The 115343-nt window shown below is 51.9% G+C and carries 90 protein-coding genes and 1 other RNA gene (2 of these 91 cut by a window edge); 8 read left to right on the plus strand and 83 right to left on the minus strand.

Features of this window, described 5'->3' with window-relative positions; all coding sequences use genetic code 11:
- From BLT02_RS02865 to BLT02_RS02890, 6 genes are all read right to left on the minus strand, one after another.
- Nucleotides 1-1127: the 5' portion of a helicase HerA-like domain-containing protein gene (locus BLT02_RS02865; RefSeq protein WP_092991362.1), read on the minus strand. It extends 454 nt beyond the left edge of the window; 1127 of the gene's 1581 nt are visible here — the first part of the coding sequence; it begins with the start codon at nt 1125-1127; its stop codon lies beyond the left edge, outside the window.
- Between the two features lie 118 nt (nt 1128-1245).
- On the minus strand, nt 1246-3144 hold the full coding sequence (locus tag BLT02_RS02870; RefSeq protein ID WP_092991364.1) for an SGNH/GDSL hydrolase family protein: 1899 nt from the start codon (nt 3142-3144) through the stop codon (nt 1246-1248).
- A gap of 177 nt (nt 3145-3321) precedes the next feature.
- The gene (locus BLT02_RS02875; protein ID WP_092991366.1) at nt 3322-4959 is read right to left on the minus strand and encodes a hypothetical protein; all 1638 of its coding nucleotides are present in this window, start codon (nt 4957-4959) and stop codon (nt 3322-3324) included.
- Nucleotides 4960-5224: 265 nt separating this feature from the next.
- Complete coding sequence (locus BLT02_RS02880; protein ID WP_092991368.1) at nt 5225-6430, minus strand: coenzyme F420-0:L-glutamate ligase; 1206 nt, start codon at nt 6428-6430, stop codon at nt 5225-5227.
- Nucleotides 6431-6564: 134 nt separating this feature from the next.
- A complete protein-coding gene (locus BLT02_RS02885) occupies nt 6565-7308 on the minus strand; it encodes an MgtC/SapB family protein (protein ID WP_092991370.1) in 744 nt (247 codons plus the stop codon).
- Between the two features lie 130 nt (nt 7309-7438).
- Complete coding sequence (locus BLT02_RS02890; protein WP_092991372.1) at nt 7439-7888, minus strand: divergent PAP2 family protein; 450 nt, start codon at nt 7886-7888, stop codon at nt 7439-7441.
- Between the two features lie 184 nt (nt 7889-8072).
- On the opposite strand from BLT02_RS02890, the gene BLT02_RS02895 reads away from it, so the two are divergent.
- Nucleotides 8073-9668, plus strand: a complete 1596-nt coding sequence (locus BLT02_RS02895; RefSeq protein ID WP_092991374.1) for a Mur ligase family protein — start codon at nt 8073-8075, stop codon at nt 9666-9668.
- Nucleotides 9669-9992: 324 nt separating this feature from the next.
- On the opposite strand, the gene BLT02_RS02900 is transcribed toward BLT02_RS02895, so the two are convergent.
- From BLT02_RS02900 to BLT02_RS02970, 14 genes are all read right to left on the minus strand, one after another.
- Nucleotides 9993-10991, minus strand: a complete 999-nt coding sequence (locus BLT02_RS02900; protein ID WP_092991376.1) for an ABC transporter permease — start codon at nt 10989-10991, stop codon at nt 9993-9995.
- A 51-nt stretch (nt 10992-11042) separates the two neighbouring features.
- Nucleotides 11043-12176 carry an ABC transporter permease gene (locus tag BLT02_RS02905; protein WP_242869686.1) on the minus strand — a complete coding sequence of 378 codons (1134 nt, stop codon included), beginning with the start codon at nt 12174-12176 and terminating at the stop codon, nt 11043-11045.
- Nucleotides 12154-13767: an ABC transporter ATP-binding protein gene (locus tag BLT02_RS02910; RefSeq protein WP_092991378.1), complete on the minus strand. Its 1614-nt coding sequence runs from the start codon at nt 13765-13767 to the stop codon at nt 12154-12156. Before BLT02_RS02910 ends, BLT02_RS02905 begins: the two co-directional genes overlap by 23 nt.
- Before the next feature lie 136 nt (nt 13768-13903).
- On the minus strand, nt 13904-15172 hold the full coding sequence (locus tag BLT02_RS02915; protein ID WP_092991380.1) for a BMP family ABC transporter substrate-binding protein: 1269 nt from the start codon (nt 15170-15172) through the stop codon (nt 13904-13906).
- A 260-nt stretch (nt 15173-15432) separates the two neighbouring features.
- A complete protein-coding gene (gene dapA / locus BLT02_RS02920) occupies nt 15433-16317 on the minus strand; it encodes a 4-hydroxy-tetrahydrodipicolinate synthase (protein ID WP_092991382.1) in 885 nt (294 codons plus the stop codon).
- 152 nt (nt 16318-16469) lie between these two features.
- Nucleotides 16470-18854 carry an ATP-binding cassette domain-containing protein gene (locus BLT02_RS02925; RefSeq protein WP_092991384.1) on the minus strand — a complete coding sequence of 795 codons (2385 nt, stop codon included), beginning with the start codon at nt 18852-18854 and terminating at the stop codon, nt 16470-16472.
- Nucleotides 18855-19020: 166 nt separating this feature from the next.
- Nucleotides 19021-21198 (minus strand): NHLP family bacteriocin export ABC transporter peptidase/permease/ATPase subunit, encoded by a 2178-nt coding sequence (locus BLT02_RS02930; RefSeq protein WP_278277367.1) that lies wholly within the window; start codon nt 21196-21198, stop codon nt 19021-19023.
- Nucleotides 21199-21287: 89 nt separating this feature from the next.
- Nucleotides 21288-21704 carry a hypothetical protein gene (locus BLT02_RS02935; protein ID WP_092991386.1) on the minus strand — a complete coding sequence of 139 codons (417 nt, stop codon included), beginning with the start codon at nt 21702-21704 and terminating at the stop codon, nt 21288-21290.
- A gap of 46 nt (nt 21705-21750) precedes the next feature.
- Nucleotides 21751-22563: a response regulator gene (locus BLT02_RS02940; protein ID WP_092991388.1), complete on the minus strand. Its 813-nt coding sequence runs from the start codon at nt 22561-22563 to the stop codon at nt 21751-21753.
- A 61-nt stretch (nt 22564-22624) separates the two neighbouring features.
- The gene (locus BLT02_RS02945; RefSeq protein WP_092991390.1) at nt 22625-23125 is read right to left on the minus strand and encodes a hypothetical protein; all 501 of its coding nucleotides are present in this window, start codon (nt 23123-23125) and stop codon (nt 22625-22627) included.
- A gap of 208 nt (nt 23126-23333) precedes the next feature.
- Nucleotides 23334-24839, minus strand: coding sequence for a bifunctional metallophosphatase/5'-nucleotidase (locus BLT02_RS02950; RefSeq protein ID WP_092991393.1), 1506 nt, complete (start codon nt 24837-24839; stop codon nt 23334-23336).
- 29 nt (nt 24840-24868) lie between these two features.
- Complete coding sequence (locus BLT02_RS02955; RefSeq protein ID WP_092991395.1) at nt 24869-26029, minus strand: polysaccharide deacetylase; 1161 nt, start codon at nt 26027-26029, stop codon at nt 24869-24871.
- A 374-nt stretch (nt 26030-26403) separates the two neighbouring features.
- Nucleotides 26404-27204 (minus strand): hypothetical protein, encoded by an 801-nt coding sequence (locus BLT02_RS02960; protein ID WP_092991397.1) that lies wholly within the window; start codon nt 27202-27204, stop codon nt 26404-26406.
- A gap of 450 nt (nt 27205-27654) precedes the next feature.
- Nucleotides 27655-28308 carry a helix-turn-helix domain-containing protein gene (locus BLT02_RS02970; protein WP_092991401.1) on the minus strand — a complete coding sequence of 218 codons (654 nt, stop codon included), beginning with the start codon at nt 28306-28308 and terminating at the stop codon, nt 27655-27657.
- Nucleotides 28309-28645: 337 nt separating this feature from the next.
- On the opposite strand from BLT02_RS02970, the gene ssrA reads away from it, so the two are divergent.
- Together ssrA and BLT02_RS02980 are read left to right on the plus strand one after the other, a co-directional pair.
- Nucleotides 28646-28994: a transfer-messenger RNA gene (gene ssrA / locus BLT02_RS02975) on the plus strand.
- A gap of 360 nt (nt 28995-29354) precedes the next feature.
- Nucleotides 29355-29690 carry a hypothetical protein gene (locus BLT02_RS02980; protein ID WP_092991403.1) on the plus strand — a complete coding sequence of 112 codons (336 nt, stop codon included), beginning with the start codon at nt 29355-29357 and terminating at the stop codon, nt 29688-29690.
- A gap of 233 nt (nt 29691-29923) precedes the next feature.
- On the opposite strand, the gene BLT02_RS02985 is transcribed toward BLT02_RS02980, so the two are convergent.
- The 8 genes from BLT02_RS02985 to typA all read right to left on the minus strand — a co-directional run bounded on the left by BLT02_RS02985 (nt 29924) and on the right by typA (nt 42648).
- Complete coding sequence (locus BLT02_RS02985; protein WP_092991405.1) at nt 29924-34654, minus strand: PolC-type DNA polymerase III; 4731 nt, start codon at nt 34652-34654, stop codon at nt 29924-29926.
- A gap of 57 nt (nt 34655-34711) precedes the next feature.
- Nucleotides 34712-35782, minus strand: a complete 1071-nt coding sequence (gene ispG / locus BLT02_RS02990; RefSeq protein WP_092991407.1) for a flavodoxin-dependent (E)-4-hydroxy-3-methylbut-2-enyl-diphosphate synthase — start codon at nt 35780-35782, stop codon at nt 34712-34714.
- Nucleotides 35783-35845: 63 nt separating this feature from the next.
- Complete coding sequence (rseP, locus tag BLT02_RS02995; protein ID WP_092991409.1) at nt 35846-36913, minus strand: RIP metalloprotease RseP; 1068 nt, start codon at nt 36911-36913, stop codon at nt 35846-35848.
- 175 nt (nt 36914-37088) lie between these two features.
- Nucleotides 37089-37985 (minus strand): phosphatidate cytidylyltransferase, encoded by an 897-nt coding sequence (locus BLT02_RS03000; RefSeq protein WP_092991411.1) that lies wholly within the window; start codon nt 37983-37985, stop codon nt 37089-37091.
- 70 nt (nt 37986-38055) lie between these two features.
- Nucleotides 38056-38805, minus strand: a complete 750-nt coding sequence (locus tag BLT02_RS03005; RefSeq protein ID WP_092991413.1) for an isoprenyl transferase — start codon at nt 38803-38805, stop codon at nt 38056-38058.
- Between the two features lie 420 nt (nt 38806-39225).
- Nucleotides 39226-39783, minus strand: a complete 558-nt coding sequence (gene frr / locus BLT02_RS03010; protein ID WP_092991415.1) for a ribosome recycling factor — start codon at nt 39781-39783, stop codon at nt 39226-39228.
- Nucleotides 39784-39898: 115 nt separating this feature from the next.
- Nucleotides 39899-40630, minus strand: a complete 732-nt coding sequence (pyrH, locus tag BLT02_RS03015; RefSeq protein ID WP_092991417.1) for a UMP kinase — start codon at nt 40628-40630, stop codon at nt 39899-39901.
- Nucleotides 40631-40818: 188 nt separating this feature from the next.
- Nucleotides 40819-42648: a translational GTPase TypA gene (typA, locus tag BLT02_RS03020; protein ID WP_092991419.1), complete on the minus strand. Its 1830-nt coding sequence runs from the start codon at nt 42646-42648 to the stop codon at nt 40819-40821.
- A 492-nt stretch (nt 42649-43140) separates the two neighbouring features.
- Here typA and lon point away from each other — a divergent pair, with 492 nt between their 5' ends.
- Complete coding sequence (gene lon / locus BLT02_RS03025; RefSeq protein WP_092991421.1) at nt 43141-45420, plus strand: endopeptidase La; 2280 nt, start codon at nt 43141-43143, stop codon at nt 45418-45420.
- Between the two features lie 229 nt (nt 45421-45649).
- Here lon and BLT02_RS03030 read toward each other — a convergent pair whose 3' ends face one another.
- The 7 genes from BLT02_RS03030 to BLT02_RS16740 all read right to left on the minus strand — a co-directional run bounded on the left by BLT02_RS03030 (nt 45650) and on the right by BLT02_RS16740 (nt 52537).
- Nucleotides 45650-47500: a PIN domain-containing protein gene (locus tag BLT02_RS03030; RefSeq protein WP_092991423.1), complete on the minus strand. Its 1851-nt coding sequence runs from the start codon at nt 47498-47500 to the stop codon at nt 45650-45652.
- Between the two features lie 67 nt (nt 47501-47567).
- The gene (locus BLT02_RS03035) at nt 47568-48473 is read right to left on the minus strand and encodes a mechanosensitive ion channel family protein (protein ID WP_139187389.1); all 906 of its coding nucleotides are present in this window, start codon (nt 48471-48473) and stop codon (nt 47568-47570) included.
- A gap of 213 nt (nt 48474-48686) precedes the next feature.
- Nucleotides 48687-49292 carry a bifunctional phosphoserine phosphatase/homoserine phosphotransferase ThrH gene (gene thrH, locus BLT02_RS03040; protein ID WP_092991427.1) on the minus strand — a complete coding sequence of 202 codons (606 nt, stop codon included), beginning with the start codon at nt 49290-49292 and terminating at the stop codon, nt 48687-48689.
- A 208-nt stretch (nt 49293-49500) separates the two neighbouring features.
- The gene (locus tag BLT02_RS03045; RefSeq protein ID WP_092991429.1) at nt 49501-50655 is read right to left on the minus strand and encodes an RsiV family protein; all 1155 of its coding nucleotides are present in this window, start codon (nt 50653-50655) and stop codon (nt 49501-49503) included.
- Nucleotides 50655-51215, minus strand: coding sequence for an RNA polymerase sigma factor (locus BLT02_RS03050; protein ID WP_092991559.1), 561 nt, complete (start codon nt 51213-51215; stop codon nt 50655-50657). The genes BLT02_RS03045 and BLT02_RS03050 overlap by 1 nt, the downstream gene beginning before the upstream one ends.
- Before the next feature lie 189 nt (nt 51216-51404).
- The gene (locus tag BLT02_RS03055) at nt 51405-52346 is read right to left on the minus strand and encodes a ComEC/Rec2 family competence protein (RefSeq protein ID WP_175453665.1); all 942 of its coding nucleotides are present in this window, start codon (nt 52344-52346) and stop codon (nt 51405-51407) included.
- A gap of 8 nt (nt 52347-52354) precedes the next feature.
- Nucleotides 52355-52537: a hypothetical protein gene (locus tag BLT02_RS16740; protein ID WP_139187391.1), complete on the minus strand. Its 183-nt coding sequence runs from the start codon at nt 52535-52537 to the stop codon at nt 52355-52357.
- A 450-nt stretch (nt 52538-52987) separates the two neighbouring features.
- On the opposite strand from BLT02_RS16740, the gene rpoN reads away from it, so the two are divergent.
- The gene (gene rpoN / locus BLT02_RS03060) at nt 52988-54316 is read left to right on the plus strand and encodes an RNA polymerase factor sigma-54 (protein WP_092991433.1); all 1329 of its coding nucleotides are present in this window, start codon (nt 52988-52990) and stop codon (nt 54314-54316) included.
- Here rpoN and BLT02_RS03065 read toward each other — a convergent pair.
- The 8 genes from BLT02_RS03065 to BLT02_RS03100 form a co-directional block, all read right to left on the minus strand.
- Nucleotides 54300-55130: a CPBP family intramembrane glutamic endopeptidase gene (locus BLT02_RS03065; protein ID WP_139187393.1), complete on the minus strand. Its 831-nt coding sequence runs from the start codon at nt 55128-55130 to the stop codon at nt 54300-54302. The two genes, rpoN and BLT02_RS03065, sit on opposite strands and share 17 nt — an antisense overlap.
- Before the next feature lie 95 nt (nt 55131-55225).
- Complete coding sequence (locus BLT02_RS03070; protein ID WP_092991437.1) at nt 55226-56365, minus strand: acyl-CoA dehydrogenase; 1140 nt, start codon at nt 56363-56365, stop codon at nt 55226-55228.
- Nucleotides 56366-56619: 254 nt separating this feature from the next.
- Nucleotides 56620-60825 carry a UvrD-helicase domain-containing protein gene (locus tag BLT02_RS03075; RefSeq protein WP_092991439.1) on the minus strand — a complete coding sequence of 1402 codons (4206 nt, stop codon included), beginning with the start codon at nt 60823-60825 and terminating at the stop codon, nt 56620-56622.
- Between the two features lie 155 nt (nt 60826-60980).
- Entirely contained in the window at nt 60981-64493 is a 3513-nt protein-coding gene (locus BLT02_RS03080) for a PD-(D/E)XK nuclease family protein (RefSeq protein ID WP_092991441.1), read from the minus strand.
- Between the two features lie 128 nt (nt 64494-64621).
- Nucleotides 64622-66916 carry an extracellular solute-binding protein gene (locus tag BLT02_RS03085; protein WP_092991443.1) on the minus strand — a complete coding sequence of 765 codons (2295 nt, stop codon included), beginning with the start codon at nt 66914-66916 and terminating at the stop codon, nt 64622-64624.
- Between the two features lie 300 nt (nt 66917-67216).
- Nucleotides 67217-67678 carry a COG2426 family protein gene (locus BLT02_RS03090; protein WP_092991445.1) on the minus strand — a complete coding sequence of 154 codons (462 nt, stop codon included), beginning with the start codon at nt 67676-67678 and terminating at the stop codon, nt 67217-67219.
- Nucleotides 67679-67950: 272 nt separating this feature from the next.
- On the minus strand, nt 67951-69249 hold the full coding sequence (locus tag BLT02_RS03095) for an aspartate aminotransferase type Ic (RefSeq protein ID WP_092991447.1): 1299 nt from the start codon (nt 69247-69249) through the stop codon (nt 67951-67953).
- A gap of 418 nt (nt 69250-69667) precedes the next feature.
- Nucleotides 69668-70354 carry a hypothetical protein gene (locus BLT02_RS03100; protein WP_092991448.1) on the minus strand — a complete coding sequence of 229 codons (687 nt, stop codon included), beginning with the start codon at nt 70352-70354 and terminating at the stop codon, nt 69668-69670.
- 239 nt (nt 70355-70593) lie between these two features.
- Between BLT02_RS03100 and lexA the strand changes: the two genes are divergently transcribed.
- On the plus strand, nt 70594-71229 hold the full coding sequence (gene lexA / locus BLT02_RS03105) for a transcriptional repressor LexA (RefSeq protein WP_092991561.1): 636 nt from the start codon (nt 70594-70596) through the stop codon (nt 71227-71229).
- Between the two features lie 259 nt (nt 71230-71488).
- Here the strand turns inward: lexA and rsfS are convergent, their stop codons facing one another.
- The 25 genes from rsfS to BLT02_RS03235 all read right to left on the minus strand — a co-directional run bounded on the left by rsfS (nt 71489) and on the right by BLT02_RS03235 (nt 97357).
- Nucleotides 71489-71893, minus strand: a complete 405-nt coding sequence (gene rsfS / locus BLT02_RS03110) for a ribosome silencing factor (RefSeq protein WP_092991563.1) — start codon at nt 71891-71893, stop codon at nt 71489-71491.
- A 1-nt stretch (nt 71894) separates the two neighbouring features.
- Nucleotides 71895-72491, minus strand: a complete 597-nt coding sequence (gene yqeK, locus BLT02_RS03115) for a bis(5'-nucleosyl)-tetraphosphatase (symmetrical) YqeK (RefSeq protein ID WP_092991450.1) — start codon at nt 72489-72491, stop codon at nt 71895-71897.
- Nucleotides 72492-72635: 144 nt separating this feature from the next.
- Nucleotides 72636-73280, minus strand: coding sequence for a nicotinate-nucleotide adenylyltransferase (gene nadD / locus BLT02_RS03120; RefSeq protein WP_092991452.1), 645 nt, complete (start codon nt 73278-73280; stop codon nt 72636-72638).
- A 19-nt stretch (nt 73281-73299) separates the two neighbouring features.
- Nucleotides 73300-73605, minus strand: coding sequence for a ribosome assembly RNA-binding protein YhbY (gene yhbY / locus BLT02_RS03125; protein ID WP_092991454.1), 306 nt, complete (start codon nt 73603-73605; stop codon nt 73300-73302).
- 73 nt (nt 73606-73678) lie between these two features.
- Nucleotides 73679-74986 carry a GTPase ObgE gene (gene obgE, locus BLT02_RS03130; RefSeq protein ID WP_092991456.1) on the minus strand — a complete coding sequence of 436 codons (1308 nt, stop codon included), beginning with the start codon at nt 74984-74986 and terminating at the stop codon, nt 73679-73681.
- A gap of 325 nt (nt 74987-75311) precedes the next feature.
- Nucleotides 75312-75620 carry a 50S ribosomal protein L27 gene (gene rpmA / locus BLT02_RS03135; protein ID WP_092991458.1) on the minus strand — a complete coding sequence of 103 codons (309 nt, stop codon included), beginning with the start codon at nt 75618-75620 and terminating at the stop codon, nt 75312-75314.
- Nucleotides 75621-75623: 3 nt separating this feature from the next.
- The gene (locus BLT02_RS03140) at nt 75624-75956 is read right to left on the minus strand and encodes a ribosomal-processing cysteine protease Prp (protein ID WP_092991460.1); all 333 of its coding nucleotides are present in this window, start codon (nt 75954-75956) and stop codon (nt 75624-75626) included.
- A 9-nt stretch (nt 75957-75965) separates the two neighbouring features.
- Nucleotides 75966-76271: a 50S ribosomal protein L21 gene (gene rplU, locus BLT02_RS03145; RefSeq protein ID WP_092991462.1), complete on the minus strand. Its 306-nt coding sequence runs from the start codon at nt 76269-76271 to the stop codon at nt 75966-75968.
- Nucleotides 76272-76567: 296 nt separating this feature from the next.
- Nucleotides 76568-77926 (minus strand): bifunctional phosphoribosyl-AMP cyclohydrolase/phosphoribosyl-ATP diphosphatase HisIE, encoded by a 1359-nt coding sequence (gene hisIE / locus BLT02_RS03150; protein WP_139187395.1) that lies wholly within the window; start codon nt 77924-77926, stop codon nt 76568-76570.
- 155 nt (nt 77927-78081) lie between these two features.
- The gene (gene hisB / locus BLT02_RS03155; RefSeq protein WP_092991466.1) at nt 78082-78669 is read right to left on the minus strand and encodes an imidazoleglycerol-phosphate dehydratase HisB; all 588 of its coding nucleotides are present in this window, start codon (nt 78667-78669) and stop codon (nt 78082-78084) included.
- A gap of 172 nt (nt 78670-78841) precedes the next feature.
- Nucleotides 78842-80131, minus strand: coding sequence for a histidinol dehydrogenase (gene hisD, locus BLT02_RS03160; RefSeq protein WP_092991468.1), 1290 nt, complete (start codon nt 80129-80131; stop codon nt 78842-78844).
- Nucleotides 80132-80314: 183 nt separating this feature from the next.
- Complete coding sequence (hisG, locus tag BLT02_RS03165) at nt 80315-80956, minus strand: ATP phosphoribosyltransferase (RefSeq protein ID WP_092991470.1); 642 nt, start codon at nt 80954-80956, stop codon at nt 80315-80317.
- Nucleotides 80957-80968: 12 nt separating this feature from the next.
- A complete protein-coding gene (gene hisZ / locus BLT02_RS03170; protein ID WP_092991472.1) occupies nt 80969-82114 on the minus strand; it encodes an ATP phosphoribosyltransferase regulatory subunit in 1146 nt (381 codons plus the stop codon).
- 183 nt (nt 82115-82297) lie between these two features.
- On the minus strand, nt 82298-82855 hold the full coding sequence (locus BLT02_RS03175; RefSeq protein WP_092991474.1) for a Holliday junction resolvase RecU: 558 nt from the start codon (nt 82853-82855) through the stop codon (nt 82298-82300).
- Nucleotides 82855-83910 (minus strand): RluA family pseudouridine synthase, encoded by a 1056-nt coding sequence (locus BLT02_RS03180; RefSeq protein WP_092991476.1) that lies wholly within the window; start codon nt 83908-83910, stop codon nt 82855-82857. Before BLT02_RS03180 ends, BLT02_RS03175 begins: the two co-directional genes overlap by 1 nt.
- 129 nt (nt 83911-84039) lie before the next feature.
- Nucleotides 84040-84756: a hypothetical protein gene (locus BLT02_RS16745; protein ID WP_139187397.1), complete on the minus strand. Its 717-nt coding sequence runs from the start codon at nt 84754-84756 to the stop codon at nt 84040-84042.
- Nucleotides 84757-84901: 145 nt separating this feature from the next.
- Nucleotides 84902-85510 (minus strand): vacuolar family H+-ATPase subunit H, encoded by a 609-nt coding sequence (locus BLT02_RS03195; protein ID WP_092991482.1) that lies wholly within the window; start codon nt 85508-85510, stop codon nt 84902-84904.
- Nucleotides 85511-85644: 134 nt separating this feature from the next.
- Nucleotides 85645-86145 (minus strand): pantetheine-phosphate adenylyltransferase, encoded by a 501-nt coding sequence (gene coaD, locus BLT02_RS03200; RefSeq protein WP_092991484.1) that lies wholly within the window; start codon nt 86143-86145, stop codon nt 85645-85647.
- Nucleotides 86146-86211: 66 nt separating this feature from the next.
- Nucleotides 86212-86769, minus strand: coding sequence for a 16S rRNA (guanine(966)-N(2))-methyltransferase RsmD (rsmD, locus tag BLT02_RS03205; protein WP_092991486.1), 558 nt, complete (start codon nt 86767-86769; stop codon nt 86212-86214).
- 196 nt (nt 86770-86965) lie between these two features.
- Nucleotides 86966-89164, minus strand: a complete 2199-nt coding sequence (locus tag BLT02_RS03210) for a DNA gyrase/topoisomerase IV subunit A (RefSeq protein WP_242869687.1) — start codon at nt 89162-89164, stop codon at nt 86966-86968.
- Nucleotides 89165-89417: 253 nt separating this feature from the next.
- The gene (locus tag BLT02_RS03215) at nt 89418-91346 is read right to left on the minus strand and encodes a DNA gyrase/topoisomerase IV subunit B (protein WP_092991490.1); all 1929 of its coding nucleotides are present in this window, start codon (nt 91344-91346) and stop codon (nt 89418-89420) included.
- 343 nt (nt 91347-91689) lie between these two features.
- Nucleotides 91690-92550, minus strand: coding sequence for a DegV family protein (locus BLT02_RS03220; RefSeq protein ID WP_092991492.1), 861 nt, complete (start codon nt 92548-92550; stop codon nt 91690-91692).
- A 238-nt stretch (nt 92551-92788) separates the two neighbouring features.
- Entirely contained in the window at nt 92789-94810 is a 2022-nt protein-coding gene (gene recG, locus BLT02_RS03225) for an ATP-dependent DNA helicase RecG (protein WP_092991494.1), read from the minus strand.
- A 317-nt stretch (nt 94811-95127) separates the two neighbouring features.
- On the minus strand, nt 95128-96843 hold the full coding sequence (locus tag BLT02_RS03230) for a DAK2 domain-containing protein (protein WP_092991496.1): 1716 nt from the start codon (nt 96841-96843) through the stop codon (nt 95128-95130).
- Nucleotides 96844-96994: 151 nt separating this feature from the next.
- Nucleotides 96995-97357 carry an Asp23/Gls24 family envelope stress response protein gene (locus tag BLT02_RS03235; RefSeq protein ID WP_092991498.1) on the minus strand — a complete coding sequence of 121 codons (363 nt, stop codon included), beginning with the start codon at nt 97355-97357 and terminating at the stop codon, nt 96995-96997.
- A gap of 248 nt (nt 97358-97605) precedes the next feature.
- On the opposite strand from BLT02_RS03235, the gene rpmB reads away from it, so the two are divergent.
- Nucleotides 97606-97791: a 50S ribosomal protein L28 gene (rpmB, locus tag BLT02_RS03240; RefSeq protein ID WP_092991500.1), complete on the plus strand. Its 186-nt coding sequence runs from the start codon at nt 97606-97608 to the stop codon at nt 97789-97791.
- A gap of 208 nt (nt 97792-97999) precedes the next feature.
- Here the strand turns inward: rpmB and BLT02_RS03245 are convergent, their stop codons facing one another.
- The 3 genes from BLT02_RS03245 to BLT02_RS03255 all read right to left on the minus strand — a co-directional run bounded on the left by BLT02_RS03245 (nt 98000) and on the right by BLT02_RS03255 (nt 99746).
- Nucleotides 98000-98473 carry a GerW family sporulation protein gene (locus BLT02_RS03245; RefSeq protein WP_092991502.1) on the minus strand — a complete coding sequence of 158 codons (474 nt, stop codon included), beginning with the start codon at nt 98471-98473 and terminating at the stop codon, nt 98000-98002.
- A gap of 67 nt (nt 98474-98540) precedes the next feature.
- Nucleotides 98541-99377: a hypothetical protein gene (locus BLT02_RS03250; protein ID WP_092991504.1), complete on the minus strand. Its 837-nt coding sequence runs from the start codon at nt 99375-99377 to the stop codon at nt 98541-98543.
- Between the two features lie 15 nt (nt 99378-99392).
- Nucleotides 99393-99746 carry a hypothetical protein gene (locus BLT02_RS03255; protein ID WP_092991506.1) on the minus strand — a complete coding sequence of 118 codons (354 nt, stop codon included), beginning with the start codon at nt 99744-99746 and terminating at the stop codon, nt 99393-99395.
- 452 nt (nt 99747-100198) lie between these two features.
- On the opposite strand from BLT02_RS03255, the gene rbr reads away from it, so the two are divergent.
- Complete coding sequence (gene rbr, locus BLT02_RS03260) at nt 100199-100762, plus strand: rubrerythrin (RefSeq protein WP_092991508.1); 564 nt, start codon at nt 100199-100201, stop codon at nt 100760-100762.
- 203 nt (nt 100763-100965) lie between these two features.
- Here the strand turns inward: rbr and BLT02_RS03265 are convergent, their stop codons facing one another.
- The 12 genes from BLT02_RS03265 to pyrF all read right to left on the minus strand — a co-directional run.
- On the minus strand, nt 100966-101199 hold the full coding sequence (locus BLT02_RS03265) for a hypothetical protein (RefSeq protein WP_092991510.1): 234 nt from the start codon (nt 101197-101199) through the stop codon (nt 100966-100968).
- Nucleotides 101200-101282: 83 nt separating this feature from the next.
- Entirely contained in the window at nt 101283-102659 is a 1377-nt protein-coding gene (gene radA, locus BLT02_RS03270) for a DNA repair protein RadA (RefSeq protein ID WP_092991512.1), read from the minus strand.
- A gap of 125 nt (nt 102660-102784) precedes the next feature.
- On the minus strand, nt 102785-105316 hold the full coding sequence (locus tag BLT02_RS03275; protein WP_092991514.1) for an ATP-dependent Clp protease ATP-binding subunit: 2532 nt from the start codon (nt 105314-105316) through the stop codon (nt 102785-102787).
- 20 nt (nt 105317-105336) lie between these two features.
- On the minus strand, nt 105337-105705 hold the full coding sequence (locus tag BLT02_RS03280; RefSeq protein WP_092991516.1) for a GntR family transcriptional regulator: 369 nt from the start codon (nt 105703-105705) through the stop codon (nt 105337-105339).
- Nucleotides 105706-105895: 190 nt separating this feature from the next.
- Nucleotides 105896-107710 (minus strand): SH3 domain-containing protein, encoded by a 1815-nt coding sequence (locus BLT02_RS03285; RefSeq protein WP_092991518.1) that lies wholly within the window; start codon nt 107708-107710, stop codon nt 105896-105898.
- Nucleotides 107711-107839: 129 nt separating this feature from the next.
- A complete protein-coding gene (purD, locus tag BLT02_RS03290) occupies nt 107840-109114 on the minus strand; it encodes a phosphoribosylamine--glycine ligase (protein ID WP_092991565.1) in 1275 nt (424 codons plus the stop codon).
- A 209-nt stretch (nt 109115-109323) separates the two neighbouring features.
- Complete coding sequence (gene purN, locus BLT02_RS03295; protein ID WP_092991520.1) at nt 109324-109953, minus strand: phosphoribosylglycinamide formyltransferase; 630 nt, start codon at nt 109951-109953, stop codon at nt 109324-109326.
- Nucleotides 109947-110972 carry a phosphoribosylformylglycinamidine cyclo-ligase gene (gene purM, locus BLT02_RS03300; protein ID WP_092991567.1) on the minus strand — a complete coding sequence of 342 codons (1026 nt, stop codon included), beginning with the start codon at nt 110970-110972 and terminating at the stop codon, nt 109947-109949. Before purM ends, purN begins: the two co-directional genes overlap by 7 nt.
- 60 nt (nt 110973-111032) lie before the next feature.
- On the minus strand, nt 111033-111533 hold the full coding sequence (gene purE, locus BLT02_RS03305; RefSeq protein ID WP_092991522.1) for a 5-(carboxyamino)imidazole ribonucleotide mutase: 501 nt from the start codon (nt 111531-111533) through the stop codon (nt 111033-111035).
- Between the two features lie 221 nt (nt 111534-111754).
- Nucleotides 111755-113956 carry an aminopeptidase gene (locus tag BLT02_RS03310; RefSeq protein ID WP_092991524.1) on the minus strand — a complete coding sequence of 734 codons (2202 nt, stop codon included), beginning with the start codon at nt 113954-113956 and terminating at the stop codon, nt 111755-111757.
- A gap of 210 nt (nt 113957-114166) precedes the next feature.
- The gene (gene pyrE / locus BLT02_RS03315; RefSeq protein ID WP_092991526.1) at nt 114167-114844 is read right to left on the minus strand and encodes an orotate phosphoribosyltransferase; all 678 of its coding nucleotides are present in this window, start codon (nt 114842-114844) and stop codon (nt 114167-114169) included.
- A 155-nt stretch (nt 114845-114999) separates the two neighbouring features.
- A protein-coding gene (gene pyrF / locus BLT02_RS03320; RefSeq protein WP_092991528.1) for an orotidine-5'-phosphate decarboxylase crosses the window boundary here: on the minus strand, nt 115000-115343 show its final stretch. Its footprint extends 619 nt past the window's final position; 344 of the gene's 963 nt are visible here — the last part of the coding sequence; the start codon falls outside the window, past its right edge — the gene reads right to left on this strand; the stop codon is at nt 115000-115002.

The following is a 115343-nucleotide window of genomic DNA, read 5'->3' on the forward strand; positions in this document are numbered from 1 at the left end:
ATCCCGTCGTCGCCGAGGAAGGAGATCAGCGCTTCACCGGTCCCCAGAGCCTGAAGAGTCTCCACAGTATTAAAGGAAGGATTCTCCCTGAAGGACTGGGCGGCGGCCCGGACTGCCTTCTGGTCAGCCGGTGTATAGGCGCGGAGAGCGTGCTGGACGCGGTTTCCGAGCTGGGCAAGCACAGCGTCAGGAATATCCCTTGGATTCTGGGTGCAGAAGTAGATCCCGATCCCTCTGGACCGGATGAGCTTGACGACCTGTTCAATCTTATCAAGCAGGTCTTTTGAGGCATCCTTAAAGAGAAGATGGGCTTCATCGAAGAAAAAGACCATTTTGGGCCTGGGCAGGTCACCTACTTCCGGCATCATCTCGAACAGCTCGGACAAAAACCACAGAAGGAAGGTGGAATACAGTTTTCCGTTGGTGTTGAAAAGGCTCACTGAATCGAGGATATTGATCATACCTTTTCCGTCATAGGTCTGCATCCAGTCGGAAATGTTCAGGGCTGTCTCGCCAAAAAACATATCTCCGCCCTGGCCCTCCAGAGCCACCAGGGCGCGGAGGATCACTCCGATGGAAGCACTGCTCATGCGGCCGTACTGTTCCGCATATTCCTTTGCGTGCTCCTGCACGTAATTGAGCATAGCCTTGAGGTCCTTGATGTCGATCAGGAGCAGATTGTTGTCATCCGCGATCCTGAATACGACACTGAGAATATCGCTCTGCAGGTCGTTGAGCTGCAGGATCCTGGCCATCAGAAGGGGGCCCATCTCGGAGACTGTCGTTCTCAGAGGCATACCCTTTTCTCCATAGATATCCCACAGAGCGACGGGATATCCGGTATAGGTAAATCCGGTGTCCGCAAGGCCGAAGCGCTGGATCCTCTTCTGCATATCCTCAGAATCAGTCCCGGGTGCCATGATCCCTGCCAGATCCCCCTTGACATCCGCCATGAAGACCGGAACGCCCATATCGCTGAAGGATTCCGCCAGCACACGCGCGGTCACTGTTTTGCCGGTGCCGGTAGCTCCCGCAATGAGACCGTGGCGGTTAGCCATTCGGGGAAGCAGAAAGAGATCTTCTCCTGCATCATTGACGGCTGCCCAGATCTTGTCGTCTTTTTTCATGAATTCACCCTCCTTAAATCATGTTACAAGCCGGATTTCCGGCGAGGCTTTTTGACGCAGATATCGGAAAAACAGGAAAGCAGGATGTATAGATTAATTCGTGACAGATCCTTGCTTTTTACCGGAACATACTGTCCGGGAGGACCGCTCTGTAGGGGTTCAGCAGCCCTGTTTCAGGGAAGCCTTCCAGGACAACATCGCCCACTCTTCCTTTTCTGATCCATCTGACACCGGCTCCATCCATATACTGCCATTCTCCATCCAGATAATGCCAGCCGGTGAGAGGTTTTCCCTTGTCAAAATAAAAATGGAGACCGGCTTCTTCATACCAGCCCGTGTACTGATAGAAATGAATGATCCTGTAGATTTCCTGATAGGTGGCTCCGTCAAAATGGATCCCGTCCGGAGACCCGAAGGAATACCGGATCCTGTTGTAGGCATCGATGTAGATGACATTTTTCAGGTTTTCCTGAGCGTATGCGTTAAAGGACTCGATCCGTGAATTTTTGGCATTAGGGCTTTTGGAATCGATGACCGGAGTGACGGAGACAAAAAAGGTCCGCGCGCCCCGCTCCTTCCACTCCGCTGCCTTTTCATTCATATAATCGACATAGGAGGCCACATTGCCCAGGTCATTGACCCCCATCAGAATCACCACGTCGGTATTTCTGCCTATGAGGCCGTCCACGGCAGGAACTCCGGAATTCACCATCCAGGAATATCCCATACTGTTCTTTGCGGACCAGAATTCATTTTCCAGACTGTCTACATACATCTGCATGCCCACAGTCCTGGAATCACCAATAAAGACAGTGCGGGTACTCTGCCGGGCAGAAGAAGGATCTTTGAGCGGCAGGATCCGGTCACGGTAACTGCCGGTCTGCAGATCAGACTGCAGCAGGGTGCTGGCCGGAGAAGCAGGAAGCGTGTCACTGGATTCCGGAAACCAGGCAAGGCCGGGAAACAGCTCGTCACCTGTCTGGATCTGAGACTGGTCAGCCGCAAATGGACCCGCTGCAGAAAGTGTCTGTGTCTGAGAGATCTCCTCGACAGGACGGCCGGACTGTTCAGAGATTGACAACAGTTCCGGGGAGTATTGATCCGCTGCTGCAGAATCGGCTTCATAAGCCTGTGCGGGAAGAAAAGGGCCGTAAATCTCCGCATCGGAGATCTGTGCAGCTTCTTTCTTGCTTAATGAAAGGGGCTGACCACCGGCCCTGGCGGAATCTTCCGCGGGCCGCAGGGGAAAGCCCGGTTTAAAGCTTTCTTTTTCCTGCTTCTTCATTCCCGGCAGTTTCCAGGAAACGACCGGAAGCTCATCCTTTTTTTCACTTCCCTGCAGCGCCGCAAGGCAGACCGGCCCTGCTTCATTTGCAGTTTTGCGGAAAAGGCTTCCTATATGATACAGAACGTAAGATGCGGAAGCCTGGCAGAAAGCGTCCGCTTTTTTGCGGACGGCCTGCCGGATGGCATTTGAGCGGAGGGAATACCTGCTCATATCTGCTTCCGGAGGCAGGGCTCCGCCATAGCTGTAGACAGCATCGGCAGTCATCTCCTGGAAATAGGGGAGCAGGTCATCCGGGATCTCTGCCTGCGGTTCCTCTTCCTGCTCGGGGAAATCCTGAGGATCGAGCCCCCACCTGAGCAGAAGCTCCTCTTCTTCTTCAGCAGGGTCTGCTTCCTGGTTTCCGGGTTCCAGATCAAGGGAAGGAATCAGGATATCCTGTTCCTCTGGAACCGTCAGTCTGCTTTCCGCGATCTGCCCGCTGACCAGGGACAGAGGTGTCAGGCCGGCCGCCAGAAATAATCCAGCCGCCCCCGCCGCGATTTTCATCATTCCGGAATCAGGTGAAAACCCTCTTTTGAAGGTCCGCATTTTTCTGCCCGCATACATGTCAGAATAAACAGCCTGATCATACTCTTTCTTCCGTTTCTTTATGAGGTCATTGCAGACACCGTTCCGGGAGTCTGCGGCCGCTTTTTCAGTCTTAGTGCAAGTATGCGTAGTATAGTCCAAAAGAAACTTCCAATCCTGTTAGTAAGAAACTGTTTTCTGCCTGCTGCAGAAAGTATTTTGTGTGACAGAAGAACCGTCCTCTTATATTTCCAAAGACAAGGGAAACCCGCAGGCGTGAAACCCATGCTGCGCATGGGCGCAAGACTCGCGAGCGAGTCTTGAATTTTCCCTGATCTGTCAGGGCTTTTCCTGCCTGTCATAAATACTGTGATCATGCTTTTGCCACAGGAGCCTGTACCTGTCGGCACACAGTTTGTCCAGCTTGGAATCTGTTTTGACCATAACATAACGGCTGTTGAAGCTGTCGCTGGTAATGGCTTTCTTCATATATTTTTCCGTACAGATATTAAAGGACAGGTAATCCGGCATCAGGTAGGACAGCTGGATATGATTGTCCTCTGTGATCTTGGCCACGGTATTGTTCCAGTAAGGGTCCAGGGAGGCCGGAGTCTCAAAGGCGTCCAGGATCCTGCTTTTTTTGTTTTCCCGGGTCCCGCCCTGTGTGGAGGCAATGGGATCAGCATAGGGCAGAAGGGAGACCAGCTCTTTTTTGTATGTCTGGTACTCTGCTGCGCTGACCGTCGTATCGGCAGTCTGAGGGAGCGTAAAGCCGGAGGGCTTCATCAGGACATAGAAAGCCACAAGGCAGATGACAGCAATGCTGTTGACCCAGGGAAGGGCGATGCCGAACTCAATGAGGAACAGCGTAAACGCGATAGTGATCGCCAGGAGCATTCTGTGAAGCTGGTATGATTTATACAGCATGATGGTGGCCTCATAGATCAGGGCTCCGGAGAACAGGAGCAGAAAGAGGACCGCTGTGGACCCGTCTTTCCTGCGGGCGATCAGGCTGTAGATAAATTCAAGGAAAAGGAGGATCCATTCAAAATAGAACAGGAAGGCGACGCCGCCTGCCCAGCGGTACTCTCTCACAAGATCCATAGCAGCGTGGACGCTGTCCTTGTTGGTCTGCACAAGGCCTGAGACGATCCCCTTGACCCCGCCGCCCAGGATGAGCTGTGCAAGGCGCATAGCAGGAGCGATCTCAAAATATTCCGCGATATAATTCATCAGATAATACATAAGGACAAGGGCTCCGGCCATCGACGCCAGGATCAGCAGGGCAAACAAAAAACGCCCCACAAGGCCCATACGGGGATTTCTGAAGATCAGAAGGTAGAGGGGGATCAGAAACAGGGGCAGAAAATACGGCCGCATCACGCTGAAGCAGAAGGTCAGAAGGATCATGGCGAGCAGGGCTATATTTTTGCATGCCAAAGAGGCATCCGCAGAGCGCAGATACCAGATGACCAGTCCCATGAAGATAACGATATAAAAATGATAGGAAGCCTCCGCCATTCCGGACCAGGTATATCTGGCCAGGATCAGCTGTGTCAGGAAGAACAGGGCGATCAGGAAAGAATTCCTCCTGGACGGCCTGGTGAGCAGGACAAAGATCAGGTTCGCGGCAACGGCGAGGATCAGGTTACAGTAGTAGATATAGTTGTGCGAACTGCAGCCTGTAATGAATGAAAGAAGGAAATAGGGTATGTAGGTAAAAATATTATAGGGACCAAAGGGTATATTCCCGGATGTGATCTCATTAAACCCGGTCACGCCCTGAGAAATGCCATAATGGCGCATAGTGCGGATGACCCTGAAATACCCGTTTTCATCATTCCAGGCGGTGTTCCATGCATCCAGCTTAAGAGGGCTCGTGCCGGTGATCAGGCCGATGATCCAGCCTGCAAGGATCGGTGCAAGAATGATGAGCAGCCACAGGAGGATGCTTTTACTTTTCTTTTCATTGTTCATGGGAGAGTTCCTCTGCCGTCCGCGAAGATATAGAAGAAAAGGATGCTCTTCGCAGTTTCCCTGCGCTACCGTCCCTCACAGGAGGCATCGCAGGGAAATCTCGGCTTTAATGATCTGATATTATTATCTATCGTCTTAAGAGTTCCGGTCACACACTGACCGGTGTGACCGGAAGATATTGTTCAAGTTATAAAAGGTTATAAATGCAGGATACAGGATCGATCGACTGCAAAAAAAGCAAAACTGACTGCCGGAAGATGCAGGATCAATCGTTTGTATAGTTGTCAAAATAGCCCTGGACGAGGACGACGGGAGTGCCCTTGTCTCCGGATCCGCTGGTCAGGTCGCAGAGAGACCCGATGAGGTCAGTCAGCTGGCGGGGGGTAGTGCCCTGGGATGCCATGCTGCCCTTGAGGTCCGCGTCCTTCTGGCGGATGCTCTCGGAGATCGCGTTCCTGAGCTCTTCACCGGAAAGATTCTTATAATCATTGTCGGCCAGGTATTTGAGCTTGAGCTCATTGGGTGTACCGATCAGACCGTCTGTAAAGAAAGGAGAAACCACCGGGTCGGCGAGCTCCCAGATCTTTCCCTGGGGATCCTTGAAGGCGCCGTCGCCGTAGACCATGACCTCTACATGCTTTCCTGTCTTATCCAGGATCTTTTTCTGGATATCGAGGACCAGGCCCTTGCTGTCGCGGGGGAAAAGCTTGATCATATCCTCTGTGGACTTGTTGGAGCCCAGAAGACCATAGAGTTCATTATAACCGCTGCCGTCAACAGGGGCAGTCATGATCTCATCGAGGCTGCAGACAGTCTTCGCGCCTGCCGCCAGGAGGATCCTCTTTGTCCTTTTGCGGGTATGGATGTCGCAGTTGAGCACATGGTCCGCATAGGGGAGGATGGCAGCCGGCTGATTGGCAAAGATGATCTCGCACTCGGCTCCGCAGGACTTGATCAGGTCAGCGTAATACTGAACATAATCCACACCGGTGAACTCATGTGCGTTGACGCCGAAGAGCTCTCTGTATTTTTCCAGAGTAAGCACATCGCTATAGGGATTGACGCCTGCAGCATCGATCTTGTCAAGGCTGACCAGTTCGTTTCCGACTTCATCGGAAGGATAGCTGAGCATCAGGACGATCTTCTTTGCGCCCTTCGCGATGCCCCGCAGACAGATCGCGAACCGGTTGCGGGAAAGAATGGGGAAGATCACTCCCACAGTCCCGCCGCCGAGCTTGGCTCTGACATCTGCCGCGATATTCTCCACGCTGCAGTAATTACCCTGTGAACGCGCTACGATGGACTCGGTCACGGCGATGACATCGCGGTCCCGCAGGGAGAAGCCCTCGTATTTAGCTGCTTCAAGGACACTGTTTACTACGATCTCGCCCAGATCGTCTCCCTGACGGATGATGGGGCAGCGGATCCCTCTCGAAACTGTACCGACTCTGCGTTCTGTGTTTTTGCTCATTTTTTTGTCTCCTGTATTGCTGAATAAAAAATACTCATTGAAAAATGATGGTTCTGGAACGTGTATTATCTGCAACAGTTTATTATTTTATCACACTGATGCGTCATTGAAAAGAATTTCAAAAGAAACACTGGTCAATGGATGTGGATATTTAGAGAACTGGTGCTGAAAACCAGGATGTTGTCTCCCTGGGTCTGGACAAATTCGCGGACTTCTTCATAGGTGAGATCATCTCTTCTCCTGATGTCCATCTCATAGGCTGTTGTACCGTCCTTTTTTCCAGTGACCTTGCACTGGGTCACAAGCGCTTTCCAGTCCTCCAGCTGTTTATGGAGAGCAGTATTGAATGCCTCGTCATCTATAATAGTAAATTCCAGATGATTGCCTCCGTGAGCATCCGATCCGATCGGGATCAGAGTCATCACATGCTGAAGGATCCAGAGCAGCAGCAGGGTACAGGCAACAGGGACATACATCCCTGCCCCTATGGCGAGACCGATCCCGGCAGTGAGCCAGATCCCGGCGGCGGTGGTCAGCCCTTTGATACTGCTTCCCACTTTGATGATCACTCCGGCGCACAGAAAGCTGATGCCGCTGACAGCCTGTGCCGCGACCCTGGCGGCATCCGCTCCACGGGTAGCATAGGATTCCATTCCTCCTCCCAACGTGAGGTCAGCAAAACCGTACTTGGAAATCAGCATGATCAAAGCAGCCGTACAGCAGACCAGGACGTGTGTCCTTACACCGGCGTCTTTAAACCGCTGACTGCGTTCCACACCGATCAGGGCGCCGACAATAAATGCAATGATCAGCCGGATACAGAACCCCAAATTCTGTGCCATGGTAAACTGACTGTGATAGTATGCTGCAAAAGTCATGCTTTTTCCTCCTTTTGCCTGATAATGTTGCAAGCCTGCCTGATATGTTACATCCGAATTGAACCTATAGTCCTGCTGCTATGGCCGCGATCATGTTACAGCCTGCCTGATCGTTACAGCCGGATTGAATCTATAGTCCTGCTGCCATGGCCACGATCACTCCAAGGAGAAAGCCGACGGCAACCTGAAGAGGGGTATGGCCGACAAATTCCTTTAGTACCTTGTCCGGTGTCAGGTCGACATCATCTGAAGTGAGCAGATGCTCGATGATCTCGTTGATCGCTTTTGCCTGCTTACCGGTTTCCAGGCGGACCCCCATGGCATCATGCATGACTATGATGGCGACTATGACGGCAACTGCGAAAACAGGAGAGTCCCATCCGCAGACCCTGCCGGAGGCGATAGCCACACTGGTTACAGTCGCGGAGTGGCTGCTGGGCATGCCGCCGTCTCCAAAGAGCCTCTCAAGCACGAATTCCCGGTTAATGATAGTGTAGATGATGATTTTCAGAAACTGGGAAATCCCCCACGCTGCAATACCTGTGATCAATATATGGTTGGATAAGAGTAATCGGATCATACGTACCCTTCTAAAATTAGATATTGAACTTTTAATAAAAAACAATGTATTTCTTTCCTGTCTAATGTTACAATGACAGGCGGTTTGAAATCAATAATATATTCTTGTATAAACAATTTTTCCTAAGAAATCCGGTACATAACACAGCGCTTTTTTATGCAACATATGCACAGGAGGGTTTACCATGGATGCTGAAATAAGCAAAAAGAATACTAAACCAAATAAGATCAGGACTGTACTGGCTGTGGCAGCCTGCAAGCTGACGCGTTCGATACTCCGCAGAACAGGACGCGGAGGGACAGCCATACCTGGCATCGTCGCTCTCAGGATCTCAAAGAATGTTCTCTCTGTGCCTGCTCAGGACATGAAGATCGTGGTAGTGACCGGTACAAACGGAAAGACGACCACCTGCAACATGATCGAGCATATGATCACAACATCCGGTCACAGCTGCCTGCGCGACCGGTCCGGTGCCAACCTCCTCCACGGAATCGCCTCCGATCTGCTCTGCAATACCGACTGGCTTGGCAGATCCAGATATGAATACGCCGTCCTGGAATGTGACGAGGCAGCCCTGAAGCAGGTCGTTCCGCTGATCCGTCCAAAAGTAATTGTGGTCACAAACCTGTTCAGCGACCAGGTCGACCGCTACGGCAGTGTCCAGAATACACTGGCGGAGATCCGCGCCGGGGTCGAGCGCAGTCCCATGTCCACCCTGGTCCTCAATGCGGAGGATCCGCTCTCCTCTTCTCTGGCTCTCAACGTGCCCAACAGGGTACTCCGGTTTGGCATGGATGCCTCTGTGGGAGAACAGGGGGACGTGGACCTTAAAGACGCGGGAACCTGTCCTGTCTGCGGCGGCACGTATACATACGATTATCATATTTATGCCCACCTGGGAGGCTTTTGCTGTGCCGGCTGCGGATACAGCCGTCAGACGCCGGATGTCTCCGTCACAAGGATCTCATCCGTCGACGCTCAGGGCAGCACGTTTGACCTGAAGCTCCGCAAAAAGAAAAAAGATGCTTCCGATACAGGAACAGCCGAAAAAGATTTAAGGGATGTACGCATCTCCCTTCCTGCTGTCTATAACATCTACAATGCCTCCGCCGTTGTAACCGCAGCGAGGGCGCTCGGCCTGTCCGCAAAGGAGGCGGCGGCTTCTCTCTCCAGCGTCCGGTCTTCTTTCGGAAGGATGGAGACCTTTGACCTGGATGGGATCCGGCTTCAGATGATCCTGGTCAAAAACCCCGCCGGCTGCAACCAGGCCTTCTCCTATGTGACAGGGCTCGGTGAGGACTACACAGCCGTCCTGTGCCTCAACAACAGAACAGGCGATGGACACGACATTTCATGGATCGAGGATACGGACTATGAGAAACTGTGCGCCGACCCCTGCCTGAAAAAAATCTATGTCGCCGGAGAGTGCGCCGGGGACCTGTATGAGCGCCTCAAAAAAGCCGGCGGGGATAAGCAGCCCTCCACCGGTGATTCCGGCACAGAGGATACTAAAAACGGTACAGAGGATACCAAAAACAGTACGGCAGTTGCTAAAACCAGTACAGAAGTTACTGAAACCAGTACAGAAGTTACTGAAACCGGTATTGAGGTTTCTGAGACCTCCGGTCCCCGTATGGAGATAGTCACAGACTACGCAGCGATCGTGGAAAAGCTCAGGCAGGACCGAAGGCCGGCTTTCCTCCTTCCCAATTACACATCCATGATGGAGCTGAGGGATGCCCTCAGCAGTACGGCAGGGTCAAAAGAGTTCTGGAAATAGATTTCCGGAAATAGAGTTCTGAAAACAGAGTTCTGGAAATAAAAACAGCTTTCCCGGTGCAGGCAATGATCATTAACAGATTCAAGACTTGCCTGTGGATCTTAGGCGATGAAGAATAAAGACAGCCCCCGAGAAGTCATTTTTCATGACGGCTCAGGGGCTTTTCTTAATCATCTCTATTGTCTCTTTACGATCCTGTCATTCTTTTATCTTTCCGCTCTTTTGTTTTTCCTCTTATCTGTCTTTCATTTATCGCATTTTACTTTTATCGCATTTTATCTTTATTCTGTCTTTTTTCTGCCTCTCTTCTGTTTTATTCTGTCCTTATCTCTCTTCACGGAAATAAGGCAGGCCCAGATGAGCCGGCGGCTGGTTCTCCCTCTTGTTGCGCATGCTGGTTATGATGAGCACGACGATGGTGACGATGTAGGGGAACATCTTGTAGATTTCTTTGACCGCCAGGTTTGTACCTGTGGGAATGTACAGATAAAGGATGTACAGACCGCCGAAGAGAAGGGACGACAGGATTCCGATATCCGGACGCCAGATGGTAAAGATAACAAGGGCGATGGCCAGCCAGCCGCGGTCGCCGAATGCGTCGTTGGACCATACGCCGTTGGCGTAGTCCATGACATAATACAGACCGCCCAGTCCGGCGATCATGCATCCCAGACAGGTGGCAGCATACTTGTATTTTGTGATGTTGATGCCGGCGGCATCAGCAGTCGCGGGGCTTTCTCCCACTGCGCGCAGCTGCAGGCCTGTCCTGGTGCTCCTGAGGAACCAGGCGGCAGCCAGCGAGATTATGATGGCGGCATAGGCCAGAAATCCGTAGGACAAAAAGACTTTCCCGAACCAGCCGGTCGAAAGGGCGCCGGGAAGCATCGTGCGGAAGGCATTGGAGGTCGCAGTCAAGGCGATCGAAGGGACATCCGCCCCCGTGAGCTTCATCAGAGATCCGCCGAAAAAGTTGCCGAAGCCGATACCGAAGGTCGTCATGGCAAGTCCGGTGACGTTCTGGTTGGCACAGAGAGTGACCGTCAGGAAACAGTACAGAAGCCCCATCAAAAGGGATCCTAAAAGGCAGGCGAAAAGGGGGATCAGGACAGCGATGACCGGAGACATGGCAGTGCCGGAGGCACTGCAGCCATGTTCATAAAGGAAAGCGCCGATGACTCCGCTGATCGCGCCGACATACATAACGCCGGGTATTCCCAGGTTCAGGTTGCCGGATTTCTGTGTGATGGTCTCCCCGGTGCTGCCATACATAAGCGGAATACTCTGCACTACGACTCGCGGAATAAATGAAATAAAATCAAACATGTGTTATTTCCCTCTGCTCTTTAAATTCAAGACTCGCTCCAGGTGGTCTGATCAGGCTGCTTTCTTTTCTTTTTTGCGGAAATTCACTTTATAATTGATAAAAAATTCGCTGCCGATGATGAAAAACAGGATAATGCCTGTGAGGATATCTCCAAAGGACTGGTTCAGGCCGAAGATCGTAGAGATCTCTCCCGCGCCTCTGGCCAGAAAGATCAGCAGCAGGGACGAGAGAACCATCCCCAGGGGATTGAATTTTGCCAGCCAGGCAACCATGACGGCCGTGAAGCCCTGGCCTCCCGCGAGGGAGGTTGTGAGCGTATGTTCAGTCCCGGCGACAAGGAGATAGCCGGTAAGTCCGCAGATTGCTCCTGACAGAATCAGAGTCCGCATGATCGTCCAGCCGACTTTAATTCCCACATAACGGGCAGTGGCAACACTTTCACCCACGACAGAAATCTCATATCCCTGTTTGGAGTAGTTCAGATAGATATACATCACGATCGTGAGAATGGCGACACACAGTATGTTCAGGAGGTAGCGGTTTCCGGCGAGGACAGGAAGCCAGCCGGCCTCGGTCTGCTGGTTGATGATGCCGATCTTGCCGGATCCCTTGGGAACCTCCCAGACTATGACATAGTAGGCGACAAGCTGGGTCGCGACATAGTTCATCATCAGAGTAAAGAGAGTCTCATTGGTATTCCATTTTGCCTTGCAGGCCGCGGGGATAAGTGCCCAGATTGCTCCGGCGCCGAGAGCCGCAAGGATACATACCGGGATCAGAACAACATTGGGCAGAGATTTTCCGAGAACGATCATGCAGGCGGCTGTGGCCAGGGCTCCGATCAGGATCTGCCCCTCTCCTCCCAGATTCCAGAAACGCATGCGGAAAGCCGGAGTGAGGGCAAGTGAGATACACAAAAGGATCGCCACATCCTTTCCCAGGATCCAGATCCGTCTGCTGGTGCCGAAGGCGCCTGAAAACATGGTCGCGTAAACCTGAAAGGGATTCAGGCCCGTCGTCAGGGTAGTAATGATACCGCATACCACAAGCGCTGCCAGGATCGCAATGATCCGGATCCCCCAGGCTGACTGCAAGGAGAGCTCTTTCCTCTTGGTAATATGAAACAAAGGTTCTTTGGGTTTATTCTGCACTTCCATCTGCTCACCCTTCTTCCTTACCGGCATGGTTTTCCTGTTTCCCGGATTCCACGGCGGTTTCTTTCTCTTCCTGAGTCTTCTGAGCCCCGCTTCCGGAGCCGCCCAGTCTGGTCATCATCAGGCCCACTTCGTTCTTGTCTGCTGTCCGGCCGTCAAGAATACCGCTGACACGGCCTCCGCACAGGACTAGGATCCTGTCTGAAAGTTCCATGAGGACATCCAGGTCTTCTCCGACATAGACTACGGCAACCCCTTTTTTCTTTTGCTGATTCAAAAGATCATAAATCGTGTAAGATGAATTGATATCCAGGCCGCGGACGGCATAAGCGGTCAACAGGACCCTGGGCGCAGAGGAAATCTCTCTGCCTACCAGGACCTTCTGGACATTTCCTCCGGACAGGCGGCGGACAGGTGTGGAGACCCCGGGCGTGTTGACTTCCAGATCGTTGACGACTTTTTCCGCCAGCTTATGGGGACGTATTCTGTCCGTAAAGAAAGACTGCCCTGACCGGAAAGAGCGAAGCATCATATTGTCCGACAGATCCATATTTCCGACCAGTCCCATACCGAGACGGTCCTCAGGGACAAAGGACAGGGCTACTCCCAGCTTCTGGATCTCGAGAGGGTCAAGACCGACCAGGTCTTTTTTATTCCCGTCATCATCGATATAAAGAATACTGCCGGATTCAATTTTCTGCAGGCCTGCGAGGGCTTCGAGAAGCTCCTTCTGACCGCTTCCTGAAATACCGGCGATGCCGAGGATCTCTCCCGACCTGATGTCAAAAGAGACTTGATCGAGCTTTAAGATCCCTTCAGGGGAAGATACAGTGAGTCCATCGATCTCAATGCGGGGTTTGGGGTCGACAGGTTCGGGACGCTCGATATTGAGGGAGACAGCGCGGCCGACCATCATGTTGGTCATCTCCTGCTGGTTCGTGTCCCTGGTCATCTTGCCTCCGACATAAGTACCCTTTCGAAGGACAGCAACACGGTCCGAGAGCTCCTCCACTTCGTGCAGCTTATGGGTAATGATGACAATAGCCTTTCCGTCAGCGCGCATGTTGCGCAGGACTGCGAAGAGTTTTTCCGTCTCCTGAGGCGTCAGGACAGCGGTGGGCTCATCGAGGATGAGAATATCCGCTCCGCGGTAGAGGGCTTTGACGATCTCCACAGTCTGCTTCTGGGAGACAGACATCTGATAGATCTTGCGGTTTGGATCGATCTGGAAGCCATAGGCGTCGCAGATCGCGCGGACGCGCTCCGCAGCTGCCGCCCTGTCCAGACGGCCCTTCTCCTCCAGCCCGAGAATGATATTCTCCGTAGCCGTAAAGACATCCACCAGTTTGAAATGCTGGTGGATCATACCGATCCCGTAGCGGAAGGCATCCCTGGGGGAACTGATCGTGACTTCCTTCCCGTCGATAAAGATCTGCCCTTCATCGGGGTAGTAGATCCCGGAAAGCATATTCATGAGGGTCGTCTTTCCGCTGCCGTTTTCTCCGAGGATGGCGAGGATCTCGCCCCTTCGGATATCCAGATCGACGTGATCATTAGCGACGACAGAGCCGAAAGTCTTCCTGATGCCGCGCAGCGACACGGCTGGTGTTGTATTGTCCAAAATATCTCCTTTTTACAGATTTACAGAATCACAAAGGCATGGTCCTGTTACGCAATGAAGGGCTGCCACAAGTCAGACCTGTGGCAGCCCGCTGTTCCAGGACTGACTTGTGGCAGCCCTGAAGAGCCTTCAATTGTTACATTGCAGTGTCCAGAAGCTCGATACCGTCGATCTTGAGATCAAAGTAAGGAGCGGAACGGTATTCGGATTCATGGAAGTATCCGTCAGAGATGACTTCAGTATCAGCCTCGTAAGCGGGATCTGTGTCAACATCAGCCATGTAGGAATCCAGAGTCTTGCCATCTACCTGGAAAGCAGAGGTGTCAAAGACATGGATCTCTCCGGACTCAAGGCCGGCCTTGACTTCTTCAATCTTTTCGACAGTGCCCTTGGCGGCAGCCTGCTCATTGACCTCGGTCAGAACCACAGAGCCAGTGGAGATCGTGCCGGTCCAGTCAGTATCGATCGCTTCGCCGTTGGCCGCAGCTGTGATCGCATAGACATAATAAGGTGTCCAGTCGATCCTGGAGGAAACGATATAGGTGTTGGGGCAGGCAGAGACGGTGGAACCGTTGTAGGAGACATCGGGAACTCCTGCATTCTCACATGCAGTGGGAGCACCCATGGAATCCGCGTGCTGGCTGATGAGCTTGCAGCCGTCGTTGATCAGCTTGGTGGCGCCTTCTTTTTCGGCAGTCTCATCATACCAGGAACCTGTGAAGGTGACTTCCATCGTGGCGGAAGGGCAGACGGAACGCGCGCCGAGGAAGAAGGAAGTGTAACCGGAGATAACCTCAGCGTAGGTAAATGCGCCGACATAACCGATCTTGGCTTCGTCTTCCTTGAACTCGCCGGCTTCGATCATTTCGTTGAGCTTCATGCCTGCGGCAACGCCAGCCAGGTAGCGTCCCTCGTAGATAGAAGCAAACGCGTTGTGGTAGTTGGAAAGTCCCTCAGTGTGGGCCTTTGTGCCGGTGGAATGGCAGAACTGCACCTCAGGGAATTCCTTGGCGGCCTGGATCATGAAGTCCTCATGGCCGAAGGAATCCGCAAAGATAATGCTGCAGCCGGCGTCGACCAGGTCAGCCGCCGCGTCATAGCACTCCTGGCCTTCAGGAATATTGGTGCGGATCAGGTAGTTCTCTTCGGGAATACCGAGCTGTGCGCAGGCTTCCTTTGCAGAATTGATGAAGTTGAGGTCATAAGTGGAGTTTTCATCGTGCAGAGTGATGAAACCGACCTTGATGCTGCTGAGGGCATCGCCGGCGCCTTCGCCTTCAGAACCAGCATCAGTTGCAGCTGCGGGTTCCGCAGGGGCGGAACTGGTGGTGGAGCCGCCGCCGCATCCTGCGAGGATTCCGACAGTCAGGATCAGTGCGAGAACAATACTCAGTGTCTTTTTCATTTTTTCCTCCCATAGAATTATGAATAAGAAAGATGAATGTATATACAACAGGACTTTATCATACGGAAGTCACTGGCCTTTGTCAATCAGACAAGAGGTCTGTATTTGCATTTTTTTACTGTAACAGTTTCTGCAGTACAGCCGGGAACACATCTTACCGGCACACAGGTGGCTGCAGGCAGTCGGCCGCGGGTTCGAAAAAAAGAATGACTACACGAACCCGGAGGATGCTCCTTATGGCTGCTCTTCCGCCTTTAGTTTTACAGACAGCCAAAATCCTCCATGGCCTTGCGCAGTGACTTTTTGTGAGCATCGGTCAGTTCCGTCAGGGGGAGTCTGGGAGAACCGACATCAAAGCCCTGCATGTTCAGAGCGGCCTTGACAGGAATGGGATTGACTTCAATAAAGAGCTGCTCAACCAGGGGAAGAGCCTTGAGCTGGATCTTGCGGGCTTCTTCATATCTGCCTTCAAGACAATGCATCACCAGGTCATGAGTCTGACGCGGCGCCACGTTGGCCAGGACAGAGATGACACCGGAGCCGCCCAGAGAACACAGCGGCACGATCTGGTCATCGTTTCCGGAATAAATGTCGATCTTACCGTCCACAAGCTCAGCGAGCTTTGCCACCTGGCTGATGTTGCCGGTAGCTTCCTTGACGGCAGCGATATTGGCCTGATCCCGGACCAGTTTTGCGACAGTCTCCGGCAGGATGTTCGTGCCGGTCCTGGAGGGGACATTGTAAACGATACAGGGCAGTTTTGTCGCCGAGGCGATCGTCCTGAAATGTTCGTAGAGACCATCCTGTGTAGCTTTATTATAGTAGGGAGTGACGAGAAGCAGACCGTCCGCGCCGCGTTTTTCGGATTCCTCCGACATCATGACTGCGTGGGCTGTGTTATTGGAGCCTGTTCCGGCGATCACAGGAATGCGGCCTTTTGTTACTTCAACAGCATAACGGATCGCTTCAAGGTGTTCATCATCCTCGAGTGTGGGAGCTTCCCCGCTCGTACCGCAGACGATCAGGGCATCTGTCCCCTTGCTGATCTGATCTTCGATCAGCCTTTCCAGCGAATCATAATTGATCTCTTTGTTTCCATGCATGGGTGTGACAAGGGCGACACCTGAGCCCTTAAAAATTGACATTTCCAATTCCTCCATATTTATTAAGTTACTGTAAATCCAGCTTTACATATACCTGTGCTGCCATGCACGGGGCAGGCGCAAACATGTTGAGTTAACTGCGTATGATAAAAGACGCGAGGGGCCCTGACACTCAGGAATGGGCAGAAAAAACGTCAGTGAGCCTCTCCTCTCTCATAGGGATCTTCGCCGTCCTCATAGGCACCGCCCTCGGCACAGCCTTCCTGATCATCTTCCCCGTCCTCACAGGCGCCTGCGGGAGCAGAGAAATCCTCCTCTGAAAGAGGGGCATATTCTTCTGTGCTGCCCTCTTCCACAGCCGATTCTTCAGCTGCCTTTTCAGGTGCGGAAGGTTCATCACCGCGGTCCAGTCTCTGCCTCTCTACAAGCTCCGCAAAGAACCCGCCTTTTTCGATCAGTTCTTCATAAGTGCCGCTCTCCCTGATTTTTCCCTCATCAAGGACCAGGATGCGGTCGCAGTTTTTGATGGTACTGAGCCGGTGGGCAATGACGATCCTGGTACATCTGAGCTTATCCAGAGCTTCCGAGACCTGGCGCTGGGTCTTGTTGTCCAGGGCGCTGGTCGCTTCGTCAAACATCAGGATCCTGGGCTTGGGTGCTACGGCGCGGGCGATCATCAGGCGCTGCTTCTGTCCTCCCGAGACACCGCCCTGGCCCTCACCGATCACTGTGTTCATTCCCATGGGCATAGCCCGGATATCATCGGCGATCCCGGCCATCTCCGCTGCTTCCCAGGCCCTGTCAAGGGTCAGCTGAGGCGCGCAGATCACGATATTGGAGAAAATGTCTCCCTGAAAGAGCGATCCGTCCTGGGTGACAGCTCCGATCTTTCTGCGCAGGGATTGCAGATCGAGTTTTTTAATGTCTTTTCCATCGTAATAGATAGCGCCCTTCTCCGGAGTCTCGAATCCCAGCAGAAGCCTCATCAGAGTGCTCTTTCCGCAGCCGGTCCTGCCGACCAGGGCGACATATTCCCCGGGCCGGATCTTCAGGTTGAGGTCCTTGACGATATAGGGAAGGTTTTCACTGTAACGGAAGGAGACATTGCTGATCTCTATTCCTCCGGAGATTCTGGTCAGGATCTCCCTGCCTTCGGATACTTCAGGTTCTGCCTTCAGAATAGGCTCCGCCATCTCCAGGATCGGGCGGATCTGGGCGATCGAGACCGCGATCCCCGCCAGAGAGGTGAAAGCTCCCATGACCATACCGTAGGACACATTAAAGGCAATATATTCCGAGGGGGTCACTCTTGTCGCGACTGCTGCATAATACAGGACAGCTGCCCCGATCAGGTTTACTGCCACCATAATAGTGGAATTGAGTTTGATGAAAAGAGGCGGATTATAGGTCAGGCTGGCTGTTTTTGTATAGGCCTCCGCCCACCTGGAGAAGGCCCTCTTTTCCGCGCCCGCGAGTTTGATCTTCTGTACACCGGAGATCAGCGCGAAGGTGATGCCGTTTTCCTTGACATCATACTCCATCGACTGTCTGGAGATACCCATCTGCATAAAAGTAGTCAAAAGGGAGAATGCCACAGTCACCAAAATGATGATGACAGCAGGCAGTGTCAGCCCCGGTGTGAAATGAAAGATCTGGGTAATGTATAAGAGGGAGGTCAGCGAAGTGATCCCCAGGGAAAACACATCTCCCATCAGAAGCGTGCACAGCTCATTGACGGACTGGCTGCGTCCTGACAGCTCACCGGAACTGTACTTTTTGAAAAAAGGAGCAGGGAGGCTCAGGAGACGCATCATGATCGCCGATTCGACGCAGATCCCGGTCTTGGTCTCCACCCGGGTCGAGGCCAGGCTCTCCGCCGCGCTGATCAGCCGTACAGAGAAGGCGGCCGCGATCATAAAGACTGCTGTTCCCCATAACAGAGTGACATTACCGGATTCATAAATATATCCGGTCATGATTTTGGTGATGCGGGGCAGCATCAGGCCTGCGAAGATCGAGATGAGGGAAAAGGCTCCGATCAGGGCAAAATCTCCTACATCCAGGCAGTCCTTCATATACAGGAGCAGGTCCGGTATCCCGATCGTCTTAAGAGGAAGCGGCCTGTAAAAGCAGATCGCCAAGTGATCAAAGAGCGCAGCATTTTTGCTGTTGATCCTGACCCGGCTGCCGGTTTCACTGGTGTACCAGTACCCGCCGAACTGACTGGGGAAAACAGCCACCGGCATATGGTCTTCAACCCTGTGGCAGATGAGAGGACCGAAGCAGTCCCGGTACCAGCCTTCTGTAAGCTCAACGACCCGATACATCAGACCATGAGGCCGGAGCGCATATACCAGCTGTTCATCAGGATCCTTGATCCTGTCGGGGATATCCACCGGTTTATAATGATAATATTTCAGAATATCATCAATGGCATCCTTGGTAATGATCCTTTCATCCGTAAGGATCCCTGCATCCCGGGTGCCTACTACCGCGGAAGCCATCCGGAGGATCGATTCCTCGAATTTTTCCTGATCATATGTTTTTCTGTTTCTTATCTGTTCATCGAACCAGCCCAAACCGGTACCTCCTTCCGGATCGGCAGCTGCAAAAACAGCTTTTCAGTCGTTGGAAACTGTACGATCAGCTTCTCAATCGTCGGGAAACTGTAAAATAGGTTTCGCAATAGTTGGGAAACTGTAAAATAGGCTTCTCAGTCGTCGGGAAACTGTGACCCCCGGCTTCTCAGTCACTGGAGATCAGTTCAGTATAATAACCGCCCCTGGCATAAAGCTCTTCATGTGTGCCGCGCTCGACGACTTCGCCGTGGTCGAGGACAATGATCTCATCGCAGTCGCGGATCGTCGAGAGACGGTGGGCGATCACGATGCAGGTGATGCCCCTTTCTTTGACAGCACTGACCAGCTCATATTCTGTCTTGGCATCGAGGGCGCTTGTCGCTTCGTCCATGATGATGATCGTGGGATCCTGGGCGAGAACACGGGCGATCTCCAGTCTCTGTCTCTGGCCGCCGGACATATCCCGGCCTCCCTCGACGATCTTCCTTTCATAGCCATCCGGTCTCTGCATGATATCGTCGTGGATCTGGGCGTCTCGGGCAGCCATGATGACCTCGAAATCTTCGATCGAATCGTCCCACATCCGGATATTATTGGCGATCGTATCTTCGAAGAGGATGATATCCTGGTCCACGACAGCAAGGGAGCCGGTGAATACACTGCGGTCGATCTCGGAGATCTTCTTTCCGTCAAAGAGGATCTCTCCGCTCCAGGGCTGGTAAAGCCCTGAGATCAGTTTGCTCAGCGTACTCTTGCCGCAGCCGGACATGCCGACAAAGGCAACCCTTCCGCCCGGACGGATCGACATGGAGAAATCACGGATCAGGGGATCCGAGAGTTTTGAATATCCGAAAGTCACGTTTTTGAGTTCGACACTGCCGCTCAGTTTGCTGTAGTCTTTTTCCTCCGAGAGGGCTTCGTCGCTGTAACAGGGGTCATCGGGATAGCTCATGACATCTTCCACGCGCTCCATATCGGTGCGCATCTCCTGGATCATTTGTCCCGCGCTGACCATGGTCATGGCAGGCGACATAAAGGAACTCAGGAAGGTCTGGAAGACCATGATCATACCGAGAGTAAACTTCCCGCGGATCGCCATATAGACACCGAAGATGAGGACGGCATTATCGGCAAGCAGCGAGATAAAAGAAGGGAGCATGCCGAGGATGCTCTCCAGTCTGGCAAACTTGACGGTCTGGGCATTTACGGAGGCCTGATATCCCGCCCACTTTGTGAAATACCCGTTTTCCGCACCGCTGGCTTTGATGGTCTCGATCATCTGGATGCCGTTGACGGTGGTCGCCGCCAGCTTTCCTTCATCCCTGGACTGGACGCGGGTGATATTGACGCGCTTTGATGAGATCATGCCGGCCGCGAAGCTGCTAAAGACGAGCGCCGAAATACCGATCAGCGTCAGAAAGGGGCTGTAGTTGATCATGATCCCCAGATAAAAGAACATCATGACCGCATTGAGGCCGAGGGGGGTCAGGGTATTGACCAGGGTTTCCGCTATGGTCGCATTAGTGCTGAGCCTGGACTGGACATCTCCAGCCATGCGCTGGGAGAAAAAGTCCATAGGCATCTTGAGCACCTTCCACATATAGGTACTGCTTCCGATCACTGACATCTTGCCGCTGATCTTGAGGGAATAAATCGTCTGGGCGGCGCTGACCACGATCTGCAAAAGGTCTACTCCCGCCAGCAGCAGGATAAAGGGGGTGAGAAGATCCCTGTTTTCCCCTGTCAGCAGGCGGTCCATGAAAAACCGGGTAAAGACCGGGTTGATGATCCCGAACAGATAGCTGATCATTGTGGTCAGGATCACAAAAGCCACAGCCGGTCCGGCACCCCTGAGACGCGCAGCGGCAAAATCCAGGATGCTCTTCTTTTTACCGCTGGGGACAAAGGTTTCCGAAGGCTCAAACTGGATGCAGATCCCGGTGAAAGCGCGGTCAAATTCATCCATGGTGACCTTGACCGTCCCCCTTGCCGGATCATTCAGATAGGCATACTTTCCTTTAAAACCGCAGCAGACCACGAAATGGTTGAAATTCCAGTGGATGATGCAGGGAAAGGTGCCTTTTTCACGCAGTTCCTCCGGTTCATACCGGAATCCGCCTGCCGTCATGCCGTAGCTCCTGGCAGCTTTCAGGATGTTTCTGGCATTTGAACCGTCTCTGGAGACACCGCAGTCCACCCGTACCTGTTCCAGAGGGATCCATTTTCCATAATAAGCCATGATCATAGTCAGAGCCGCCGCCCCGCACTCCAGGGCTTCCATCTGCATGACAACCGGCACTTTGACCCTGCCGTGCTGCACAGGCTGTTTGATTTTACCGCTCAAACTCTACCTCCCCTGCCGCTCCCGGGAGCGGCAATGCCATATTCTTTCCGCCGGCCTCAAAGAAGCGTACAGATTTTCCCGACGGAACACTAATTGAACAGCATCTTGATGACCTGAGTCTGCCTGTAGCCGACCTTCACCCGGTATGTGCCGTTGGGAAGATCCGCATTGGCGGTGGCAAAGACACTGCCGTCCGCATTTTTACCCAGGGTGAGGACCGGAGTATGCAGATCTCCGACAGTGACGGCCATACCTGTCTCCACATTGGCGGCGGTCTGAGGATCATCGAAGGTGATCATCAGAACACCGTTTTCGGCCACTGCATCGCCGGCGGCATAGCTTTCAATGGTGGTAAAGCTGCTCCAGACAAAAATGCTGATAAGCAGGAAAATCACTGCGCCCAGGACGATCCATATGCCCGGACTTGTCACGTGCAGATAATCATTGAGCTGTTCCGGTGATGAAAGCCTGTCTAAACTCTTTTTTCTGAAGATCTGTTCTTCCATGCTGACTCCCTCCTGTTTTATTCTTCATCGTTCAATACCCGTGATTTCAGTCGCGGCCATCAAATGAGTAACTGATCTCATCAAGTTCGGCAGCCATATACTCCGCCCAGCTGTACTGAGACATATACTCGCCCATATAAGTATATTTCGATTTCTTCTTTTTTTCGAGCCAATCGTAAAGATCACATTCGATTTTTTCCGCGTCGATCGCCAGACTGCCGCGCTGCTTGAGGATGATTCCGTTCAGGTTCAGGCTCATCAGCGTATTCTGGAGATCCTGCCGAAGGTTGCTGAGATAGGATGCCTTTCTGGCGGGATCTCCGTCATCCTCCCACAAAGTGGCGATGATCTCGCCATTTGTGGTCTGGGATCCACGCTTATTGACAAGGACAGCGACAATCTCTTTTGTTTTTGTATATTTAAACTCCACAGGTTTTCCGTCAACAAACAGCTCAAAGGCACCGAAGGTACGGGCAAAGACCCGTTTCTTGTTTTTTTCAGATTCCGGATAGCGAAGGTCATCCATCTCACGTCTGATTCCTTCCATGGCGGCAGGTGTCGTGAGATATCCGCTGGCATGCTGCTGCATCGCTTCATATCCGTATTTTTCACTCTCCGCCAGATAGATCAGGTTGACCAGGGGGTTGAGGTCCTGAAGATACTGGCCCAGATAGAGACCGTTGAGCTCCGGCAGGTCAGGATCCAGAAAGGCTACGTCGATCTGCTCCTGCCTGGCGGCCGCCAGGGCCTGAGGGCTGTTCTCAAAACACAGGATCCTGGCGTCCTCAGAGTGTCTGGACAGCTGCTCCTTCGTCCTGCGGAGGATTTCTTCTTTTTGAACTGCAATGAGTATAGTCATAGGCTATTATCCCCATATCAAAGCGCCGCCGGGCGCATGGTTTTCACGCTTGTGGATATTATCAATCCTCTTCGCCTTCCTGGGGAAGGCTGATGCTGCGGATCTTCTGTTTTTTCCTCTGTTCCATGGTCATGTGAAGGGGGTCCGGTTCGCCCATCAGCAGCATACAGTCCTCCTCGACAGCTGCTTTCCTGAGGGGACCTGCTTTCAGATCCGCGATCACCAGCGCCGCGAAACGGTCATAATTGTCGTCATCGATCACCGGAAAATGACGGGACATCCGGTACCAGTGCTGCGGGTCAAGTCCGGGGCGGCCTATGTAGAGGCGGTCGGCAGTGGCCTCCACTTCTTCCGGTCCTATGAGGCCTGACATGACATGGTCAGTATCTTCACAGAACAGCATGGCATAGGCGCGCAGGATCCTGTTCCTGATGGTGTCCTTCTTTCCATTTCTCTCAATTTCAGTGTCCATGACCTGATAATAATAGTCCTGGGCTTCCGTACTCTTTTCAAAATTGATGACAGCGTCATAAAAATCGCGGTTGATCAATGAGTATGCCATGGTTCTTTCCCCCAAACCATTCCCTGTTCATATTCAAGCAATATGTCCGGTTAAACAATAATGACCAATCCCTGACTTCTGACGCAGAAAAAGGTCTTCAAGTTACATTCTTCTTTATTTTTTACTCTACATCGCGCAATATCCGTGTCTTCAGACGTGGGATACACCCGCGGAAGCGAAACCGGACCGGCGGGCAGATCCTGTATTTTCAGTCCGGATCTGTTTCCACCTGTCTCAGCCGGTCTTCCCCGGTCAGCTCCATATTACCGGAAGATGCAAGACAGGCCTCCAACTCTGTCTTGTCATTTGTGCTGAGCCGCCGGATCTCAACAAAAGATCCCAGTTCCCCTTCAGGAATACCCAGAAAAGTTTCTATATTCTTGCGGGCATAAGAAGTGATCCCCAGTGTGTACATTCTGTCCGGCTCGATCGCCTTTCCTCTGAATAAAAGACTGAGGATCTCCTTGGTGGCTTTTCGCACCACTACCCTGAGTCCGCCGGAAAACAGGAAAAAGACCTCTGCCCCTTCCCATGCCTCTCTGCGGAGGAAATGGCGGATGACAGACTCCAGTCGTCTTCCATCCATGGTGAGGGAGAAGACCTCATTGTCATAGGGGAGAGCCATCAGCAGATCTTTCCGCCTCACGACCGGGCCGAACTGCTTTGTCCTCAGGGCATTTGAGGAAATGATGAACAGGTCGGTTCCATAGGCCTTTTGATAGAGGTCAGTGAAAAAATCCATCAGCTCTGTCTCCCTGTGGTACCAGGGATGCGTATAGGCACAGGGAAGAGTACAGAGAACAGTTTCATATTTTTTGTCGGTCAGCTCCCGGAACTGGTCTGTATAGAAATCGATCAGGGGATCCGGCTCGCTGGTCCGTTCATTGATCGGGACCAGTCTCCATTCCCATCTTGTGAGCCTGAAAGAAGGATCTGCAGGTTCTTTCTTTTCAGAGGGTCCAAAATACAGATCGAAGCGTCCGATCTGGCTGCTCCCGGAGCCCGCCTGGACTACGGGAATCCCGTTAATGATCTCCGGTTCTTCCATCAGGGTATGGGAGTGACCGCCGATGATCAGATCCACCCCATGATCCGGAGAGAGCGATGCAGCCAGGATCCGGTCCTCTTCTATTCCGAGATGGGTGACCAGAACAGTCAAATCTGCAGGACAATGCTTCTCATGAAAATACTGGTCGAGTTCCTTTTTGACATCCCGGACTCTGACGGCGCTGTCCACCAGTTCCTCCTGGGAGATCTTGTCCGAAATTGTCTCTGTCAGAAGCGCGATCATGCGCACCCGGATCCTGCCCTTCTTTATATCGATCGAAGGGGAAAAGAGCCTCCGGTTGAGCTCCCGCACATACATGTTTGCGCAGAGGATGGGAAAATCCGCGCATTTTTCCAAAAATAAGAGGTGCGAAAGACCGTAGTCCACTTCATGGTTGCCAACGGCAAAAGCGTCCGGTTCAAGGGCGTTCGCCATGCGGATCGTGGACAGGCCGCGGTATTCACTGTCTATGATCGACCCCATGAACATGTCTCCCGCGACCACATAGAGAACGTTCTTCTCCTCCCTTTTTGTCTTATGGACATAGCCGGACAACATAGAGAGACCTCCCGTCCGGATCCCGTCTTTTATTACCGGAGCAAACGCCCCGTGAATATCGTTGGAGTGGAGCAGAACGAGGTGGACAGGTCCATTCTTGGGGGGCATCAACAGGTCCTTTCTTCAATGAGCTGGTTTTAGTTCAACACCGCGTGGTGGGCAGTCTCACTGTCAGGGGTGAGCGGCAGCAGCGTGTAGCCGTTGTCCAGAAGCCACGGGATCAGGTATTCCATGGCATTGACCGTGTTTTCCTTGGTATCGTGGCACAGGACGACAGATTCGTCATGATCCTGGATCTGGGATGTGATCCTGGTGATAACGGATTCAGAGGTACTGTCATTTCCTCCGTCTCCGCTGGAGACATTCCAGTCAAAGTAGTGCCAGCCTTTCTTCTCTGCCTGTTTTGTGAGCAGGGTCATGATACCTTGTGTATAAGCGGCGCTGTCAGTGTTGGAGCTTCCGCCCGCGAAACGCATCAGGTTAGTGCGCTGACCGGTCTCTTTGACGACGATCTCCTGCATTTTTTCGATATCTTTCCAGAAGGCCTTGTCATCGGCGTAGATTTTGGCAAAGTCATGGGAATAGGTATGGATCCCTATACTGTGGCCGGCTGCGGCCTCCTCTCCTATTCTGTCTTCATACATGGGAAAGGCGTGGGTCACAAAGAAGGTCGCCTTCACTCCGTAACGGTTCAGGATGTCCAGAAGGTGCTGTGTGTGTTCCCCGGGGCCATCGTCAAAAGTCAGGTGGACGATCTTTCCGGAAGGTTTCCCGTCCTTGTCCTCCGCCGTATCCTGACCGCTTCCGTCAGCGGGATCATCAGCCGGACCGCCCGCGTCTCCATCTTCGTTTTCCCAGCTGCTGACAAGTACATCATAGCTGTCTTCCGGGACAGCCGCCTTTCCGGTTTCCGGATCCAGAAGAGGGATCTTCCGGTAACGCACCGTGACATTCCCCGCCTGGTCAGCCACCTTATAGATGATGAAATCCCCGTCCTGTGACCGCTCCACTTTGTCCGTCAGATCGCCGTCTCTGTCATCGGAAGCCCTGTACCCCTCCTCTTCATAGGAAAGCCCCGGGATCACATAATAGTCTTCCCTGTGTTCCAGGATGATCTCCGGCGGAATTATATCCCGGCCGTCCTCCTGTTTTTTTGAATGACCTCCAAAAAAAAGCCCGACGATCGCGCGCAGCAGAAAAAGGACGATCAGGACCGGGATCAGGATTCGGAGTGTTCTTTTAAGCCGGCGGCTAATTCCGCGGCGTTTTTTTTTCTTTTTATTCTGACTGGAATTCATCTTATTTAAACGATCTCCTCTCGTTCAGGATCCATGTACCCTGATCAGACCATTCAGGCAATAGAAGAGAGCACCCGTCCGGTTGGGAGCTATTTTCCGTTTTTTATGAAACAGACAGGCAGCTCCTTTGGTACAATTCCCTAATGCATTATACCTTTAAGAAAAATATAAATAAAGAGATATGAACAGTATTGTCAAAGAAATAGTTACAGCTCCTGACCTTTGACGAAGCAGGGGACGGTCCTCCGTTCCGCTTTGAAGTGGAACGGAGAACTGTCCCCTGTTCTGCGCTTTGTTTCTGCAGACTGGTATGCCGGCAGGCCTGCAGCCGGCCGCACATGTCTCCATGCCTTACTTTATTAAGGAGCAATAACTCACTTAAGAGGGACAGGATTCCAGCCGTAATCCTGGTAGGCGTCGATGTCAAGATTGTTGTCCCTGATATACATCTTCAGGAAATCGGCACGAGCCTCCTCCTGTTTTTCATCGGAATTCCAGAATTTCTCCGCCAGGCCTTCCTTTTCTCCAAAGATCTGATTTGCAGAGCTGCTGTAATCCATTCCATCTTCCACCAGATCAATGCCTGTCACTTCGAAAGAATCCCCGTCCGCTTTAAGATGAACGAGTCCGGGATAATCTCCTCCGCTCAGGTTCAACAGAGTTTTTCCTTCGACATCGTAGTTGAAAAGACTGAATACTCCCCAGACTTTGATATCGTCAGGATCAGAATCATCCTCGTCAAGAATGAGGATTGCAGGGACCGAGACATCTTCCTTTTCATAGTACCGGGAATAGTTATCCTGGAAATAAGTCCAGATCGTCTCGATATAATGATCCTCACCGGTATAGTGAAACTCGGGGTAAACGGATCCGGGCTCATCAGTTTCTGCAGCGGTTTCTGTTCCAAAGACAGAAACTTCCTCTGTTTCAATGGGCCCTGCGGTCATTTCTGCCGCTGCATGGTCCTCTGTGGCAGGATCTAGGGCGGCCGCGTCAGCAGTAGACGCTTCGGGAGCCTCAGCATCCCGGACATCCTCCGTCTGCTCCATCATCTGCTCTTCCTGCGCAGCCTCTTTCGCCTCCTCCTGCGGTTTCGCGGACGAAGATCCGCACCCGGTCACAGCCGCCATGGCAATCATGGAAGCAATCAGTGCGCTTATGATCATTTTTTTCATTGAATATCCTCCCTTTGAATTTCTATAAAAACCTCTGCTCTTCATTCTTTTCTATTATAGGCACAGGATCTGTTTTGAACAAGCGAAACAAGGGTCGAGACGAAACAGGGCAGGTGAAAAAGGGCAGGCGAAAAAGGGGAACCGTCCCCTGTTTCGCGCCCCTTGTCGTTGGTATCAGTCATGAAGTGAGGCTAAATGAAGTAATGTCAGGCATGAAAACAGACTACATTATCGGATATATATTGATAAATGGTATTGCGTGTAACATCGCGTTTTATCCAGTCACCAATTTCATGGCGCATGGTATCAAGATTGAATATTTCTGTATAGTTGTTCTTACGGATCAGAACAATGTTGTCAGAGTAAAACAAGGTTCCTTCCCGGTCAAAGATACACAATTCATATCCCAGGAGTTTTTTTATTTGTCTGCAAGCCATATATCTATTCTCATTATTCCCATGCCGGGACAGGTGAGATCCTGTTATTTTTCCACATTGAAAGCAGCAGTTCTTTATGCTCCTGCAGCCAGGCTTCGATCACAGGCATGACGTATTTTGAAAAAGCTCCTGTAATTTGGCCGCTTTGAAGATCGATATGACCGCGCACATCATCGTCCAGATAATTGATTTCAACACATGGATCTCCTGAGAAATGTTCATCCATAAAAACTTCAATATCACAGAATTCGGCTATTTTTTTCATATATTTCCCGTTATCCGGTTCATTGGTTTTTTTTCTACAAAGGAGTTCAGAATCGTGTTTTTTACAAGAAAGTTTTCTGGCGTATTCCAATAAATGATTGCGCTCCAGCCATGGCATCTCATTAAATAATTCCAGAAGAGTACGCTCATCGGTGCCTTTGGGAATAACCAAATAGTCTACGTTTTTTCCACGCTCACTGTCTTCACAGACACCTGAGAGCAGATATTCAGGTGTAACATTTAAAGCTGCACATATCTGCATGATTTTTTCTGAACCGGGGTTCGTATTTTTCTTTCTCCAGTCACTGATTGTCGTTGTCGCTATTCCACTTTTCCGGGAAAACTCGACCTGAGTCATTTTTTTCTCTTCCAGAAGAAAAAAGATTCGCTGTCCGATCGTCATTGCTGTCCCTCCTCTTCTCTGCACCAGGTTTCCTTCAGATGCGCGACTCAACCAGTGTCGCTGCAACCCTCATAGGCAAGGTACTGTGTTTTGAACACTTCTGAAATATCGTTAATTACGGATATTATAGCTTTACCTTTTTCTCTGTGTCAACACAGGAAAGTGAAACGGGGAACCGTCTCCTGTTTATCCCCTGCTTCTCCACACTCCCTGTTTCACCCCGCTCTTCCTTAAGGGGACACCGAATTTTCTTACTATTAAACCTGCAGGCTATTGTTTTTTTCTTCCCCCTGCCTTATACTAATATCCGTAACAGCTGTAAAACGCTTGTTGATACGGGTTAGTAAAGGTTTCGACAGGGGTCTTGCAGGTGGAGAAGCGATCCGTAGCCGGACGTCAAACGGCACAATTAAAAATAAACGCTAACGATAGAGTAGCACTCGCAGCTTAATGCTGTGTGCCGCCCGGAGGACACCCGCATCCCCCGGTCACGGTATCATGAAAGCGGGAAACGACACGGTCTAAGCTTTGCGGCCGCGGGCGTATGATGAAGCTACCAAACCGGCCAGATTGACTGTTCTCTCGCCGGATGCGGGAAAGGGAGCGATCCGCAAGAACAGGATATGATCGTAGAAGTACGCTGAATGGGCTTTTGGACGCGGGTTCGATTCCCGCCTAATCCACTTCCACACTTATTGCCGGGTTCCTGTATGGTTCCCGGCATTTTTCTTTTATGCCGTTTTATACCGTAAACAGATGGTTCGCAGCCAGCCGGAAGCCGCAGACCGGTTTTTTCTTTTCTGCCGTTTATATACCTTTTTATATCTTCATCGCGTAATACCCGGAACTTCAGTTATGGGATACGCGCGCAAAAAGGGAAACTTTCTTCATCATGGATACGATCCCGGGATAATGTGTGACAGTTCTGTGATAAGAAGCGTGATAAAATGCAGGCATAACAAAAAACAAATAACAAGGTTCAAAAACAAGTTTTCTACCATGAATACTTTCAGGTAAAAACAGTTCATTAATCAGGAGGTTTTGAAATGGCAGATTTAAATAACAAGATCAACGACGAAGCACTCGACGAGGTATCCGGAGGCAAGCTCAATACAGGGCTTAAGCACCTTCCTAAATCCGGAGGCTCAGGTTCAATGCATACCAGCGGCACCACAAACTGGAGACCTGTCCGCTGCAGCGTACAGTCCGGTTATCTGGCACTGCGCAGCCACCCCAGCTACAATTATAACAATGAGCTGTGCGCGATCTATAACGGTGAAAACTTTGTCGCGGCTTCCAACGTCACCAGCGGCGCATATGTATGGGCCCGCTACAACGGCACCGAGGGCTGGGTCAACTCCAACTATATCATCTGGCTCTGATTTGATTCCAATCTGGCTTTCAGCCGGTTCGGACCACTGAAAAGTAATAATTTAAACAAGTAATAATTTAAACAAGTAATAAACTGACAGCCTGTCTGTAAAGGATGTGATCCTTTCTCAGACAGGCTGTTGTTTTTCTCTCTGACGAGTGGAAATAATCTTTATAATCTTTAAAAACAAAAGTTAAGAAAAAGTAATAATCCCGGGGGGAAATCCGGGTGAAACAAGCCCGGTCACTCAAACATGTCAAATAAACTGATCTGGTTTGTCTGGGGCAGGTCCCCCAGAAGCCCCAGGTCGTGCATTTTTTCAATGACGGTCTTGGGGACCTTTGTCCTGTTCCAGAAATCGTCTCTGGAAATAAAGGGGCCGTCCTTTCTGGCTTCCACGACGGCGTCAGCCGCCTTTTCTCCCATGCCGTCAATGCTCTTGAGGCTGGGCATGATCTTTCCGTCCACGATGGAGCAGAGACGGGACTGGGCTGTGTAAATGTCGATGGGGACGAAGTCAAAGCCGCGGGCGTACATCTCGCGGACGACCAGGCAGTCATCGAGAGTGGTCTGTTCCTTTGGAGTGAGACTATCCTTCCTTCGCTGGTAGTCCTCCATGACCTCCAGCAGGTGTTCCTGACCCCTGCACATGATCTCATAGGAAAAGGCCGATGCCCGGATGCTGTAGTAGGCGGCGTAGTAGGCCAGGGGATAATGGACCTTGCAGTAGGCAATGCGGAGGGCCATCATGACATAGGCAGCCGCATGGGCGCGGGGGAACATATACTTGATCTTGAGACAGGAGTCGATGTACCACTCCGGGACGTCGGCGGCCCGCATGGCTTCCTTCATCTCCGGGGTGAGCCCCTTGCCCTTGCGGACGGACTCCATGGTCTTGAAGGACAGGGATTTGTCCATGCCCTGGGCTATGAGGTAGGACATAATGTCATCGCGGGTGCAGATGGCAGTCGACAAAACGGCTTTTCCCTCCTGGATGAGGGTCTGGGCGTTGCCCAGCCACACGTCGGTGCCGTGGGACAGGCCTGAAATGCGGACCAGCTCCGACATGGTCGAGGGACGGGTGTCGTCCAGCATGCCGATGACGAATTTGGTGCCGAATTCCGGAATGCCCAGAGATCCTACGTCAATACCGCCGTTCTGTTCTGTCGTGATCCCCAGAGACTCCAGGCCGGAAAAGAGCTTCATGACATCGGGGTCGTCCAGGGGGATCTCGACGGGGTCGAGCCCGGTCAGGTCCTGCAGCATACGGATCATGGTGGGGTCGTCGTGTCCCAGGATGTCCAGCTTGAGCAGGTTGTGGTCGATCGAATGATAGTCAAAATGGGTCGTGACAATATCAGTCGTCATGTCGTTGGCCGGGTGCTGGACGGGAGTAAAGGTATTAATGTTCTCGCCCATAGGAAGAACGACAATGCCGCCGGGATGCTGGCCGGTGCTGCGCCGGATCCCGGTGCAGCCGGACAGAAGGCGCTCGATCTCGCAGTTCCGCTTTGCGACGCCCTTGTTCTCAAAATAATGTTTGACATAGCCGTAGGCGGTCTTGTCCGCCACAGTGGCGATGGTGCCGGCCTTGAAGGTCTGTTCGTGTCCGAAAATGACCTTGGTATAGGCATGCGCCTTGGACTGGTATTCACCGGAGAAGTTCAGGTCGATGTCCGGCTCCTTATCGCCCTTAAAGCCAAGGAAGGTCTCAAAGGGGATGTCAAAGCCGTCCTTTTTGAGCTCCTGTCCGCATTTGGGACACATGCGGCGGGGCAGGTCGATCCCGCATTTTCCCTGGTACTGCATGACCAGCTCCGAATCAAAATCCGAGTAGTGGCAGTTGGGGCAATAATAATGCGGGGGCAGGGGATTCACCTCCGTGATCCCCGACATGGTCGCGGCAAAGGAAGATCCTACGGAGCCGCGGGAACCGACCAGGTAACCGTCCTCGACGGATTTCCACACGAGCTTCTGGGCGATGATGTACATGACCGAGTAGCCGTTGGAGATGATGGACCGCAGCTCTCTCTCGAGCCGTTCTTCGACGATTTGAGGCAGGGGGTCCCCGTACATGCTGTGCGCCTTGTCATAGCAGATCCTGCGCAGCATCTCGTCACTGTGAGGAATAACGGGAGGGCACTTGTCCGGACGCACAGGGGACAGGGCGTCGATCATGTCCGCGATGCGGCGGGTATTGGTGATGACGACCTCTTCCGCTTTTTTCGCGCCCAGGTAGGCAAACTCCTCCAGCATCTCATTTGTGGTGCGCAGATATAAGGGGGCGGGATCCTCGTCGGACATCCCCATGCCCTCCTGGATGATCGTCCGGTAGATCTCGTCCTCCGGATCCATGAAGTGTACATCGCCGGTAGCCACGACAGGCTTTCCGGCCTGCTCTCCCAGGCGCACGATCGTGCGGTTGAGGTTCAGCAGATCCTCTTCTGTCCTGATCTGGGGATATTTTTCCTGCATCCGTCTGGATTCCAGCAGGAAGCGGTTGTTGTCCCTGGGCTGGATCTCCAGATAATCATAAAAATCGACGATCCCCGCGAGTACTTCATCCGACCTCTCCTCCAGAACCGCCTCCATGAGCTCTCCCATGACACAGGCGCTCCCCACGATGATCCCCTCCCGGTATTTCATCAGCAGGCTTTTCGGTATCCTGGGCTTTTTGAAAAAATAAGTCAGGTGGGATTCGCTGATCATCGTGTACAGGTTGGTCCTGCCAGTCGTATTTTTGGCGATCAGGATACAGTGGTGGGTGCGCAGGCGCTTGATGGTGTCGGGGGTGGGAATACAGAAGTCTTCGATCTGGCGCAGGGAAAGCACCTGCCGGTCCTCCAGAAGAGGAAGCATTTTCAGGTAGATCTCTGCCGTGCACTGGGCGTCATCCACTGCCCGGTGATGGTTTTCCAGAGAGACATTCAGGCGCTTCGCGACCGCATCGAGGGTATATTTGGCATGTCCGGGCTGCAGGGCCCTGGCAATACCGAGCGTGTCCACAGTCGTAAAACGGCAGGGGAGACCCAGACGGGTTGCATTGGCGCGGATAAAGCCGATGTCAAAGGCGACATTATGTCCCACCAGGACGGATCCCTCACAGAAGCGGAGGAAATGCGGCAGGATGATGTCGATGGTCTTGGCCCGGGCGACCATATTGTCGCCGATCCCGGTCAGCTGCTGGATCTTAAAGGGAATGGGGATCTGCGGGTTGACAAACTGGGAAAACCTGTCCCTGATTTTGCCGTCCACGATCCTGACAGCCCCGATCTCTATGATCCGGTTCTTTTCAGGAGAAAAACCGGTCGTCTCCAGGTCGAACACAACGACAGACCGCTCCTTGAGCAGAGTGTCCAAGTCCTCTTCAGGGAGGGGATCCACACTTTTGGACAGATCGTCGACCAGATAGCATTCGACACCGTAGAGGACCTTAAAGAAGTCCTGGCTGTCCACGGGGGGCAGACCCTGTTCCGAACGCTTTTTGTTTTCTCCCTTCAGGAGATCCTCGCGTACATGACCGGCATCCGGAAATCCCTGGATATTGCCGTGATCCGTGATGGCGATGGCGGGCATCCCCCACTGGAAGGCGCGTTTGACCAGGTCTTTGCACTCCGAAACGCCGTCCATATCACTCATCTTGGTGTGGCAGTGGAGCTCGACACGTTTTACGGGGGCATCGTCCGTACGCTTTTTCTCAAAAGAAGGGATCTTCATGATGCCCTGGATCGATGAGATGACGACCTCTTTGTCAAAGGTGTCCATAATGGCGGCGCCCCGCACCTTGACCCAGGTTCCTTTACCGATCATACCCAGAAGTTCATCGGCTTTGGGAGTGGGGACAAAGAGTTTGCAGTAAATGGAATCGTGAAAATCGGTGAGGGAAAACTTGACGATGGTCTTGTTGTTCCTGATATCCCTGCGGTCATTGGACAGGATCCTGCCCCTGATGGTCACTTCGCCGATCTCGTCTACTATGTCGGCGATGGACATGGCTTCCGCAGTGACTTCGCGTCCATAGATCACATCGGGATTGTCGGACCTGCTGAGCGTATACTCCCGCTCTCCCTTCCGGTTCCTGCTGTTCCAGCGGCCGTTCCCATTCCTGGAGCCCGGGCGTCCGGATCCGCGGTTCTGGTTCTGACCGGGGTTCTGCCCGGCAGACCCGGCGGCAGGCTGAGCCCCTGCTCTCTTCATGCTGCTCTGCCCGGCGGCCTGTCCTGATCCTTCCCCTGTAGAAGGCTTTCCTGCAAAAGATGAGCCGGCAGCGGGCGATCCGCAGGCGGCGGGCGATCCATTGGCAGCGGCCTGGTCCCAGGCGCTCCTCCGGCTTTCCTGCATGGATCCTTCTTCCGCAGAAAATGATCCCGGAGCCGCAGGCTGCCCCCAGGAGTTCCCGGGGCTGTCCTGGAAATCATGAATACTCTGTATATTCCGCCCTCTTCCGGCCGTGGCTTCCCCGGCTGCCGCAGACTCCTCAAGGGTGACTGTCAGCGTTGCCTTGACTCCGCACCGGTCACGGAAGATCCTGTTGAGGGCTTCTTCCAGCCGGTCATGGAGGGAGCGGCTGATACAGGAGTCCTTCATCCGGATGTCGATTCTGTCTTCATCTATATAGACGATTTCCGCGTCCCTGAAAAACACCCCCATTACCGGAGAAAAAGAGGTGATCTCGCTGCAGATGGAGTCGCTGTACTCCTCCATCAGCCTCCTGGGGGTATACATGGCGGAAAGTGTGTAGTGCTCTTCAAAAAAGACCTGGACCGGGCGCCCTTCAAAGAGCTGTTCTTCCATTTCACGCTGCATCCTGAAGACCCGGTCCTTGTGGATCAGGTGTTCCGAACGCAGGCAGACCTTGAGTCTTGTCCTCTCACGATTGGCAGCAAGGCGCTCCACCTGTGTATCTGTAAAATAATCCTGCAGATCCTTCCTGACCTTCAGCTTCGGAAAGACCTCAAAAAAAGGTTTGGACATACAGTTTATATCTCCGTCATCAGAGTGAATGACAGAACAGTTCCTGACAGGAACTGTTCATGATCCCGCTGATGTGTCCCAGTGATCAAGTTCTTCTTTGAGTGCTCCCAGCAGCTCCTCTTCCTTCATCTTGCGGACGATCTGCCCGTGTTTGATGAGGAGCCCTTCACCGTCGCCGCCTGCAATGCCCAGATCCGCCTCCTTTGCCTCTCCGGGACCGTTGACTGCGCAGCCCATGACAGCGACTTTGATATTGAGGTCATATCCCTGTACCAGGGTCTCCACCTGGTTGGCGAGCCCCACCAGATCGATCTTCGTCCTTCCGCAGGTGGGACAGGAAACGACATCGATACCGCCCTTTCTCAGTCCCAGGGTGCGCAGGATCATTTTTGCCGACTTGATCTCCTCGACCGGGTCCCCTGTCAGGGATACACGGATGGTGTCGCCGATCCCCTGATAAAGAATGATCCCCAGCCCGGCGGCGGACTTGATGTTGCCGCTGTAAAGGGTGCCGGCTTCTGTGATCCCCACGTGAAGAGGATAATCCGTCTGCTGCGCCAGAAGCTCGTGGGCGCGGGCGCAGGTCAGCACATCGGAGGACTTGATGCTGATGACGATACGGTCATAACCGCAGTCCTCCACCATATGCACCTTGTCCAGGGCACTCTCGACCAGTCCCTGCGCGGTCACCCCGCCGTATTTTTCCACCAGTTCTCTTTCCAGGGACCCGCTGTTGACCCCGACCCGGATGGGGATCTCCCTCTCCCGGGCACAGCGGACGACAGCTTCTATCCTGTCCTTTCCTCCGATATTACCAGGGTTGATCCGGATCTTGTCCGCCCCGTTCTCCATAGCCAGAATAGCCATTTTATAGTCAAAATGAATATCAGCGACAAGGGGGATGTGAATGCGTTTTCTGATCTCGCCGATCGCTTCTGCAGCTTCCCGGGTCGGGCAGGTACAGCGGATGATCTCGCAGCCGGCTTCCTCCAGGCGCAGGATCTGAGATACAGTTGCCTCCACATCCTCTGTGGGAGTGTTGGTCATAGACTGGATGAGGATGGGATTTCCTCCGCCGATCACACGGCTGCCGATACGGATCACTTTTGTATGGTCACGAAATGTCATATCTGATACACCTCCTGCCAGGGGCAGTGCTTAATTGTAAATGCTGTTTTACTTCATTGTATTTCAGTGAAAAAATCTGGAGATGTCGTTAAAGAGCACAAGGATCATCACCAGCATCAGGAAGGCGAAGCCCGCCAGATGAACCATGCCTTCTTTTTCCGGCGGAATGGGTTTTCCGCGCACAAGTTCAAGCAGGAGGAAGAGGAGCCGGCCTCCATCCAGAGCCGGTATGGGCAGCAGGTTGATGACTCCCAGGTTCACCGTCAGCAGTGACGCCAGACTTAGAAAAGTCAGAAAGACAGCGTAAAGGCCGTAAGGGGCTGTCTCGGTATAAGTGTCGTCCACGATCTTGACGACGCCCACCGGTCCTGAAATATCATCTTTGGAAAAATGTCCCCGGAAGATCAGGCCCAGAGATTTGTAAGTCGCCTTCAGCCAGTAGGCCGTCTCATAAAAACCGTACTGAAAGACCTGGACAGGATTGCATTTCAGATATTCTCCCGATCCCATGATGCCGATATAGTAGCGGTTATCCTCCTCGTCAAAACGAGGGATCAGATCCACGGTCCTGCGTTCTCCGTCTCTTTCATAAGTGATGTGGAGGGGCTCTCCATAATTCATCGCGGAGATCAGGCTCACTTCCCTGTAGATGTGGATCGTCTCTCCGTTGATCTTTCTGATCACGTCGCCGGCCTCAAGCCCTGCTTCCATTGCCGCAGAATCCGGTACGATCTCCCTGATGACAGGCAGGTCCGTCCCGGTAAAAGCCACCAGGATAAGGGAGAACACGAAACCCAGGATGAAATTTGCCATGGGACCGGCCAGCACCGCAGCGATCCTGCTGCCCACGGGCGTGTTCGGGAAGGAGTGCTCATCGAGCTCCCGGGGAGCTTCTCCCTCTTCAGGGACCATCTCTTCCATTCCGTCAAAAATACAGGCCCCTCCGATCGGAAGAAGGCGGATGCACAGATCCGTTTCTTTTCCCTCCTTCCGGAACAGGACAGGCCCCATTCCAATATCAAATTCAAGGACACGGATGCCGCCGCGGCGGGCGACGGCAAAATGTCCGAATTCATGGGAGATCACGATCACACTGAAAATGATCAGAAAAATAAGTATACTTACAATCATATATATTCCTTTGGTTCCTCTTTAAATCTCTCTGATACGGCACCGTTCAAAAGCTTCGTGTAAAAACCGCACCGCCTTTATATCCTTTTCATCAGGTACCTTATCTGCATTTATTACCCGCACAGGGTAGGTACTACAGCCTGCCGGCCAGAAGGAAAGATTTCCTGCACGGGTATTACAGCCTGCCGGCCAGAAGGAAAGACAGGTAATAAATTGCCGGAGCTGTAAAGAGAATGCTGTCAAAACGGTCCATGATCCCGCCATGTCCGGGGATCAGGTTGCCATAATCCTTGATACCCTTATTCCTCTTGATCGCGGAAGCAGCGAGGTCCCCGGTCTGTCCGATGAAACTGCCGCAGATCCCGATGATCAGAAAAGGGATGAGGGCATTCGTCCCGGGTTCGACTGTCTTCAGGAGCAGTGCCACCAGACAGCTGACCGCAGCGGAACCGGCTACTCCTCCGATCCCTCCCTCAATCGTCTTTTTGGGGCTCAGGACAGGCGCAAGCTTATGACGTCCTACAGCCATGCCGACTGCGAGAGCGCAGACATCGCTCACAGAGGAGCAGATAAAGATCAGCAGATAAAGGACGAAACCATGTGTCAGGTTCCTGGTCCTGTAGACGAAGCCCATCATGGGAAAAGTGTATAAAAACGACAGGACGGCACCGGCCGCCTGTGAGGATTTCCTGACGGGGAAAGTGTAGACATAAATACACATCGAGAACAGGAAATCTGCGGTGACTGCCAGGAGCGTCCAGAAATCGGAGGCTGCGATCATTCCCGGGATATTGACGAGTCCGTACCTCCACTCGATCACCATTAGTCCCGCATAGTACAAAATGCCCAGGAGAAGCCCCGGAACCGCGATCAGGTCAGGAAGTCCGGGACCGCCCTTTGCCCCCTTCTCTGGATTTCTGGAACGGGACGGCGCGCACATGACGGCTGTCAGCTCCAGATAAGCCAGAATACTGCAGATCATCATGGCTGCGGCCAGCGGGTATGAGCCGGCAGCGCCCAGTCCTATTATTGCGGCGGCGATGATAACGCCGCTGATCACTCTCTGCTTCATGTAAATCCTCCGGTTCGAATACCGTTAAACGAAAGAGATGCTCGAACTTTTTTCAGCATTGCCGGATCTGTCAGGACCCCAGGCCGCCGTATCTGCGTTCACGATGATTGTAGGCATCGATTGCCCGGATCAGTTCATCCCGGTCAAACTCCGGCCAGGCCTTCGGGGTAAAATACATTTCCGAATAGGCGATCTGCCAGAGCAGGAAATTGGAGATACGCTGTTCTCCGCAGGTCCTGATGAGCAGGTCGGGATCCGGGATCCCCGCTGTATCGAGACATCCGTCCAGAAGCTCTGCGTCGATCTTCCCGGGGTCATTGAGAAGTCCGGCTTCAGCAGCCCTCCGGACAGCGCGGACGATCTCATCCCGTCCGCCGTAATTGATGGCGATCTGGAAGCTGATGCCGGTATTGGACGCAGTCTCCTTTTCCAGATTGGCGATTGCCTCCTGCAGATCCTTCTCCAGCATGGATTTGTCGCCGATGACGCGGATACGGACATTGTTCTTTGCGCATTTCGCAAGAGAAGTCTTCATATATCTGCGCAAAAGGTTCATCAGAGCCTTCACTTCAGCGGCCGGTCTGGACCAGTTCTCTGTTGAAAAAGCATATACCGTCAGATACCTGACACCCAGGGCATCCGCGTCCTCGAGAATCTGCTCGACGACCTTAGCGCCCTGCGTGTGGCCGAAAGTCCGCGGCATCCCGCGCTTTTTGGCCCATCGGCCGTTTCCATCCATGATGATGGCGATATGTGCCGGAATTTTCCAATCCTCTGTCTTGTTCAGTGTATTCCATACTGATTTATTTTCCGAACTCATTTGAATCTCCCTGGACAATACTCCGTTATACCCAATGGGCTGCAATGAGATGGTAATCTCAGGTCTTAGTTTAAATTATGATCGGGGCTGTATACAAGTACTTGTATACAGTACTTACACACAATACTTATATAAAACTTATATAAAGTACTTGTATACATTACCTGCAAACAATACTTTTTACAGTACTTGCGTACAGTGCTTGCATACAGTATTTGAATAGTATAAGAACCCGCAGCAGATGAGCAGCCGTGCCGTGCAGCGGCAGTCACCTCCTGCGGGTCTGATTATGGGTTATGATCGTCCAGAAACTCATATATACAGTTTAAAAAGATTATAATCACTGAACGGCCTGGCGGATCAGTACGCAGGAAGACCTGCTCTCCTCCATATGATAAACATGATAAACCGGTACAGGGATCAGACGGTCATGATCTCCTGGGTCTTCTCCTCAATGGCTTTGTCTATCTTTTTGACGAATTTATCCGTCACCTTGCCGAGTTCATCCTGGAGCTCGGAAACGACATCCTCGGAGACGTCCTCATTCTTTTTGAGCTTTTTGAAGGCTTCATTTCCATCTCTGCGGATATTGCGCAGGGCGACCTTGGCCTCTTCCCCCATCTTCTTGACGTCCTTGGAAAGCTGTTTACGGCGTTCGCCGGTAAGCTCCGGGAAGACCAGACGGATCATCGTGCCGTCATTTGTGGGGTTGATGCCGATATCGGAAGCGGAGATTGCGCGGCTGATCTCCTTGAGCATCTTCTTCTCCCAGGGAGCGATCTGGATGATCCTGGCTTCGGGGACTGAGACATTGGCCAGCTGCTGAATAGGTGTAGGAGATCCGTAATAGTCGACGCGGATCCTGTCAAGCACATGCGGATTTGCGCGTCCTGCCCGGACTGCCTGCAGATCTGTCTCCAGATGGGACAGTGTCTTTTCCATTTTCTGTTCATACGGCTGAACTCTCTCGCTGCTCATGGTAGTACCCCTTTCTTGTCCTGTAGTTTTATTGGTAAATGAAATGATAGGTCTTCATTATAAATAATGATATCGATAATAACGATATCGGGCAAAGTACTGCCGGATTATTTCATTATTTCCGGGTCGTGATCGTAGTCCCGGTAAAACTGCCTTCGGCGGCATGAATGATGCTGTTTTCCTCCTGAAGGGCAAAGATGCGCATCTCCATATTGTTTTCCCTGGCCAGAACTGTGGAAGTCATATCGATTGCCTGAAGATTCTGTTCCACGACCTCTTCATAGGTGAGCCGGTCATATCTCTTTGCCGCCGGATTTTTGGCGGGATCCGAATCGTAAACACCGTCGACATTTTTGGCCATGAGGATCATATCCGCATCGACCTCCACAGCGCGCAGGACGATTCCTGTGTCCGTGGAAAAATAGGGATGACCGGTCCCGCCTGCAAAAAAGACGACAGTGCCCTCTTCTAGACAGCGGACAGCGCGGTCTCTGGAAAACAGTTCCGTGAAGGCGCCGCACACAAAAGGAGTCATGACCTCGGTGCGGAGCCCTGCTCCCCGGAAGATTTCCGAGACATAAAGGCAGTTCATGACAGTTGCCAGCATTCCGATCTGATCCGATTTGACTCTGTGGATCTCATCTCCCGTGCGGCCGCGCCATATATTGCCCCCGCCTGTCACGACACCGATCTGGTGTCCGGCATCATGAAGCTTTTTTACCTGGGCGGCAATTCCTGCGATCACCGCTTCATCATACAACTTGACAGCGCCCCTGGCATTGCGCACAGAGCCGTCGTTTTCGCCCGCCAGCGCTTCCCCGGAGAGCTTCAGGATTATTCTGCTCATAATTTTCTGGTCCTTTATCTGGTGACGGTGCTTTCAGAAACTGAATAAAAAACCCTGGAAAAGGGTTCCCCTATTGCGCGTGTATTCCATGACTGATATCACGGGTATTGCGCGATGAAGAATGAACAGGTAAAGAATACCTGCAACATTCAGTATAGCATCTTACAGCATACACTGGCAAGATGCCGTCAGTTCTTTTGCGACGCACGCTTGCGAAGACGGGCATCCAGGATCTTTTTGCGGAGCCTGAGATGATGGGGCGTGACTTCGAGGAGCTCGTCCGTATCCACATACTCGATCGCCTGCTCCAGGCTCATGATCTTTGGAGGAACGAGCCTCAGGGCTTCATCCGCGCTGGAGGACCGGGTATTGGTCAGGTGCTTGGTCTTGCAGACATTGACATCGATATCCACTGCCTTGCTGCTCTGTCCGACGATCATGCCGGCATAGACCTCTTCGCCCGGGCTGATGAACATCTGCCCGCGCTCCTGGGCTCCGAAAATACCGTAGGCGACAGCAGTTCCTGCCTCAAAAGCGATAAGGGACCCCTGTTTGCGGTAGGAGATGTCCCCCTTGTAGGGTGCATAGCTGTGGAAGATCGTATTCATGATCCCGTTTCCCTTTGTATCCGTCATGAAATCTCCGCGGTAGCCGATAAGCCCGCGGGAAGGGATCATAAAGGTCAGACGGGTGTAATCGCCCTGAATCGATGTCATATTGATGAGCTCACCCCGTCTCTCGCCGAGCTTCTGGATGACGTTTCCCGCAAATTCCTCAGGGACATCGATGATGCACTCCTCGATAGGTTCGAGACGCTTCCCGTTTTCATCATAGCGGTAGATGACCTCAGCCTTGCTGACGGAAAACTCGTACCCCTCGCGGCGCATGGTCTCGATCAGGACGGAAAGATGCAGCTCTCCGCGTCCGGAAACCTTAAAGGACTCTGTCGTGTCCGTGTCTTCAACCCTCAGGGAGACATCCGTATTGAGCTCACGGTAGAGCCTGTCGCGGATATGCCGGCTGGTGACATATTTGCCGTCTTTTCCCGCGAGAGGAGAATCATTTACGCTGAAGGTCATGGAAATCGTGGGCTCGGAAATCTTCTGGAACGGAATTGCTTCCGGTTTCTCGGGAGAACAGAGCGTGTCTCCGATGTGCAGGTCATCGATACCGGAGATTGCAACGATCGATCCGATCTCAGCTTCCTGCACCTCCACGCGGCGAAGGCCCTCAAATTCATAGAGCTTACTCACCTTGACCTTCCTGCGCACATCCGGATTGTGATGGTTGACGATGATACACTCCTGGCCTGTGCGCAGAATGCCGTTGTCGACCTTGCCGACACCGATCCTGCCTACATATTCATTATAGTCGATCGTGCTGATCAGCATCTGAGTTCCGGCCTCAGGGTCTCCCTCCGGCGCCGGAATATAGTCGATGATCGTCTCAAAAAGCGGCTTCATGCTGGCTCCGGGACTCCCCAGATCCAGGGTCGCGATCCCTGATTTCGCGGAGGCAAATACAAAGGGGCAGTCGATCTGCTCGTCACTGGCTCCCAGATCCATCAGAAGCTCCAGGACCTCATCGATCACCTGCGTCGGACGTGCGCCGGGGCGGTCGATCTTGTTGATGCAGACAATGACCGGCAGATCCAGCGCCATCGCCTTGCTCAGGACAAATCTGGTCTGGGGCATCGGCCCCTCAAAAGCATCCACGACCAGGATAACACCGTTCACCATTTTGAGGACACGTTCCACCTCGCCGCCGAAATCAGCGTGTCCGGGAGTATCTACAATGTTGATCTTGGTCCCTTTATAATAGACAGCCGTATTCTTGCTCAGGATCGTGATCCCCCTCTCCCTCTCAAGGTCGTTGGAATCCATCACCCTTTCCTGGACTGCCTGATTTTCGCGGAAGACACCGCTCTGCTTTAAAAGACCGTCGACCAGAGTGGTTTTTCCATGATCGACGTGAGCGATGATCGCCACATTCCTGACATTTTCTCTTTTCTGAATCATCTATACTCCTCCCCGCAGACTCCTTGCTGCAGTATCATTACTGTTATACAACCCTGCCTGCGGACGTTCACAATATAGTGTGCGCCCATTCTCTTCTTTTTGCAAATTTAGAGTATAACATTAAGAAGAAATCCGCGCAACCATATTTACACATCTTGACAAGGATTCCCAGTGGTGCTATTATCACGGAAATATCATTGTTAGCACTCATTAATAACGAGTGCTAGTAACATCTGGTATTTCCTTTGTTCTGTTTCAAATACCCGTCGTATTTTAGTGTTCACCGTTATTTTTACGTTATTTTACTTTATTATTGAAGCATTTTAGTGTTCACTGTTATTTTAAAAACTGTTATTAAAAAAAACTGTTATTTTAAAATAACTGTTATTTAAAAAAAATTGTTATCTTTAAAAACGGTTATCTTTAAAAACGGTTATCTTTAAAAATTGTTATCTTTAAAATTTTTATACTTATAATAAGGAGAAAGAAATAATGACTGTAGTACCCGTTTACAACGTGGTCGTCGTCCCGGATTCCAATATCTACTTTGGAATCGATAATTATAAAAAAATGACCGGCCGCGCTCCTTTTGAGGGCGAGAAGGTCATTTTGATGATACTGCGTGCGGATGACAGCCGCGAGGATCTGGAGAAAGAGAGTTTTTATCCGATCGGTGTGTCCGGCGTCATCACTGAGGTCAATGCCGGCGGTTATCTTGTGATCCGGACGCACGGGCGTGTGCATTTTGACGAGATCACCGTATACAGCGACCACACGATCGAGCTCTCCGTTTCCCGCAGGCGGGACGAAGAAGATCTGGATCCCGCATATGAAGAAGAGCGGCTTGAAAAGCTCAAAAAGTTAGTGATCGAATATACCTCACAGTTCCAGTGGGGAGCGCTGACCCGCGCTTATTCTGAGCAGTGGACTACGATCGGTGAGATCGCCGCCATTATGTCCCCCTGGCTCTCCATCAGCAATGAGGAGCGCTATGCCCTGCTTGCTGAGGATTCCAAAAAGAAGCGCAGTGAAGCCATGGAAAAGATCCTGTATGAAAATCTGGAGATGTTCCATGTCAATAATGAAGCCAGAAGCGCCCAGGAGGAGGGTTATCAGAAGGTCTACCGCGAATCCGCGATCAAAAAGCAGATCGAATACCTGCAGAAGGAACTGGACGAAATGCATCCCGAAAATATCACGGATGTGCGCAGGTTCCAGGTCCTGATCGAGGAATCCGGTATGAATGAGACCGCCCGCAAGGAGGCGGATAAGGTCCTTAACCGCTATAAGCAGGAGGGACAGAACAGCCCTGAATCCGGTATGCTCTACGATTATCTGGATTTCATCACCGGCCTTTCCTGGAAAAATGAAGATGCCAGGGAGATCGATCTCGACGAGGCGGAAGCCGTGCTCGAGGAGGATCATTTCGGACTGAAAAAAGTCAAGGAACGCATTATTCAGCAGATCGCGGTCATGAACCTCAAGAAGCAGCAGTCCGGTTCGATCCTCTGCTTTGTCGGCGCCCCGGGCACCGGCAAGACCAGCATCGGACAGAGTATTGCAAAAGCGCTGAAGCGCAAATATTCCCGCGTCAGCCTTGGCGGCGTACGGGATGAAGCCGATATCCGCGGCCACCGCCGCACCTACATCGGCGCCATGCCAGGCAGGATCATGGACGGTATCCACAAGAGCGGTGTCTCAAATCCTGTCATGGTTCTGGATGAGATCGACAAGCTCTCCGTCTCCTACAACGGAGATCCCGCCAGCGCCCTGCTTGAGGTTCTCGATCCTGAACAGAACAATACCTTTACCGACCACTACATGAATGCTCCCTACGATCTGTCCAACGTGCTTTTTATCTGCACGGCGAACTCGCTCGATACGATCCCGGAACCCCTTCTCAACCGTATGGAGGTCATCCAGTTCCAGGGATATACAGCTACGGACAAGCTTCAGATCGCAAAGCGCCATCTGCTTCCCAAGGCCCTCCAGAACGTGGGGATTTCCGCGGATAATCTGGAGCTCTCCGATGAGATGATCAGGACCATCATTTCTGATTACACGCAGGAGAGCGGCGTGAGAGGACTGCGCAAGCGGCTGGAGACCCTCTGCAGAGCATCCGCTGTCCAGATCGTTCGCGGCAAGGGCAGCAAGGTCGTTGTGACAAAGGAGAACCTCCGCGATTTCCTGGATATGCACCCTGTCTACCATAAGCAGGTCAAGGAGAGCGCCCGTCCCGGTATCGTCACCGGCCTCGCCTGGACGGCGGCCGGAGGAGAGATCCTGTATATCGAAACTCTGCTGACAAAGGGCAAGGGAGAGATCCTGATCACAGGACAGCTGGGCGACGTCATGAAAGAATCCGCCCGTATTGCCGTCACTCTGGTCAAGTCCCTTTTCCCTGAGAAGTCAGAAATCTTTGAAGAGAACGACCTCCACATCCATGTGCCGGACGGCGCAACACCCAAGGACGGCCCCTCGGCGGGGATCACACTTACCACTGCCCTCTCCTCTCTCATCACGGGACTCCCCGTACCTCCCAATATCGGGATGACCGGAGAGGTTTCCCTGCAGGGAGGCGTCAATCCGATCGGAGGACTTCCGGAGAAGCTTCTCGCCGCTCAGAGAGCCGGTGTGAAAAAAGTCTTCATCCCGGAGGACAATATCGATGATCTGAGGGATGTACCTGATGAGGTCAAGGAAAACCTGGAGATCGTTCCGGTCAGTGAATCGACAGAAGTCCTGCGTGCTCTCGGACTTCTGGGCAGCTGACCTGTCCGATGCTCTTGTTCACTGTACAGATCACTGTATTAATCAACTGTATTAATCATGTATTAATCATAATCATGTATTAATCATAAGAAACGCAGGATGTGATTTTCCGGCGGACAGGCATCATTCCAACCGGGCAAATGACATTCCGGCAGCAACAACAGAACAGGGCCGGGCACTGCAAAAGCAGTGTCCGGCCCTTTCCTTACATGTTCCGACCGACTTTCCTTTACATTTGATACATTGTCTTTGCGAAGGGCTTGAGCAGGAAATAGAATCTGCGGCCCTTTTCCTTCCCGTAGTGCTTGATCAGCGCATAGCGAAGGGAATTCAGATTGCCGAGTTTTTCTCTGGCATTCAGAAGAAATTCAGATATGTCAGCTGGATACTCGCCCGTATAGTCACTGCGGGCAAAAATGATTTCGCAGTAATATGCGAATTTCTGGCCAAGATCCGGTTTGAGTACCGGCAGGCTTCTGGAATTGGATTTGATGGATAAATAGATATCCTTACCCTGATCACCGTAAAAAGTCGCGAGCTGGTTATGGAGCTCCGCGAGATTGTCCGCCCCGATACAGGCGACGATCCTCGCGATCTCTTCATCATCCGGAAACTGATCCGCTTTTACTCCCGCAGGCTGAGACTGGCTGGCAGCAGTATCTTCCTGGTCTGAAGATTGAGAGCGCTGTTTTTCGTCATTTCCGCCGCTCTGTTCTTCTTCTGCCGCCTGGTCCTGTTTTCTGGAGCCGGATCTGGATCTCCTGGTCCTGGATCTGCGGGATTTTGACCGATGTCCTGTTTCAGAGGAAAGAACCTGATCGTCTCTTTCTTCTTTTTCTGTCGCCGATCCAGTCCCGGATCCTGTACCGGAAGAAGCTTCTTCTGTTTCCTCCTGGACAGGCATTTTTCCATCCAGGTCTGATGTGTTGTCTGAGGGGCCTTCGAGTTCATCTTCGGAAGGCTGTCCGATCTCCTGAGCAGGATGGCTGTCCTCTCCCACTTCTGCAGGGAACTCCGTACCGGTTCCGGAAACGTTCAGGCCTGCATCGCCGGACTCCAGTTCCCTTTGTTCTGCAGAAAGAAGTTCTTCAGGGAGTTTCTCTTTCTCTTCTTCCTCTTGCTCTTCTTCCTTCTGGGCAGAACTGTGTTCAGGCTGGAAATCATCCGATCCGTCCGATTCGTCTCTACCGTCTCCAGACGCAGAAGCTGTTTCAGATTCAGTCTCCTGTCCGTCCGTCTCCCCGTTTTTATCCTCAGAATCTGCTGCCTCTTCTTCATCCGGCTGTGCATACTCATCATCAGCCCGGTCGGATCCATCGTCTTCCGAGTCGAAAGGAAGAACTTCATCCTCGTATATCTCCTGATCGGCGTCCTCATAAGAAGGACTGGCATACGGAGGAGTGTCATACGAAGGACTATCAGAAGGACTATCATAAGAGGGGCTGTCAAAAACAGATTCATCGTCCTGCAGGCCGCCGGCGGTTTCCCCGGATAAATCCTCTTCAGGATCAGGGAGGGCTGCGGATTCAGCATCCCTCAGGACAGGGCGCGAAGATCTCTGTTCGGTTTCCTCAGCCGGTCCGCTGCCGTTTTCATACAGTTGCTCACCGTTTCCTGCTTCCTCAGAAAGATCAGGCTCGTAAGAAGCGGATTCTTCGGAAAGGGTACGCTGTCTGGAAAAACGACCGAGTCCAAGGTCCTCCTTAAGTCTGCGCTCCAGATTTTTACACTCTTTACCGGTGATCCGTTTGACCGATTTTTTATTGCGTCTCCAATATTTGACAGCAGCGTCAAAGCCGGTATCGTTGGTCACGATCACAAAACTGCCGCTTTCATTTTTGCCGATCAGATATCCCAGTTCAGAAACAAGCTGGAAGTCCAGCGCATTGGTTCCCTCATAGCATTTGATAAAGGTAACCGTCCTGTCAGATTCCTTGAGCCTGATCAGGCTCTCGTAACTCATGTGCGGACTGTTCCTGGTATAGAATACGATCAGCTCCGATTTATCAGCGGGCAGCTCAAGCAGCGGGATCCAGAAATCCCCGACATTCTCACTGTCAATTAAATATTGTACTGTCATACACAATCCCTGATCGGCCGGAACTGAGAGAGATTATAGCATGTTAAGCGCAGGATGTCCAATAGGGTCAGAAGGTGGTTTTTTCCTTCTGCATATGAAGCTCAAGGGTCTTAAAGGGAATGTTGATTCCCTCTTCGTCAAAGCGGAGCTTGATCTGCTCGGTGATCTCCCACTTGGCCGCAAGAAAAGAAGCGGATTCGACATAGCAGAACAGCCCCAGATCGACAGAGCTCTCCGAGAGGCTGTCGACAAATATTGAGATCTCCCTGTCCTTGAGGACATAGGGGGACGCCTCGCAGATCTCTCGCAGGATCTTTTTTGCGCTGAGCAGGTCGGAATCATAACTGATCCCCGCGATGAGATCAAGACGTCTCACAGGGTTCTCTCCGCAATCCGTGACAGCGCAGTTGGAGATCTGGCCGTTGGGGATCGTCAGGACACGGTTGTCCTTTGTCGTGAGCGTGGTGTAGACCAGACCGATCGCCGACACAGTTCCCTCCCCGTAATCACAGATAATATAGTGTCCGACACGAAAAGGATGCATTAAAAGGATCAGGATCCCGCCCGCCACATTGGACAGGCTCCCCTGCAGGGACATGCCGACTGCCAGCATCAATGTGCCGAGGACGGTGACTATGGATGCCGTATTGACCCCGAGCTGTCCCAGGATCATAAAGATCAGAAAGATATGAAGAACGATGTCGATCGCGGATTCCAGGAAATGGGACAGTCCTGACTCCGCCTGCATCCTGTTCAGGGCCCTGGTAAGCATTCTTTTGATCAGGGCGATCACCTTTGACCCGATCACATAGATCAGGATACAGATGACAATATTAAACGCAAGGGACCTCACCCCCGGCAGGATCGCATCCAGTATCTTTTTAAAATTAGAGACCGTAAGGTCGGAGGGTTCGATCTGTTCGATCTGCTCGATCGGAAGGCTCTCAGCAGCAGTGGTAAAAATATCTTCCATGTTTTCCTCTTCTTTAAAGTCAGGTTTCAAAGTCAGGACCTGTAAACAGTCAGTCTGTCTACAGGTCCCTGCATAAACAGTTTTTTATCCTTCTTGTGCTTTTACAGGGGTAACTCCCCTAAAGCGGTCTTCTTCCTATGGTGGTCATTTCCCAAAGCGGTCATTGTCCTATAGTGGTCATTTTCCTAAAGGGATCATTCACCGGTCAAATGGTTATTCTCCGATCACGTTTTTGATCGCGGCGAGCAGGTCCGGAAATTCCTCAAAAGCGGGAAGGTCGGGATTGTCCTTTTTGATCTGTTCCGTTGACCGGAAAAGAAAACCATCCTTTCCTGCGCGGATCATAGCGAGATCATTGTAGCTGTCCCCGACCCCGATCGTCTCAAATCCGACGGACTGCAGGGCTTTGACTGTCGAATATTTGGAGTTTTCCACGCGCATCTTGTGCCCGGTGATCTCTCCGTCCGGCGCCACGATCAGCTCGTTGCAGAACAGGGTGGGCCATCCGAGTTTTTTCATGAGAGGTTTGGCAAATTGCGTGAAAGTATCACTGATAATAACTGCCTGTGTCATGCTGCGAAGCTCATCCAGAAACTCCGGGGCTCCGGGCAGGGGGTCGATTTTGGCGATGGTCTCCTGGATCTGAGGAAGGCCAAGTCCATGTTCATGCAGTATGCCTCTGCGAAAGGCCATCAGTTTATCATAATCCGGCTCATCCCGGGTTGTCCGTCTCAGTTCAGGAATTCCCGTCACCTCAGAAAAGGCGATCCAGATTTCAGGTACCAGTACACCCTCCAGGTCCAAACACACGATATGCATTCTATTAATCTCTCCTTTCTGACTTAACAGCTGTGTCCGTCCTGTTTCAATGCTCTGACGCAGCCGGCACACTGGTGTACCGGTTCGCCAGCCCGGAACGAAAACAGCCGTTTATCATGTTAACATGGAACCTGAACTTTTACAAATAGTTTAACCGCACTGGAGAAAAGGAAAAAGGCTGTAGAAGAAGGAAAGCAGCCGGCAATAATCAATTGATCCTGATCGGGGCCAGTACTTTGTCCGGGATGATAAATTCCACAGTCCCCATGCTCATAGGAGCAGCTTCCAGTTCATTGAAGCAGATCACGAGTCGTCCCTCGTCATCAATGTAAAAATCCTGGTCATCGCGGATCCGGCTGAAATCGGATTCCGGATCATCTTCAGAATCGATCCAGTATTCGACCTCAGGATTTTCCTTCATCCGGGCGCGCATCTGGGAGATGATCTCTTCGCTGATGGGGGTGATGTAATCCGCACCTGCATAGAAAAGATCCTCGAGTTCCACTCTCTCACCGGTCTTTTTATTGATCGTAAAATGATTGACCTGTTCAAAACCGTCGGCTGACGCTGTGTAGCAGAAGACTTCCATGCAGTACCAGTCCGGAGTATCTGTTATGGTTCTATGGAGGAAACGCAGCGTTTGATATCCTGTCTCCTGAGAGACATTCTGTTCAAAGCTGGTGACCGCCTGTTCCTCCATCTGCCGGATCTCTTCCGTGATCTGGGCTGAGGACAGAACTGCATTGATTGAAGAGGCTGAACCGTTTACCGATTCCTCTGGCTCTGTTTCATCGAAATCAGACCAGGCTTCACCGAGATCCTCCGGAGAGATCTCCTCTGCTTCCCCGGAAAATGTCTTTATAGTATCATCAGCATCCCCGGCTCCGGCTGCCTGGTCTTCCGAAACTTCTTCCGAAACTTCGTATTCCGCCGCCTCATCCGCTTCTATTGAACCTGCCGCCATAACGCCGGGAGAATCTGCGCCCTGGTCCGCATCACTGTTTTTTGACATAGTGACAAGGGTGGATTCTTCCGCATAAGCGTCCGCTGAATCACTCTGGTATTCATAGGAACGGATCGTCACCAGACGGAAATAATTGCCCAGAAAAGGAAGATCCTGAAATGCTGAAGAAGCTGTCGGGCTCAGATTTGGAAGCACTACACTGATACAAAGTACCGCAGCGGCGGCTGCTGCCCAGAAGGAGGCTCCTGGTCGGCGGCGGCGCACACGAGAGACCGGACGGCCGGATAAGCTTTTTTGTTTCTCCTGCCCGGTTTCCTGATCTGCCTGCAGACCGGATGCCTCTTCGACATATTCATCACGGATCCCGCTCATTGCTTCCAGAAGGTCATATTTATCCATTATATCAGTCCCTCTTTCTCCAATACTTTCTGAAGGGATCTGCGCATCCTCAGAAGTGTGACTTTGACATCGCTCTGGCCGATTCCGTACATGCCGGCGATTTCAGAAATGGAATCCATGTAAAAATATCTTCTCACGAAAAGCCTCCGCTGTTTTTCCGTAACCGTATCCAGATAACTGTTGATGGCTTCCTCCAGTGCCCTGCGGTCGACTGCCTCCTCAACATTGTTTGATGCCGGAGTCAGGAAATCCCCCAGTTCATCAAGAGATTCAGAAAGCCTGTCCCCGGTGCGCTTGACGGCATGACCTGCTCTGTAACGGGAGATGGCCAGGTTTCTCGTGATCTTGCCCAGAAAGGCGCTCAGACAGGCCGGCCGCGCGGGAGGGATACCGTTCCACGCATTCATCCAGGTGTCATTGAGGCACTCCTGAACATCCTCCTCGACACCCAGAATATTGAAGGCGATCGTCCTGCAGTACCTGCCATAGGCATTGATTGTCTCTGCGATCGCCTCTTCATTCCTTTCCCAGTAAAGATCGACAATTTTATTATCTTCCATAACGCCTCTTTCAAAATGAAAATGCCGGAAAGACATTTTCATATGGAACTGCGAAATGCCCCGCTGCAGATTAAACATGGTATTTTTGCAGAGGGGATCCCTGACAAATCCCGAGGACCTGTCTATATTTACGCAGCTGATGACCTGCCGGTTACACTGCCCCGGCGATCTGGTCTGTGGCTTCACTCCTCAAGGGTTTTCAACAGTAACATGATACTGGCCGCTGCCGTCTCCTGTGACTGTGACCGTGCCGTTGCTGTATGTGCTGTACACCTCAGCTCCGTTTTTTACTAGTCTTTTTATCAGTTTTTCTGAAGCCGGTCTCTCTTCGCCGTCAGTGATGACAGCGATCTCCGGAGAGACTGCTTCGATCAGTTCTTTGGAGCTCTTCTCTTTTTTTCCATGATGAGGCACTTTCAGAATATCATATTCCCGACTGGCAGAGGAAAGCCAGCGGCTGATCGCCTCCTCCTCTATATCACCGGGAAGGAACCAGGAATCCTCTCCGTCAAAGACCTCGATCAGGAGAGAGGCATCATTATCATTCTTTTTTTCCTCATCGAAGGGGACCAGGGCGGGATCTATATAGATTGCGGCCTGCCCGAGCTTCACTTCCTGTCTGGAGGATACGCGCATGGCCTGCAGGTCCTCCTTCCGGATCAGTGTGAACAGGTCTTTGCATTTTTCCTCCTCTCCCTCATAATCAGGAAGATAGATGATTTCCGCCGGAATCTCATCCGCGATCCGGGCAGCGCCGCCCACATGATCCTTGTCGTAATGAGTGATGATCATGGCATCCAGGCTGGAGATGTCTCTGTCCTGCAGTTTAGCGACTATTTCGTCGGATGTCTCCTGATAACCTGTATCCAGAAGGACATGAGAGTCTCCCGATGAAAAGAGGATGCAGTCTCCCTTTCCCACATCAAAAAAGACTGCCTCCAGATCTCCTGCACCGGCATTTTCCGCCCCGGCAGAAACGACTGAGGTGTTTTCCCCGGACGGCTGCCCTTGCGGCTTTGAAGTTTCCTTTTTAGTCCGGCCGCAGCCGGCCAGAAGGACCAATAAAAGAAGACAGGTCCAGGCAGCAAAAGACCTGAAAAATCTGCTCCCATCTGTCTTTGTCCTGATCATAGTCCAGTTCATACTTTAATGCCACGACCTCCTGTTTTCAAACATACCAGATCCAAGACCCGCAAGCGGGTTTGAATCTTTTCTGATCTTTTCTTTCTGTTTTTCTTTCCTGTTTTTTTCCTGTTTTCTTTTCCTGTTTTCTTTGCAACCCTGCCGGAAAAATTTCCTGACAATACATCCTTATGATTCAAGAGTCGCTCGCGAGTCTTGCACCCGCAAATGCCGGGCCCGCCCGGGCATGGCCGCCAGTATGAAAATAGCATACAGCCTGTCCGCTAATTTGCAAGTGAATTTTTTGAGTCCTGCTCACACAGCCTGAATCTCACCATTCTTCATTACAGTTTGTCACAGGAGTATTTTTAACTGTAATCCTTATCACAGCTTCGCTTTCACTCTCAGGCAGACAAACCGGGATGAGAATCAGATCATTATGGAAAAACACTCTTAATAATTATCGTAAAATCCAGTAAAAAATAGCACAAAGGAATTCTGACCACCGGAAAAATTGTTATAATAAGACTGATATAATAATTGATACAATAATAAAGAAAAGAATCAATCCCCCGGCAGGAAGAGCAGGGCTATTGAACATTTTTTTATAATAACCTGAATGAGAAGAAGCGTAAAAGGAGGTTTTTCCTATGCTTCAACAAAAGATATCACAGACACAGCAACAGCTGTTGTCTGTGGATCAGCGTCAGTCTTTAAAGATCCTGGCCTATACGAATCAGGAACTGGACACCTTTCTGAATGGAGAATATTTGCAGAACCCTCTTCTGGAATGTGTGAGGGAGAGACAGTCGGATCATGTGGAATCTCTGGACAGCCATTATGAAACCGCAAGCTCATACAGAGATGCTTATCTTCGTCAGGATGAGAGGACAACCGACCGCCGCACGGATATCCGTGCAAGAGAACCTCTGGAGCTGCAAAACCAGCTCAAGGGGCAGCTTAATATCAGAAAATACACGCCCCAGGAATGGAAGCTGATCGACTATCTGATCGAATGCCTTGATGAGAAAGGCTTCTTTAATTATGACACCAAAGAGATCGCTGCCGCCAGCGGCTGTCCCGTGGAAATGGTCGAGCGCTGCCTGTCCGACCTCAAAAAGCTTGAGCCGGCAGGTATCTTTTCAAAAAATCTCTCCGAATGCCTTCTGGCGCAGGTCAGGGCGGCCCATGAACAGGATAAAGTCCTGATCCGGATCATTTCAGATTATCTGGATGATCTGCTGCGTGGAAACCTGAGCACGATCACACGGAGTCTGGGTATCTCAACAGCAGAATGCCGGCTCTGCATACAGAAGATCGGTCAGCTGAATCCCCGTCCGCTCATGAACACGGAGTCTGCCAGGACGGAATATATCATTCCGGATATTCTCGTCACTTTCGAAGACAATAGCTGGAAGGTCGTACTGAATGACAGCTGGCTTGGTGAATACAGCTATAATGATTACTATATCCACATGATGCAGACGACATCCGACCCCGAGCTTAAGGAATATTTCCGGGAAAAGCTCGAGCGGGCAAAGTTTCTCATCACATCTGTGGAACGAAGGAGGAATACGATCATCAGGATCGTCTCCGAGATCCTGGAATACCAGAGCGACTATTTCCTCAACGGGGGAAAACTCCTGCCTATGACTATGGATGCTCTCGCGAGCCGTCTGGAGATCAGTACCTCTACTGTCAGCCGGGCGGTCAGGAACAAATACATGCAATACCGGCGCCCGATCCTGCTGCGAAGTCTTTTTACAGGGACAGCATCCGAAAAGACGGACGCGTCAACAGATTACGTGCACAAGAAGATCCGTGACCTTGTAAAAAATGAGGACCATGCAAGGCCCCTGAGCGATGAAAAGATTTCCGGCATCCTGAAAAAGGAGGGGATGTGTATTTCCCGCAGGACTGTCGCCAAGTACCGGCAGCAAATGGGGATCCCCGATTCAAGGCTCAGGGCTTATCTGTAGCGATCCTGTGGGCGGTCATAAAGCCGCCGGCAGCTGCCGCCAGTAAAGCCGCCGCCCATCCCGGTGTACAGATCAGGCCGTAGATCTTTGTCCACCCCAGAAACAGAACAGCCAGATTGCAGAGTCCATGCATGAAGCAGGGTACCTGCAGCCTCCCTGTTTCCTCATAGGCACAGGCAAAAATGATTCCCATGATAAAAGCATACAGCCCCTGCTGCCAGGAACCGTGATACAGGCCGAACAGGAGCGCTGAAAACAGGGCCGCAGTCCTGAACCCGTATTCCCTTTCCAGACAGGAAAAAAGGCCCCCCCTGAAAACCGATTCTTCGATCATGGGCATCATCAGTCCGTAGACCAGAGCGGCAGATACCAGCTGCGCGGGACCGGCCAGCTCCCCGTTAAGAGAGGAGACAGATCCACCGGGGATCATGGAGATAAGCGAGTTGAGTCCCAGCGACAGCAGGACTGCAGAGCAAAGAAGGAGGGAGAACCGCCTTCCCTCTTTGTCCGGGGACAGTCTGCCGGTTTTCCCGTTTTCCACGTCCTCCAGTTTCCTGTTCTCATAGTCTTCCCGGAACCTGTAGAGTTCCCGCAGTAAATCCCTGCGCACGGCAAGGCAGCCGATTCCCGGAGGCACTGCAGTGCTGAGCAGGGACCAGAAGTGAAGAACAGTCCAGCCATAAGCCGGTCCTGCTGCCGCCAGGATCCTGTCCTGCAGGTACCAGGTCCATAATGCCTCCATGCCTGAAGATACAGCCGCGTTTACGATCACAAAGAAGAGGAACGGGCTGATCAGATCGATCATCTTTTTCATTTTGTTTGCATATGAAGAATAAAAAACAGGGGCTCCGGTGCATGAATGCACCGGAGCCCCCTTATAGTCTGATTCAGGAAGATCCGTAAATCGGATTATCTGAGCATAGCGCCGCCGATGACCATCATCTGAACTTCGGATGTGCCTTCATAGATCTCAGTGATCTTGGCATCACGCATCATGCGCTCGATGGGATAATCACGGGTGTAGCCATAGCCGCCGTACAGCTGCAGGCAGCGGCGGGTCACATCGCTTGCAGTGGAAGCCGCAATGAGCTTCGCCTCGGCTGCCAGGATGGTGTAAGGCTTGCCTTCATCAACAGCGTTGGCTGCCTGATAGACAAGGAGTCTTGCGGCATCGGTCTGAGCCTGCATCTTGGCCAGCTCGAACTGAGTGTTCTGGAACTTGGCGATGGGCTTGCCAAACTGTACTCTCTGCTTGACATACTCTTTGGTGATATCGATCGCGCCCTCTGCAATACCCAGAGCCTGTGCAGCGATACCGATACGGCCGCCGTCCAGAGTCTGCATAGCGATCTTGAAGCCCTTGCCGATCTCGCCCAGCAGGTTCTCCTTCGGAACCTTGACGTTCTCGAATACCAGCTCGCAGGTGCTGGATCCGCGGATACCCATCTTCTGCTCGTGCTTGCCGATGGAGAAGCCTTCCATGCCCTTTTCCATGATCAGGCAGGAGATGCCCTTTGTGCCCTGGGTCTTGTCGGTCATACCGAAGACGATGAAGATATCAGCATAGCCTGCGTTTGTGATGAAGATCTTGGAGCCGTTGACCAGATAGTAGTCGCCCTTGTCTTCAAAAACAGTCTTCTGGCCTGCAGCGTCGGTTCCTGCATTGGGCTCAGTCAGACCGAAAGCGCCGAGCTTCTTGCCGGAGCACAGATCAGGGAGATATTTCTTCTTCTGCTCTTCGGTGCCGAAATGATAGATAGGCCATGTGCCAAGGGAGGTGTGTGCAGAAATTGTAACACCAGTGGAAGCACAGACTTTGGAAATCTCTTCGATGCACTGTGCATAGGACAGCTCATCGAGACCAGCTCCGCCGTACTCCTCCGGGAAAGGAATGCCCAGAAGACCCATCTCAGCCATCACCGGGATATTCTCCTCGGGGAATCTCTCCTGCTCATCAAGCTCAGCAGCGATGGGCTCGCAGGAATTCTTCGCAAAATCGCGGTACATGTCGATCATATCCTGATGGATTTCATCATTGAAGAAATTCATAAATAACCTCCTTCTTGCACATAAGCTATTTCCAGATTTTTTATTGTGAAATCTTGCAGGTTCCCTGCACATGGACAATATTATAACACAACCCCCTCATTCTTGCCACATTACCCTAGTAATATTTGCACAGTTTTTTCAAAACATTGCCTGTTTTTTCGTACATTTTCATCTAATGGGAAATCAGTTATACTTCAGTGCCATGACCTGCTGGTCACAAACATATATGATGAACCCGGCCATATTTTTCCAGGTCATTCCAGGACGATCTGCTTTCGTAATGCAGTCGAATACAGGATCTGTTCAGCCACAGGAAGGCCGTATGCCCTCTCAAGTGCTTCAGCATACAGGTTCAGCTGGGTTTTATAACGCATGACGAGCTCTCCGGCATTTTGTACGCGGTCCGTCTTGTAATCCACCAGTATGATCTGGTCTTTTTCGATGAAAAAGGCGTCTATAATGCCCTGAACAGTGATCATTTCATCCGCAGGGAAAGCGGGATCGATCCTGTCGGCGGGGACGCCCATGACAAAAGGCTGTTCCCGGTATAAGAGACCGCTCTTGTCCGCAGCCTCCATCCTTCCGGCGAGACTGGATCTCAGGAAGTCCAGGACACCGGATGTATTGACCAGGGCGGCATCGTCAGCTGATATCCTTCCCTCCTTCACCCGTTTACTGATCCACTCCCTCAGCGCCTCGGATTCTTCAGAGATCAGTTTCGCTCTGTCTGCATAGTCCATCAGCTCCAGGATCCGATGGAAAGCAGTGCCCCTGCGGGCTCCATCGGTCTCGCCCGCCTTTGCTGTCCCGGCTTTCTCTGTTTTTTCAGTTTTTTCAGTTTTTTCGTTTCCTACAGCTACACTCTCAATCCCGGCTTCGGTCAGATCATCAGAAATCGCCGGAGACTCTGTCTCCTCATCTTCCCTGCGGACAAAGGCGGGGACATAAGGAACCGGAGTCCGCATTGGAAACAGTTCATTTTCTCCCTCTCCTCCGCCGTTTTCAACCATACCGAGAGCCTTTTCCATAGCCCTGTGCTTAAGCTCTGAGACAGAGGTCTGCGCATAGAGGTCTCTGAGTTCCTCATGAGGATAAACTCTGAAAAACCGGGAGGCGGCGGCATGCGCGGCCTCAGGGTCGGGCTGAGAATCCAGGGGTCTTCCCTCCAGCCCCTGAAGAATCTTTTCACACTCGGCAAGTCCTCTCTGTTCCTGCACGGCGGAGATGACAAGATCCTTTTCATTCAGAAGCTTTACCACAGCATGAAAGTCCAGAGTCTGCGCCTGTTCATCCCGACAGGTATCCCCGGCTGCAGCTGCCCGGAATATCAGTTCCGCAAAGCAGGAAGCCCCGGCGATCATCGATACCGGCAGGGCGGACTCATCTTCCTGAATACGGAAACCTGCCATGCTTTTCTCCCAGTTCTCCAGTTTTTTATAAAGCCCTTTCTGAGATCCGACCATGATCAGTTTTTCCTTTGCCCTGGTGAGGGCGACATAAAGAACGCGGAGTTCCTCGCCCATAGAATCCCGGCAGATCTTGTCCGCGATTTCTTCCCGGCGCAGTGTTGTGGTGCGCACCCTGGAATCAGGATCGTAGCTTTTGATCCCGACGCCCCAGTCTCCGTCAAAAAGCATCAGCCCTGAGCTTTCGTTCCGTCTGAAGGGAAACCTGCGGCACAGCCCCGCAACGATACAGACGGGAAACTCCAGCCCCTTGCTCTTGTGTATGGTCATGATACGCACGACATCCGCATTTTCATCCAGAGTATTGGCTTCCCCGAAATCGATGTCCTCCCTGATCAGTCCGTCGATGTAGCGCAGAAACTGGAACAGACCGGTAAAATCAGTCTTTGTAAAATGATCCGCATGGCTTTTCAGGAGGGACAGGTTGGCACAGCGCTGGGCGCCGGCAGGGAGTGCTGTACAGTAGTCCTGATATCCGGTCTCTTCCAGAATGCCTGTCACCAGAGCGGAGACAGAAGAATACCGGACACGGTCTCTCCAGGTCCTGTGAAAGGAGAGAAAATCCCTGCATTTTTCGGAGAGTTCATCGGAATCAGATTCCTGTCTGTCTCCGACAGATTCCCCCGCAGCACAGAGGAGAGAATCATAGAGAAGTCCGTCGGGCTTCATAAGCCGGATCCTGGCGATCTCATCCTGGGTAAATCCGCCGAAAAACCCTCTGAGCACACCATATAGAGGGATGTCCTGGCCGGGATTATCCAGCGTGCGCAGAAATTCGATCACTGTCCGGATCTCCTGTGCCGCAAAATAACCGGTCCCGGACTCCGCATAGGCAGGGATACCTTCCCGGGCCAGCACTTCCTTGAATTCCTCATTCCATCTTGCCGCGCTGCGCATCAGGATGACAATGTCCCCGTACCGTGCCGGTCTGAGCTCTCCAGTATCCTCATCACGTACCTTGAGGCTTCCTGTGATCCTGCGGATCTGTCCGGCGATCAGGAGGGCTTCCTTCTGAACGTCGGTTAGGCTCTGGATCCCCTCGGAAAGATCCGGGATCCGTTCCTGCTGTGATTCTTCACTTCCAAAGCCGGCCAGATCATCTCCGGAAAAAGACGGATCCTCCCCGTCCTCTCCCGGTCCATCGTCTCCATCGCCCGGACCTGTGTCCAGGAGGAGCAATTCCGCACGATAGGGATCCCGGGGGATCTCCCCGGAGCCAATCTTCACTGCCTCATCGTCTATACCCGGGCCTTCTTCATCGGGATCGCCATCAATATCTTCATCGAGATTTACATCAGGGTTTTCATCAATATCTTCATCAACAGCCTCAACAATGTCTTCATCAGGATCTTCATCGGGAAATACAGCTCCCCTTTTCAGGGATACGGCTTCACTGTACTCCACGCCGCCGATCTCCCTGCGCATCAGTCTGAAGAAAAGTGCATTGACACAGTCCAGCACTTCTTTGCGGCTGCGGAAATTCTGATCCAGTTCGATCTTTTCTGTCAAGGGATCATCCGGCAGGTAGGAATCATATTTTTCCATAAAGATTTCGGGCCTTGCCAGACGGAACCGGTATATACTCTGCTTGATGTCACCCACCATAAACCGGTTGTTATTTCCGTCATCCTCTCCGGAAATGATCTGAAGCAACAGTTCCTGGACTTCGTTGCTGTCCTGATATTCATCGATCAGGATCTGGTCATAGTGGCCGCGCAGCGCCCTGGCCGCCCGTCTGGGAACATAGGTCCCGTCCTCCTGACGCTCTGCCAGGATCTCCAGGGCAAAATGTTCGAGATCTATAAAGTCGATCAGGTGCCTGGCCTTTTTTTCTTCCAGGAATCTCTCGGAAAACTCCAGGGTAAGGGCAGACAGGGCGGCAACGGGAGCAGAGGCCGCCTTCATTCCCGCCAGGATCCTCTCCGTATCCTGCCCCGCCGTTTTTTGGCGGAGACGGGTTATTCTTTCTTTTTCCCCATCCCTGAGATTTTTGACGAATACTCTGGCAGCGGGGTCCAGATGCTCATACTTTTTTCCTCTGATCGTCGGATATCTTTTGAAATCCCCTGAGATGCTTTTCTGGATTTCCTCCCAGAGGCGGATCAGCTGCCCGGTTTCCGGGACCAGGTCCGCCTGCCCTCCGCCCCCTTTAGCGGACTTATTACCGGAATGAGACCGGTCAGTAAAAAAATCTCTGAGCAGGGGGCGGATCTTTCCGAACAGCCTCTCCCTCTCCTCCTGGATAAAGAGCTGGATAATATCAGGGATGTCCGGCTCCCTGCAGAGCTCTTCTATCACGGCATAGGTTCGGTCGGATTCATAAAGAGCGATGGCCGTATTCATAACCATGGACCGCATCCAGGGTGTCTCAAAAAGCTCTTCCTCATCCTTTATATCATAGTCAGCTGCCCGCTCCCTTAACCAGGCTGAAGGCGAAGGATGACTTCCCGAGTGCCTGAAAAGCTCCAGGATCAGCTCTTCCAGCTCCTTATCATCGGATCCGGTACAGAAATAGTCCACACAGGAGAGAAAGGAAGGGTCTCCGGATGCATACTTTTCCTCCAGAAAATCCTTGAGGACATCAGCCTGGATCAGGCCGCTCTCATTCTGGTCGATCTGCCGGAATCCCGGGTCAAGGGCAATATCGCTGAAATAATTGCGCAGGATAAAGGTAAAAAAGCTGTCCATCGTCGTGATCTGCGCCTTGTGCAGCAGAACCTCCTGCCTGCGGAGATGGGCGTTGCCCGGATCCCTGCGGAGACGGGCGGAAAGAGCCTGACCGATACGCTCCCTCATCTGCGCTGCCGCCGCCCTGGTGAAGGTCACGACCAGAAGTCTGTCTATGTCCAGAGGGTGGTCTCCTTCACTGATCAGACGAACGATCCTTTCCACCAGAACTGCGGTCTTGCCGCTGCCGGCGGCTGCAGAAACAAGGATGTTGTGGTTTTGTGCATCCAGGACCTTCTGCTGCGCCGCTGTAAACTGTATTGCCATGATTATCTCCCGTCATTCAAGACTCGCTGGTACTCTTCTGAATAAAAACTATTCTGAAAAATATGATTATTCCGAATCATATGATTATTCCGAATCATATGATCATTCTGAAGTACATGATAATTCTGAATCATATGATCATTCCAAAGATCACATTACAGTTTTCCGGTTCCCGTCGTCCTCATGTAACCGGGGATACGGAGGTCAAAACCGCAGGCATCCCGGTAAGGACAGTAGTCGCAGGCTGTGGATCTCGCATCGATCACAGCAGGCGCTGCGGTGATCTCGCCGTCCAGGATCCTCTGTGCGGTCGTGCATAGAGCCTTAACGGCATCGGAAGCCAGGAGGGTGTATTGCTCAGGGGTGATCAGACTCGTAGAGGACCGGTACCCGCCGTTCTTTTTCCTAATGACAGGGATCACCATGGAAGAATCAGCAAAAGACCTGTCCAAATGTGAAATGCTTTCCTCGTCTTCGTAGATCAGTCCTGTGGGTTTGAGCTGCTGGCGGATCTGCATTTTCTGATTTTCCGGATCCGGTATACTGTCGGGAGAAAGGTCCAGAACAGGTTCCTTCATACTGTAATACAGCAGGGCTGACGGAACTGTGGACGCAGGCGCCTGTCCCGGCGCTTCCATCGGAAAGGGCGAATGCATCAGGGCTTCCATATACATGATCAGCTGAAGCTGCAGTCCCCTTCTGATCTGGTCCTGATCCAGGTTTCTTTTTCCTGATTTGTAATCCATGACCCGAAGGAAGCGGCGCCCATCTCCGTTGAACATGTCAACCCTGTCTATCCGTCCCTGGAGAATGAGCTTTAGTCCGTTCTGCAGGTCATAAGTAAGGGCCGGGATCCGGGCATGTTCCCCTCCAAACTGCAGTTCAGCAGCTACAGGGACCAGGTCCCCTTTACTGATCTGAAACTGGACTGTGTCGACCGTTCTCAGGAGCCGCCTTTTGAGCCGGGCGAGCCTGCTTTCGTCCCTAGCCGATTTATACATCAGCAGGTTTCTGTAGACAGCAGCCTCCTCGTCGAGGGCCTGAGATACGAGTCTCTCTGCGGTCTCAGTGGTAAAATCATTCCAGGATAGTCCCTCCGCGGCAAGAAGCGAGTGGAACCGCTGCAGGGAATCATGCAGAACAGTCCCTGTATCCACGGGGGCAAATTCATAAAGCTCCCGTTCATGGAGATGAAGCCCGTATTTCAGGTGGTGATAGAGCAGGCATTTGGCTCCGGTCTCCATCCGGCTGATCCCGCCTGTGATCCTGTCCCCGTAAACCGCATGTGCCGTTTCGGGCGGCAGAAATTCCGGCCTATAGCGGCACAGCGCCGCTTTTTTGAGCATCCGGACATAAGCTTTCATTTCCGGATCGGCTGTCACTTCAGGACTTGTATAAAAGCCGTAAGCCAGCCGGAAATCCCGGGCAGACTCTTCACTTTCTCCGATACTGCCCTCGACAAAGCGCCGCAGAAGGTCTGCCAGGATCATCCTCCCTGCTTCATTGTCCCGGATCTGTTCCTCTACCGGTCTCTGCTCCGGTATCTCGATCTTCAGGTCAGGAAACAGATTTCTGAGCATGTGCACCAGATAAGAGGGTCTCATGCTTTTCTGATCCTGCGATACCCTGGCAAAAGAAACCGTCAGTGTCTCGGACGGCTTTGTCATATTGAGATAGAGATAGAGCCTCTGGATGAACATCTGCTGCCGGGGGGCAGGAGAAAGGACAGCTCCCAGGGAAGCCAGAAATTCCCGGTCCATGTCAGAGAGAATACCTCCTTTTGACACACTGCGGGGAATATTCCCGTCATTTACCCCTGCAAAAAACAGGTGACGGACCTGAGTGAGCCGGGTTCGTTCGATATCTCCTACGAGGATACGATCGACCCGCTGCGGGATCGTCCCCAGACTGATCTGGGACAGGCCGGTCTCTACCAGCTCCAGATAGTCACGGGCACTTATGCGCTCCCGTCCTGTCAGATCATGGATCTTGTCGAGAAGGTCGATCACTGCCCTGTAGATCTGTCTGTACTGGATACTGCGGACGGAATCTCCCTCTTTTTCAAACCGGGCAGCGATACTTTCCATATGTTCCTGCGCACTGCAGTTCACCAGAAACCTGTATAGTTCCATGGTGCGGTCAGCCGCAGTTCTGACAGGCCTGCGTCCTTCCAGGCCTGCCTCTCCCGTCACTGGAGAGATCTCACGAAGGAAACGGAGACGGGTCTCTTCACAGGAAGCATCAAAAGGCGTCCCCCATTTCTTCCTTCCCCGGATACCGTTGGCCAGACAATAATTCTCCAGCTTATCCACTTCCTCATCCCTGATCCTGCTGATCCCGCTCCTTAAATAGCGGAAAACGGAAGGATAGGAAAAATTCTCTGAAGAGATCTGCAGGACACTCCTGATCCCTTCCGTCAGAATATTGTTAAAGGCCGGACTGGTCCGGTCAATATAGACAGGGATCCGGCTGCGGACAGCCTCCCTCTCAAACAGATCCCCGTAAGTCTCCAGATCTGCCGTTACGATCGCAAAATCCCGGTAGGCACAGCCGGTTGCAGCTATCATCTCACGTATGGAACTGAAGATCCTGCGGACCTCCTCCTGCGGGGTGGAAGCGGCGAACAGCCTGAGGGCACTGCCGGTCCCTTCCTCCGAAACTGCCGGGCAGGACTTTTGTAAAGCTCCCTCCCCTGACCTTCTGATATCTGAAAACGCCTTTTCAGGATATCGAAAAAGACTGGCTTCCAGATGGGCAAGGACCGGGTTTGAATGAAATCTTGCAGGTATCCTGCCCTGAAGATAAATATCCGGATTCTTTTTAATTCCTTCTTCTTCACCCATCCTGACGATATCCCGAACAGTCTTTCTGCTCAGGTAAAAAAGATCCTCTTCATTCCCTGCAGGACCTCCCTCTGCTGTCCGGGTAATATCCGGTCCTCCGTCACTGGAGACTGTAAAGGAAAAAAAGACATCTGACGCTGTCCGGATCAAAGCCCTCACAACGCGGTATTGTACAGGAGTGAATCCAGTAAAGCCGTCAAAAAGGACGACGCTCCCTCTGAGCTGATCCGATACGGGGATCAGCCAGGCCAGGACATCCAGAGTTTCTTCCGTTGTCACATAACGATCCTCCTGTGCCTTTTTAAAACCGGAGAACAGCTTTCCCATATCCAGAAGCCTTGCCTGCAGAGCGAGCTGCCCATGCTTTCCGGCGAAGGAAGCCATCCTGTCGATCTCTTTCTCTCCGACCCCGTATTGCAGAAACTCGGACAGGATGGATTTGATCTCGTCGATCATCCCGGCACTGTGCAGCCCTTTTTGAAGAACAGTGAGCTCCTCCCCGCATTCTGAAACGACCCGCCTGAGCAGGAGGCTCTTTCCGATATCGTCAAGGACAGTGCGTCCCTCCTCTCCTGTCTCCTGAAATACCCTGTAGGCAAGCCGTCCGAAGCTGAGGACATCGATGTTCATCAGGACATGGGAAGGGTGCTCTTCCACCAGGTCCTTCTGCGTCTGCATTGTGTATTGCTCAGGCACAATGACAATATAATGTGTTTTGTCCTTCCCGGGTGTGGAAAGGGAACCTGAAGCCCTGTCAATGATCATTTTCCGCATGACGCGGCTCTTTCCTGATCCCGACGGACCAAAGCAAAAGGAAAAACCCATAGAAGACCCTCCCTCAGGAGCCGGGCAGATCGGTAGTGCCCGGTTTATTTACAGATTTTTTGTATAAATCAGCCCCTCTGCAGCAAACTGCAAAGGGGCCTTTCATGCCTCATTCCGGCAAAGCGGTTTTATTTTGACTCCAGAATATAGACCTTTACTCTGCTCTGGATAACATCCGCTGTTTCTTTAGCCGATTTCTGTCCTGAGAAGTATGCTCCGACTTCTTCCAGAACAATATTTGAGATGTTATAGTCCACCCTTGCGCGGCAGTCCAGTGATTTCAGCGTCTTCATAACTGTATCGATATCAGCCTGCTTTGGAATGGGGATCTTTATGCTCTTGCCGTTCAGCGTAAGTTCCGGATTGTCTATGACCTCCTCGATCTCCTTACCGTTTTCATCGGTATAGGTATAGGTTTCGGGATTCATGCTTTTCTCCGCTTTTGCATTCAGGGCGCTGATACTGATCGGGAAACCGGTCTCAATTCTGGTCTGGTATTCATCGAGATAGAATGTCCTCATGAATTCCCAGCATTCCTTCTTGTGTCCACTCTCGTGACTCATGGCCAGTGTCATACCATCCTGAATGGCCGGGCCGTTTTTCCCGTCTCCGGGATAGCCCATATAGAGAATGTCTTCACCGAAATAGCCGTATCTCTCCATCATATAGGAATGAAAATCGTAATAAAACACTTCCCTGACCAGCTGGTCGCCGGATCGTACAGCCGCGTCATATTTATCCCAGTCAAGATTTTCGTAGTTGATGTCCTTGGGAAACTTCTTTGCAAAGTTGAGAATATCGATAAAAGAATCTGAATTAAAACTGCAGGTGCCCTTTTCCCAGTTCACAAATGTGTCCATGGCATAGTACATGACCCAGTTGAGGATCATTTCTCTGTTGACAACTCCCAAAGCGAACTTGTAATCAGCTTTTTTCTTTTTGATCATTTTTTCAAGCTGCGGGATCGTAAGGCCCTTTGTTCCCTTGAACTCCTTTTCTTTTCCCATCATGCCGCAGACATTAAAGCTCGGAGTCACAAAATACATTTTGCCGCCGATCCGGTAGGCGTCAAGGATATTGTCCAGATACTTGTTTTTTGAGATCACCGGATCCTTTTTAAACATGGGTTCGATGTCTTCAAAAAGCCCCTTGGACACATAACTCTCAACAGGCATCTCGGGAGAGATGTAGATCAGATCAGGGATATTCCCTTTTGCGATCTCGGAACTGAATTTGCTGATACCGGATTCGTCATAAGCGTACTCAACCAGATCAATTTGAATTTTGTCAGAAGACTTATTAAAATCGACGATCGTCTTTCTGAAATCGGGATCCGCTCCGGAACAGCCGAGTTTGAGCCTGACCTTCTTAACAGCTTCAGAAGGATCCGTCTGTTTTACCAGGGCAGCTGAATTAGCATCATCCACTCCATAGGAGATGAGGAACATGCTCTTTGGAGAGGCGACAGCACAGCCCTGCAGATAACTGATGGTAAGATTGGAGCCTATATAGTCCAGGACCTTTACAGGTTTGGAACCGTCAAGCTTCAATCCATAGACACCATCTTCCCTGGAAGTGAAGAAATCATAACTGCCGACACCTGAAACGACGATTTCAGCCCCGAACATTCCCTTGATATTCAGTTTGGTCTTTGTAAATTTCTCCTGACCGGGATCATATTTCCAGGCAATAAATCCATCTCCGGAGGAGCCGGCCAGTATGACCTGATCTTTCCCGTCTGTACAGATATTCCCGTAGAACTCCTTCGTCGGAATGCTGATCTTTTTAACGGATTTACCGGCATTGTCTATGATCCTTATATCTGTATCGGAGAGAAGAAATGTGTTGTCCTTCGTCGAGGCCATCCCCCGGATATAGTAGGAATCATTAGCCTTCAGCGTCTGCCTCCATGCCTCTTTCCCCTTTTTATCCAGACAGACTGCCTCCCAGGCAGATTTATCTTTCTCCTCATCGTAGCTGTTGACAGCAAAAAAGATGCGGCCGTCCGGTGAGACACTCATACAGGAAACCTGACAGTTCTCTCCCCCTTCCAGCTTGATCATCTGATCGTTCTTGCCATTTTCATCAAAGATGCAGATCGACGGTCTGTCATCATCGTACATGCTTGTATAAAGCACATAATATTTACCGTTTGCGGCAGCGGGTGTTCCGTAGTTAATACTGTCACCGCCCATATCATCGATCACAAGGCCGCCGGAGGAAGCGGTCTTCTTTTCTATTCCTGTCAAAGGGGACGGAATGACCTCATAGATGGTGTTTACCTTTTCAGAGCCCTTCTTCTCTCCTTCCTTGGCAGAAGCTGCCCTTCCGCAGCCGCCCAGCGTACACAGGGAAACTATAAATGCCATCAGGACAGAGAGCACACCCTTTTTAATTCCATTATTGCTGCCGAAAAAAAACACTTTGTTTCCTCCTCATCTACGATACTATGATGTGCCTTCAAGTCAGTAAACCAGGTCAGAAGGGACCAGGCCAAAAAGATCGAGTATCTGTAACGCAGGGACGCTGTACAGACGTTCTTATTATACTACGCAGCAGGCAGGATTTGGTTACCGCTTTCACGATTTTAACAAAAAAACACACTTGATGATTTACCTGTGAAACCCTCTTGGCGGCGGCTCTCCGCGGCGGGACAATAAAAAGGATAATATAAGATACTATGAGGAAAAGATTTTGCCGCGGTCAGTAAGATCCGGTCAGATTCAAATGAGAGAAAAGCCCACTACACTGGCTGTCATCATGATGACCCCTGCGAGAAGGACTCCCAGCATGACCGCGATGATCGTTGATTTAAACTCCATATCGAGAATGCTTGCAGCCAGCGTCCCAGTCCAGGCACCTGTACCGGGCAGAGGTATGCCGACGAACAGGAGCAGGGCGACAAAAGTGCCCCGTCCGGCCTTTTCTGTCAGCTTTTCCCCTCCCTTTTTTCCTTTTTCCAGGCAGAAGGTAAAAAACTTTCCTGTCAGCGGTTTGTCAGCGCCCCATTCGAGTACTCTCCTGGCAAACAGATAGATGAAGGGAACGGGGATCATGTTCCCCACAATACAAACAAGATAGGATGTGAGGATGGGCAGACCCATGCCCTGGGCGATCGGTATGGCACCCCTGAGCTCGATCAGCGGGACCATGGATACCAAAAACGGAATCAGATATTGTTTCATAGACAATTTCCCCTGTAGATCATAATTAAACGAATACCATTATATAAGTGAAAATAATTATTTAATTTAATACCTTTAATAAAGCCAATACCATTATTAAAGCCAATACCATTATTTCCTTAATCCGTTATCCGGAATAAGAATCTGTTAATGGAAAAAGGTTCATGGCAGATATATGAAACTGGCATGTATACGGAAAAAGCAGGCAGGCATCTGGGACAGATGCCTGCACAGCTGTAGTATCAAATATTAAATTGATCAATGATAGTATTCTACTCTGCTTTATCCCTGTTATCAAGGATTTTTCTCGCACTGATGATCCTGACAACGAGCGAGAAGAGCTCAGTGGCAGTCTTGAGATCATTCAACGGAGGATAGGACGGCGCGATCCTGATATTGGAATCATAAGGATCCCTTCCGTAAGGCCATGTAGCACCTGCCTTTGTCATTTCGACACCGGCTTTTTTCGCCTTTGCTACAATCTCCTTCGCACACCCCGGCATTGCGTCGAAACTGATGAAGTATCCTCCTTTAGGTTTCGTCCATGAGCCGATGTCAAGGCCCGAGAGGTTCTTGTCCAGGATTTCCTCCACTGCTTCAAATTTGGGCCTGAGGATTTCAGCGTGTTTATGCATATGCTTAACCATGCCGTGGATATCTCCGAAAAAGCGGACATGGCGGAGCTGGTTCACTTTGTCATGGCCTATGGTCTGTATGGCGAGCTGGCTGCGGATATCCTCCAAATTGTTGGGAGAAGTCGCGAGAGCAGAAATACCACTTCCAGGGAAGGTGATCTTGGAGGTAGAAGCAAACTTATAGACGAGATCGGGATTACCGACTCTCTTGCATTCCGCCAGGATCTCGATCAGATAATCCTGGTCGAGATCATAAAGGTGATGGATCCCATAGGCATTATCCCAGAAGATGCGGAAGTCCTTTGCCGCCGGTTTCAGTCTGGCAAAACGCCTTACGGTCTCGTCACTGTAGGAATAACCCTGGGGATTGGAGTATTTCGGTACACACCAGATTCCCTTCACCTGCTCATCTGTGGACACCATTTTCTCCACTATGGCCATATCAGGACCCGTAGGGGTCATTGGAACGGGGATCATCTCGATGCCGAAATATTCCGTGATCGCAAAGTGCCTGTCATATCCGGGCACAGGGCACAGAAATTTGACCCGGTCCAGTTTACACCAGGGGGTATTGCCCATTATGCCGTGGGTCATGGCCCGGGAGACTGTATCGTACATGACATTGAGGGAAGAGTTTCCGTATATGATGATATTATCCGGACGGTTCTCCATCATATCACCGATCAGTTCCTTACACTCTTCTATTCCGTCCAGAACACCGTAATTGCGGCAGTCTGTCCCGTCTTCACAGAACATATCTGCTTCCGAGGAGAGAACATCCATCAGTCCCATGGAAAGATCGAGCTGGTCAAGGCAGGGTTTTCCGCGGGACATGTTCAGTTTGAGATCCATGTTCTGGTACTGTCTGTATTCTTTCATGAGTACATCAATTTCAGCCTTGAGCTCCTCATTGCTCATCTCTCTGTATGATTTCATCTATTCCTCCTTCCATGAGAGTTCGTGCAGGCACGACGCTCCTTTGGCTTTACCTCGCTGTTTTATCTCTGGTAACATAGCCGGATTCCCGCATACATGTATGAATAAAACTACGCGCTGTTTATTCATTCTTTGCGTTAATTACTGTACATATGAATCCTATTATTACAAATAAAACAGCTTACTGTCAAGAAAAATGTATCCTGTAATCAGCGTATACAATTTTTAATTGATCTGTTTTATACGAGTAAACAGGATAACTGTTATCTGTCAGCCGCCTGTATTTTTCCAGGGGGTAAAAGAAGCCGCTGTCGGCGGCTTCTTCCAGATTGATGTTTTATACTGTGAGATATGATTTTAAAGCTATAGGGTTATGATTTCAAATTTAATTTTACTGCGGCCTCATGCTTAATACTTTTTATTTTTTCTCTGTCGAGTAATACGGAATCACGATCTTTGTACCGGGGCTGAGATCCGGAATCTCTCCCTCCCTGTAAGGCAGGCCGTTGATGTCGCAGATTTCCCGGATATAGTCATTTTCCTCAGGATAGGCAGTCCTGTCTCTGTAGGTGTATACTATAGCATGAAGGTCCTCCCCATAGGGAATCGTGACTGTAGTGTAGTATTTCCAGGTCTGCTGCTCTGGTCTGCTGGAGGCTCTGGTCATGATCTGAAAGCCGGCTGTCGTTCCGGCAAGAATGATGGCAAGCAGGACAGACCGAAGAAGAAAGGCCTTCCGGCGCCTGCTCCTCCCGGATCTGCCGGAAGCAGAAAAAGTGTTTCCGGAATCACAGTCTGCAGGTGTATTCCCGTTGATTTTCTTTTCTGAAAGCGGTCTTTCTCCCGATGCGGTGTTCACAGAATGCTTAGTCTCAGAAGAAAAAGATACAGCTGTATTATTTTTAGCTGTCTTTTTTTCAGAAGAAAACGCATCAGCGGAAAAAGAAACCGCATTAGAAGTAAAAGAAACCGGTCGTTCTGTATCTCTGCCGGCAGGTCTTTTTGAGAGATATACCTTCTTTTGAGCAAAACTGTTTCTGCTATAATCCATATAATCCATGGTTATACCGGACTGCACAAATGGCATAAGTCTGATTCCGTTCATAACTTCACCTCTCGAACAACTATTCCAAACATTCGTTTGTCCTGCAAGTACAGTATACCGAACATAAATTTGCCTGTCAATGCTTTCAGAACATATTTTCAGAACGAATTTTCGGAATATTTGTTTGCTTTATCAACATTTATGATGTATAATGAATGGAAAGATTTATCAGAAACCTGATCATCACTGCAGCAGTATGCGATCTGTTTTTCTTTGCTATATATTTGGAGGAAATGGGAATGAGCCGTACAAAAAGCAATGGCGAGAGACGCCTCAGTGCCAAACAAAAGCAAATACTGGATTACATAAAAGAAGACATTCTTAAAAAGGGCTATCCGCCCACTGTGCGTGAAATCTGTGAAACCGTCGGACTCCGTTCGACCTCTTCCGTGCATGCCCATCTTTCCACTCTGGAAAAGAACGGATTCATCCGGCGCGACCCCACAAAACCCAGGGCGATCGAGATCTGCGACGACAGCTTTCAGGTCGTGCGCACTGAGATGGCTTCCCTGCCTGAGATCGGCGATGTCGCTGCCGGGCAGCCGCTTTTAGCCCAGGAAAACATCACCAGCTACTTCCCTGTCCCCGCCGAGATCGTTCCTCCGGGGGAATCTTTTGTACTAAGGGTCCGAGGGGAATCCATGATCAATGCAGGTATCTTTGACGGCGACCGCATTTTTGTCAATTCCTGCAATACTGCCAGGAACGGCGACGTTGTCGTGGCACTGGTGGATGATTCTGCCACAGTCAAGACTTTTTACAAAGAGAAGGATTATATCCGGCTTCAGCCAGAAAACGACACCATGGATCCTATTATTGTCAAGGACTGTGTCATCCTGGGAAAGGTTTTCGGCGTCTTCCGCCTGATGGGCTGATCTGCTGTAAAGAGCGGGGGCAGCTGTCCCTGACTGGAAAATGGATAGTTTTCTTTACAGGAGGACGGCCGGCTTAACAGATTATTTATGGCAGATTGTCATTACCGGTTATTAACATTACATTGCTATTACCGAATATTATTACCGAATAATAACAAAGGAGCCGGGCAGGGAAGGCAATTCCCCGTCCGGCTCTGTTTCAATTCTTAGCAAGTGATATTCCTGCATACCGGTGCGCAGAATGGATCTTATCTATGGATCACAGCGCATCAGGATCGATCTGGGTTCCGTCTTTCCAGATCCTCTCCAGATCATAGAACAGTCTGTTCTGGGCATCAAACAGATGGATGATCACATCGCCGAAATCAAGCAGGATCCAGTTTGCTGCCTGATATCCCTCGATCTGTCTGGGAGCTGCTCCGGCTTTTCCCAGACGCATTTCCACTTCATCCGCCATAGCCTGGACCTGGGTCCGGTTATTTCCGGTGGCTATGATAAAATAATCCGCGAGGACGGAGACCTCTTCGATATCGATGACGCGCACATCTTCTGCCTTTTTGTCCTCAAGGGCGGAGATTGCAAGCCTCGCAAGCTCCGTGGAGCGCACTTTATCTTTGCCGGCGGATGTGTCGTTCTGAACAGGCTGGCTGCTGTTTTTGTTCATTTCAGTCATAAATTGTCTTCTCCTCAAATATCTGTTTATAGTAATCATAGGTTTTCTGGGTCATCGGATCCACAACAAGGCCGGTGGAATTGAGATAAACCAGTGTGTCGTAAAGGATCTTCATGAGCGCCTCGTCGATGTCCGAGAAGGCCAGTCTGCGGATCAGGGGAAGGTTTTTGGCTGTAAACCTGCCCGGTTCAATGTAGTCCGCGACAAAAATGATCTTCTCCAGAAGCGACATTCCTGGTCTTCCTGTTGTGTGATAGCGGATCGCATTGATCATATCCGGATCTGTGATCCCGTATTTTTCCGCAGCGAGCACGCTCCCGGCTTTTGAATGGAGGAGGGAGGCGCTGTCTGCTTCAAAAGAGGATACGGTCAATCCCGCTTTTTCACACACCTTCTGCATTTTCCGCACGTCCATACACTTGGCGCAGTCATGGAGCAGCCCGGCTGTTTCCGCCTTTTCGAGATCCGCTCCATAGCACATGGCAAGAGAAGAAGCTGTGCCAGCAACAGAAAGTGTGTGGATAAATCTCTTGTAGCTAAGCTCCTGCTCCAGCGTTTTGATCAGTTCTACTCTGCTGACTTTTTTCAAGTGGAATGCCCTCCTTCTTCTATAAGCCTTCTGTAAGCACTCTATAAGTCTTTTACAAGCATTCTATAAAGTCTTTCTATAAGCCAATTCCATATGCTTTTAAGCCCGCAGAATAATACCCGGATCAGACTGCGTTGGATTCTCTCACTTGTAGATTCCTTTTTCTATTATATACCTTTCCACCCGTTCAGGCACGAGATAATGCACTGTTCTTCCGTTTTTGATACGGTTTCGTATATCGGTGGATGAAATACCGATTGCCGGTATTTCAAGGACATGAATATCCGCGCCGTAATCCTTTCGAAGCCTCTCAACTTCTTTCAAAAAAGCCTCTGTAGGGATCCCGTCCTCCCGGATTGCTGCCAGCAGCGTGCAGTCCGCGAAGATCTGCTCCGGATTTTTCCAGGTCAGGATACTGAGTACAGTATCCGCGCCGACGATAAAAAAGTAGTGGTTTTCAGGGTTCTGCATACGAAGCTCTCGCAGGGTATCACAGGTATAGGTATTGCCGGGACGGTGGATCTCAAAATCCGATGCCGTAAAATGCGGGTTGTCCGATGCCGCCTCGCAGGTCATGGCATAGCGGATCTCCGGAGGCAGAACCTTCTGTTCCCTATCATCCTTGAAGTAGGAATGTCCCGACGGCATGAGGAGGACCTCGTCCAGGTCAAAGGCATCATAAGCTGCTTCAGCAATGATCAGGTGGGCCATATGGATCGGATCAAAGGTCCCTCCGAGGAGCCCGACCCTGCGCTTAAGGCTTTCATCAGTCTGTTTCTTTTCTATCATCCGGCTTTTCCTCCCTGGATCACTGTGTTTTTTTACGGGGCAGCACGATCACTGGTTTGTCCTGGAATGGTTTATAGAGAATGAATTTTCTGCCGATGACGGTCACCAGTTCAGAACGAGAACGCTCCGCCAGAGTCTGCGCGCATTCACGGACATCCTCCAGAACGTTTTTCTGAACAGAACCCTTGATCAGTTCATGTGTGTTGAAAGCTTCTTCCGCCGACTTGACGACTTCCGGCGTCACGCCCTGCATTCCCACCTGGACGATGGGGTCCAGGGAATTGGCCAGTCCGGTCAGGTAAGCTCTCTGTTTACTGGTAATCATAGGAAAGGTGTCTCCTCCTGTATATAAGTATTTTACTGTATATATGTGAATTAATGTGGATTAAACAGGACAATCAGTCGTAGAACTCAAATCCATGACCGTACAGACGGACAAAATCGCCCTCCTTGCAGCCCTGCCGGCGTAGTTCATCGATGATCCCGTTGTCCACAAGGAATTTCTGGAAAAACTGGAATCCCTTCTCGGTCTCCAGGTTTGTGTATCCCAGCATGCGTTCGATACGGGGACCCTCGACCTTGTATTCCTTTGATTTGGAATCATAAAAGACAGTAAAGGGAGCCTCCTCTTCTGCCAGTTCGATTTCAGGGTCATATTCCTGTTCATAGGTCACAGTCTGTCCGGGCATCTGTGAGAGAACCGTACTCACATGATAGAGGAGCTCACGGACACCCTGACCGGTCGCTGCGGATATGGGAAAGACTTCGATCCCCAGAGGTTCGCAGTAGGCGCGGATCTCCTCTATGGGATCTGCGCCGGGATCCGCGCCGCCGTCCTCCTTCATGATCAGGTCACATTTGTTGGCGGCCACGATCTGTTTCCGGGAGGAAAGGTCGATCCTGTATCGGGCAAGCTCTCTGTTGATGGCCATCATATCTTCGATCGGATCCCTGCCTTCTGTTCCCGCCGCATCCACGACATGGATGAGGATCCTCGTGCGCTCGAGGTGAGCCAGGAATTCGTGGCCCAGTCCGGCTCCGTCCGCGGCGCCTTCGATCAGGCCAGGGATATCGGCCATGACAAAACCTGGTGCGTCTTCCAGATCAACGACGCCCAGAATGGGCTGCAGGGTCGTGAAATGATAGTTGGCGATCCGGGGTTTGGCATTGCTGGACATGGACAGAAGGGTGGATTTGCCAACATTGGGGAAACCCACCAGGCCTACATCGGCGATCAGCTTGAGCTCCAGCAGCAGTTCCAGCGACCTGGAAGGCTGTCCGGGCTGGGCGTACTTGGGTGCCTGCATGGTGGAGGTGGCATAGTGCATGTTGCCGTTTCCGCCACGCCCTCCTCTGAGGATCACATATCTGCGCATGTCTCCGGACATGTCCACGATGACCTTTCCGGAATTGGCTTCCCGGATCACTGTGCCCTCCGGCACCTTGATCTCGATATCACTGCCTTTTTTGCCGGCCATTCTCTTTTTTTTGCCGTCTTCCCCGTGCTGGGCGGCATACTTGCGCACATGTCTGAAATCCGTGAGCGTATTGAGGCCTTCGTCCACGACAAAGACGACATCTCCGCCTTTTCCTCCGTCGCCGCCGTCGGGTCCGCCTGCCGGCACATATTTTTCCCTGCGGAAGGAGACATGTCCGTCCCCGCCCTTTCCGCTGCTGACTATGATTCTGGCTTTATCGATAAACATGTACTGTGGTCTACTCCTCTCGGAAAATGTAATTGCGGAATATTCAAAGATAATATCCAGGATGATTTGTGATATTGTCTCATAATATTTTGCGATAGTATCGCAGGATAGCATTTGATAGTATCGCCGGATATAATTACAATCGATTCTGCAGATAGATTATAAGATTGATAAAGATGTAAAATGTAACAGACAAAGAGCCCCGGGCAGAATGGTAGTGTATTCTGCCTGGAGCCCTCTCTTTTACAGATCATCGTACTGTTCAGGATCTCTTCCGGTCTGTGGATAATAATAAATCAACAGACAGTTTTTCCTGAGATACAGATTAAGCCTCCTGCTCCACAGCCTCTGCTGCCTCTACAGGATGAACGGATGCTCTCTTCCTGAATTTGCCGAAACGCTCGAAACGAAGGATACCGTCTTTAAGAGCATAAAGAGTATCGTCTCCGCCGATGCCGACATTGAGGCCGGGATGGATGTGTGTGCCGCGCTGTCTGTAAAGGATGTTGCCGGCCTTTACAAACTGGCCATCTGCCCTTTTAGCACCCAGGCGCTTGGAATTGGAATCACGACCGTTCTTGGTGGAGCCCATTCCTTTTTTATGTGCGAAGAACTGAAGATTTAAATTCATCATGGTTCATTCCTCCTTGAGATTGATAACGAGATAGTCCCCGCCGTATGTCTCCCTGACTGAACGCAGTCCCAGAAGCATGCTGTCGACGAGGAGCGCAGCCTTTTCATCAGGGGGAGCTTCAAAACGGCAGCTGAGATCGCCGCCCTCTTCTGCCCAGGCATAAGTAATTTGTGCCCCGGTGAGTGTTTCGAGGCTGTTGACCGTATTGATGACAAGCATCGAGATGGCGGAGCAGATGATATCTTCTCCCTCCTGCGCATTGTCATCGGCATGGCCGTAACACTCAAAACCCAGATAACGCCCCTCTTTATCCCTGATAATGTCTACAACTGTCATAAGATCAGATCATGCGTTGATCTTGTCGATCTTGACGCGGGTAAAGAGCTGGCGATGGCCGTTCTTTTTGTGATAGCCGGTCTTCCTCTTATATCTGTAGACGACGACCTTTCTCGCTTTGCCCTGCTCCATGACAGTTCCCGTTACTGTCGCGCCTGCGACATCTCCGGCGACCTTGAGGGTGTCACCGCCGACGGCCAGAACGTTGTCAAAAGTGACTTCCGCGCCTGCATCAGCTGCGATCTTCTCAACATCGATCACATCGCCTTCGGAAACTTTGTACTGCTTTCCACCGGTTGCAATAATAGCATACATATCAGGTACCTCCTTCTTCTTTAAAAAAACTCGCTGATTACGGCGTCCTGTCCGCGTCCCGTCCGGATCCCGTGAGAAGGATCTCTGACATTGTCCGCGGCAGGAACTTCGCTTTTTGCAGGAGCTGCAGTACCAGACAGCAGCTGCACCGGCAGTTCCCGTCCTCATTCTTCTGCACTGCTGCGTCACTGTTCAAAACACAGCTGCAGAAAATGCGGACATGACCACAAAAGCCTCATCAAGCGGCATACTCATGTAAAATAGCAGACAAATATGGTTTTGTCAATATGATATTTTTATCCTTTTTTCTGCCTGCGGATCAGCTCTCTGGTGATATCCTCCCAGTCCACGCCCTTTTCTGCCATGACGACTTCGAGATGATAGAGGTAATCGGCGATCTCATAGATGATCTCGTTTTCACCGGGATTTTTTGCCGCTATGATGATCTCTGTGTTTTCCTCTCCGAGCTTTTTGAGCATCTTGTCCAGGCCTTTGTCAAAGAGATAGTTAGTATAGGAGCCTTCCCTGGGGTTCTTTTTGCGCTCGATTATGGTCGCATAGTCTTCGCTGAGGACATCGGATGCCTGACCGCGGCGGGCAGTCATTTTTGCGGCTCTGGTCTGCTGAACCTCATTGAAAAAGCAGGAGTGGCTGCCGGTGTGGCAGGCGGCGCCAATCTGGACGACTCTGGCCAGGAGGGTGTCCATGTCGCAGTCTCCGTAGAGAGAGCGGACGTACTGGAAGTGGCCGCTGGTCTCACCCTTGATCCAGAGAGATTTGCGGCTCCTGGAGTAATAGGTCATCCTGCCTGTCTCTACGGTCAGGCGGTAGGCTTCTTCATTCATGTAGGCGACCATGAGGACCTGGTCTGTTCCCTCCTCCTGGACGACTACCGGAAGGAGGCCGTCGGGGCCCTTTTTGAAATCCCCCCAGGCAAAAGCCGCCTCCGCTTTCTGTTCCATGCTGATCCCGGCATCTTCGCAGAAGACACGGGCGCGGCTGACAGCGTCTTTTCCCTCCGCCATCAGGATGTTGACTCCTTCACCTGAAACTCCTTCGATCTGGTCCCCGGAGAGCTGGCCTGCGATGGCCCGGGCGGCAGGGTCACTCACAAGAGAGATAACTGGAAGGGGGATGGCCGGTTCGTTTCCGGATACGTTTTCAGCTCCGGCTTCCTCCTGTGTCTGCGCCTCATTCTCCGCGTCCAGAAGGATCCGGGCTGAGATCCAGGGGGTAAGCTTGTCCCACTGGATAGAGGAGGACTCTGTTGTCTTGTAGCATCCGGCGATCCGGTCCTTTCCAAATCTCTCACTGACCTCCCTTGCCAGAATGCAGTTGCTCTCTCTGGACAGGTTCAGAGCGGCGAGCTCACAGCCGGCATAGATGAGCTTTTTGACGTCCTCCATACGCCGGATATTGCCGGCACCGATGACCGGCACTTCGTTCTCCTCACAGATCCTTCGGATCAGGTCGATCGCGGCATCGTGGTCAGCGTCTTTTTTGGAACGGTCAAAGAGGATCAGACCGTCGGCTCCCGCTTCAACATAGGAAGCAGCCAGAGCAGCCGGATCTTCGCTGATCACTTCATCATTGTCAAAGCCCTTCACGGCCTTTCCGTGGAGGAGCCAGAGGCAGGGATAAAAGCCTTTAGTCATTATCATTCTCCCTTTTAAAAAACTCTTATTCAAGACTCGCTCGCGAGTCTTGCACCCATGCGAAGCATGGGTTCACGCCTGCGAGTTTCCCTTATGCGCGTTTATCCCACGTCTGAAGACACGGATATTACGCGATGAAGAATAAACCAGCCGGTTCACAGACAGCCCTTGGTGCTCAGCACATCCTCGATCCGCGGATCTTTTCCTGTCGCCTGATCAAGCGCTCTTGCAAAAGCCTTGAACATGGCTTCGATGATATGGTGGTCGTTGTCTCCTGACAGGATCCGGAAGTGGAGGTTCATGGAAGCGGCATAGGAAACAGAATAGAAGAACTCTTTTACGAGCTGTGTGTCAAATTCTCCTACCATTGGCGAGTGGAAATCTGCTCCGTCCATGACAAAATACGGTCTTCCGCACAGGTCAACAGCGCAGAGTACCAGCGCTTCATCCATGGGAAGGATCGAAGATCCGTATCTGCGGATCCCGGCCTTGTCGCCGACCGCTTCCGCGACCGCCTTTCCCAGAACAATGCCGGTGTCCTCTACAAGATGGTGGCCGTCTACTTCAAGATCCCCTTTGGCATCGACTTCAAGATCGAACATGCCGTGCCTTGCGAAGGCATTAAGCATGTGATCAAAAAAACCGATCCCGGTGCTGATCTCAGCTTTTCCCTTGCCGTCGAGCTCAAGCCCGATCGTGATCTGTGTCTCGCCGGTCCGGCGGCTGATGGAGGCATTTCTCATAGTGTTTTGCTCCAATTCCCTTTCTTCTGTCTCGTTCGAATATCTCATTCGAAAATGATCATTTGAAGTGTATTTTCGGAATTAATCAGAATATGCCATTCGAAATTTACTATCCGAAATGGTTATTTAAACAGTATCTAAAACGATGATTTGAATCCCTTATCCAAAACTGTTATTCAAAGCGCACACGGATGGAATTGGCATGCGCGCGCAGCCCTTCGTTTTCCGCAAAGATTTCTATATCCTCATGGACCCTGGAGAGAGCTGCCTTTGAATAAGAAATGATGCTGGTCTTTTTCACAAAGGCATCAATTCCCAACGGGGAGAAGAATCTGGCTGTTCCGTTTGTCGGCAGGATATGGTTGGGACCGGCATAATAGTCTCCGAGAGGTTCCGAAGAATAGCTTCCCAGGAAGATAGCACCGGCATTTTTGATCCCGGTCATGACCTCGAAAGGATTCTCCGTGATGATCTCAAGGTGCTCAGAGGCAATGACATTCGCGGCATCGATGAGATCGTCAATGGATTCTCCAACAAAAATATATCCATAGCTGTCGATCGACTGGCAGATGATCTCTTTGCGGGGAAGCTCCTCGATCATCTGATCGATCTGGACGGCGACCTTTTCCGCCAGCTGAGGATCCGTTGTCAGGAGGATGGCACTGGCCATGGGATCGTGCTCTGCCTGAGACAGGAGGTCAGCCGCGACATAACGGGGATTGGCGGTATGGTCGGCGATCACCAGAATCTCGCTGGGACCGGCAACGGAGTCGATCCCGGTCACTCCGAAGCAGGCTTTTTTCGCCAGGGCGACAAAGATATTGCCTGGTCCGGTGATCTTGTCCACACGGGGAATGGTCTCCGTGCCATAGGCCAGCGCGGCGATCGCCTGGGCGCCGCCCACCTTGTAGATCTCATCCGCACCGGCGATGTCCGCCGCAACGATCGTTCCCGCGGCGGCCTTTCCGGAGGCATCCGGAGGCGTGGCGATGACGATCCTCTCGACACCCGCCACTTTGGCGGGGATCACATTCATCAGGACACTGGAGGGGTAGACCGCCCTTCCTCCCGGCACATAACAGCCGGAAGTCTCGATCGGAGTCACCTTCTGGCCCAGGATAGTGCCGTCCCCGGATGTCGTGATCCAGCTCTGGGTGACCTGTTTTTCGTGATAAGCCCGGATATTGGCCGCAGAGCGCCGGATCACCTCCACAAAAGCGGGATCAAGTATTCCGTAGGCCTCTTCGATCTCCTGCCGGCTGACCCGGATGGAATCCCTGTCCAGCCGGCACCTGTCAAATTTTTCCTCCAGTTCAAAGACTGCTTTATCACCGCGGGCGCGGACATCTTCTATGATCTGCCGCACCGTCTCTTCATATTCGGAATACCCGGCAGGGCTCCTCCCCAGGAGCGCCTCGAGGGCACCTTTCCGGGAGTCTCCAGTCAGTTTCATGATTCTCATACGGGCCAAAACAGTTCTCCTCCCTGCCGGGAAATCGCATCCCGGCATCAATGCACAACGTTTATACTTATGATTATTATGTGATTATTATGGTTATTAATTGTGATTATTAATTAATCATTAATCTCCTGACATTGTCTCACAGACGGCAGGTTATTCCGCGGGTCCTAAGTTACGGTATGCCTATTCGACGACACAGTCCCGCAGCCGGTCGATCATCTCACGGATCCTGGCTGTCTTCATCTGCATGGAGACAGGATTGACGATCATCCTGGCCGAAAGAGGACAGACCTCCTCCAGTACATTGAGACGATTGGCGCGAAGGGTCGAACCTGTCTCAACGATATCCACGATCACGTCGGCCAGTTCCACGATCGGGCCGAGCTCGACGGATCCGTTGAGCTTGATGATATCGACGGTCTGGTGTTTTCTGTTGTAAAAATAATCCCTGGCAATATTGGGGTATTTGGAGGCAACGCGGATCATCTCATGGTGTTTGAGCAGGTCTTCCGCCTCAGGAGGTCCCGCCACACACATGGTACATTTACCGAAGCCCAGGTCCAGTACCTCATGGCACCTGCGCTGTTCCTCCATGATGATATCCGATCCGACGATCCCGATGTCCGCCGCTCCGTATTCCACATATGTCGGCACATCAGGTCCCTTGGAAAGGAAAAAGCGGAGGCGCTGTTCTTCATTGGTAAAGATCAGCTTACGGGATTTTTTGTCCTTGAGTTCCTCGCAGAAATAACCTGCTTTTTCAAACAGTTCCATGGTCTGGCCGGCCAGCCGGCCCTTTGTCAGGGCTATCGTAAGGTATTGCATAATATTGATCCCTTAATCCTTCTGCTTGTTTTCCGGTGCTTCCTCCAGAATGACGGTACTGCCTGCATTCCGCAGCGCCATGGCCTTTTTGATCTGATCGCGGTAATTCGCTCTGTCGAGCGGGATCCTTTCCTTTTCCCGCATCGTATCCAACGGGATCTGCTGGCGTCTGAGCGCCTCGAGGAGAAGGTCGATCTGGATCATTACGCCGATAGCCGCGGCGTTTTTCCCGTAATGGGAAAGGAGCCCGTCATAACGGCCGCCCGAAGCAATGGCTTCGCCGGCGCCGTAAGTATAGCCCTTGAAAACGATTCCGGTATAGTAACGATATTTGCTCAGAAGAGAGAGGTCATAGCTGATATACTGCGAGAAGCCATAGGCCTCCATATATTCATCCAGTTCCATCAGCCGTTCGATCGAAGCGCGGGCGGCGGGATGCATGCCCTCGGAGAGAAAATGCTCCAGCTCCTTCCTGGAAGAGACAAAGCGGGTCGCCTTCAGGAAGAGATCCCTGGTCCTGCGGGAGAAGCCGCGGCTTCTCAGAAGCTCCTCCGCGGCAAAATAGTTTTTCCCCGAAAGAGCGTCACGGAGCTGTATCTCCGTCTGTTCATCGACTCCGGCTTCCTTGCAGATCCCTTTGAAATAATCCACATTTCCTACGCTGATCTGGAACTGGGTAAGTCCCGCCTGCAGCAGTGAATCGATCAGGAGAGCCAGGATCTCAGCATCCGCCGAGACGCAAGGGGCATTGATCAGTTCAGCGCCCAGCTGAGTGGACTCACAGAGCCTCCCCCTCAGACTCAGCGCATTGCCGAAAACGCTCCCGGAATAAGTAAACCGGATCGGGGATTCCTCTTCGGAAAAATACTTGGCGGCGCAGCGGGCCACTGCAGGCGTGAAGTCCGGACGCAGGACAAGGAGGTTCCCCTCGTTGTCCAGAAGCTTGTACAGTTCCTTCACGGGAGTGGTCCCGACCTCGCTGGAGAAAACATCATAAAACTCAAGCATGGGAGTTTCGATCTCTTCATAGCCGTAGAGGCCGATCCGGTCGCGGATCTTATTGACGACAAGCTGTTTTTTTGCCATCTCCTCCCCGTAAGTATCCCTCATGCCGTCAGGTGTATGAAGGAGGTCATTATTAAAATAGGATATTTCCACTCTGCCACCTCTGTCTGTACAATTCTATAAAGCTTAATAATACATTATTTATTAAGCTTATCAATCTTTCTCTATATTTAAATTCCCACGCGGACATATGAATGTTCGCATGTATATTTATACATCTTTTGGCCGATTTATGCAAAGCCGGCCGGTCGATCCGTGGCATAAAGGGCATAAAGTCTATTCTGCCGATTCTTCGTCCTCATTCTGTCGTTCCAGCAGATCTCTGTTGACCATATCCAGATAGGGAACGATGAGCCCCTGCTGAGAGGGGATGATGTAGGCGGGATCCAGTTCATCCATCCTGAAGCTCTTGCGGCCTCCGCGGACCGCCCTCTCCCAGAAGGGGTAAAAATGGCGGAAAGGCAGGTAATAGTACTGGTCCTTGTGCGTATAGTAGATGAGGAAAAAGGCAATGCCGTCCTGCTGTTCGAATTCCCGCATAAAACGGACCTGATGCGGATGGATATTCTGCAGGCTGAAGGTCGTATCCGCGCTTTCCTTGGCGTCAAAGCAGAGCGGGATCCCCTGGACGACTCCTATATAGTCCACTGTACTCTTCTGATTAAAATAGGCAAGTGTGATATGCCTGGACTCCTTGTCGATCTGTATGGGAGTGATCGGTGTGGGGATCTTCTGGATGAGCGCAAGGCCCTGCTCTCTGTATTTTTCGTTTGTGCGGTTGATCAGTTCTTCAAACAGCGAACCGCGCAGTCCTCTTGTCTTCCAGGTCGCCATTACAGCCCTCCTGCCTCGTATCTGCATAAATCCGTCCACCACTCCGGGGCCGGGGACACAAATTTACGGCCGGCGACCGGGCGCAGGACACCCTGCATTTCGACGCAGTCATCCACCCTGGGGAAGGTGACAGAGGTGCACCACAAAAGCTGTCCGCCCCGGAAAGAGGACGGAACAGGTGAATGTCCCTGACGGGAAAAACGGGAAAGAAGGCGCCTGTCCAGAGCCGGATCTCCATAGCGGGGATCTCCGACGATCGGATGTCCGATCGATGCCATATGGACGCGGAGCTGGTGGGAACGCCCTGTGATCAGATCCGCTTCCGTGAGAGTGGCCAGTCTGCCGGTTTGTATCGGACGATAAACAGTCACAGCCCGCATTCCGCCCCCGTCCGCAGTCCGAACCTGATTTCTGGTCCGGTCCTTGACGAGTCCGGCATCGATCCTGCCCGGCTTCCCGATCGAACCATGGACAGCCATCGTATAAGTTTTTATGATCTTTCTGTCCCTGATAAGGGCGGACAGATCACGGCTTCCCTGCAGGCTCCGGGCACAGAGCAGGATCCCACCCGTGTTTCTGTCAAGCCGGTTGCAGACGGCAGGGGAAAAGTTGCCGGTCTCTCCTTTTTGCTGCAGGTATCCGCGCAGCCATTCATTCATGGACAGATCAGAGGGCGCAGCCTTCTGAGAGAGGATACCCTTCGGTTTCCGGATGATCAGTATATTCTCATCCTCATAAAGGACCGGAGATGGTCCGAGCAGAGGTGTCAGCCTGTGGTAGGCTGTGTCTGCTTCTTTTTCTCTCTCCCGGTTTTTGGTATCCATATGCTCATCCGGAAAAGAGAACTTTGCTATGGTCTCATCCGAGAGAAAGAGCACGACCCTGTCGCCGGTCTCCACTTTCTCGCTCCCGTCCGCCTTTTTGCCCTGCAGTGTGATATTTTTTTTGCGGAGCATTTTATAGATAAAAGAAGAGGGAGCCAGAGGCAGCCGGCGTCGGAGATATTTGTCCAGGCGCTGTCCGCGCTCATCCCTGTCAACGAAAAATTCCTGCATGGGCTATTCTCTTCCTCCGGCTGTAAAAGGGAGCAGTTCCCGAATAATCCGGGAAGGGGACAAGGTTCTTTGAAGTTTCCACAGACCTTCTGAGTTGACCATCTAAGAAACTGTTCCTGCATCCGGAGGTCAAAGGGAAACAGAATAGAGCAGCTTCATCACTCTCCCGTCCTCAGTCCTGTCTGATGTGACGGGTTCTGATGTACCGGCTTCCGATGTACCGGCTTCCGATGTACCGGCTTCCGATGTGCCGGCTTCCGATGTACCGGCTTCCGATGTGCCGGCTTCCGATGTACCGGCTTCCGATGTGCCGGCTTCCGATGTACCGGCTTCCGATGTACCGGCCAGGGCAGCCAGATCTTCCAGGGCTTTCCGATAGGGTTCCAGGCTGTCATAGATCCTGACCTCATACCCGGTCAGGCCGTCCTTCTCAAGGATCTGCCGGATGTGATCCTCACACTGCCGGCAGTTTGTCTGCGGGTTCTCTGTCAGTCCGACGACACGTCCTGCCATCACAGCAGCGTGGCTGAGGGAAAAAGCAGTGTCATAGGCGGTCAGACAGAGGTCATAGCCGGACCAGCCCGGCTGAAGTCCCCGGACCGCGTCGACTGCGGTGCGTACAGATTCGGACGCCCCTCTCGCTCTCATCAACATGATCGTCATGACAATACTGCGGCCGGCCGGCAGAGCGCCGAGGGCGGCAGCGATCGAGAAAATGTTTTTATTGGTGTGAAAATGACGGAGGGCGGCAAAGTAACAGATAAAGACTGCCGCGAGCAGCAGCAGTGACTTGACCGCAGACAGGATCCTCTTTTTTTTCAGATATCCGAAGCTTCCTTTTTCCATTTTTCCTGAACCCATCGACGACCGATGTAATGTAGGGTTGGGCTGCATCGAAGGCAAAGAGAAAGCCCGGCATGGTGCATGTCCGGGCTTAAAGATCTGAATAAAGTTCAGCTGCCTTGGCGCTGGAAATCATTTCCTGAAAAAATCATTCCATGATGGGAGCCTGGTCATACATGTCTTCCCCTGCAGCTTGCTGGGACTGCATGATCTCTTCGTTCTGGGGAAGAAGCTCTGTGCGGTTCTGACGGATGGTGTCAATATAGGTGCTCAGGCTGCTGTGGAAATTGCCAAAGATCGCGGTCAGTCTCTCGAGGGACTGGGTGGTGTTGTCCTCCAGCTGACCGAGCATATCGTCCATGTACTGGGAAGCAGAGGATCTGTAGGCATTGGCTTCTACTACCGCCCTGTCCACGATCTCCTGAGCCTGCTGGGTGGCAAGGCGCACGATCTGGTCGGCCTGCGCATAAGCCTGCTGCATGATCTCGTGTTCACTCACCAGTTCATTGGTCTGTACAGTCGCCTCATTGATCAGCTCCTCAGCCTTGCGTCTGGCATCCTCCAGGATCGCCTCTTTATTATTGATGATCCTCTGATAATGCTTGATCTCTTCGGGAGTCCTGGCACGAAGCTCCTCAAGAAGTCCGTCCAGCTCCTCCTTGTCGACGATGATATTCGTCTTTGAAAACTTCTGATAACGGCAACCGTCGATAAAATCTTCGATCTGATCAATCTGCTGCTCAATCTTGCTGCTCATTTTATTTCTCCTCACTCAAAACTAAACATCCCACCCGGCTGTCCTGACGGTCCGCGCTTCCAGGAAACCATTTCCTGATAAATCTGAAAACAGAAGAAGGGTACTTAGGCCCCTACCCTGCCGCGGATCTTATCTTACGCGTTTTTCTCCTTGCGCAGGCGGATCTTCTCCCATACCAGTTCCTCCACGTAGGGAGTGACACATTTGGAGATATCTCCTCCGAAAGCGGCGATCTCCTTGACCCCTGAGGAATTCAGATAAGAATATTTTGTATTGGTCGTCAGGAAGATAGTATCAAGATCGCCGTTTGAAAGCATCCTGTTTGTCTGTGCCAGCTGCAGTTCATACTCAAAATCGGTTACGGCGCGGAGTCCCCTGATAGAAACATGACATCCGATCTCCTTCGCGTAGTCGACCATGAGTCCGTAATAGGAGTCCACGCGGACATTAGGTATGTAACTGCATACTTTCTGCAACATTCTAACACGTTCATCCACAGAAAACAATGGAGTTTTTGCCCGGTTGTCGAGGACACAGATTATAAGTTCATCGAACATTCTGGCTGCGCGTTCCACAATATCCAAATGTCCAAGGGTAACGGGGTCAAAGCTTCCCGGATAGATCGCTGATTTCATATTCTGTTTCCTGATTCCTTTCCTCCAGATCCTGTCTAATGCTGCTTTGATAAAGACAGCGGCAGGTCACAACAGTTCCTTACGTCGAATAAAAAGATGGCGTTTGCCTCTGTAGTCCTTTTCCCTGTAGATCTCCAGCCCGGTCTCCTCCAGGAAGGAGAAGTCTGACTGCAGATCTGTCTCAACAACAATGCATGTGTCCATGGTGATATACGGCTGCGCATCAAGAGCTACAAGAATTCTTCTGGCAAGATCCGATTTATAAGGAGGATCCAGGTAGACCAGATCTGCTTCCTTCTCATGGATATGCCTGAGCGCGGCGACCGCGTCCTGTCTCAGGATGACTGCCTGATCTTCAAACCCTGTCTTATGCAGGTTTTTCTGGATACAGGATACAGCCTCTCTCCCGTTTTCTATGAAATAGGCCTTTTTGGCGCCACGGCTGATGGCTTCGATCCCGATCGCCCCGCTGCCTGCGCAGATATCCAGAAACACTGATCCGGGAACCTGCATCTGCAGGATATTGAACAAGGTTTCTTTGATCTTATCTGCTGTAGGGCGGGTATCCAGTCCTTCCGGAGCCACGAGCAAGAGCCTGCGCGCGCTGCCTGCGATCACTCTCATACTTACTGTCATCCTTTCAAGACCTTTAAGCCACCTGTAAAAAACGTGACGCATGCGGGTCTTATTTCAAGCAAAAACTAATTAATCCAAAACATATACTATATATATTACTGTTTTCTGTCAAATTATCAATTGAAAAAACTATTTCAAAATCTATTCCATATTCCGGCATTCCATATTTCAGTTTTTAATTCTTTTAAAAACGTTTTGTCCCTTTGCCGTCCCTCTTTGACAGTCTGAGGCGGGAGAGGTCGATCTGGGTGTCGTGCAGGGTAACCACAGTTTTATCTCCCTGGCCCAGGAGCCAGACGTTTTCGATCCTGTCGCCCTCGGAAAGCCGGAGCCCCCTCACACCGGCGGCGGCTTTTTTCTGTTCGGGAATATCCTCCACAGGGAAGCGCAGGAAATATCCCTTTTCCGACTGAAGGACTATGGAGACTGCGTCGTCGAGCCGGCCGGCAAAAACGATTGAGTCCCCCTCTGCCAGCTTTGTAGCAGCGACCTTCTTTTTGATCACGTCAAATTCCGTGCCCGGAACAGCCTTGACCATGCCGTTCCCGGTCACAAAGACCACGCGGCCCAGCCGCAGAGTATCCTGTGAATCAGCAAACATCACTCTTTCCTTCGATGTGTCACAGCTGCTGATATTATCCACGGGGATTCCCTTGTCCCTCATTCTGCCTGCAGGCAGGTCCATTGCCTTGAGGGTGTAGAGCTGGCCCTCTTCTGTAAACAGGCAGAGGCGGCTGTCGCTCTTACAGGGTACGCAGAAGGTATAGGACTCCCTTGCTGAGGCTTCGTTGCGGCCAAAAACAGCAGGATCCATCGTCTTGGCATAACCGAAACGGTCCATGACAAAGATAAGGTCTCTCTGTGCATCCGCCTCCGGAGAGACAAAGACGGCCTCCTTCCCCTGGATGATCTCCGTTCTGCGGGGCTGTCCGTATTTCTTTTTCAATGCCAGAAGATCTGCCCGGATGACACGGGTCATGGCGCTTTTATTTTCAAGAATATCCTCGTAGCGGTAGATATTGGTGACTGTCTCCTCATGTTCCTTCATCAGCGCTTCGATCTCAAGGCCGATCAGGCGGTAGAGCCGCATATCGAGGATGGCGTCCGCCTGCACCTCTGTAAACTGCAGCTGGGCAGCCATTTCCCTGGACATGTCCGATTTGAAGCGGATCCCTTCCGTGTCTCCCTGGACCAGGCAGCGCTTGGCCATGGCGCGGTCTCTGGATCCGCGGAGGATCTCGATGATCAGGTCGATCACGCCGCAGGCCCGGATCAGGCCCTCCTGGATCTCCCGCTTTTTCTGTTCTTTTTCCAGCAGATTGGAATACTTTCGGCCTGTGATCTCATACTGAAAGTCGGCGCTGGCCTCCAGGATCCTGCGAAGGCCCATGGTCTCGGGCCGTCCGTCCAGAATACCGAGCATATTGACCCCAAAAGTATCCTCCAGCCTGGTCTTTTTGTACAGGAGGTTCTTGAAATTTTCGATATCCGTGTCCCTGCGGAGCTCGATGACGATCCGGATGCCCTCCTTGGAGGACTGATTGGTGATATCGATGATGTCGTTGGTGATCTTGTTTTCCGCCAGGGCGGCGACATCCGACAGAAACTTGCCTATGCCTGCTCCCACCATGGTATATGGGATCTCTGTGATGACGAGATTGATATGGCCGTTCCTGCCCTTTTCGGTCTCCACTTTTCCCCGGATCCGGATCCTGCCCTGGCCGGTCTCGTAGATCGCGGGCAGGTCATCGCGGTTGACGATGATGCCGCCGGTCGGGAAATCAGGCCCCGGCAGGATCCTCATCAGGGCTTCATTGCTTATGTCCGCATCATCCAGAAGCGCCAGCAGGGCATCGATGACCTCGGACAGGCTGTGGGGAGGCGTACTGGTCGCCATACCGACAGCGATACCCTCAGAGCCGTTGACCAGAAAGTTGGGGAAGCGGACCGGCAGGACGACCGGTTCCTTTTCCGTCTCGTCAAAATTCGGTCCGAAATCGGCTACATCCTTGTCCAGGTCGGCGAGAAAGGCCTCTTCGGTGATCTTCTGCAGACGGGCTTCCGTGTAACGCATGGCGGCCGCGCCGTCCCCTTCGATATTGCCGAAATTCCCGTGCCCGTCGATCAGGGGCAGTCCCTTTTTAAACTCCTGGGCCATGACCACAAGGGCGTCGTAGATGGAGCTGTCCCCGTGAGGGTGGTATTTACCCATCGTGTCCCCCACGATGCGGGCGCTCTTTCTGTAGGGACGGTCCGACCGGATCCCCAGCTCGTACATGTCGTAGAGAGTACGGCGCTGGACGGGCTTTAGCCCGTCGCGGACATCCGGCAGAGCCCTTGATATGATGACGCTCATGGCATAATCGATATAGGCCTTCTGCATCAGCTCTGAATATTCCGTGCTGATGATCTGTTCTCCCGCTTCCCCGGTCTGTCCGGCTGTATGGTCAAAAATATGGTCCCGGCTGCTGCCGGAATCCTTATCCTTTTTATTTTTACTCATTTGTCATTCCTGTATCTGTTCTTCATCGCGCAGTACTGTTGCTTCTACCTCAGGAACGCTTACAAAAAAGGGATATCCGCCTGTTTCATCGCGCATACCTGTGATCGCAGTCAGTAAAGGCTTTCAGGCCTGTCTATACATCCAGCTCGGCATCCGCCGCGTGCTCATAAATAAAGCTTCTGCGGGGCGGTACCTCGGAGCCCATGAGAAGCTCCGTCATTTCAGAGGCGGTGATCGCATCCTCGATCCTGACCTGTTTCATGCGGCGCCGGGCGGGATCCAGGGTCGTCTCCCATAGCTGTTCGGCATCCATCTCCCCCAGCCCCTTGTAGCGCTGCAGGGTAAAGTCTCCCCGATGGGTCTTCCGGTATTTTGCCAGGGCATTGTCGTCGTAGAGGTACTGTCCCTCTCCCCGCTTCGGAACCACCTTGTAGAGGGGGGGCATGGCGACATAGATATGGCCCTCGTAGATCAGTTCGGGCATAAACCTGTAAAAAAGTGTCAGGAGGAGTGTCGAAATATGGGCGCCGTCCACATCGGCATCAGCCATGATCACGATCTTGTCGTAGCGGAGCTTCGAGATGTCAAAATCATTGCCGTATCCTTCCGAAAATCCGCAGCCAAAGGCATTGATCATCGTCTTGATCTCAGCATTTGCCAGGATCTTGTCGATGCTCGCCTTCTCCACGTTCAGGATCTTGCCCCGGATCGGGAGGATCGCCTGGTACATCCTGTCGCGGGCCATCTTGGCGCTGCCTCCGGCCGAGTCTCCCTCTACGATAAAGATCTCACATTTACTGGCGTCGCGGCTGGTACAGTTGGCGAGCTTGCCGTTGGAGTCAAAGGAAAACTTCTGCCTGGTCAGCATGTTCGTCTTGGCTTTTTCCTCCGCCCTGCGGATCTTGGCGGCTTTTTCCGCGCACCCGATCACAGCCTTCAGGGTATCGAGATTTCTGTCAAAATAGCGGACGATCTCGTCTCCCGCGATCTGGGAGACCGCCTTCGCGGCATCCTGGTTGTCCAGCTTGGTCTTGGTCTGGCCCTCGAAACGGGGATCGGGATGCTTGATGGAGATGACCGCGGTCATGCCGTTGCGGATATCCGCGCCGGTAAAGTTGGTGTCCTTGTCCTTGAGGATCCCCAGGGTCCTGGCATAATTGTTGACCACCTGAGTAAATATGGTCTTGAAACCGGTCAGGTGGGTGCCTCCCTCCGCATTGTAGATGTTGTTGCAGAAGCCCAGCACATTTTCGTGGAATTCATTGACATACTGCAGGGCGATCTCCACATTGATCCCCTCATAGGCGCCGCTGAAGCTTATGATCCCGGTGACGGCTTCCTTCTTTTTGTTGAGGGCGCGGATGAAACCGGCGATCCCGTCCGGCTCGTGGTAGGTGATCTCTTCGGGCTCCTCCCCTCTGAGATCTCTGTAAAAAATGGTCAGACCGGGATTCAGATAGGCAGTCTCGTGCAGACGGCTCTTTACATCATCCTCCTTAAACCGGGTCTTTTCAAAGATCTCCGGATCAGGCAGGAAATTGATGGATGTCCCGCTCCCCTTCGCCTTTCCGACGACCGGCAGAAGTCCGTTTTCAAGTTCCAGAAGCGGAATGCCTCTGGAATAGCGGTCCTCATAGACATACCCGTCCCTCGTAACAGTGACCGTCAGTTTCTCGGAAAGGGCATTGACCACGCTGGAGCCTACGCCGTGCAGGCCTCCGCTGGTCTTGTAGGCGCTGTTGTCAAATTTACCGCCGGCGTGCAGAGTCGTGAACACCACGCGCTCCGCGCTGACTCCTTTTTCATGCATACCGATCGGAATCCCTCTCCCGTTATCAGAAACAGTACAGGAACCATCGGCTTCAAGGGTGACATGGATCGTGTCGCAGAACCCGGCCAGATGCTCGTCGACGGAATTGTCCACGATCTCGTAGATCAGGTGGTTCAGTCCCCGTGTGGAGACACTGCCGATATACATACCGGGCCTGGTCCGGACAGCTTCGAGCCCTTCCAGGACCCGGATGCTCTCTGCACCGTATTGTTCATTATTTGGATTTGTCATTATGGTTTACTGCATCTCCTTATGATCAGATCTCATGATTATTGCAAAAATGTAAACTGCAGATCATTTATTATGCATTATTAAATGATGTTATTTAAAAAATGTTTTAAAATATCTTACTTAAAAAATTCTACTTAAAAACTGTTGTTTCAGAAGTGAGAACAAAAACTCATGCCGGAAAAGCCGCGCGAAAAAAGAAGAGGTTCGCCTTAAAGGGACGAACCCCCATTCCTGAATCCAAGTACGCTTCTTTTCTTTTTTATCTGCTTTATCATCTGCGAATGATTATCTGCTTTATCATCTGTGCATGATTATCTGCGCATGGTCTGCGTATGTCGGCAGATCAGAGTTTTGAACTTTTTTTGGCACAGGCAATTGCCAGGGCGCCGGGACCTATATGACAGCAGATGCTGAGGGAAAGTCTGTCGTCCTCGACCTCATACCCCGGGAAGGCATCTCTCACTTCTTTTCTGAAGACTGCAAACTCATCGGGGACCTGGGCATGCACAGCATACATCCAGACATTGTTTTCTCCATAGAGGTTTTCAATGTCATGGCGGATCGCGTTGATCATAGTCGTCTTGCCCTGGTTCAGTGTCCGCGCTTTTGAAAAGGCATCCAGCCTTTCTCCCTTGATCTGCAGGACCGGCTTGATCCTCATCAGGGTGCCGATCGCCGCTGCCGCGGGTGTGATCCGCCCTCCCTTTTTCAGATATTTCAGGGTATCCAGCATGATATAGATGCTGCTGTCAAAGCGCTCCCTCTCGAGGACCTCGCGGATCCTGGCTGCATCCATCCCGTTGGCCGCCATCTGGAGGGCATCCTGCACAGACCGTTTCTGCGTGACAGAGATGCGCTGATTGTTGACGACATATACTTTTCCATGGTAATCGTTGGCAAGCATTCGGGCATTCTGACAGGAACCGGACAGACCGCTGCTCATGGGGATGTAGACGATCTGGTCGTTTTTTTCAAGAGCTTTGTCCCACATCTCCAGCAGATCTGCGGGGGCGGGCTGACTGGAAAGGATGTTTTTGTCATCTGCCATCATCTGGAAAAATTCCTCTCTCGAGAGGCTGACATCCTCGTAATAGATCTTGCCATCGATCGTAAAGGGCATAGGCATCACTCCGACGCCCATATTCTTTCCATCCAGCTGTGTGATTCCGCTGTTACTGTCCGTCATAACGGCCACTCTCGGCATATCTCTACCTCCATATTTTAAAAGGAGTCCTCCGGCATTCCTCATACCATTCAACAGGATGATCAAGGGGAAAAGCTTTTTTGATCAGGTGATCCATGCCGGTCGTAAACAATACCTATACAAAAAGTATTAAAATCTTTAAAAGAAGAACATTTGATTTCAAAATATCATAATATAGGCTGTCTGTTCGAAAGTCAACTTTGATCTGCTTCTTTTCTGCAGGTGTTCACTGACGGGCTCAAATCGTTCCAAAGTCGATCCTCCGCTCTTCAGAGAGTCGAAACTCCGGATTATTCAGCAGGATCTCATCCGCGCAGGCAGACGCCGCCTTTAAAAGATCGGAATCCTCATAGATATCGGCAAGGTCAAACTGAGGCATCCCGCTCTGGCGCGTTCCGAAAACATCTCCCGGTCCGCGGGCTTTCAGGTCCTGCTCCGCAATGGAAAATCCGCTGCTGTTTTCTTCCAGTACCGATAGCCGGTCCGGTTTCTCTTTTCCGGTATACAAAAAAATACAATAGGACTGGTCCGCTCCCCTGCCTACCCGGCCGCGCAGCTGATGCAGCTGGGAAAGACCGAAACGCTCTGCGTTCTCAATGAGGATGACCGTGGCATTTGGGACATTGATCCCCACTTCAATGACAGTGGTGGACACAAGGATATCTGCTTCATGCGCGGAAAATGTATCCATGACCAGAGCTTTGTCTGCGGCCTTCATGCGCCCTGTCATTGACAGGATCCGGATCGTGTCCGGAAGGGAGGCACGGAGTTTTTCTGTATAATCCCTGACGTTTTCTATCTCCTGCATCTCCCCCTCCTCCACAGCCGGGCAGATCACATAACACTGCCGGCCGGCAGCGATCTGGGAAAGGATAAAGCGGTATGCCCGTCCGCGCTGTGTATCCTGGAGGGCCAGGCTTTTCACAGGTTTTCTTTCAGGAGGAAGCGTTCTCAGGGAAGAGACCTGGAGTTCTCCGTACAGGATGATAGCCAGTGTCCTGGGGATCGGAGTGGCGCTCATGACCAGCACCGGTACATCCGAGCCCTTGTCCATAAGACCGGTGCGCTGGCGGACACCGAAGCGATGCTGCTCATCCGTGATGACAAGGCCGAGGTCCCGGAAAGAGACCGCTTCCTGAAAAAGGGCATGGGTCCCGATGACCACATCGGCAGTCCCGCCGGCGATCTCCTCCAGGGTCTGCCTGCGTGCTTTTCCTTTTACAGAGCCTGTCAGCAGTACAGGCCGGACCGGAAGACCGCTTTTCTCCAGATAAGCTGTCAGCGTATCCATGTGCTGTCTGGCCAGGACCTCTGTGGGCGCCATCAGGGCCCCCTGTCTCCCGTTTTCCGCGCAGAGGATGAGTGCCAGAAAAGCAAGGACAGTCTTGCCGGAGCCCACGTCTCCCTGGAGCAGGCGGTTCATCAGGCGCCCTCCTGTCAGGTCGCCCCGGATCTCCCGCCAGACATCCTCCTGTTCCGGAGTAAGTGAAAAAGGAAGGGCTGCTTTAAGCCTCCCGCACCAGGCCCCTTCCTCCTTCATCGGGCGGGGGTCAATACGGCCGGCTTCTTCCGTTTTCTGTCTCCTTACCCCGATAATAAAGGAAAAGAATTCATCAAAGATCAGCCGTCTCCTCGCTTCCAGCAGGCTCTCCCTTCCTTCCGGAAAATGTATCCACTGCAGAGCCCTGTGGCGGCTGACCAGCTGGTATTTTTCCATATATTCTGGAGGAAGATCTTCTTTTATAGATGCAGTCTCTTTGAGGGCCTGCATGAGAAAAGACCGCATCCTGGCCGGGCCGATCCCTTTTACAGAAGGGTATCGGGGCTGAAAGGTCCCACGAACTTCTCCATACCGCCGGCTCTCAATGAACCATGGCTGTTCCATCACCCTGGTTTTGGCCGATGTCTCCCGAAGCACCCCTCTGAAAACAAAACTTTTGCCAGCGGTCAGGGTCTGCCTCACATAGGGCATATTAAAAAAAGTCAGCCGGACCCGGGCCGTCCCGTCCGTCCCCTCAAAATGGGAGATCACCTTTCCCGCCCTGCGGAAAGTACTTCCTCCGGAGATCAGTGTCAGCTTCAGAGAACAGCATTCTCCCAGTTCAGCTTCCGCCACTGTGGTCTCAGGAGTGAAATGGTCATATCCGGACGGATAAAAACGCAGAAGGTCCCCTATCGTCCTGATCTCTTTTTTCATAAGGGCTTCCACCGCTTTCGGTCCTGCCCCTTTCAGTTCTTTTACCTCTGCATCAAGCCGCATTCTGATTCCTGTTCCCGTCCGGGGACGAATATTTGTGAGAATTTAGTCTGTACTTTCGTCTTTACTATTTTTTACTTTTTCTGATCTGTTATTCCCTGAATCAATAAAACGATACCGGCCTCTGCAGGCCGGTATCGAAAGCTTTTCAAATTATGCCGTTATGGGACTGGCCAATCGCTGGTCAGTGCAGGACAGGAAATGTCATATTTCCACCGGCAGGACAGGTGTTCTTATTTAACAGACAAAAACAGATGTCCTTTTCTGCGGATTTTCTGCGGACTGAGCAGATGTCCCTTTCCACAGAGAAAACAGGTGTCTTATTCCGCAGACAGAATATAGTAATAAATAGGCTGGCCGCCCTGCTGCAGTTCCACCTCGCAGGACTCAAAGCGGGAAAGGATCTTGGATCGTAAGGCTTCCGCCTCATCATCGGTGACATCACAGCCATAGTAGACACTGATGATCTCGGTGTCCTCGCCAACCATCTTTTCAAGAGCAGCGATGGCTGTTTCATCCCTGGTGCTGCCCACTGAGAGTATACCGGCATCACCGATACACATAATATCATCCTTATGGATCTCGATGTCGTCAAGAACTGTGTCGCGGACTGCATAGGTCACTTCCGCGCTCTTTACCGTCTTGATCCCGGCGAGCATATTCTCCTTGTTCTCTTCTGCTGAAAGATCAGGAGCAAAATTGATGATCGCAGTAATGCCCTGAGGGATCGTGGTCGTCGGAATCACGATCACCTTCTTGTCTTCGGAGAGGTCTGCTGCCTGATTGGCCGCCATCACGATATTCTTGTTGTTGGGCAGGACAAAGACAGTATCCGCGTTTACTTTTTTCACAGCGCAGAGGATATCGTCCGTACTGGGATTCATGGTCTGTCCGCCGGAAATGACGGAGTCGACCCCCAGACCGCGGAAAATCTCTTCAATACCATCACCCACGGAAACCGCGATGAAGCCGAACTGTTTGTGCTCCATCTCGGGCTCCGGATCAGGCACCGGCTCTGTCACAGGCGCCGTTGCAGCCCCGGCTTTCGGGCTTTCCACCTCGGCGGCTTTTGCTGTTCCGGGCTTCTCGAGCTTCAGGTTTTCGATCGTAAGGGAACAAAGCTCACCGTACTGGATACCCTTCTGAAGCGCCAGGCCGGGATCATTGGTCTGGACACTGACCTGGACCTCTTCCTCAGTATGCTCACATGTAACACAGTCGCCGATCGTCTCCAGATACTTGCGCAGGCTCTTCGCCGCGGATTTATTAAATTCCTTATCCAGTACGATCCGGAACGCAGTGCTGTAGAGATATTTGAAGACAGGGGCCTCCGGCTCGGCGGCAGCCTCCTTTGTCTGGGATTCTTCCTCCGAGATCACGGAGATCTCCTTGCCGAGATATCCGTCATAACATCCCTTCAGGAACTGGATCAGTCCCTGGCCGCCGCTGTCTACAACACCGGCCTGCTTGAGCACCGGAAGCAGATCCGGGGTCTTTGCCAGGACCTCCTCGCCGTAACTGATGACATCCGGGAAAAAGACATCAAAGTCCTCCACACCCTCGTCAGCCAGCTCTCTGGCCTTTTCCGCGATGCCCTTTGCCACAGTCAGGATCGTACCCTCCTTGGGCTTCATAACGGCTTTGTAGGCAGTCTCCACCGCACGGGCAAAGGCATCCGCGGTCACCTGGACCGTGATCGTATCCTTGTCGCGGACAACCTTGCTGAATCCGCGAAGCAGCTGAGAGAGAATGACGCCGGAATTCCCGCGGGCGCCGCGCAGCGAGCCCGAGGAGATCGCCTTGCAGATATCCCGCATGGTTCTGGATGCTTCATCGAGATTTCCAACCTCCGCGACAGCGGACTTGATGGTCAGAGTCATGTTCGTTCCTGTATCGCCGTCCGGTACAGGGAAAACATTCAGCTCATTGATCCATTCCTTTCCCGCTTCCAGCTTGGCTGCTCCTGCCAGAAACAGGGTGATCAGACGCTCGGCGTCAATGCTCCGGACACCCTCGGATTGTATATTTTCATTCATGTTATTCAAACACTCCTTCCAGTCTGTATCCCGCCATTAGAAGACACAGCGGGGATCTGTCCGATCAGGATCTGTTTCTTTCAGATCCCTGCAGAATCTGCTGTTTCAGAGATCCCGGATCCCGCCGTATTCACTTCCGGACGAAGACCGATCAGTCGATCAGTCTGACTCCTTCCACGTAAATATTGATCTTCTCAATCTCCAGGCCTGTAAATTCTTCAACTTTATAGCGGATACTCTCTATCAGATTATCTGCCACAGTTGTAATATTGACGCCGTAAGAGACGATTACATGGAAATCGATCACAAGCCGGTTTGCGGAAGTGAGCGTCACGTCAATCCCCTTTGTCATGGTATCCTTTTTGAGAAGATTGACAATTCCTTCTTTCATATTTACACCGGCCATGCCAACGATCCCGAAGCATTCATTGGCTACGCTGCCGGCATACTGGGCGATCACCTCATTGTCTATGGAGATGTTACCCATATGCGTATTCATATAAGAAGACTTCATAATTGCATGTACTCCTTTCAGGCCTGCAATTAAAGCAGATTTATTTCTTGCAATAAGTCCGCTTCCGTCATGAAACTGACCGGAAAACGCACTGCGCAGAAACCGACGAATAAATTATACCCGACTCACACAAAAAAGAAAACATGAAATCTTACACTTTTCGAAAAATTTTGCTTGCATTCAAATAATGATTCTGCTAATATACTAATGTTGTTTTTCCGAATATAAAAGGGTTAGGAGGTGTTAAGATGGCCAAGTGCGATATCTGCGGCAGAGGCGCTTTCTTTGGAAATCAGGTCAGCCATTCACATAGAAGATCCAATAAAGTGTGGCACGCTAACGTTCAGAGAATTGCTGTAAAGACCGCCGGCGGCAGCAAGAAGATTCATGTCTGCACAAGATGTATGCGTTCGGGCAAGGTTGAGCGCGCTTAATAAGCATCTCCTCTTTCGGATGACAGGCCGAACTGTTCTCCGGATCAGGCCGTTGCTTGCCCCGTCCGTTCCATAACATGAAAAAATCAGATTCCGGATCACTTTCGTGATCCGGAATCTTTTTTGCGTGAAGCAATGAGCCATGCACGGACAAAAATGGGGACAGACGCCTGTGAGCACCGCTCACATCCACGGCATTTTTGGACCCTTATTTGTTTTTATCCGGGAAAGCCGTGTTCACTGCATCCTCATCTGAGATCATCTCCGTATTTCTGGAACGGATCTTGTCAATGACTTCCGGTATCATGTCCATGATATGCGTCAGGCTGGTCTGATCCCTGACATTGACCACCTTTGTTATGTTGTTTTTGATCACGAGTACTGCAGACGGGACCATTTTGGCAGAGAAGCCTCCCATGCCGCCATCTTTGCGCTCCGCTCCGTTGGAGCCCGCGCCCACACCGATGCTGACGTCTGAGAGCGGAATAATGATCGTATCGCCTACCGTGATCGGCTCGCCGACGACTGTCTTGGAAGTCAGGACTCCCTGGGCTCCCTCCATCAGGGAATCCAGCACCTGGTGGAAAGAATTGATCCGGTTTCCGTTGGTTTTAACACCGTTTCCGTTTCCGTTCGTCTTTACTCCGTTTGTGTTCCCGTTTCCATTCTTTTCATCCTTCATTTTAAAACCGTTCCATCCTTTCCTCTTTATTAAGGAACTGCTATTTAGGGAAATAGCATGTTCGCTGTCATGCCGCCTTGCGATTATTTTCTGTTTTCATGCTGCCGGCCCTTCTTCTGTGATCAATATACAAGGGGCCTCTCTTGATCCTCATCAGGACTTTCCTTACATCCTTGCTCAATAACAGGGATAAGCCGAACCGGATATAGGAGATCACGCGGAAACTCCCTGAAGCCAGACCTTTCAGGTCATATCGGTACAGCTCGTAATCTGTACCGATTGTGACGCGCCCGGCTGTGATCGGATACAAGAATCCCTGTATAGACAGGACTCCGGCGCTCCTTGCGGGATCTCCGAGTCCAAGAACGCCCGTCAAATTCCATTGTGAAGGCAGGATCGCGCCCAGAAGACGGTGCACACAGAAAACCATCTTCTCTCTGGCACGGACTCCGCATTTGGTCCCCATAACATAGAAGGTATCCTCGAGCCTGGCGTGAATGGTTTCGATCCGTGTCAGGATACGCTCCAGTTTTTCCTCAAAGGTTTCAGGTGCTTTTTTTTCTCCGGAAGGCTCTTTTTCCTGCCGTTTTGCCTTTTTCTTCAACAGCTTCTGCACATCCAGTCTCCGGCCAAAGACGCGGATCTCAATCTGAAAAGCACCTTCATAAGAGGCCTTTCCCCTGACCAGCCCCATCAGCCAACTGACCTCTCCTCCCAGAGAAACGTCTTTCGCGGGATCCAGATGAAGAGGCTCCGTACTGCCTTCAGGATCCCTGACTTCCCCGCCAAAGGAATAGCGGACCGGAACAAACAGGACGATAAGAAGGATAATGAGAACTAAGACCAGAACAGCCAAAAGGACAGTTCCCAGAATCCTCAATATGAAAAATATGGCACCAGCCATTTTATTCCTCCTAGATCAATACACGGGCAATTCCTCAGACACAGGTGCCCACCCTGTCCTTTCAGCCAGATACAGGGCTGCTTCCCATTGCCCTGTCCGGTCAAACGCCTCCTGGGTGATCATGTTCACCATCTGGATGGCGTCCGCTTTTCCCGAAGCCATACCGACGACATAGACCGAATGATCTTTATAATAGGGCTGCAGGAAGTTTGCGCAGTGCATAATCTCCAGCTGCGGCCTTCCCTCAGGCCCTTCTGTGAGGACCAGGAGATAGACTGTAAGATGCCCCTTCCCCCTTTGGAGATCCTGACGGATCCTGCGGGGATCCCGGATTTTAGGGCTGATATACATTTTTTTATAAAACTCCATCCGCTGTCCTTTCGTATACAGGCAGCACTTTTCCTCTTTCGTTTATTGATCCGGCCTGGTACAGAGGCCATATTGCCTGTAAAAAACTGTCTTCCTTATCATACATCTATTTTAAAAAACAGAAAAGCCTTTTCGCGAATTTAGGCGTGAGACATTCGGCGGGAGCATCGGGTATTAATTCTGCTTATATTCAGCATATGCAAAGCATGTTTTCAGGTTTTTAATAGTATACTTCAGCACACATTCAGCCGGAATATGGAGCGTGGCCTGCATATAAACACATGATTGTTCATGTCGTCCATAATTGTTTATATAAGATTTATTTTCTTTTTCTTTAAGTGAAGAGGATTGATGTTTATTTACATTTTTCCCTGTGCTATAATATGCATAACGCTGATTTGCGTGAGTTACTGTCAACTCATAATCTATGAAAATGATATAAGGAGGTTTTCATGGCATCGGATTATTATGCATCTCTCGGCAAAAATCTTATTGGCACAAAGACTTTTGACAACCTGATGGCAGCTTTTGCAGGCGAGTCTCAGGCGAGAAACAAATATACCTATTTTGCTTCCAAGGCAAAAAAGGATGGATATGAGCAGATCGCCAAGCTCTTCCTTCAGACAGCCGACAACGAAAAAGAACACGCAAAGATCTGGTACAAGATCCTTGAAGGTGTTCACAGCACAGCAGATAACCTTGAGATTGCCGCAGATGGCGAGCACGAAGAGTGGACAGAGATGTACCCCACCTTTGCCAAAGAGGCCCGCGAGGAAGGCTTCCAGGAGATCGCCAATCTCTTTGAGATGGTAGCCGCGATCGAGAAAGAGCATGAAGCACGCTATCGCAAGCTGCTCGAGAACGTCCAGGGCGGCCTGGTCTTCTCCAAGGACGGCGACCGCATCTGGGAATGCGGCAACTGTGGACATATCGTGGTTGGACCTTCCGCTCCCGATGTATGTCCTGTCTGCAACCATCCTCAGGCTTACTTTGAGATCCACGCCGAGAATTATTGATAACGGTCTTTCCCATGGTCTGTTTTCACTACCTGTAATGGGAACAATTATAAAGTAAAAAACAGATCCGGAGCCGGACTTCAAAAAAACCAGGGCAGTTACGCCAGTCGTAATCTGCCCTGTTTTTTTGTTTGTTTTATTTGTATGTTATATTTGTTTTTTTGTTCTTTGTATCTGTTTTTTGTTCTTTATATTTGAGATATTTAATCTTTGAGTGCCACGAGCATGCGGATCAGTTCCAGGTCCTCTTCCGTAACCCTGAAATTTGTCGTCATTGCTTCACCCTCCGGGAAAGTAAGTTTGACATCGACGACAGAGCCCACCGGGACGCCTTCCCTGCGGGCGGCTTTGATAAAGGAAACAAAGCCTTTGTGACGGTGCCTGAATCCATTCAGCTTATCTTTCAGGGTCAGAATCTGTAAGGGATTGATTGCCATGTGGTCTTCCTTTCTGTTTCGTTTATTTTTACCCGGTCCTGCAGGAGCCGGGATACCGGGTCAGTATTTAAAGACATCGGGTTTTAAAAGACATCCCCGATCTCTGCCAGGGATCTGATCGGAATCAGGCGCATTCCTTCAACAGGCTGCATGCGCCGGATATTCGCAGCCGGAAGTACGCAGGAGGTAAATCCCATTTTTGCGGCTTCTTTAACCCGCGCTTCGGCCATGGGGACGGCCCGGATCTCACCGCTGAGCCCCACCTCACCGAAGACGATCCTGTGTTCATCCACAGGGGCGTTTCTGAAGCTGGACAGGATCGCAAGAACGATTCCAAGGTCAAGGGCAGGCTCTGTCTGGCGGATGCCTCCTGCCAGGTTGATGTAGGCATCGAACTGGGACATGGGGATCCCCATTCTTTTTTCTATGACGGCCATGAGGAGGCTCACTCTGTTGATGTCCGTGCCGGTGGTCTGTCTCTTTGGATAACCATAACTCGTCCGGCAGACCAGGGCCTGGATCTCAAGAAGGAGGGGGCGCGTCCCTTCCATGGAGCAGGTGACGATACTGCCCGGCGCATCCTGAGGCCTGCCGTTCAGCAGAAACTCGGACGGGTTCTCAACTTCGGACAGGCCGTCGCCCCTCATTTCAAAAATACCGATCTCGTTTGTCGATCCATAGCGGTTCTTGACGCTGCGCAGGATCCTGTAGGAGGCATATCTGTCCCCCTCAAAATAGAGGACAGCGTCCACCATATGTTCCAGGACACGGGGACCCGCTACATTGCCCTCCTTTGTCACATGGCCGATCAGGAAAAAGGTGATCCCCGTCTCTTTCGCGAGTCTCAGGAGGATACCTGTCGTCTCCCTCACCTGGGTGATACTGCCCGGAGATGCCTGGACCCTGGCGCTGTACATAGTCTGGATTGAGTCAATGACTGCCAGACGGGGCTTTTCCTCCTCGAGAGTCTGTGTGATCACATCGAGGTCTGTCTCACATAAAAACCGGAGTCTGTCGCTGGAGACATTCAGGCGCCTGCCCCGCATTTTGATCTGCCTGAGGGACTCCTCTCCGGAGATATACAGGACATCGAGACCTGAAGCGGCGGCATTCTGCGCGGTCTGAAGGAGGATCGTCGATTTGCCGATGCCCGGATCGCCGCCGAGAAGGATCATGGATCCGCCTACGATCCCGCCGCCCAGGACTCTGTCCAGTTCTCTGAAACCGGTGGAAAACCTCTCCTCCGCGTTCTCCTCCACTGCGCTGAGGGGGACAGGCTTTCTGAGCGGGCCTCTGAATCCCGGCGTCTGTCCGGCAAAAACCGCCCCTGCGCTTTTATCCGGCGCGGGGGCTTCTGTCATGGTATTCCATTCCCTGCAGGCCGGACACTGGCCGACCCATTTGGCCGATTCGTGTCCGCAGCTGCTGCAGAAAAACACTGTTCTTATCTTTTTAGCCATAAAAGTTTTACAGTTTTGCAGTTGTCATTTCATTTCCGTCCACCCCCGGTCAGGATACGTCCGTGACGCGCTGTCAGACGGCTCTGGATCGGGAAAATCACCGGATGGATATGCCTGCGGTCAGTTTACGCCGGAGACTGGTCCTTTTCCAGAGGCTGGACTTTTTCCACAGACTGGTCCTTTTCCAGAGACTGGCCCTTTCCTGGAACCTGTCCTTTTCTGGCGGAAAAAGTGACTTCCCCATTTCTGAATCCGGCAGTCACTGTGCTCCCTTCAGGGAACTCATCCGCCAGGATCTTCTCCGAGAGGGGATCTTCAATGACGGACTGGATCGCGCGCTTCAGCGGGCGGGCACCCATTTTGGCATCCGAATATTTTTCCACGATGTGATTTCGCAGGGCAGAGGATATCTTCAGATCAATACCCAGCTGGTCTTTTGCCCGGCTGATCAGGTCAGAGGCAAGAAGATTGGTGATGCGGCCCATCTCCTCTTTAGTCAGGGGATGGAAAACGCGGATCTCATCGATCCTGTTGATAAATTCGGGGCGGAAAATCTTTTTCACTTCCTCCATGACACCCGACTTCATGCGCTCATAATCCTGTTCCTGCGTGGGCTTCGGAGCAAACCCCAGGGTCTTGGGGGCAATGATCTTCTGTGCGCCTACATTTGATGTCATAATGATGACCGTGTTTTTAAAGTTGACCTTATGTCCCTGAGAATCCGTAATATGTCCTTCGTCCAGGATCTGGAGGAGGATATTGAAGACATCGGGGTGCGCTTTTTCAATCTCATCAAACAGGACGACGGAATAGGGCTGGCGTCTGACCTTCTCGGAAAGCTGGCCGCCTTCCTCGTAACCTATGTAGCCGGGAGCGGAGCCGATGATCTTGGAGACCGCGTACTGCTCCATGTATTCGGACATATCAATGCGGATCAGATCCTTGTCAGAACCGAACATGACCTCCGCAAGCGCCTTGGACAGCTCTGTCTTTCCGACACCGGTGGGACCCAGGAAGAGGAAGGAACCGATCGGGCGGTCCGGGTTCTGCAGGCCCACACGGCCGCGCCGGATCGCTCTCGCCACTGCTTCCACGGCATCCTCCTGGCCGATCACCCGCTTGTGGAGTTCTTTTTCAAGACGAAGGAGGCGTGCGCTCTCCCTCTCGGTCAGGCGGTTCACCGGAACCTTTGCCCAAATGGATATGACGGAGGCAACATCCTCTTCCGTAACAAGAGGACGGCGCTCATCCTGGGAACGGCTCCGCCTGTTGTTCAGGTTCTCTATCTTCTTGACGAGCACATCCTGCTCCCTGCGGAGTTTTCTGGCTTCGTCAAGTTTCCCTTCCATAAAAGCCCTGGCCAGTTTCGAATCGGTGTCCCGGATCTGTTCCTCCAGAACAGAGGACTTGTCCTCTCCCTTTTCCACTGTCCCGAGCCGGACAGCAGCGCAGGCTTCGTCAATGACATCAATGGCCTTGTCCGGAAGGTTTCTGTCGTTGATATAGCGCTCAGAGAGCTTGACAGCCATCTCAAGGGCACTGTCCTCGACCTGCACATGATGATGGTCCTCATAAATGTGGACAATTCCCCTGAGGATATCGATCGTCTGCGCAGGGGTAGGCTCCTCCACCTGTACAGGCTGGAACCTTCGCTCCAGAGCGGCATCCTTCTCGACATATTTGCGATATTCATTGATAGTCGTGGCGCCGATCAGCTGGATCTCTCCGCGGGACAGAGAAGGTTTCAGGATGTTGGACGCGTCGAGGGCGCCCTCCGCGCCTCCCGCACCGATCAGGGTGTGCAGCTCGTCCACGAAGAGGATGATGTTTCCGTCTGAGATGACCTCCTCGACGACTCTCTTGATCCTCTCCTCAAATTCACCTCTGTATTTGGAACCGGCTACCATGCCGGACAGATCCAGGGTCAGCAGGCGTTTGTCCCTCATGGAGGCCGGAACATTGCCGGAGACTATGCGCCTCGCCAGTCCCTCCACGATCGCCGTTTTGCCGACGCCGGGTTCACCGATCAGGCAGGGATTGTTCTTGGTCCTTCTGCTCAGGATCTGTACGACGCGGCGGATCTCATCCTCCCTGCCGATGACAGGATCCAGCTTCCCGTCAAAGGCCATCTGGGTGAGATCCCTGCTGTACTGCTCCAGGGCGCCCCGGTGCTCACCCTGGGCGCCGGCCTGCTGCAGGTCGTCTCTGTGGGCGGCAGTATCCTCTCCCATCGCCGCCAGAAGCTCAAAATATATTCTGGAGACATTGGTCCCCATTGCCTCAAGGATCTTGGCAGCGACATTGTCCTTCTCAAGAATGATGGCAAGCAGGATGTGCTCTGTTCCGACCCTGTCGGAACGGTACCTGTCTGCCTGGGAGGCTGCCATTCGGAGCACCTTCTGGCATCTGGGGGAATATCCCTCCTGGTCCAGGAGCGCCAGACTCCCCGGATGGATGTTGAGCTGGGAGATCATCTCCTCCAGCCTCTCCCGGGTAACCCCGTTTTCCGCCAGAATCTTTGATGCCACGCCGTCCGGTTCCTGGGCAAGACCAAGGATCAGATGCTCCGTGCCAATATAATTCTGTCTCGTTTTTCTGGAGGCTTCCTTCGCGGCTTTAAGGGCCGCCTCGGCATTCTTTGTATACTTATCCTTCATAAAAAAAATCGTCTTTCTGTCTATTCATAGTCATCGTAAATCGCATCCACCATTCTGTGCAGCTCCTGCCGGCTCATGTTCCGGCATCTGGCCTGGGCGAGGAGTTTACGAAAATCTTTTTCCAGCTGCTGCCTTGCCTGCAGCGCGTCTACATCGACCGAGACGATGGCGCCTCTCCGGCGGTCCACCTTAACAAACCCCTCCTGCTTCAGGATCGTGTATGCCTTGTTGACTGTGTGCATATTTATACCGATGTCATCCGCCATCTGTCTGACTGAAGGGAGCACATCTCCTTCTTCCAGATCCGCGGTCGCGATCCCGAGTATGATCTGATTGCACAGCTGCTGATAGATCGCTTCGCTGCTGCTGAAATCAATTTTTATCAGCATACCATATCCCTCCCTTTCCTGAAATCAGTAAGGATCGTCAACAAGTACAACGTTAAAAAGTACTGTCAACAGCTCCTAAAAGAAAGACAGAGCACGCTCTGTTATATAAATAATATAACACGTAACATGCTCTGTCAAGCTGCTGTGCTATTCTGATCAGCCCGGGTAGTATGCCCGAGGGGACTCACTTTTATCTGGGAGATCTCCTGGCAGGGCTGTTCAGGAAGGAATATTCCATGTCATCGTCATCATCCGCGTAGAATTCCTCTTCAGGATCCTCAGGAACGGCAGGTGCGGCAGGACCGCGTCTCTTTGCAGTATTCTGGTTGTTCTGTACAGCCTTCTCCGCGCGCGGGGTTTCAGCCTCTTTTTTCACAGGAGCCTCAGGAGTATTTCCGCCTGCGTTTCCATTTCCGGAAGTCCTTCCCAATGAAGACAGGAGCTCTTCATCCTCAGGATAGTCCAGCGCTTCATCAAAGGAAATGTTTCTTGCCGGTCTTTTTCTGGGACGGGAGGCAGGAGCGGGTTCCTCCACCTCTTCAAAGCGGCGGCTGCGGGCACGGGTCTTCTTTACAGGAGGAATCTCTTCGATCGGTTCCTCCTCTTCTTCCGCTTCTTCTTCAAAGTCTATGTCGTCTTCTTCAAAGTCGTCATCTTCGATCTCGTCATCTTCCTCATCATAGTCGTCATCGAGACCGTCCCGTGAGAAGATGTTCTTGAAAAATCCCAGAAAACCGCCACCGCCGGAAGACTCGTCTTCCTCATCATCGTACTCCCCGTCTTCGTCCTCCATCAGATCCTCATCGTAATCGTCATAGAGCTCTTCATCAGGGTCATCGTCGATCTCTTCGGCTTCGTCTTCCTCTTCTTCGGGATCATAGTCCTCAGCATCGTCCTCTTCTTCGGGATCAGGAACATCCTCTTTTACCGCTTTTCCGGAGGCTTTCTTTGCTCTTTTTGAAGAGACTCCCCGCGCCTCTTCGTCTTCGGCTTCCTGTTTTAAAGCCGCCCCGCTGATGACAGCCTCGCCGGTCTCTCCGGTCACATCACTGTCTTCTCCGGTGTAATAAAAATCATCATCTTCATCCTCTTCTTCCTCCACTGTTCTCCTCTGTCTGCGGGAACGTTTGGAGGGAGCGCCGCCGCCGGGGCTGTTGCGCTTGATAATGAGATAGAGGAAGATCAGGAGAGCGATCACGAGGATCAGGAGAATACAGGCGATCGTACGCCATATTCCCGTACTGGAAGCATTCTTCTGGGCAGTGGCCTGGGCATCGCTAAGTTCTTTGAGATCACCAAGACGGATCCTTTTATTTGTGTCGTAATTAAAGATATACCAGTTTCCGGTACCGTCTTTTTCGGTCACATAATTGATGCTGTACTGGGCATTCGGATCCGTAAAAGGATCATAGGCATCCCCATTGTCCACTTCAGGTGTTTTCTGGTCCTCTTCAGTGTCCGGAGCCTGTGCCTGTTCCCCGTCGTCGGATGCTTCTGTGTTATCGTCCGCTTCGACAGTCTCATTGCCGGCGTCTTCGACAGTCCAGTCCTCAATTCCGGTAGTCTCAACGGGCTCCTCATCCGGGGCGCCTTCCGGAACAGCAGTATCCTCTTCCGCCTTCTGCTCATCTGCTTCCGGCTTCTGTTCCTCCGGCTTCTGTTCTTCCTGCGCCTGTGTTTCCACACTGGCTCCGTCGACATCGACCCACTGGGCCTTCACATAGCCGGTGTTTCCGTTGGGAAGCTCTACAAGATACCATTCCTGGCCGGAGGCATCCGTGGTTTTGGATTTTACCGTAACCTTGTCTCCCAGATTCAGAGAACCGATGATATTGTTTTTCTCTCCGTTCTTCTCCTCTGCGGAATTGCGGATCATGACATCTGATCCGGTCACAGTGCTCTTCGCCATTACAGGGACAACCGCCAGCAGAACAGCCGCAGTAAGCGCGGCGATCAGGCCTGTCAGCCTGCCTGCAATTCGGCGTCCATGTCTTTTCTCTCTCATTGCTTTCCTCCCGGTCCGGTCGTAATACCGGCTGCTTTGTTCCGTTTATTTTTCTATTTGGGGGAGACGCCTGCGTCTGCCCCCGTACCAACCATTATAACACCGCACTCCTGTTTGTGGAATTAAAAATTACACAGCGTCTATGGCTTTTCCAATATCGCTTCTCATATACATCTTGTCAAAATGCACCCATCCGGCTGCTTCATAGGCATTCGCCCGTGCTTCTTTTAAAGTATCTCCGATCGCGACAACGCCCAGCACGCGTCCGCCGCTGGTCACGATGTTCCTGTCTGCGTCGAAAGAAGTCCCCGCGTGGTAGCAGCGGTACAGAGTCTTTCCTTCGAATTTGTCCAGACCGGTGATGACCTTGCCCTTTTCATAGGCTTCGGGATAGCCGCCGGAAGCGATCACGACACAGACTGCCGCATTGTCGGCAAACTCCAGGCTGATCTTGTCGAGGGTCCCGTCGATACAGGCCTCCATCACATCGATGATATCTGTCTTCATGCGGGGAAGGACGACCTGGGTCTCCGGATCTCCGAAACGGGTATTGAATTCGAGGACTCTGGGACCGGCCGGTGTCAGCATCAGACCGAAATAGAGAACGCCGCGGAAAGGGCGCCCCTCTGCTGCCATGGCGGCAACGGTCCTGTCATAAATATTTTCCCTGCACCAGGCATCGATCTCTTTAGTGTAAAAGGGGCTGGGAGAAAATGTTCCCATGCCTCCGGTATTGAGACCGGTGTCCCCGTCTCCCTGCCTCTTGTGGTCCTGGGAGGAGGTCATGAGTTTATAGTGGCTTCCGTCTACAAAAGCCAGAACAGAAACTTCGCGGCCTGTCATAAACTCCTCAATGACCACTTTGGAGCCTGCGTCGCCGAACTTTTTGTCTGTCATCAGTTCGCGGATGCCGTCCCTGGCCGACGAAAGATCCTCACAGATGAGGACGCCCTTGCCCAGAGCGAGCCCGGAAGCCTTGAGCACGATCGGGAAGGATGCGTTCTCGAGATAGGCAAGCGCCTTCTCTGCGTCATCAAAGGTCTCATAAGCCGCTGTGGGAATATCATACTTTTTCATGAGGTCTTTGGAAAAAGCCTTGCTTCCCTCAATGATGGCTGCGTTGGCGGGAGTGCCGAAGATCCTGAGACCTTCAGCTTCAAAGGCATCCACGATCCCGGCACAGAGCGGATCGTCCATGCTGCATACAGTCAGGTCGATCTCTTTTTCCTTTGCAAAGCTGATCAGGGCGGGAAAATCCATGGTCCCGATCGGGACACACTCCGCGATCCCGGCGATGCCGGCATTACCCGGCGCGCAGTAAAGCTTCGCAGTGCGGGGGCTTCTGATGATCGCGTCAGCGATCGCATGCTCTCTGCCGCCTCCGCCGACAAGCAGTATTTTCATATCGTTCTTTTTCTCTGCCAAATCCTTGTCCTCCAAGTCCTGTTTTCCCATGCCTCAATCTGAGTGTACATTCCTTTTGAGTGTACATCCATTCCCGGGTCTGCAGCCGTTCTCAGTCTGCAATCATTCTGAGTCTGCAGCCGTTCTGAGTATGTATTAATCTTTTGTAAAGCTTTCAGAAAAGTGAAAATCAATAAAAAAATGTAAGATCATTCATCGAGGATCCGTGTCCTTCGTCCTTCGATCCTGACCCTGCCGGCAGCGATCAGGTCGATCGCCCTGGGCAGAATGATCCATTCCGCCTCTTCCATGACGCGCCTCTGCAGAGTCTGGGGCGTATCGTCCTCCCGGATCTCCACGGCCTTCTGCAGGATGATCGGACCTGTGTCGAGATCTTCATCCACAAAGTGGACTGTCGCACCCGTCACTTTGACACCTCTTGCAAGCGCTTTTTCATGTACATGGAGTCCATAATAGCCCTTTCCGCAGAAAGAAGGGATCAGGGCGGGATGGATATTGATGATCCTTCCCGCATAGGCTGCGCACACCTTGCGGGGAACGGCTACCATGAATCCGGCGAGCACGATCAGGTCGGGAGCGGCTTCGTTGATCTTGTCGAGGAGGGCATCGTTAAAAGCCTCTCTGTCCGGATAATTTTTAGGAGAGACACAGCAGGCGTCAAGACCCGCGGCGGCTGCCCTCTCCAGGGCGTAAGCTCCCGGATTATTGCTGATGACCTGGACGATCCGGGCATTGCGGATCGTCCCGTCCTGCAGACGGTCGATGATAGCCTGGAGGTTTGTTCCTCCGCCCGAGACACATACAGTTATTTTCAGCATACATCCACCCCTTTTTCACCGGCTGCGACAGATCCGATCACGTAAGCCTTTTCTCCTGCGTCCGCAAGAGCTTTGAGCGCGGTCTGCACATCCCCGGGATCCATCGCGAGCACCATTCCGATCCCCATATTGAAGGTATTGTACATCATGTGCTCTTCGATCTGGCCCCTCTTCTGCAGGAGCCTGAAAACAGCCGGGACCTCATAGCTGTCCTTAAGGACCTTTGCTCTGATGCCGTCAGGAAGCATCCTCGGGATATTCTCATAGAAGCCTCCGCCGGTCACATGGCTGCAGCCCTTTACCCTGACTCCTGCGTCCCGAACGCTTTTGAGTGCACGGACATAGATCTTTGTGGGACGAAGAAGGGCATCGCCCAGGGTCTCTCCCAGCTCGGGGATATACTCGGCCAGATTTTCCTTATTGACATCAAAGACCTTGCGCACGAGGGAGAAGCCGTTGCTGTGCACTCCTGAAGAGGCAATACCCACGAGGGCATCCCCTTCCCGGATGTCTTCGCCTGTGATCAGATCCTTTTTGTCAGCGACCCCCACTGCAAAACCCGCGAGGTCATATTCGTCTATCGGATAAAACCCCGGCATCTCCGCGGTCTCTCCCCCGATCAGGGCGGCTCCGGCCTGGTTGCAGCCGTCGCAGACTCCCTTTACGATCTGAGCGATCTTTTCGGGCTCATTTTTGCCGCAGGCTATATAGTCCAGGAAAAAGAGGGGCTCTCCGCCGGCGCAGGCCACATCGTTGACACACATGGCTACACAGTCGATACCCACCGTATCATGTCTGTCCATCAGAAAGGCAAGCTTTAGCTTGGTGCCGACTCCGTCCGTTCCGGACAGGAGGACCGGTTCTTCCATGTTTTTGATCGCGGAGAGGGAAAAAGCTCCGGAAAATCCTCCGAGTCCTCCCATCACCTCTTTACGCATTGTCGTCGCGACATATTGCTTCATCAGTTCCACGCTGCGGTATCCGGCTTCAATATCTACACCGGCGCTTTTGTAATCCATCATAGTCCTGCGGGCTCCTTTTTGTTTTATCTGTATTCAGGTGTGTTCTGCTGCTGTCTGTCAATAGCTCTTAAAGCCCACTTCCTGCAGGCGGGCATCCTTCTTCTGAACCTCCTCAAGCTGACGGGCGGAAAAATCCTTTAGCCTGCCCAGAAGAGCTTCGTCCGAGACAGCCAGGATCTTTGCGGCAAGAATGCCTGCATTTTTGGCACCTCCGATCGCGACAGTCGCCACCGGAATTCCGCTGGGCATCTGCACGATCGAATAGAGAGAATCTCTGCCGCCCAGGGAAGTCGTGTGCATCGGGACTCCGATGACCGGCAGCGGGAAGAGAGCTGCGCACATTCCCGGCAGGTGGGCAGCCATACCGGCTCCCGCGATAATGACCTTTACTCCTGCCGCCTCTGCTCCTTTTGCATATTCAAAAAACAGATCCGGTTCGCGGTGGGCAGAGATGATGCGCATCTCATAAGTCACACCGAGCTCCTCGAGAACCTCTGCGGCTTTACTCATCACAGACAGATCCGAGTCGCTTCCCATCACTATGCTGACCTGTGCCATATCTAATACCTTATCCTTTCCTCTATCTGTACCATAGCTGTCTTTAATAGTTCAAGTTTCCAGACAGCCTGAGCTGTAACGTTTTTATCAGTTTAATAAAAAAAGTCTCAGGACGCAAGCATCAGTCCGTTTTAAGCGTGAAACGGACTGATGACCGGTTACTGTACACGCCCCCTCGAGGGGAGCGGACATTTTGAACCAGTCTGTACTATAACAGATTCTCACTGATGGTCAAAAGGTTCGTTTAAAAATTCCGTGCCCGGCAGGACAAATCTGCCCTCCCGGATGATCGGGACCTCTAAACCGCCTTTTCGCACTGCGCAAAGAAGCCCCACTTCCTCATAGGGAATGGTGATGTCTGTGTGACACCCGAAATAGGCATTCTCCGGTTCTGTGTCTCTGAGCATGGAATATTCGTTATCTTTGGCAAAGATTTCTTTTCCGTCAGGATTAAAGACCCGGTTCTGTTCCTCATGGGAATAACAGGTATCTCCCACCGCAAAGTGAGGACCGGTCTTCTCCGCAATCAGGATGGGCAGCCGTTCGAGTATCCCCAGGCGGACGCTCTCTGCGCAGGCCATCGTATTCGTACCGATCGCGCATTCTCCCATGGGAAGAGTCTCATGATGAAACAGGATGTTCTCCTCAATATATTTCCTGCCCTCTTCCGGGTCATTGAATCCGCCGCAGCTGTAGCTGCAGATGCGGCCGTCTTTGAATTCAATCGCGAGGTCTTCAAACAGCAGGCCGTCCAGATACACTCTGGTGACATGGAGCAGACCCTCCGTCCCCTTGAGGGACGGGGTCGTAAAGACCTCCCCGACAGGAATATTGACGTCAGCAATGCAGTTTTCAAAAATTGTCTGCCTGTCGGGATCTGACGGGGTCTGGAGGGCCACAGTCAGATCAGTGCAGTTTTTCCCGCGGCCTCTGACACGAACAGAACAGGCTGTATCCAGCACCTCGATGATCCGGGCCTGAACATCTCTGTAGGTCACATAGTCAAGGGTATTGATCCTGATCACCGAGCGGAAGATCTCATCGTAGGACGCAGAGAGGGTCCTGTCCGGATATCCCTCCGTGATCTCCGGGACAGGAAAAGCGATGATGGTAAAGCTCCTCTCCTTTCCTATGACCGCGCGGTCATAAAGCAGGTCTGCCTCCTGGCGGAAGCGGGCGATCTTTTTCTGCTGTGTCTTTGAAAAAGCGGGAGCCTCTTCGTGCATGACAGGGGAAAAAGGTTTTTCTCCAAAGGTATCCATCAGGACAGGTCCGGCATACTCCACGGTCTCATGGATCAGATTCCTGTAAGCCTGCTGGAGGGCCTGGATGCGCCTGCCCCGCAGCACATCGTCAAAAAAGAGAGCCAGATCCTCCCGGTGGTCATAGCTGTACTGAGGATTCGGGTATGTGCATCCGATCCCGCCGCCTCCTCTGCCCAGATGCTGGGTAAAGAGGTCTGCCTGCTGTCCGGGAATAACTGACCTGAGGCCCATCTTTTCCAGATTGACAGCCGCTTCAGCGGCAATCCTTTCAAATCCGACCGGATAAAAAAGGCCTGCGCTCTTCCGGATGGAGAGGTCCTTTCCCGTGACCTCAAAGCCGATCCTGAATCCCTCTGTCCAGGTGTCCGCGATCCTTTTGATCTCTGCCTCTTCCATCTGCGCCAGATAGGCGTACACACCGGTCTCGTTATCTGAAATATAAGCTCCGTAGCGGTAAAGCAGCCGCTGATCATCGTATACTTTCCCTGCCTTGTCAGCATGCTCTTTTTCTGTTTTGTCCGTCTTTTCCGCATAATTCCGGAGGATGCTCTCGGGGAGACTCCCCCCAGCCAGACTTTTCTGAACGCGCACAAGCGTCTCTTCCTCAGCGTAGTCCTCCAGAAAACGGCCGATCTTGCTGCGGATATGGGAAGCAGGCACCAGCCCGTCCCCTTCTCCTTTGTTGCGCTCATCCTGGGCTGTGACAAAGGCAAAATAAATCTCCAGCAGCAGTTCCATCCTGATCAGGAACCGTTCAGGCTCGCCCTCATAGACCAGCGGGATCATGCATCGCAGTTCAAAAGCCAGGGCGGCCAGAACCTGTCCGGTATCTTTGCCAAAGACAGAAACAGCATGGACCGGATTGGCCCAGCTGCGGTCATAGCGGTCCGGCAGAATATCTTCATAAAGGCCGCGGTTTTTCCTTTGCAGCTCATCGATCGGCAGGCTTTCAAAAGACCCGTCCTCGAGCATCCGGCCATGGGACAAAAGAAGCAGGATCCACTCTGCAGCAGCCTGAAAATAGGGTACATACAGAGGATGGACTGCCGACTCCCGGGTCATGAGACGGATCCTCTCCAGAGAGAGCCTGAATCTCTCGCCGTCAAGTGTATCGGATGAAAGCAATGCGCCCTCACCCTTATCAATAAAAAAATTCATGCTATTTTCCTCGGTAACAGGTCCGCATTCCAGCGGCTGACATGCCGGCGTTTTACAGCCGTGATCCGGTCAGGTACACCTAGGACAGGCTGCACCCTGAACAGCCGTTTCACTAAAGGGTTTATATCAAAGCAGGCTTTATGTCAAACGCCCGGCTGCATGGAAGCAGCCGGGCATCCGTTTTCAGTTCTTAAACTGAAATATGGCTTATTACTTAGCGCCATACTCCTCGTAGTATGCGTCCAGGGCTTTTTTCAGCTTGTCATCGATAACGACCTTGCCGTCCAGGGGTCTGTTGTAGAGATACTCGGTGACTTCCTTCATGGTAACGATCGCATGGGTGGGGAAACCGTATTTCTGTTTGATCTCCTGCAGCGCGCTGACTGTCCCCTCCTGACCGACTTCCATACGGTCAAGGGATACCATCAGTCCTACAATATCGCAGTCCGCCTGTGCCTTGATGATCGGAACGGTCTCGGCAATGGAGGCTCCGGAGGTGGTGACGTCTTCAATGATCATCACGCGGTCATCCTCCCGGATCTTTGAGCCGAGCAGGATCCCCTTGTCCCCGTGATCCTTGATCTCCTTGCGGTTTGCGCAATAGCGGATATCGCGGCCATAGAGCTTGCTGATTCCCATGACAGTGGCGACTGTCAGAGGGATTCCCTTATAAGCAGGTCCGAACAGAACGTCAAAATCCAGGCCGTAGTTGTCGTGGATCGCTCTGGCATAAAACTCGCCCAACTTGATCAGCTGAGATCCGCTCTTATATGCGCCGGCGTTCATAAAAAAGGGAGATTTGCGTCCGCTCTTCAGTGTAAACTCACCAAATTTGAGCACATGGGAGTCGACCATAAATTCAATAAACTCTTTCTTGTATTCTTCCATTTGTAATCCTCTGTAATCTCATTGATGCAGAGCCCTGGGACAGGTCTTCAGGCAGATCCGCAGAGCTTTTTCCGGGTTGCAGCCGGATCATCCGGCGGGGTTGAATAAAGAATTAATGTTTAAATGTTCCTTTTCAGCTTTTTGTCAGTGTTTTGTCAGCGCTTTGCGATCGCCTGTCTGAGATCCTCGATCATATCGAGGGCAGCGGCGCGGGCTGCCTGGGCAAACCCCTCAGGGCCGAAATCCCTGTAGGCATCCTTTGTGTAAGCGGCGATAATGCCTCTGGAGGAATTGACGATCGCTCCTGATCCATCCTCATCAAAAAAGGCACTGAGATCTTCGGCGGAAGCCCCCTGTGCGCCGTAACCGGGCGCCAGGATAAAGGTCTCGGGCATCAGCTTCCGGAGACGTTCGCCCTGCTCGGGATATGTCGCTCCGACAACAGCTCCCACATTGCTGTAGCGGCCGTCCATGGACTTGGCTCCCCATTCGCGCACCT

The organism is Sarcina sp. DSM 11001, from assembly GCF_900101015.1.
GTDB lineage: Bacteria > Bacillota > Clostridia > Lachnospirales > Lachnospiraceae > CAG-791.

What these genes read in the sequence shown, in the direction of transcription:
- BLT02_RS03070 (WP_092991437.1), bottom strand. Translation starts at nt 56,365, where the DNA reads ATGAATTTCTTCAATGATGAAATCCATCAGGATATGATCGACATGTAC.
- BLT02_RS03255 (WP_092991506.1), bottom strand. Translation starts at nt 99,746, where the DNA reads ATGGAGTTTTATAAAAAAATGTATATCAGCCCTAAAATCCGGGATCCC.
- dapA (WP_092991382.1), bottom strand. Translation starts at nt 16,317, where the DNA reads ATGTCAATTTTTAAGGGCTCAGGTGTCGCCCTTGTCACACCCATGCAT.
- BLT02_RS02945 (WP_092991390.1), bottom strand. Translation starts at nt 23,125, where the DNA reads ATGGCATACTCATTGATCAACCGCGATTTTTATGACGCTGTCATCAAT.
- hisD (WP_092991468.1), bottom strand. Translation starts at nt 80,131, where the DNA reads ATGAGAATCATGAAACTGACTGGAGACTCCCGGAAAGGTGCCCTCGAG.
- BLT02_RS03000 (WP_092991411.1), bottom strand. Translation starts at nt 37,985, where the DNA reads ATGAAGCAGAGAGTGATCAGCGGCGTTATCATCGCCGCCGCAATAATA.
- hisB (WP_092991466.1), bottom strand. Translation starts at nt 78,669, where the DNA reads ATGAGAAATGCCTCCATCAGCCGCCGGACCGGCGAGACACAGATCACG.
- frr (WP_092991415.1), bottom strand. Translation starts at nt 39,783, where the DNA reads ATGAGCAGCGAGAGAGTTCAGCCGTATGAACAGAAAATGGAAAAGACA.
- BLT02_RS02890 (WP_092991372.1), bottom strand. Translation starts at nt 7,888, where the DNA reads ATGATCCGATTACTCTTATCCAACCATATATTGATCACAGGTATTGCA.
- BLT02_RS02970 (WP_092991401.1), bottom strand. Translation starts at nt 28,308, where the DNA reads ATGACGATCGGACAGCGAATCTTTTTTCTTCTGGAAGAGAAAAAAATG.
- purN (WP_092991520.1), bottom strand. Translation starts at nt 109,953, where the DNA reads ATGCTGAAAATAACTGTATGTGTCTCGGGCGGAGGAACAAACCTCCAG.
- BLT02_RS03230 (WP_092991496.1), bottom strand. Translation starts at nt 96,843, where the DNA reads ATGAATGAAAATATACAATCCGAGGGTGTCCGGAGCATTGACGCCGAG.
- hisG (WP_092991470.1), bottom strand. Translation starts at nt 80,956, where the DNA reads ATGCAATACCTTACGATAGCCCTGACAAAGGGCCGGCTGGCCGGCCAG.
- BLT02_RS02915 (WP_092991380.1), bottom strand. Translation starts at nt 15,172, where the DNA reads ATGAAAAAGACACTGAGTATTGTTCTCGCACTGATCCTGACTGTCGGA.
- yhbY (WP_092991454.1), bottom strand. Translation starts at nt 73,605, where the DNA reads ATGATTACCAGTAAACAGAGAGCTTACCTGACCGGACTGGCCAATTCC.
- BLT02_RS02985 (WP_092991405.1), bottom strand. Translation starts at nt 34,654, where the DNA reads ATGTCCAAACCTTTTTTTGAGGTCTTTCCGAAGCTGAAGGTCAGGAAG.
- rbr (WP_092991508.1), top strand. Translation starts at nt 100,199, where the DNA reads ATGGCATCGGATTATTATGCATCTCTCGGCAAAAATCTTATTGGCACA.
- BLT02_RS02905 (WP_242869686.1), bottom strand. Translation starts at nt 12,176, where the DNA reads ATGCCGGTAAGGAAGAAGGGTGAGCAGATGGAAGTGCAGAATAAACCC.
- BLT02_RS03075 (WP_092991439.1), bottom strand. Translation starts at nt 60,825, where the DNA reads ATGGCAATACAGTTTACAGCGGCGCAGCAGAAGGTCCTGGATGCACAA.
- BLT02_RS02880 (WP_092991368.1), bottom strand. Translation starts at nt 6,430, where the DNA reads ATGAGCAAAAACACAGAACGCAGAGTCGGTACAGTTTCGAGAGGGATC.
- BLT02_RS02900 (WP_092991376.1), bottom strand. Translation starts at nt 10,991, where the DNA reads ATGTTTGATTTTATTTCATTTATTCCGCGAGTCGTAGTGCAGAGTATT.
- BLT02_RS03090 (WP_092991445.1), bottom strand. Translation starts at nt 67,678, where the DNA reads ATGAAACAATATCTGATTCCGTTTTTGGTATCCATGGTCCCGCTGATC.
- nadD (WP_092991452.1), bottom strand. Translation starts at nt 73,280, where the DNA reads ATGATAGAAAAGAAACAGACTGATGAAAGCCTTAAGCGCAGGGTCGGG.
- BLT02_RS02960 (WP_092991397.1), bottom strand. Translation starts at nt 27,204, where the DNA reads ATGAAAAAAATGATCATAAGCGCACTGATTGCTTCCATGATTGCCATG.
- BLT02_RS03235 (WP_092991498.1), bottom strand. Translation starts at nt 97,357, where the DNA reads ATGAAGTCTTCTTATATGAATACGCATATGGGTAACATCTCCATAGAC.
- rpmA (WP_092991458.1), bottom strand. Translation starts at nt 75,620, where the DNA reads ATGATGAATTTAAATCTTCAGTTCTTCGCACATAAAAAAGGAATGGGC.
- typA (WP_092991419.1), bottom strand. Translation starts at nt 42,648, where the DNA reads ATGATTCAGAAAAGAGAAAATGTCAGGAATGTGGCGATCATCGCTCAC.
- rplU (WP_092991462.1), bottom strand. Translation starts at nt 76,271, where the DNA reads ATGTATGCTATTATTGCAACCGGTGGAAAGCAGTACAAAGTTTCCGAA.
- BLT02_RS03140 (WP_092991460.1), bottom strand. Translation starts at nt 75,956, where the DNA reads ATGACAGTTGTAGACATTATCAGGGATAAAGAGGGGCGTTATCTGGGT.
- BLT02_RS16745 (WP_139187397.1), bottom strand. Translation starts at nt 84,756, where the DNA reads ATGGAAAAAGGAAGCTTCGGATATCTGAAAAAAAAGAGGATCCTGTCT.
- BLT02_RS03195 (WP_092991482.1), bottom strand. Translation starts at nt 85,510, where the DNA reads ATGAGCAGCAAGATTGAGCAGCAGATTGATCAGATCGAAGATTTTATC.
- coaD (WP_092991484.1), bottom strand. Translation starts at nt 86,145, where the DNA reads ATGAAATCAGCGATCTATCCGGGAAGCTTTGACCCCGTTACCCTTGGA.
- BLT02_RS02935 (WP_092991386.1), bottom strand. Translation starts at nt 21,704, where the DNA reads ATGGAAGAACAGATCTTCAGAAAAAAGAGTTTAGACAGGCTTTCATCA.
- rpoN (WP_092991433.1), top strand. Translation starts at nt 52,988, where the DNA reads ATGCTTCAACAAAAGATATCACAGACACAGCAACAGCTGTTGTCTGTG.
- BLT02_RS03275 (WP_092991514.1), bottom strand. Translation starts at nt 105,316, where the DNA reads ATGAAGGATAAGTATACAAAGAATGCCGAGGCGGCCCTTAAAGCCGCG.
- recG (WP_092991494.1), bottom strand. Translation starts at nt 94,810, where the DNA reads ATGCGGCTTGATGCAGAGGTAAAAGAACTGAAAGGGGCAGGACCGAAA.
- radA (WP_092991512.1), bottom strand. Translation starts at nt 102,659, where the DNA reads ATGGCTAAAAAGATAAGAACAGTGTTTTTCTGCAGCAGCTGCGGACAC.
- BLT02_RS03065 (WP_139187393.1), bottom strand. Translation starts at nt 55,130, where the DNA reads ATGAAAAAGATGATCGATCTGATCAGCCCGTTCCTCTTCTTTGTGATC.
- BLT02_RS02885 (WP_092991370.1), bottom strand. Translation starts at nt 7,308, where the DNA reads ATGACTTTTGCAGCATACTATCACAGTCAGTTTACCATGGCACAGAAT.
- BLT02_RS03215 (WP_092991490.1), bottom strand. Translation starts at nt 91,346, where the DNA reads ATGACAAATCCAAATAATGAACAATACGGTGCAGAGAGCATCCGGGTC.
- BLT02_RS03180 (WP_092991476.1), bottom strand. Translation starts at nt 83,910, where the DNA reads ATGCAGGAATTTTTCGTTGACAGGGATGAGCGCGGACAGCGCCTGGAC.
- BLT02_RS02980 (WP_092991403.1), top strand. Translation starts at nt 29,355, where the DNA reads ATGGCAGATTTAAATAACAAGATCAACGACGAAGCACTCGACGAGGTA.
- ispG (WP_092991407.1), bottom strand. Translation starts at nt 35,782, where the DNA reads ATGACATTTCGTGACCATACAAAAGTGATCCGTATCGGCAGCCGTGTG.
- rsfS (WP_092991563.1), bottom strand. Translation starts at nt 71,893, where the DNA reads ATGAACAAAAACAGCAGCCAGCCTGTTCAGAACGACACATCCGCCGGC.
- hisIE (WP_139187395.1), bottom strand. Translation starts at nt 77,926, where the DNA reads ATGACTAAAGGCTTTTATCCCTGCCTCTGGCTCCTCCACGGAAAGGCC.
- rseP (WP_092991409.1), bottom strand. Translation starts at nt 36,913, where the DNA reads ATGATTGTAAGTATACTTATTTTTCTGATCATTTTCAGTGTGATCGTG.
- thrH (WP_092991427.1), bottom strand. Translation starts at nt 49,292, where the DNA reads ATGCATATCGTGTGTTTGGACCTGGAGGGTGTACTGGTACCTGAAATC.
- BLT02_RS03100 (WP_092991448.1), bottom strand. Translation starts at nt 70,354, where the DNA reads ATGAACGGAATCAGACTTATGCCATTTGTGCAGTCCGGTATAACCATG.
- BLT02_RS03095 (WP_092991447.1), bottom strand. Translation starts at nt 69,249, where the DNA reads ATGAAATCATACAGAGAGATGAGCAATGAGGAGCTCAAGGCTGAAATT.
- BLT02_RS03035 (WP_139187389.1), bottom strand. Translation starts at nt 48,473, where the DNA reads ATGGAAGATATTTTTACCACTGCTGCTGAGAGCCTTCCGATCGAGCAG.
- BLT02_RS02940 (WP_092991388.1), bottom strand. Translation starts at nt 22,563, where the DNA reads ATGACTATACTCATTGCAGTTCAAAAAGAAGAAATCCTCCGCAGGACG.
- BLT02_RS03310 (WP_092991524.1), bottom strand. Translation starts at nt 113,956, where the DNA reads ATGAATTTTTTTATTGATAAGGGTGAGGGCGCATTGCTTTCATCCGAT.
- purM (WP_092991567.1), bottom strand. Translation starts at nt 110,972, where the DNA reads ATGGATTACAAAAGCGCCGGTGTAGATATTGAAGCCGGATACCGCAGC.
- BLT02_RS03280 (WP_092991516.1), bottom strand. Translation starts at nt 105,705, where the DNA reads ATGCTGATAAAAATTGATTTCAGCAGCAGCGAAGCGATCTATCAGCAG.
- BLT02_RS03030 (WP_092991423.1), bottom strand. Translation starts at nt 47,500, where the DNA reads ATGACAGTACAATATTTAATTGACAGTGAGAATGTCGGGGATTTCTGG.
- BLT02_RS03285 (WP_092991518.1), bottom strand. Translation starts at nt 107,710, where the DNA reads ATGAGAGAGAAAAGACATGGACGCCGAATTGCAGGCAGGCTGACAGGC.
- BLT02_RS03005 (WP_092991413.1), bottom strand. Translation starts at nt 38,805, where the DNA reads ATGAGTTCGGAAAATAAATCAGTATGGAATACACTGAACAAGACAGAG.
- rpmB (WP_092991500.1), top strand. Translation starts at nt 97,606, where the DNA reads ATGGCCAAGTGCGATATCTGCGGCAGAGGCGCTTTCTTTGGAAATCAG.
- BLT02_RS02895 (WP_092991374.1), top strand. Translation starts at nt 8,073, where the DNA reads ATGGATGCTGAAATAAGCAAAAAGAATACTAAACCAAATAAGATCAGG.
- pyrH (WP_092991417.1), bottom strand. Translation starts at nt 40,630, where the DNA reads ATGAGCAGAATAATCCTGAAGCTCTCCGGGGAAGCGCTGGCGGGCGAA.
- BLT02_RS03080 (WP_092991441.1), bottom strand. Translation starts at nt 64,493, where the DNA reads ATGGGTTTTTCCTTTTGCTTTGGTCCGTCGGGATCAGGAAAGAGCCGC.
- BLT02_RS02875 (WP_092991366.1), bottom strand. Translation starts at nt 4,959, where the DNA reads ATGAACAATGAAAAGAAAAGTAAAAGCATCCTCCTGTGGCTGCTCATC.
- lon (WP_092991421.1), top strand. Translation starts at nt 43,141, where the DNA reads ATGACTGTAGTACCCGTTTACAACGTGGTCGTCGTCCCGGATTCCAAT.
- BLT02_RS02955 (WP_092991395.1), bottom strand. Translation starts at nt 26,029, where the DNA reads ATGAATTCCAGTCAGAATAAAAAGAAAAAAAAACGCCGCGGAATTAGC.
- BLT02_RS03265 (WP_092991510.1), bottom strand. Translation starts at nt 101,199, where the DNA reads ATGGCAATCAATCCCTTACAGATTCTGACCCTGAAAGATAAGCTGAAT.
- BLT02_RS03175 (WP_092991474.1), bottom strand. Translation starts at nt 82,855, where the DNA reads ATGGCGACCTGGAAGACAAGAGGACTGCGCGGTTCGCTGTTTGAAGAA.
- rsmD (WP_092991486.1), bottom strand. Translation starts at nt 86,769, where the DNA reads ATGAGAGTGATCGCAGGCAGCGCGCGCAGGCTCTTGCTCGTGGCTCCG.
- BLT02_RS03250 (WP_092991504.1), bottom strand. Translation starts at nt 99,377, where the DNA reads ATGGCTGGTGCCATATTTTTCATATTGAGGATTCTGGGAACTGTCCTT.
- obgE (WP_092991456.1), bottom strand. Translation starts at nt 74,986, where the DNA reads ATGTTTATCGATAAAGCCAGAATCATAGTCAGCAGCGGAAAGGGCGGG.
- BLT02_RS03220 (WP_092991492.1), bottom strand. Translation starts at nt 92,550, where the DNA reads ATGCCGAGAGTGGCCGTTATGACGGACAGTAACAGCGGAATCACACAG.
- BLT02_RS03210 (WP_242869687.1), bottom strand. Translation starts at nt 89,164, where the DNA reads ATGCAGAAGGCCTATATCGATTATGCCATGAGCGTCATCATATCAAGG.
- BLT02_RS03050 (WP_092991559.1), bottom strand. Translation starts at nt 51,215, where the DNA reads ATGGAAGATAATAAAATTGTCGATCTTTACTGGGAAAGGAATGAAGAG.
- BLT02_RS03055 (WP_175453665.1), bottom strand. Translation starts at nt 52,346, where the DNA reads ATGATCAGGACAAAGACAGATGGGAGCAGATTTTTCAGGTCTTTTGCT.
- pyrE (WP_092991526.1), bottom strand. Translation starts at nt 114,844, where the DNA reads ATGGAAGAATACAAGAAAGAGTTTATTGAATTTATGGTCGACTCCCAT.
- BLT02_RS02950 (WP_092991393.1), bottom strand. Translation starts at nt 24,839, where the DNA reads ATGCCCCCCAAGAATGGACCTGTCCACCTCGTTCTGCTCCACTCCAAC.
- purD (WP_092991565.1), bottom strand. Translation starts at nt 109,114, where the DNA reads ATGAAAATACTGCTTGTCGGCGGAGGCGGCAGAGAGCATGCGATCGCT.
- BLT02_RS03045 (WP_092991429.1), bottom strand. Translation starts at nt 50,655, where the DNA reads ATGGATAAATATGACCTTCTGGAAGCAATGAGCGGGATCCGTGATGAA.
- BLT02_RS03245 (WP_092991502.1), bottom strand. Translation starts at nt 98,473, where the DNA reads ATGAAGGATGAAAAGAATGGAAACGGGAACACAAACGGAGTAAAGACG.
- lexA (WP_092991561.1), top strand. Translation starts at nt 70,594, where the DNA reads ATGAGCCGTACAAAAAGCAATGGCGAGAGACGCCTCAGTGCCAAACAA.
- purE (WP_092991522.1), bottom strand. Translation starts at nt 111,533, where the DNA reads ATGGCACAGGTCAGCATAGTGATGGGAAGCGACTCGGATCTGTCTGTG.